This window comes from Chloroflexota bacterium (assembly GCA_020850535.1).
Classification (GTDB): Bacteria; Chloroflexota; UBA6077; order UBA6077; family JACCZL01; genus JADZEM01.
Window position 1 is genome coordinate 1 of sequence record JADZEM010000187.1, and the last position, 115,343, is coordinate 115,343.

Annotated in this window: 90 protein-coding genes and 1 pseudogene (1 of these 91 running past the window's edge); 62 read left to right on the top strand and 29 right to left on the bottom strand. The window is 67.4% G+C overall.

Annotation, left to right across the window (positions count from 1 at the left end; genetic code table 11):
• Positions 1-1,395 precede the first annotated feature (1,395 nt).
• From IT306_26285 to IT306_26310, 6 genes are all read left to right on the top strand, one after another.
• Positions 1,396-4,221 (top strand): ATP-binding protein, encoded by a 2,826-nt coding sequence (locus tag IT306_26285; protein MCC7371952.1) that lies wholly within the window; start codon positions 1,396-1,398, stop codon positions 4,219-4,221.
• Between the two features lie 82 nt (positions 4,222-4,303).
• Entirely contained in the window at positions 4,304-7,222 is a 2,919-nt protein-coding gene (locus IT306_26290) for a tetratricopeptide repeat protein (GenBank protein ID MCC7371953.1), read from the top strand.
• A 331-nt stretch (positions 7,223-7,553) separates the two neighbouring features.
• Positions 7,554-7,841 (top strand): cupin domain-containing protein, encoded by a 288-nt coding sequence (locus IT306_26295; protein MCC7371954.1) that lies wholly within the window; start codon positions 7,554-7,556, stop codon positions 7,839-7,841.
• A 101-nt stretch (positions 7,842-7,942) separates the two neighbouring features.
• Positions 7,943-8,098, top strand: a complete 156-nt coding sequence (locus IT306_26300; protein ID MCC7371955.1) for a hypothetical protein — start codon at positions 7,943-7,945, stop codon at positions 8,096-8,098.
• Positions 8,091-8,912, top strand: coding sequence for a methyltransferase domain-containing protein (locus tag IT306_26305; protein ID MCC7371956.1), 822 nt, complete (start codon positions 8,091-8,093; stop codon positions 8,910-8,912). The genes IT306_26300 and IT306_26305 overlap by 8 nt, the downstream gene beginning before the upstream one ends.
• A gap of 147 nt (positions 8,913-9,059) precedes the next feature.
• A complete protein-coding gene (locus IT306_26310) occupies positions 9,060-9,860 on the top strand; it encodes an aminoglycoside 6-adenylyltransferase (GenBank protein ID MCC7371957.1) in 801 nt (266 codons plus the stop codon).
• A 214-nt stretch (positions 9,861-10,074) separates the two neighbouring features.
• On the opposite strand, the gene IT306_26315 is transcribed toward IT306_26310, so the two are convergent.
• The gene (locus IT306_26315; GenBank protein ID MCC7371958.1) at positions 10,075-10,755 is read right to left on the bottom strand and encodes a type IV toxin-antitoxin system AbiEi family antitoxin domain-containing protein; all 681 of its coding nucleotides are present in this window, start codon (positions 10,753-10,755) and stop codon (positions 10,075-10,077) included.
• A gap of 167 nt (positions 10,756-10,922) precedes the next feature.
• On the opposite strand from IT306_26315, the gene IT306_26320 reads away from it, so the two are divergent.
• The 4 genes from IT306_26320 to IT306_26335 all read left to right on the top strand — a co-directional run bounded on the left by IT306_26320 (position 10,923) and on the right by IT306_26335 (position 16,664).
• Entirely contained in the window at positions 10,923-11,573 is a 651-nt protein-coding gene (locus IT306_26320) for a type IV toxin-antitoxin system AbiEi family antitoxin domain-containing protein (GenBank protein MCC7371959.1), read from the top strand.
• Between the two features lie 92 nt (positions 11,574-11,665).
• The gene (locus tag IT306_26325) at positions 11,666-12,511 is read left to right on the top strand and encodes a nucleotidyl transferase AbiEii/AbiGii toxin family protein (GenBank protein ID MCC7371960.1); all 846 of its coding nucleotides are present in this window, start codon (positions 11,666-11,668) and stop codon (positions 12,509-12,511) included.
• A gap of 1,417 nt (positions 12,512-13,928) precedes the next feature.
• On the top strand, positions 13,929-14,330 hold the full coding sequence (locus IT306_26330; GenBank protein MCC7371961.1) for an acyltransferase: 402 nt from the start codon (positions 13,929-13,931) through the stop codon (positions 14,328-14,330).
• A gap of 15 nt (positions 14,331-14,345) precedes the next feature.
• A complete protein-coding gene (locus IT306_26335; GenBank protein ID MCC7371962.1) occupies positions 14,346-16,664 on the top strand; it encodes an HAD family hydrolase in 2,319 nt (772 codons plus the stop codon).
• A 323-nt stretch (positions 16,665-16,987) separates the two neighbouring features.
• Here the strand turns inward: IT306_26335 and IT306_26340 are convergent, their stop codons facing one another.
• Positions 16,988-19,534, bottom strand: a complete 2,547-nt coding sequence (locus tag IT306_26340) for an XRE family transcriptional regulator (GenBank protein ID MCC7371963.1) — start codon at positions 19,532-19,534, stop codon at positions 16,988-16,990.
• Positions 19,535-19,765: 231 nt separating this feature from the next.
• Here IT306_26340 and IT306_26345 point away from each other — a divergent pair, with 231 nt between their 5' ends.
• Both IT306_26345 and IT306_26350 read left to right on the top strand, forming a co-directional pair.
• Positions 19,766-21,349 (top strand): hypothetical protein, encoded by a 1,584-nt coding sequence (locus IT306_26345; GenBank protein MCC7371964.1) that lies wholly within the window; start codon positions 19,766-19,768, stop codon positions 21,347-21,349.
• An 87-nt stretch (positions 21,350-21,436) separates the two neighbouring features.
• The gene (locus IT306_26350) at positions 21,437-21,811 is read left to right on the top strand and encodes a hypothetical protein (protein ID MCC7371965.1); all 375 of its coding nucleotides are present in this window, start codon (positions 21,437-21,439) and stop codon (positions 21,809-21,811) included.
• Between the two features lie 133 nt (positions 21,812-21,944).
• Here IT306_26350 and IT306_26355 read toward each other — a convergent pair whose 3' ends face one another.
• The gene (locus IT306_26355; GenBank protein ID MCC7371966.1) at positions 21,945-23,120 is read right to left on the bottom strand and encodes an alpha/beta hydrolase; all 1,176 of its coding nucleotides are present in this window, start codon (positions 23,118-23,120) and stop codon (positions 21,945-21,947) included.
• 287 nt (positions 23,121-23,407) lie between these two features.
• Between IT306_26355 and IT306_26360 the strand changes: the two genes are divergently transcribed.
• A complete protein-coding gene (locus IT306_26360) occupies positions 23,408-24,568 on the top strand; it encodes an ATP-dependent 6-phosphofructokinase (GenBank protein MCC7371967.1) in 1,161 nt (386 codons plus the stop codon).
• Positions 24,569-24,952: 384 nt separating this feature from the next.
• On the opposite strand, the gene mutL is transcribed toward IT306_26360, so the two are convergent.
• Positions 24,953-26,611, bottom strand: a complete 1,659-nt coding sequence (gene mutL / locus IT306_26365) for a DNA mismatch repair endonuclease MutL (protein MCC7371968.1) — start codon at positions 26,609-26,611, stop codon at positions 24,953-24,955.
• Entirely contained in the window at positions 26,608-29,328 is a 2,721-nt protein-coding gene (gene mutS / locus IT306_26370) for a DNA mismatch repair protein MutS (protein MCC7371969.1), read from the bottom strand. The genes mutL and mutS overlap by 4 nt, the downstream gene beginning before the upstream one ends.
• Before the next feature lie 396 nt (positions 29,329-29,724).
• Here mutS and IT306_26375 point away from each other — a divergent pair, with 396 nt between their 5' ends.
• The gene (locus tag IT306_26375; GenBank protein MCC7371970.1) at positions 29,725-30,384 is read left to right on the top strand and encodes a hypothetical protein; all 660 of its coding nucleotides are present in this window, start codon (positions 29,725-29,727) and stop codon (positions 30,382-30,384) included.
• 25 nt (positions 30,385-30,409) lie between these two features.
• Here IT306_26375 and recJ read toward each other — a convergent pair whose 3' ends face one another.
• Complete coding sequence (gene recJ / locus IT306_26380) at positions 30,410-32,125, bottom strand: single-stranded-DNA-specific exonuclease RecJ (GenBank protein ID MCC7371971.1); 1,716 nt, start codon at positions 32,123-32,125, stop codon at positions 30,410-30,412.
• A 123-nt stretch (positions 32,126-32,248) separates the two neighbouring features.
• Here recJ and IT306_26385 point away from each other — a divergent pair, with 123 nt between their 5' ends.
• On the top strand, positions 32,249-32,512 hold the full coding sequence (locus tag IT306_26385) for a hypothetical protein (protein ID MCC7371972.1): 264 nt from the start codon (positions 32,249-32,251) through the stop codon (positions 32,510-32,512).
• A 507-nt stretch (positions 32,513-33,019) separates the two neighbouring features.
• Positions 33,020-33,613 (top strand): annotated as a pseudogene (locus tag IT306_26390) (hypothetical protein).
• A gap of 107 nt (positions 33,614-33,720) precedes the next feature.
• Here IT306_26390 and IT306_26395 read toward each other — a convergent pair.
• Positions 33,721-34,650: a GDP-L-fucose synthase gene (locus IT306_26395; protein ID MCC7371973.1), complete on the bottom strand. Its 930-nt coding sequence runs from the start codon at positions 34,648-34,650 to the stop codon at positions 33,721-33,723.
• A 300-nt stretch (positions 34,651-34,950) separates the two neighbouring features.
• Here IT306_26395 and IT306_26400 point away from each other — a divergent pair, with 300 nt between their 5' ends.
• The 8 genes from IT306_26400 to IT306_26435 all read left to right on the top strand — a co-directional run bounded on the left by IT306_26400 (position 34,951) and on the right by IT306_26435 (position 45,347).
• Complete coding sequence (locus IT306_26400) at positions 34,951-35,289, top strand: transposase family protein (protein MCC7371974.1); 339 nt, start codon at positions 34,951-34,953, stop codon at positions 35,287-35,289.
• A 201-nt stretch (positions 35,290-35,490) separates the two neighbouring features.
• A complete protein-coding gene (locus tag IT306_26405; protein MCC7371975.1) occupies positions 35,491-39,258 on the top strand; it encodes a hypothetical protein in 3,768 nt (1,255 codons plus the stop codon).
• Positions 39,259-39,375: 117 nt separating this feature from the next.
• Positions 39,376-40,356 carry an NAD-dependent epimerase/dehydratase family protein gene (locus IT306_26410; protein MCC7371976.1) on the top strand — a complete coding sequence of 327 codons (981 nt, stop codon included), beginning with the start codon at positions 39,376-39,378 and terminating at the stop codon, positions 40,354-40,356.
• Positions 40,353-41,681, top strand: coding sequence for a UDP-glucose/GDP-mannose dehydrogenase family protein (locus IT306_26415; protein ID MCC7371977.1), 1,329 nt, complete (start codon positions 40,353-40,355; stop codon positions 41,679-41,681). The genes IT306_26410 and IT306_26415 overlap by 4 nt, the downstream gene beginning before the upstream one ends.
• On the top strand, positions 41,678-42,544 hold the full coding sequence (locus IT306_26420) for an SDR family oxidoreductase (GenBank protein ID MCC7371978.1): 867 nt from the start codon (positions 41,678-41,680) through the stop codon (positions 42,542-42,544). The genes IT306_26415 and IT306_26420 overlap by 4 nt, the downstream gene beginning before the upstream one ends.
• Positions 42,541-43,530, top strand: a complete 990-nt coding sequence (locus IT306_26425) for a Gfo/Idh/MocA family oxidoreductase (GenBank protein MCC7371979.1) — start codon at positions 42,541-42,543, stop codon at positions 43,528-43,530. Before IT306_26420 ends, IT306_26425 begins: the two co-directional genes overlap by 4 nt.
• Positions 43,514-44,494 (top strand): galactokinase, encoded by a 981-nt coding sequence (locus IT306_26430; GenBank protein MCC7371980.1) that lies wholly within the window; start codon positions 43,514-43,516, stop codon positions 44,492-44,494. The genes IT306_26425 and IT306_26430 overlap by 17 nt, the downstream gene beginning before the upstream one ends.
• 97 nt (positions 44,495-44,591) lie before the next feature.
• Positions 44,592-45,347, top strand: coding sequence for a nucleotidyltransferase family protein (locus IT306_26435; GenBank protein MCC7371981.1), 756 nt, complete (start codon positions 44,592-44,594; stop codon positions 45,345-45,347).
• An 81-nt stretch (positions 45,348-45,428) separates the two neighbouring features.
• On the opposite strand, the gene IT306_26440 is transcribed toward IT306_26435, so the two are convergent.
• Both IT306_26440 and IT306_26445 read right to left on the bottom strand, forming a co-directional pair.
• On the bottom strand, positions 45,429-45,635 hold the full coding sequence (locus IT306_26440) for a hypothetical protein (protein ID MCC7371982.1): 207 nt from the start codon (positions 45,633-45,635) through the stop codon (positions 45,429-45,431).
• Complete coding sequence (locus IT306_26445) at positions 45,636-46,574, bottom strand: hypothetical protein (GenBank protein MCC7371983.1); 939 nt, start codon at positions 46,572-46,574, stop codon at positions 45,636-45,638.
• A gap of 31 nt (positions 46,575-46,605) precedes the next feature.
• Between IT306_26445 and IT306_26450 the strand changes: the two genes are divergently transcribed.
• Entirely contained in the window at positions 46,606-47,061 is a 456-nt protein-coding gene (locus tag IT306_26450; GenBank protein MCC7371984.1) for a hypothetical protein, read from the top strand.
• A gap of 233 nt (positions 47,062-47,294) precedes the next feature.
• Here IT306_26450 and IT306_26455 read toward each other — a convergent pair whose 3' ends face one another.
• Positions 47,295-48,242, bottom strand: coding sequence for an AraC family transcriptional regulator (locus IT306_26455; GenBank protein ID MCC7371985.1), 948 nt, complete (start codon positions 48,240-48,242; stop codon positions 47,295-47,297).
• 670 nt (positions 48,243-48,912) lie between these two features.
• Here IT306_26455 and IT306_26460 point away from each other — a divergent pair.
• The 5 genes from IT306_26460 (at position 48,913) to IT306_26480 (ending at position 52,806) form a co-directional block, all read left to right on the top strand.
• Positions 48,913-49,638, top strand: coding sequence for a carboxymuconolactone decarboxylase family protein (locus IT306_26460; protein MCC7371986.1), 726 nt, complete (start codon positions 48,913-48,915; stop codon positions 49,636-49,638).
• Positions 49,639-49,796: 158 nt separating this feature from the next.
• Positions 49,797-50,192: a cupin domain-containing protein gene (locus IT306_26465; GenBank protein MCC7371987.1), complete on the top strand. Its 396-nt coding sequence runs from the start codon at positions 49,797-49,799 to the stop codon at positions 50,190-50,192.
• Positions 50,193-50,225: 33 nt separating this feature from the next.
• Positions 50,226-50,675 carry a zinc-binding dehydrogenase gene (locus IT306_26470; protein MCC7371988.1) on the top strand — a complete coding sequence of 150 codons (450 nt, stop codon included), beginning with the start codon at positions 50,226-50,228 and terminating at the stop codon, positions 50,673-50,675.
• A 251-nt stretch (positions 50,676-50,926) separates the two neighbouring features.
• Positions 50,927-51,919, top strand: a complete 993-nt coding sequence (locus tag IT306_26475; protein ID MCC7371989.1) for an aldo/keto reductase — start codon at positions 50,927-50,929, stop codon at positions 51,917-51,919.
• Positions 51,920-52,014: 95 nt separating this feature from the next.
• On the top strand, positions 52,015-52,806 hold the full coding sequence (locus IT306_26480) for an SDR family oxidoreductase (protein MCC7371990.1): 792 nt from the start codon (positions 52,015-52,017) through the stop codon (positions 52,804-52,806).
• A 260-nt stretch (positions 52,807-53,066) separates the two neighbouring features.
• On the opposite strand, the gene IT306_26485 is transcribed toward IT306_26480, so the two are convergent.
• Positions 53,067-54,032 (bottom strand): AraC family transcriptional regulator, encoded by a 966-nt coding sequence (locus tag IT306_26485; protein MCC7371991.1) that lies wholly within the window; start codon positions 54,030-54,032, stop codon positions 53,067-53,069.
• A 293-nt stretch (positions 54,033-54,325) separates the two neighbouring features.
• Here IT306_26485 and IT306_26490 point away from each other — a divergent pair, with 293 nt between their 5' ends.
• From IT306_26490 to IT306_26510, 5 genes are all read left to right on the top strand, one after another.
• A complete protein-coding gene (locus IT306_26490; protein ID MCC7371992.1) occupies positions 54,326-55,369 on the top strand; it encodes a zinc-binding dehydrogenase in 1,044 nt (347 codons plus the stop codon).
• Positions 55,370-55,441: 72 nt separating this feature from the next.
• Entirely contained in the window at positions 55,442-56,329 is an 888-nt protein-coding gene (locus IT306_26495) for an aldo/keto reductase (GenBank protein ID MCC7371993.1), read from the top strand.
• Between the two features lie 90 nt (positions 56,330-56,419).
• The gene (locus IT306_26500; GenBank protein MCC7371994.1) at positions 56,420-57,589 is read left to right on the top strand and encodes an aldo/keto reductase; all 1,170 of its coding nucleotides are present in this window, start codon (positions 56,420-56,422) and stop codon (positions 57,587-57,589) included.
• A gap of 165 nt (positions 57,590-57,754) precedes the next feature.
• Positions 57,755-58,867: a hypothetical protein gene (locus IT306_26505; GenBank protein ID MCC7371995.1), complete on the top strand. Its 1,113-nt coding sequence runs from the start codon at positions 57,755-57,757 to the stop codon at positions 58,865-58,867.
• Positions 58,868-58,919: 52 nt separating this feature from the next.
• Complete coding sequence (locus IT306_26510; protein MCC7371996.1) at positions 58,920-59,639, top strand: hypothetical protein; 720 nt, start codon at positions 58,920-58,922, stop codon at positions 59,637-59,639.
• Positions 59,640-59,861: 222 nt separating this feature from the next.
• Here the strand turns inward: IT306_26510 and IT306_26515 are convergent, their stop codons facing one another.
• Together IT306_26515 and mftG are read right to left on the bottom strand one after the other, a co-directional pair.
• Positions 59,862-60,419, bottom strand: a complete 558-nt coding sequence (locus IT306_26515; protein ID MCC7371997.1) for a dihydrofolate reductase family protein — start codon at positions 60,417-60,419, stop codon at positions 59,862-59,864.
• Between the two features lie 72 nt (positions 60,420-60,491).
• Complete coding sequence (mftG, locus tag IT306_26520) at positions 60,492-62,042, bottom strand: mycofactocin system GMC family oxidoreductase MftG (GenBank protein ID MCC7371998.1); 1,551 nt, start codon at positions 62,040-62,042, stop codon at positions 60,492-60,494.
• A 323-nt stretch (positions 62,043-62,365) separates the two neighbouring features.
• Between mftG and IT306_26525 the strand changes: the two genes are divergently transcribed.
• The 12 genes from IT306_26525 to IT306_26580 all read left to right on the top strand — a co-directional run bounded on the left by IT306_26525 (position 62,366) and on the right by IT306_26580 (position 75,749).
• Positions 62,366-63,229 carry a MurR/RpiR family transcriptional regulator gene (locus tag IT306_26525; protein MCC7371999.1) on the top strand — a complete coding sequence of 288 codons (864 nt, stop codon included), beginning with the start codon at positions 62,366-62,368 and terminating at the stop codon, positions 63,227-63,229.
• A 34-nt stretch (positions 63,230-63,263) separates the two neighbouring features.
• Entirely contained in the window at positions 63,264-64,643 is a 1,380-nt protein-coding gene (locus tag IT306_26530) for an acyclic terpene utilization AtuA family protein (GenBank protein MCC7372000.1), read from the top strand.
• Positions 64,640-64,972: a DUF4387 domain-containing protein gene (locus tag IT306_26535; protein MCC7372001.1), complete on the top strand. Its 333-nt coding sequence runs from the start codon at positions 64,640-64,642 to the stop codon at positions 64,970-64,972. The genes IT306_26530 and IT306_26535 overlap by 4 nt, the downstream gene beginning before the upstream one ends.
• A 68-nt stretch (positions 64,973-65,040) precedes the next feature.
• Entirely contained in the window at positions 65,041-66,723 is a 1,683-nt protein-coding gene (locus tag IT306_26540) for an ABC transporter substrate-binding protein (GenBank protein ID MCC7372002.1), read from the top strand.
• Positions 66,724-66,732: 9 nt separating this feature from the next.
• On the top strand, positions 66,733-67,740 hold the full coding sequence (locus IT306_26545) for an ABC transporter permease (protein MCC7372003.1): 1,008 nt from the start codon (positions 66,733-66,735) through the stop codon (positions 67,738-67,740).
• An 89-nt stretch (positions 67,741-67,829) separates the two neighbouring features.
• Positions 67,830-68,678, top strand: a complete 849-nt coding sequence (locus IT306_26550; GenBank protein ID MCC7372004.1) for an ABC transporter permease — start codon at positions 67,830-67,832, stop codon at positions 68,676-68,678.
• A 21-nt stretch (positions 68,679-68,699) separates the two neighbouring features.
• Positions 68,700-70,034, top strand: a complete 1,335-nt coding sequence (locus IT306_26555; protein MCC7372005.1) for a hypothetical protein — start codon at positions 68,700-68,702, stop codon at positions 70,032-70,034.
• A 276-nt stretch (positions 70,035-70,310) separates the two neighbouring features.
• Complete coding sequence (locus IT306_26560; GenBank protein ID MCC7372006.1) at positions 70,311-71,738, top strand: extracellular solute-binding protein; 1,428 nt, start codon at positions 70,311-70,313, stop codon at positions 71,736-71,738.
• Positions 71,739-71,908: 170 nt separating this feature from the next.
• The gene (locus IT306_26565; protein MCC7372007.1) at positions 71,909-72,823 is read left to right on the top strand and encodes a sugar ABC transporter permease; all 915 of its coding nucleotides are present in this window, start codon (positions 71,909-71,911) and stop codon (positions 72,821-72,823) included.
• The gene (locus IT306_26570) at positions 72,823-73,695 is read left to right on the top strand and encodes a carbohydrate ABC transporter permease (GenBank protein MCC7372008.1); all 873 of its coding nucleotides are present in this window, start codon (positions 72,823-72,825) and stop codon (positions 73,693-73,695) included. The genes IT306_26565 and IT306_26570 overlap by 1 nt, the downstream gene beginning before the upstream one ends.
• Before the next feature lie 261 nt (positions 73,696-73,956).
• A complete protein-coding gene (locus IT306_26575; protein ID MCC7372009.1) occupies positions 73,957-74,880 on the top strand; it encodes an NAD(P)-dependent oxidoreductase in 924 nt (307 codons plus the stop codon).
• Between the two features lie 86 nt (positions 74,881-74,966).
• A complete protein-coding gene (locus IT306_26580) occupies positions 74,967-75,749 on the top strand; it encodes a 3-oxoacyl-ACP reductase FabG (GenBank protein ID MCC7372010.1) in 783 nt (260 codons plus the stop codon).
• A gap of 29 nt (positions 75,750-75,778) precedes the next feature.
• Here IT306_26580 and IT306_26585 read toward each other — a convergent pair whose 3' ends face one another.
• Positions 75,779-76,489, bottom strand: coding sequence for a hypothetical protein (locus tag IT306_26585; GenBank protein ID MCC7372011.1), 711 nt, complete (start codon positions 76,487-76,489; stop codon positions 75,779-75,781).
• A 46-nt stretch (positions 76,490-76,535) separates the two neighbouring features.
• A complete protein-coding gene (locus IT306_26590; protein MCC7372012.1) occupies positions 76,536-78,131 on the bottom strand; it encodes an amidohydrolase in 1,596 nt (531 codons plus the stop codon).
• Between the two features lie 143 nt (positions 78,132-78,274).
• On the opposite strand from IT306_26590, the gene IT306_26595 reads away from it, so the two are divergent.
• Positions 78,275-78,649, top strand: coding sequence for a DUF971 domain-containing protein (locus IT306_26595; GenBank protein MCC7372013.1), 375 nt, complete (start codon positions 78,275-78,277; stop codon positions 78,647-78,649).
• 428 nt (positions 78,650-79,077) lie between these two features.
• On the opposite strand, the gene ftsH is transcribed toward IT306_26595, so the two are convergent.
• On the bottom strand, positions 79,078-80,901 hold the full coding sequence (gene ftsH, locus IT306_26600; GenBank protein MCC7372014.1) for an ATP-dependent zinc metalloprotease FtsH: 1,824 nt from the start codon (positions 80,899-80,901) through the stop codon (positions 79,078-79,080).
• Between the two features lie 861 nt (positions 80,902-81,762).
• Between ftsH and IT306_26605 the strand changes: the two genes are divergently transcribed.
• Positions 81,763-82,443, top strand: coding sequence for an SH3 domain-containing protein (locus IT306_26605; protein ID MCC7372015.1), 681 nt, complete (start codon positions 81,763-81,765; stop codon positions 82,441-82,443).
• A gap of 9 nt (positions 82,444-82,452) precedes the next feature.
• On the opposite strand, the gene rho is transcribed toward IT306_26605, so the two are convergent.
• Positions 82,453-83,703, bottom strand: a complete 1,251-nt coding sequence (gene rho, locus IT306_26610) for a transcription termination factor Rho (protein ID MCC7372016.1) — start codon at positions 83,701-83,703, stop codon at positions 82,453-82,455.
• A 359-nt stretch (positions 83,704-84,062) separates the two neighbouring features.
• Entirely contained in the window at positions 84,063-85,805 is a 1,743-nt protein-coding gene (locus IT306_26615) for a glycosyltransferase family 39 protein (protein MCC7372017.1), read from the bottom strand.
• Positions 85,806-86,199: 394 nt separating this feature from the next.
• On the opposite strand from IT306_26615, the gene IT306_26620 reads away from it, so the two are divergent.
• On the top strand, positions 86,200-87,399 hold the full coding sequence (locus IT306_26620; protein MCC7372018.1) for a serine/threonine-protein phosphatase: 1,200 nt from the start codon (positions 86,200-86,202) through the stop codon (positions 87,397-87,399).
• A 15-nt stretch (positions 87,400-87,414) separates the two neighbouring features.
• Here IT306_26620 and IT306_26625 read toward each other — a convergent pair whose 3' ends face one another.
• The 3 genes from IT306_26625 to fdrA all read right to left on the bottom strand — a co-directional run bounded on the left by IT306_26625 (position 87,415) and on the right by fdrA (position 91,436).
• Complete coding sequence (locus tag IT306_26625; GenBank protein MCC7372019.1) at positions 87,415-88,305, bottom strand: YceI family protein; 891 nt, start codon at positions 88,303-88,305, stop codon at positions 87,415-87,417.
• 120 nt (positions 88,306-88,425) lie between these two features.
• Positions 88,426-89,628: a DUF1116 domain-containing protein gene (locus IT306_26630; protein MCC7372020.1), complete on the bottom strand. Its 1,203-nt coding sequence runs from the start codon at positions 89,626-89,628 to the stop codon at positions 88,426-88,428.
• A 236-nt stretch (positions 89,629-89,864) separates the two neighbouring features.
• Positions 89,865-91,436, bottom strand: a complete 1,572-nt coding sequence (gene fdrA, locus IT306_26635; protein ID MCC7372021.1) for an acyl-CoA synthetase FdrA — start codon at positions 91,434-91,436, stop codon at positions 89,865-89,867.
• A 200-nt stretch (positions 91,437-91,636) separates the two neighbouring features.
• Between fdrA and IT306_26640 the strand changes: the two genes are divergently transcribed.
• The 5 genes from IT306_26640 (at position 91,637) to IT306_26660 (ending at position 99,278) form a co-directional block, all read left to right on the top strand.
• Positions 91,637-94,045, top strand: a complete 2,409-nt coding sequence (locus IT306_26640; GenBank protein ID MCC7372022.1) for a helicase-associated domain-containing protein — start codon at positions 91,637-91,639, stop codon at positions 94,043-94,045.
• The gene (locus tag IT306_26645) at positions 94,042-95,748 is read left to right on the top strand and encodes a DEAD/DEAH box helicase (GenBank protein ID MCC7372023.1); all 1,707 of its coding nucleotides are present in this window, start codon (positions 94,042-94,044) and stop codon (positions 95,746-95,748) included. The genes IT306_26640 and IT306_26645 overlap by 4 nt, the downstream gene beginning before the upstream one ends.
• A gap of 285 nt (positions 95,749-96,033) precedes the next feature.
• Positions 96,034-97,212 (top strand): hypothetical protein, encoded by a 1,179-nt coding sequence (locus IT306_26650; protein MCC7372024.1) that lies wholly within the window; start codon positions 96,034-96,036, stop codon positions 97,210-97,212.
• Between the two features lie 145 nt (positions 97,213-97,357).
• Positions 97,358-98,377: a Gfo/Idh/MocA family oxidoreductase gene (locus tag IT306_26655; protein MCC7372025.1), complete on the top strand. Its 1,020-nt coding sequence runs from the start codon at positions 97,358-97,360 to the stop codon at positions 98,375-98,377.
• A 16-nt stretch (positions 98,378-98,393) separates the two neighbouring features.
• Complete coding sequence (locus IT306_26660) at positions 98,394-99,278, top strand: patatin-like phospholipase family protein (GenBank protein ID MCC7372026.1); 885 nt, start codon at positions 98,394-98,396, stop codon at positions 99,276-99,278.
• A gap of 106 nt (positions 99,279-99,384) precedes the next feature.
• On the opposite strand, the gene IT306_26665 is transcribed toward IT306_26660, so the two are convergent.
• The 3 genes from IT306_26665 to IT306_26675 form a co-directional block, all read right to left on the bottom strand.
• On the bottom strand, positions 99,385-100,014 hold the full coding sequence (locus tag IT306_26665; protein MCC7372027.1) for a LysE family translocator: 630 nt from the start codon (positions 100,012-100,014) through the stop codon (positions 99,385-99,387).
• 194 nt (positions 100,015-100,208) lie between these two features.
• Positions 100,209-101,558, bottom strand: a complete 1,350-nt coding sequence (locus IT306_26670; protein ID MCC7372028.1) for an MFS transporter — start codon at positions 101,556-101,558, stop codon at positions 100,209-100,211.
• 269 nt (positions 101,559-101,827) lie between these two features.
• Positions 101,828-103,213, bottom strand: a complete 1,386-nt coding sequence (locus tag IT306_26675; GenBank protein ID MCC7372029.1) for a nicotinate phosphoribosyltransferase — start codon at positions 103,211-103,213, stop codon at positions 101,828-101,830.
• Between the two features lie 165 nt (positions 103,214-103,378).
• Here IT306_26675 and erpA point away from each other — a divergent pair, with 165 nt between their 5' ends.
• A complete protein-coding gene (gene erpA / locus IT306_26680) occupies positions 103,379-103,735 on the top strand; it encodes an iron-sulfur cluster insertion protein ErpA (protein ID MCC7372030.1) in 357 nt (118 codons plus the stop codon).
• 424 nt (positions 103,736-104,159) lie between these two features.
• On the opposite strand, the gene IT306_26685 is transcribed toward erpA, so the two are convergent.
• The 3 genes from IT306_26685 to IT306_26695 form a co-directional block, all read right to left on the bottom strand.
• Positions 104,160-104,972 (bottom strand): anti-sigma factor, encoded by an 813-nt coding sequence (locus IT306_26685; protein ID MCC7372031.1) that lies wholly within the window; start codon positions 104,970-104,972, stop codon positions 104,160-104,162.
• Positions 104,969-105,559, bottom strand: coding sequence for a sigma-70 family RNA polymerase sigma factor (locus tag IT306_26690; protein ID MCC7372032.1), 591 nt, complete (start codon positions 105,557-105,559; stop codon positions 104,969-104,971). Before IT306_26690 ends, IT306_26685 begins: the two co-directional genes overlap by 4 nt.
• 324 nt (positions 105,560-105,883) lie before the next feature.
• Positions 105,884-107,950: a molybdopterin oxidoreductase family protein gene (locus tag IT306_26695; protein ID MCC7372033.1), complete on the bottom strand. Its 2,067-nt coding sequence runs from the start codon at positions 107,948-107,950 to the stop codon at positions 105,884-105,886.
• Between the two features lie 119 nt (positions 107,951-108,069).
• Between IT306_26695 and IT306_26700 the strand changes: the two genes are divergently transcribed.
• The 3 genes from IT306_26700 to IT306_26710 are packed head-to-tail and all read left to right on the top strand — an operon-like array spanning position 108,070 to position 110,263.
• Positions 108,070-108,609, top strand: a complete 540-nt coding sequence (locus IT306_26700) for a hypothetical protein (GenBank protein MCC7372034.1) — start codon at positions 108,070-108,072, stop codon at positions 108,607-108,609.
• Positions 108,610-108,660: 51 nt separating this feature from the next.
• A complete protein-coding gene (locus IT306_26705) occupies positions 108,661-109,839 on the top strand; it encodes an FAD-binding oxidoreductase (protein MCC7372035.1) in 1,179 nt (392 codons plus the stop codon).
• A gap of 16 nt (positions 109,840-109,855) precedes the next feature.
• Positions 109,856-110,263: a PPOX class F420-dependent oxidoreductase gene (locus tag IT306_26710; GenBank protein MCC7372036.1), complete on the top strand. Its 408-nt coding sequence runs from the start codon at positions 109,856-109,858 to the stop codon at positions 110,261-110,263.
• Positions 110,264-110,361: 98 nt separating this feature from the next.
• Here the strand turns inward: IT306_26710 and IT306_26715 are convergent, their stop codons facing one another.
• Positions 110,362-111,273, bottom strand: coding sequence for a ribokinase (locus tag IT306_26715; GenBank protein MCC7372037.1), 912 nt, complete (start codon positions 111,271-111,273; stop codon positions 110,362-110,364).
• A 360-nt stretch (positions 111,274-111,633) separates the two neighbouring features.
• Here IT306_26715 and IT306_26720 point away from each other — a divergent pair, with 360 nt between their 5' ends.
• Both IT306_26720 and IT306_26725 read left to right on the top strand, forming a co-directional pair.
• Complete coding sequence (locus IT306_26720; protein ID MCC7372038.1) at positions 111,634-113,253, top strand: hypothetical protein; 1,620 nt, start codon at positions 111,634-111,636, stop codon at positions 113,251-113,253.
• 51 nt (positions 113,254-113,304) lie between these two features.
• Positions 113,305-113,640, top strand: coding sequence for a hypothetical protein (locus IT306_26725; GenBank protein ID MCC7372039.1), 336 nt, complete (start codon positions 113,305-113,307; stop codon positions 113,638-113,640).
• Between the two features lie 6 nt (positions 113,641-113,646).
• On the opposite strand, the gene IT306_26730 is transcribed toward IT306_26725, so the two are convergent.
• Complete coding sequence (locus IT306_26730) at positions 113,647-114,729, bottom strand: Gfo/Idh/MocA family oxidoreductase (GenBank protein ID MCC7372040.1); 1,083 nt, start codon at positions 114,727-114,729, stop codon at positions 113,647-113,649.
• 228 nt (positions 114,730-114,957) lie between these two features.
• Between IT306_26730 and IT306_26735 the strand changes: the two genes are divergently transcribed.
• Positions 114,958-115,343, top strand: the 5' portion of a protein-coding gene (locus IT306_26735) for a TVP38/TMEM64 family protein (protein ID MCC7372041.1). The gene runs 277 nt beyond the window's last position; the window shows 386 of its 663 coding nt (coding positions 1-386); it begins with the start codon at positions 114,958-114,960; the stop codon falls past the right edge of the window.

Here is a 115,343-nt window from a genome sequence, read left to right on the forward strand (position 1 = left end):
GGCAACCAGCTCCTCCCAGGTCGCTTCATGGATCCCGGACGGCAGCAGTCCGGTCGATGGCTCGAACGGAGGAATCATAGCACCACAACATCCATGTTGGGGCAGGTTACCCGCCGCTGCGGGGGCATCGCCAGGGGACGACGGCGCCACGCTCGCGGGTGGTCGGTCGCGCGGCCTGATCGCGTCGGATCGCGCTCCCGTGATGTGGCGGTGTGGGCCGTCCAGTAGCGTAGACGGCCACATTCGGTGGGGAGCTTCCCGACGTCCCGCCCGTCGATCAGGTCGCCCGCGCGGCTGGCGAACCGGTGGTGGGCGAAGCGGCGGTCGTCGCTCGAGGCCCGCCTGACGAGCCGCTATGTAAGTTTCTGGGCCCTTACTTACATAGCGCGCCTTGCTATGCAAGCCGGCTTACATAGCAACAAGCGGTCACTCTTCGGTGAGCCAGACTGATGCATCCGCTGCACGAGTACCTGGCGCGCGAGCTCGCCGAGTGCCCGGACAGCCGGCGGATCGTCGTGCTCTACGACTCGCACCGGCGCTGGTACCATTCTGCAACCGCGAGCTGCCGCCGGCCGACGAAACCCACGTCGGCGCCTCCCCTCTTCTCCGGACGGGAGAGGATGTCGACGAAGGTCCTGAGCGATGTCGTTCCGCAGAACGATATTCGCGCTCCGCAGGAGCTTGCGAGTCGAAGGATAATCGCGCCGCGCAGCGGCTGGCGTGGGGGCTTCCCTGCCGGTCGTGCGCGTCGGCCGGGATGTCGCGCGATTGGCCCGCATCGACCGCGCGCTGCCGTCCAGCCGCTTGCCGGGGTGCCGCACCCGGATCCGCTGGTCGTTTGCTCATCGGGGTCACACGGGTTCGGACCGCCTCACGGCTCCCGGGGCTGGGCGGCGACGTCTTCGACCGTCCTCTCCGTAGGGTCGCCTGCGACGCCCTGCGCCAGCGTTATACCGATGGTCAGATCGAAGACTGGCGCAACCATGCGGTCGTGACCTACCACGACGCCGTGGCGTTTCTCTGCCAGGGTGAAAAGGGTGACGGTGCGTCGTCCGGATTGCGCAGTACGGCTCGCGGCCGGGCCGGTGTGGAGCCGTGGCCGGACCCTGGGGCCGTCCTCGGGCCCACCACTACGGCGCTTCCGGACGACTCTTGAGAAGTAACCCTCCCGTAGCCGCCAGGTAGCTCGCTCGTAGCCGGCAAGTGGCTCTCGCGAAACCGGCCCTGCGTAGGCTGGTCTCGGCACATCATGCCGATCCTGGTCAGCGAGGAGCACGTCCATGCAGATCTCGTTCACGAGCAGTCTCACAACTCACGGTCATGCCGTGTTCCCGTTCGCCTTCTTCCGCTTCCTCGACTGGCATGGGGGGAGGCTGAACGGTCAACAGCCGGAGATTGCTGATCGAGCGTCGCTCAGGTCGGCACGCCGCGCCGCCTCTTCGCCACCCTCGCCATTCCGCACCTCGGGAGGCCGCGTCCATGCTCATCTCCATTAGGCGTAGTTCGGCTCCAGCGTCTCCTCCGGAGTTGGTCGAGATTGTCACGCCACGCACTAACGCGGCGGTCATCACGCCGGCCGAGAACCTCCTGGCCGCGATCTCGCTCGCCGAGCCATTCGGCCTTGAGATCACCGCCACCTCGGATGCCCGTCGCTTTATGGCTCGCGCCGGCACCGTCGCAATGCGACAACACCTCGAAGACCAGCTCGGAGTCGCCTACCCGCAGTCCGAGCTTCGCCGCCTCGACGTCAATCAGCATCCCGGTCTGGATCCGGCCTGGTGCCGACCGGACGAGTGCGTCGTGGCCCGCACCCTCGTCCTGCGCGGCCCCGAGTACCTGCCGCTCCGTACCTTCCGAGACAGCGACGTGGCAGCCGATCGCGCCGCTCAGGCCGACCCGATCCTCGGGATCCTCGGGGCACTCAGCGACCTGCCGCGGGGCTGGCGATCGCTGTGCCAGCTCGTGCTCGCACCGGCTCAGGACGACTGGTGCAAGGAGTACCTGCGACTCACCGTCGAGCATCCACTGGCATCCGAGCGCGCCAATGCCCAGGCAGACACATCACTCACGCCAGTCTACATGTTGGCGGCGGCCCTGGTCGCCGGCTGCGTGGCATACCAGGCGTACCAGTGGTACAGCGCGCGCCAGTGGCTGCAACTGACGCTTCTGGTGGGCGGCGTCGGCGCGGGGATCGTGGCGGTAATGCTGCTCGTACGACGATTCATGAGGCGAACCATCTACGACATGCGCCTCGTTCAGGAGAAGGTCAGCCGCATCGCCTACCGGACCGAGATCCGTCTGGCCGTCTTTGCGCCGGTCGACACCCCGGCAGCGGCGATGGACGAGCGCCTGGACCGGCTGGCGAGAGCGTATCGCCAGTTCAACCTGGCCGCCGGCAACGGTCTGACGCCGCGGCGCCTCCGCAGGGATCCGCTCGACCTTCGCGCGCTTCGACCGCTGGCCTCGGCCAGGTCGACGCCGATTCTGAACACCCGTGAGCTGGCCGGTCTCTGGCATCTGCCGCAGGCCCAGGCCGATGTCCCGCTACTCGAGCGGACCGGCGCTCGGCGACGTATGCCCCGGCCGTTCTCGGTGACGCACGGCTGCCGGATCGGCGTCTCGGCCCACCAGGGGCGCTCCGTACCGGTCGCGCTGCCCGACGAACTGCTCCGCCGGCACCTGCTGCTGGTCGCTAAGACGCGTCGCGGGAAGTCGTCGCTCCTGCTCCGCATCGCGAGCTACCTGATGGAGTCCGTTTCCGACGATGGTCGTCCGCCGGCGCTCGTCGTCGTCGACCCGCATCGTGATCTTGCCCACGCGGTGCTCGGCCTGGTGCCTGCACAGCGACGGCCCGACGTCGTCTATCTCGACGTGTCCGAGGAAGGCCGCCCCTTCGGCCTGAACCTGCTCGACGTGGGGCTGGGGTGGACCCGCGACAAGGCCGTCTCGAATGCGTTGACGATCTTCCGGCGCGAGTTCGACCAGTTCTGGGGCCCGAGGATGGAGGACGCCTTCCGATACGCGTTGCTCACCCTGTTCGAGGTGAATCAGGCGATGAATGCCGAAAGCCCCGTCGGTCGCGAACGTCAGCACACCGTTCTACAGGTGCCGACGCTCCTCGCGGATGCGGCCTTTCGGCGAAGCGTGCTCGACCTCGTCTCCGATCCCGTCATCCGAGGCTGGTGGTCGGGGTACTTCGACCGCCTCGAACGTCGCTTGCAGGGCGAGATCATTAATCCCGTGCAGACCAAAGTCTCGCGATTCGCCGGCCAACGAGCTGCGCGCGCCATCGTTGGGCAGGCGAGATCCACGATCGATCCGTCCGGCTGGTTGTCGTCCGGAGCGATCGTCGTCGTGAACACGTCCAAGGGGACAGTCGGCGAGGACACAGCTGCCCTGATCGGCGGCACGCTGATCAACCTCGTCGGCCTGCTGGTCGGCGAGCAAGCCCGGCTCCCCGAGAAACGTCGCCGGCCGGTGACCCTCATCGTCGACGAACTGCAGACAATGCCGGGCGCCGACTATGAAGCGATCCTCTCCGAGCTGTCGAAGTACGGTGCCAACCTGGTCCTGGCCACCCAGAGCCTGGCCCGCCTCGAGACGCTCAATCGCGACCAGGGACGCACCCTGCGATCGACGGTGTTCGCCAACCTCGACGGCCTGTTCGCGTTCCACACCAGCGCCGAGGACGCCGCGTACCTGGTGCGCGAGCTGGGCGACGAGATAGACGAGCACGATCTGGTCGAGCTCGGCGAGCACCAGTGCTACGCCAAGCTCTCGGCCGGTGGCGAGCGCCTGCCGACATTCTCGGTGTCGCTCGATCCACCGCCGGCTGGCGACCCGAGCGTCCGCGATGCACTCGCTGCGGCGTCGGCGGCTCGGTATGGACGTGACGCGGCCGCCGTCGATGCAGATCTGCGGTCAGCCCTGGACAGGATCGAAGAAGCGATCGGGGGCGGACCGTCGACGGGTGGCTCGGCGCCCGCGGGTGACAGCCGAGGCGATCCGGCCCGACTTCCCGACGAGCCGACGGCTAACGCCAACAGGCCGGAGAAGGCGCCGAAGGGGAAGGATCGCAGCAAGCATCGTCGCGGCAAGCCCACGACGACTGATTCGTCTCAGGTGCAATCCCGCGATCGGGGGCAGGAGTCAGTGCCACCCGAAGCTCCCATCTTCGTCGAGGAGGAACTGCCCCCGCACCCGCCCCGCCACGTCGTTTGACAGCGAGCGCCATGCTCGGAGTACCCTGCTAACACAACAGGTTCGCGCCCCCTGGTGATGCTCGTTTCGATGGGGTTTATGGATGGCCGCCCTCCCTTCGGGGATCGTCACCTTCCTGTTCACGGACATCGAGGGCAGCACCCGGCTCTTCGCAACCTGGCCGGAGTCCTATCGGGCCGTCCTGGCCCGCCACAACTCCCTGGTCGAGGGCGCCATCGCAGGCCGGGGAGGCATTGTCTTTCGCCGTGCCGGCGACTCCTACTGCGCAGCGTTCACCAGCCCGACGGCGGCGGTGCTCGCGGCGCTCGGGGCGCAGCGCGCCTTGCGCCGGGAGTCGTGGGACCAGCTCGGGGCCATGCTCGTCCGAATGGGAATTACCACCGGAGAAGTCGAGCATCAGGATGACCAGTATTTCGGCCTGGCCCTGCATCGCTGTGCCCGGCTGACGGACAGTGCGCACGGCGGCCAGGTCGTCATCTCGGCGGCGACGGCGGCGCTGGTGGCCGATACGCTGCCGGAGGGCGCCCTGCTCACCGACCTTGGGGAGCATCGCCTGCGCGACCTCGACCGACCGGAGCGGGTCTTCCAGCTCACCGTGGCCGACCTGCCGGCCGACTTCCCGCCACTGCGCACGCTGACGGCAATCCCGAACAACCTGCCGGCCCAGGCGACGGAGCTCGTCGGGCGAGAGCAGCTGCTCCGGGCGACCCGGACGGCGTTGCTCCGTCCGAGTACCCGTCTGGTCACGCTGACCGGATCGGGCGGGGCCGGCAAGACCCGTCTGGCGATCGAGCTCGCCGCCCAGCTTCTCGACAGCTTTGTCGATGGGGTCCGGTTCGTGCCGCTGGCCTCGGTCACGGATCCTGAGCAGGTGCTCCCCGCCATCGCACGCGTGATCGACGTTCGGGAAGCGGCCGATCGCCCGGTCATCGCCTCCCTCACGGACGCCCTGCGCCAGCAGCAGCTCCTGCTGGTCCTGGACAACTTCGAGCACGTCACCGGAGCGGCAGCCGGGATCGCGACGCTGCTCAGCACGGCGCACAGCGTGAAGGTGCTGGTCACCAGTCGTGCCCCGTTGCGCCTCTATGGCGAACGCACCGTCACGGTGCCTCCGCTGACCTTGCCCGACCGGCGCGACTCGCCGACGAGCGCGCACCTCGTGCAGTTCGAGGCAGTCCGTCTCTTTGTGGACCGCGCGCAGGAGGCCCGGTCTGACTTCGCCCTGAGCGATGAGAACGCGGGTGACGTCGCCGAGATCTGCCACCGCCTCGATGGGCTGCCGCTGGCGCTGGAGCTGGCCGCCGCCCGGATCCGCTCGATGCCGCCACGGACCATGATCCAGCGCATGGAGCGGCGGCTCCCACTGCTGATCGGCGGCGCTCGCGACCGGCCGGCCCGGCAGCGGACCCTCCGCGATACGATCACCTGGAGTTACGACCTTCTGGAGCCTGCCGAGCAGGCGATGTTCCGGCGGCTGGCAGTCTTCCGTGGGTTCTCGCTCGAGGCGGCCGAGACGGTGTGTGGCGATGACGGCCGGTCCGGGGAGGCATCGGTTGCGACGGCGCCTCTCGGTATGGACGTCCTCGATACGATCGAGTCGCTGGTCGAGAAGAGCCTGCTTCGCCAGGACGAAGGCATCGATGGCCAGCCGTGGTACGTCATGCTCGAGACGGTCCGCGAGTTTGCGCTCGAACGGCTCGACGAAAGCGGCGAAGACGGCCCGATCCGCTGTCGTCAAGCCAAGGCCGCGATTGACCTGGCGGGGCATGCCGCGTCGATGCTGGTGGGGCCGGAGCAAGCACGTTGGTTCGGCCGACTGGAGCAGGAGCACGACAACCTGCGGGTCGCGCTGCGGTGGAGCCGGGAGCACGGTTGTGTCGTGCCTGCCCTGCGTCTGGGCGCGGTGCTGGGCGCGCTCTGGCTGGTGCGAGGCTACCTGAGAGAAGGGCGCGAGCAGCTCACCGAGGTGCTCACGCTCGCCGGGACGGCCGACCATCCCGCGCTGCGGGCGGACGTCCTGGGAAAGCTTGGCTGGATCCTGCTCGATCTGGGGGACAATCGCGCCGCGAGCGCCGTGCTGGACGAGGCTCTCAGCATCCAGCGCCGCCTCGGCGACGAACGCGCACTGGCCGAGACCCTCGAGAGCCTGGGTTGGAGCGCAAGCGCCGAGGAAGACTACGCCACGGCGCACGCCTGCTTCGCGGAGAGCCTGAACATCGCGAGGCGGCTGGACAATCGACGCAGCATCTCGCATGCCCTAAATGGTCTGGGCTGGATCGCGACGGCCCAGGGTCACCACGCGAAGGCGTGCGCCCTGCTCGACGAAGCCCTGGCCGGCTTTCGAGCCCTGGCGGACGAGCGCGGCATCGCCGATTGTCTGGGGCATCTGGGGTGGGCGCTGAAGGCCCGGGGCGAGACCCGCGAGGCGCGCTGCCTGCTCCGAGAAAGTCTCGGCATCGCCTGGGACCTGCGGGACCGGACCCTCTTCGCTGTGGCGCTGGATAAGTGCGCGACGTTGCTGCTGGCGGAGGACGATGCACGGGGCGCGGCATGCCTGCTGGCAGCGGCCGAGGCCCAGCGCGAGATTGTCGGTGTGCGACTCTCCCCGAGCGTTCTCGCCGAGGTAGAAACCGGGCTCGCGTCCATCCGCGCGCGCCTCGGCGATCAGGCATTCGCCGAGGCCTGGGCACACGGGAGTGCCATGTCCCCGGAGCAGGCAATCGCCTATGCATCGGACGAGCGCGAAGCCGAGACGTCGGCACCATCGAGCATCGATGAGACGGCCACGTCCGCACGCGACGCCGCTTCACCGCTCACGCACCGGGAGCAGGAGGTGGCCGTGCTGATATCCCAGGGGCTGACGAATCGACAAATAGCCGAGCGGCTCGTCATCACCGAAGGGACAGCAGCGAATCACGTGTACCACATCCTCGCCAAGCTGGAGCTCAAGTCACGAGCGCAGGTCGCTGCCTGGGCAGTGGAGCACCGGCTGATCTCGTAGCCAGCGCGCGTCGTCAGCGGGCCCCGGGGCAGCATGGCATTGCCGATCCGCGCGTTGCCATGTGTACCCACGGGCCGGAATGTGCACCCCGCCCGCTCCGAATGTGCAGCCGGATGTGCGGATCTGCAGACGCGCAGTCAGCAGACTGCCACTACGATCGTGGCACGGACTGATGATGATCGTGACGGAACGCCGCATCCCGAGTGCATTCGCGATCAGGTCAGGGATACACCCACCAACGAAGGAGGAGACGATGCGTGCAACGAACGGTGAGTTACCGGTCCTGCTCGAAGCCGGCGACGCCTCCGTCCGAGGGGCGGACTGGGGAGGGATGCGAGTCGTGCTCATCTCGGTCCCGGCCGGGACCGACTTCGGGCCGCTGTTGAAGGGACTCCCGAACGACCGCTGCCCGTGCCCGCACTGGGGGTACGTCCTGAAGGGACAGCTCCGGGTCGAGACGGACGGTCAGGAGGAAGTGCTCCGGGCCGGCGACACCTACTACATGGCCCCCGGCCACCTGGCATTTGCTGATGAGGACACCGAGTTCCTCGAGGTCGCGCCGTCAGACCTCCATGGGCAGGCAATGGAGGCCGTGCGACGAAACGCCGGGGTCGCCTGACTCGCTCGTCCCACCACCATCAGAACCCGTCCACCTGGCCAGGCTTCATCATGTCGAGCTACTGGCACCCGGCACGGAACCCGATGCGGAGGTGAACAGCGATGGCTTGCGACCGCCACCCGTTCGACGCCGACCGGCTCCTGGAGGGCTTCGGGGCGGCGGTCGAGCTCTTCGATCTCGCGCCTTCCGATGAGTACCAGAAGGTTCTTGCGGTCGTGCGACGGAGCACGGCGCCGGAGGAGGGCGCGAGTGAGTGATTCGCCGCGACAGGAAGCGTACACCCACGGTCACAGCGAGCGGATTCTCCGGTACCTGAGCCAGCGCACGGCCGAACGCGATGCCGACCTGCTCCTCCCTCATCTGCGGCCCGGCATGCGGATCCTGGACTTCGGATGCGGGCCCGGCTCGATTACGCTGGGTCTGGCCTCTGCCGTCGCACCCGGTGAGGCCGTGGGTGTCGACATCGAGCCGTCAACCCTCGATCATGCCCGCGCACTAGCCGAGGAGCGCGGGGTGCAGAACGTTCGCTTCCAGGTCGCCAGCGTCTACGAGTTGCCCTTTCCAGACGGCTCGTTCGATGCCGCCTTCAGCAGGTCTGTGATCGAGCACCTGGCGGATCCGCTCGGGGCGCTGCGGGAGGTACGGCGCGTCCTGCGTCCGGGTGGCGTCCTGGCCGTCGACGATGGCGACTACGGCGGCTTCATCTTTACGCCCCCCGATCCGCTGGTCAAGGAGGCCATGGACCTGTACCTCCGCGTCTTACAGCAGAACGGGGGGAACTCCTGGCGGGGACGGGAGCTACGAGGGATGCTCCGGACTGCGGGTTTCAGCTGCGTCGTGGCATCTGCGGGGGTGACCGAGGTCCAGGGAACTCCCGAGGACACACGCGCCTGGGGCGAATTTGTGGCTGGCCTGCTCATGCGCCCGTCGTTCATCGAACAGGTGACCCAACTCGGGTGGGCCAATCAATCACACCTTGAGGAGATGGCCGACGCGTTCCGGGCCTGGGGCGAGCATCCCGACGCTTTCTGGGTCGTCGTGCTCTGCAAGGCGGTCGGCTGGGCCGAATAGGATCAACGGCTCCGCGCGGCATTGTCACCAAGGTGCGCGGTGATCGCTATCGATTCATCTGAGCCCTGAGAGCACTCGGATCCCGGGGATGGCCAGCCGCAAGCGCGCCGTCCTCTCCACAAGAATCCTACGGTGGAGCCAGACGTCATGCCCCTGCCTCACCGGTATCAGGTCGTCGTGGACCGCTTCGTCGCCGTCTGTCGCGAAGATCCACGCGTGATAGCCGCGTTCCTCGGCGGGTCCTATGCACGGGGCATGGCTGACCCGCATTCTGACCTGGATCTCGCCGTGCTCGTCACCGACGAGGATTACGACGACTTTGTAGGCGGGCGTGACGCGTTCGTCCGGAGGCTCGGCGAGCCGTTGTTCCTCGAGGACTTCGACTCGGCGGGTGTGGTGTTCTTCATCCTCTCCGATGGCTCGGAGTGCGAATTGGCGTTCGGTCGCGGAAGCGACCGGGGTCACCTCTATGCTGGGCCTGCCCAGGTCCTCCTCGACAAGAAGGGCATCCTGACCGAGGCGCCTGCCCCCGCGTGGCCGGCGGAGGCGCCAGACGACCAGGTCGAGGCGTTGCGTCGGCTCATCTACTGGTTCTGGCACGACCTGTCACACTTCATCACCGCGATGAGCCGGGGGCACCTCTGGTGGGCGCGCGGCCAGCTCGACGTCCTGCGCCGGGTCTGTGTGGATCTGCTCCGGCTGCAGCAGGACTTTTCGCGGCGGCCGGAGGCCTATGACAAAGTGGATCTCGCGGTTCCCGCGGAGCGGTTGGCGCCGCTCCAGGACACCTATTGCCCACTGGCGTATGAGCCGATGCTCCAGGCCAACCGCGTGATTCTGCACGTCTTTCTGGACCTGGCTCCGACGCTCGCTCGGCGTCACAACATCCGGTACCCGGCCGAGCTCGAGCGGCTGATGATCGACCGGCTAGACCAGCTGGAACACTGAATGCTCCCGCCACCATCACCCCAGGTTCGTGGCTTCAGCCCTTGCCGTTGACCCTGATGCTGCCACGCTGTTTGACGCTTCATCTTGTCGAGTCTGGTGGCTCTCGGCTGATACGCGCCGTCGCAGATTGGGGCCGAATGGGCCGACGATGTCCTCCTCCGCTGGTGGATCGTGCCCTGTGACAGTTCAGACGCACTGCCGTGGCGCTGATGCATCACGCCGGCGCCTCGATCTGGTGCCGAGCCACGGCCTGCTCAACGAGCGACGAAACGCGGTGCTCCCGTTCTCGTGCTCTGGCTCGCAGGCGAAGTGCGTCGAGCCAGCCTCGGCGTAGCGCTTGCCCGATGGCCATCTCGATCTGTTCGGGTTGGGTACCGGCGTCGGCCGCGTCGAGGATGGTTCGCTCGGGCGATGTGACGCGGATACCCTCGTTACTCCGCACCTCGCCGTCGTCCCACGGGCGCGTCGTCGTGTGGACGATCACACCCGGTGGTGGGCGGCGCGCGAGCGAGCGACGTGCACGCGGAATGGTCACATGAACGGCTTCGGGGACGACATCGCTGAGGTCCCAGAGGTCGAGTGCGCTCTCATGTGAGACGACAGCCTCATCCTTCCCGACGGCGAGCCAGGCTGCCACAACGTTCTCGCGGGGCGAGAACGGAAAGTCGCGGAAGCGGTACACACCACGGTGCACTCGCCGAAAATTCCCCTGCTTGACATGGTACGTCAGCATGTCGGGCGCATAGCCGCACCGGGCGGCCTGTGCCGTGGTGAAGTATCCATGCTGCTCACTTGCAAGGTCGACGAGCTCAGCACGGTTCGGATGCCGACGGATCGTGTCTCCCAAAGCTTGGATTTCCTCCAAGGAATTGAAGACATCATGCCGTACCAGCATCCCAGAACGTTGGGTGCCCGAGGGCGGTGGAGTCGTTCCACGGACGGCCTGGGTATCTCCCTTCCGCTGCCTCGCGAATCACGACCCGACGCGATCCATTGCGGTGCCATCGAGACTTTGACGTCGAGTGACTCCATGCTCGGGATAAAGCCCGACAAAACCTCGGGATGTTTAAGGAAGTCCCGAGGATTTGTTATGATCGACGCACTGTGAAACGGGCCGAAGCCGCTCAAGCCAGGCTGAGACGGGCCATGCGCGGCCGCGTCTTCAAGGCGCGCGAGGCGACAACAGTCGGGGTCCCGCGCCAGGCAGTGTACGACCTCTGGCACCGCGGCCAGCTCATCCGAGTGGGCCGCGGTCTGTTTGCGCTCGACGGCCTCGACCTGGGTACCCATCAAACCCTGGCGGAAGCGGCGACCCAGGTGCCGAACGGCATCGTTTGCCTGCTGTCGGCGCTCGCGTTCCACGAGCTCACGACGCAGAACCCGCACGCGGTCTGGATGGCGATCCCGGAGAAGGCGTGGAAGCCGCGTGTCGATGACCTCCCACTCCATTTCGTTCGGTTCTCGGGAGCGGCCTACCACGAGGGAATCGAGGAGCATCAGGTAGGGCATGTCGTCGTTCGCGTCTACGGGCCGGCCAAGACCGTGGCGGACTGCTTCAAGTACCGCAACAAGATCGGCCTCGACGTCGCCCTCGAGGCGTTGCAGGACTACTGGCGCCAACGCCGTGGCTCGATCGATGAGCTGCTCCGGTATGCCCGAATCTGCCGCGTCGCCAACGTCATGCGCCCGTACCTGGAAGCGGTGACCCAGTGAATGGCAGGGCGCCGAAGAATCTCGTGGCGTCGGTCCGAGACCGGCTCCGCACCCTCGCTCGACAGCAGCGCGAGGACTACAACTTCACGCTGATGCGCTACGCCAATGAACGGTTCCTCTATCGCCTGGGCCAATCGCCACATCGGGGCGACTTCGTCCTCAAGGGAGCCATGCTGCTCCCGCTCTGGGGCGCGGAGAACTATCGGCCCACCCGCGACATCGACCTGCTCGGATTCGGCGATCCAGCCATGGAGCGAGTCAGTCGCATCTTCGGCGAGGTCGCTGGGCTCCCGGTTGAGCCCGACGGCATGACCTACGACGCGGACCAGGTGACTACCGATCCAATCCGAGGTCAGGAATACGGCGGGGTCCGAGTCCGCATTCCAGGTGCGTTGGGCAACATCCGGCTGCCCATCCAGATCGACGTCGGCTTCGGCGACGCAATCACGCCGCCAGCGATCGAGGCCGAGTACCCAACCTTGCTGGATCTGCCCGCCCCGGTGCTGCGTATGTACCCAGTTGAAACCGTGATAGCGGAAAAGTTCGAGGCCGTCGTCCGCTTCGCCCTGGCGAATACGCGGCTGAAGGACTTCTATGATCTGTGGAGCGTCGCACAGACCCGATCCGTCGATGGTGCAACACTCGTCGAGGCACTGACCAACACGTTCCTCCGCAGGGGCACGCCGGTGCCCACGTCGCTCCCAACAGGCTTGAGCCCGGACTTCTTCGAGGATGCGGCCAGGCAGCGCCAATGGACCGGATTCCTCAGGCGGGTCGCGCCTGCTGGGCCGTCGGTCGAGCTCCGCCTCGTGGCCGAACGACTCGCGCTCTTCCTCATGCCGCCCGCGATCGTGGCAGCAACGGGTGGCACTCCACCGGGCCGCTGGGATCCCGATGTGGGCTGGCATGAAGCCCATGGGGCTTCCGGCCTCCGCTGAGGCTGAAGCCTCCACCACTAACCCGCGCCTTTCCAGGTAACGCAGAGCAACTCGGGCAGGGCCCACTGGGAAAAAGCCATCGGTGGAACCTCGTTCTTCATCACGTGCCTGGTCGCACATATCGAAGATCCCGCCAATGGCTGCCTACATCGGAGCGCCTCATTGCGGTCCTACAATCCTCGCCATTCCCAGGAAAGCCTATGGTTTGAAGGCCAGACCAAAGGACTGCGACCAGGGGACTGCGGGACGGAAACGGGCGGTCCGGACCAAGAATTTGGCCAAAAGCCCCGAATCCCCCAGTCGCGACGTCAGATCTCTTTTAAGCCCAAGGTTCAGGGTTCGAATCCCTGCGCCCTCACCTACAGATCGCATGTCTCGGTCGTCTCCACCCGCATGAGAGTCTACGGAACGATGTCGGGCTGCCCGAGGTCGCCAGACGAGGTGCGCGACACATTTGGCCGTCCGCGATCATCGCCTCCTGCTGCTGCTGCGTCGAACGGACTCCCGCCTCAGTTCATGTCGCCTCTGGGCAACCGTTCAACCTGCATGACCCTCCTCAATGCGTCCTGATCCGATTTGTAACGAACTTGGGGTTTCTAGACGCATACGCTGGACGACGATGCCAGTGCAGCGTGGGCGAGCGCCACGCACCGCGGGTCCCCACGAATCGTGAAATCGTCGCCTCTGGTGTGGCTACGACCCGGGACTGCCCACGACTCGTTTTCTGGAGCCACGCGTTATCCTTCAGGAGAGTCCACGATGTGGCGACTACATCTGCCAGGAGCAGCCGCTGATGCTATCGCTGACAAGCAGCCAGATCGAGCGCCGCGCACGCGGCCTGCTAGCAGTTGCGCTCGGTCTGCCCGCGGCCAGACTCACTGGCGACCTCCGTCAGGATCGTTTCTCGGAGTGGACATCCCTCAATCACCTCTCGCTGATGCTGGCAATCGAAGACGAGTTCGGCGTCACCCTGACGGCCAGCGAGATGACGGCGATGACCTCACTGGAGCGCATCGTCGAGGTCGTTCTGCGGCGTGCCGGCGGCTCCGACGTCAACGCCTTCGGCGTCGACGCGAGCCTCGCAGGCTTCGAGGCGCAATTCGGCCTGACCGACGCTGCGCCTCCTCTAGCACAGGCGGCAGCGTCATCCACCATTCCGGACAATAGCTCACCGCATCCTTCGAAAAGTACCGTAGGGCCACATCGCGCCCCTGCGTCCAACGGCGGTCCCGCCCACACCGACGACAGGAGCCCGGCCGGCCCTGCACGCGTATTGCGCGCCATCCGGCGCTCGCCGGGCGACTCGCTAAAGAAGAGCAGAGAGTTGCTCAACGCGCGCTGGCAGCTTCGTTCTTGCCAATCCGTAGGCCGCTATACCCGTGTTGTCGGCAGCCTGCGCGTCAACAACTGGGGGACGATGATCGTCGGCAGCCGCGTCATCTTCCTCGCAGACCATGTGCGCTCACTCTTCACGACGTTTGAGGGCGGCCGGCTCGTCATCGGCGACAACACGACCATCAACTACGGTGTTGATATCGCCGCGACCGGCTCTATCACCATCGGCGAGAACGTGATGATCGGGACGCACGTCAGCATCCTGGACAACGACTTCCACGAACTCGAAGCGCGCGACACAATGCCACAGCCACGACCGGTTACCATCGCGGACCACGTCTGGATCGGCAATCGCGCCATCATCATGCCGGGCGTCACCATCGGGGAGGGCGCCGCGGTTGGGGCTGGCAGCGTTGTCATAGCGGATGTACCACCGCGCACGCTGGCTATGGGCAATCCGGCCCGAATCGTCAAGCAGTTCTGAGTGTCGGGGGACACCGTGCATCGGGATCTCGTAGATGACCTGAACGGCCTGATCCAGGTCCACGCCTCGGACGACGCGACCGGCGGCCTGCTCACCGAAGTCGGCGTCGCGGCGGCATCCGCATTGATCGCTCGCGGCCAGCGTGGGGATCTTGAACGGGCCGCTGCCACACTCGCCGCTGCCGCCCGACACGCCCGATCAACGGACCACCGCAGGTCAGTGGCCCTCGCGCTGCTTGGCCTCGCCGACACTCAGATCGGCGTCGTAGACCCGATCAGCCCAAGCGAGCGTATCGAGCGAACCCTCCAGCTTGCCGCCGCGCTGGCGCCGGCGGAAGCGCTGCCCGCCCTGGCTGGGTACGTTGAGCGCGCAGGTCGGATGTCCGAGGCCGTCGAGATCTGGCAGCGGCTCCTCACTTTGCCGGAGCCGCATACGACCTCTCAGTTTCTCCAACTGGCCCACCTCCAGGAGCAGGCCGGCGACCTTGCGGGCGCGCTCGCTACCTATCTGCGCCTGCTCGACGCTGTGCCCGCGCACTCCGACATGATGCTCGTAGGACAGCGTATCGACGCCCTTGTCCCGCGGCTCCCGGCGCCCTCAACAGCCGAGCAGATCAGCATCGCGCTTCTCGGCAACGCGTCGATGGAACAGCTCCGCGCACATCTGGTCGTCGAATGTGTTCGGGCAGGCCTACGACCCGCGGTCTACGAGGCCGGATTCGACCAGTACACCCACACGCTCCTCAGCCCACAAAGCGATCTGTACGCATTCGCCCCGGACGTGACGGTCCTCGCGATCCACGCGAGTCGTCTGTTGCCGGGCATCCACGATGACCCGCTCACGCTTTCCGTCGCTGAGCGGCGGGCCGAGATCGACGCAGCGGTCGGGACGGTGCGCGGCCTTCTCGACGCCTTCTCAGAGCGCTGCGCCGGCCTGCTGCTGCTGCACACGCTGGTCGCGCCACGCCACCCGGTCCTCGGCATCCTGGACTGGCGTGACGATCTGGGGCAGACGGCTGCGATCCACGAAGTCAACGGACGCCTTGCGCAGCTCGTCCGCGACCACTATCCGAACGTCCACCTTGTCGATGAGGACCGGGTTCAAGCGGGCCGCGGCAAGGACACGGCCACTGACGCCCGACTCTGGTACGCCGCGCGAATGCCGTGGTCGGCGGCAGTTCTGACTGGTCTGGCCCAGGAGTACCTCCGCTACATCCGGCCGCTCAAAGGTCTGAGTCGCAAGTGCGTCGTGCTCGACCTGGACAACACCCTCTGGGGCGGAATCATCGGTGAGGATGGTCTGAGCGGCATTCAGCTTGGGTCGGATGCCCCAGGCAATGCGTTTGTGGCGCTGCAACGCGAGCTGGAACGGCTCTGGCGGCGTGGGATCTTGCTCGCAGTGTGCAGCAAGAACAACGAGGATGAGGCCTGGGCTGTCTTCGACCAGCACCCGGACATGGTGCTGAAGCGGTCACACTTCGCCGCCGCACGAATCAACTGGCGACCAAAGTCCGAGAACCTGCGCAGCCTTGCCGACGAGCTGAATCTCGGTTTGAACAGCTTTGTCTTCCTGGACGACAACCCACGCGAGTGCGAAGAGGTTCACGGGGCGCTGCCCCAGGTGTTGACCGTCTGCCTCCCGCCGGATCCAGCGCTGTACCGCGAGACGCTCCTCCGCCTGAACGTCTTCGACACACTCAGTCTGACCCAGGAAGACCTCGATCGCAACCGCCTGTACGCCGAGCGCCGTCAGCGACAGGAACTTCAGGCCGCGGCCGGCGACGCCGCTTCGATGGAGGGCTATCTCGCCAGTCTCGGCATCATCGCGGAGATCGCGCCCGCCGAGGCCTTGTCGATCCCGCGTGTCGCCCAGCTCACGAACAAGACGAACCAGTTCAACGTGACGACCCGCCGCTACAGCGAAGCCCAGATCGTCGGAGTGGTCGAGCGCGGCTGGCCGGTCTATGCCCTGCGCGTGCGTGACCGATTCGGCGACGAGGGATTGGTCGGCGTGGCGATCCTCGCGCCGGGGGACGCAGGCGTTTGGGAGATCGACACCCTGCTGATGAGCTGTCGCGTGATTGGGCGAGGCGTAGAGACGGCGTTGCTGGCGCACATTGCCGCCGCCGCCCGCCAGGCTGGAGCGTCCCGACTCGTTGGACGTTTCCTGCCGACCGGCCGGAACGGCCTGGTGAGCCACCTGTTCGAGCAGCACGGTTTCGCCCTTGCCGAGCGGGGGAGCGCCGGCGCCGAGCGCTGGGAGTTGGACATTACGACACAGCAGATCGCGGTCCCGGCCTGGATCGATCTGCGAACCCCCGCCCCCACGCTGTAGCTCGGCACGGCTCCCGTTCACGCTGTCAAGCGGCCGACGCGGCACTCGTTGTGCACGCGGCCTGCCCGAAGGCGACTACCCTGGCCCCGAGATATCTCACTGGCGGGCTGAGCCTCGTGCGCGTCACTCGCACCGTGCCATTTTCGCCGCTGTTCACGGTTCGCTGAGGCCAGCTTGCTCGTGAAACCGGGATGTAGCTGAAAGCCGCATGAGTGCCCACAGCCGATGTGTGGAGGCTGGCCTCCTCGCGACCGTGGGTGGTGACGATCGATGGGCCGGGGTTCGAATCCCCGCGCGCTCACCCGCCGCCGCCCTGACGAGCGTCAGCAGGCCACCCCGGCGGTCGCGGCCTCGTCGGCGACCGCCAACGCTTCGACCATCACCTGATGGATCGCCAACGCACGCCCCGCCTCGCGGTTCACGTCGAGTGTTGACGGGTCCAGGTGCGTGCGAATGACCGCGAGCACCTCGTCCCGCGTGACGCGATTCACCGGGGCCAGCGTCGCCCCGAGGGCTTCTGCGACGGCCTCAACGCCGCCAAGGAGCCGGGCCGACCGGTCCGGCTGCCCGGTGAGCGCAGCCACCAGGGCCAGCGTGGTCAGGCTCGGGAGCAGGTACGCCCGGTCGCCCACCGCCCACATCGCTTCCAGGCCGGCCTTGAGCGCTACCGCCGACCGCTCCCGTTCGCCCAGCCGCAGCAGGGCGATACCGAGGTAGGTCTCGGCGACAGCGCCAAACCGGATGTCGCCCAGCGCACGGAACTGCCGGACGCTTTCCTCGAGCACCGTCGCGGCCTGAGCGAAGTCCGACTGGTCTCGCGTGGCGGTGCCTCGATTGCCAAGGCATCGGCCCAGGTTGCACTTCGCCCAGGCGACGCCCCAGGCGTCACCCAGCAGCTCGTGCATCGCCATCCCATCGTCGAGCAGGAGATGAGCCGCGTCGAACGCCCCCTGGGCGCCGCGCGCCGCCCCCAGCCAGGTGATCGCAGCGGCGACGCCGGGAAGATCGTCAACCCCGCGCGCCGCATCAAGGCTCGCCCGCAGCTGCGTCGCGGCAGCCTCAAGATCGACTTGCCAGAACGCCAGGCGTCCAGCTCCGAGCAGGAGTCGGGCTCGCAAGTCGCCTGACAGTCGGCCGGCCATCGACATTGCGACACTGAACCAGTGCCGTCCCTCGCTCAGCGCTCCCCACACCTCCCACCATGGCGCCAGGGCGATGGCCAGGCGCGCAAGACGCGTCGCATCGCCGTGCCCGGCGGCCCAATGCAGTGCGACCCGGAGATTGTCCTGGTCGGCTGCGAGACGGCTCAGCCACCCGACCTGCGCTGGCCCGCGCAATGCTGGCGCAGCCCGCTCCGCGAGCGCGAGGTACCAGTTCGCGTGGCGCGCGCGCACGGTTTCGCCATCGTCGCGGTGCGCGACGAGCTCGCCTGCATACTGGCGTATGGGTTCCAACAATCGATAGCGCGTGGTCGCGGGCAGCCGTTCTACGACCACGAGCGACTTGTCGACAAGCCTCCCGAGCGTGGCGAGCGTGTCGAACGGCGGGCTGCCATACTCAGGCCGCGGCGCCTCGTGCGCGGTCGGAGAAGCCACCGTTCTGGACACGTCGCCGCGAACAACAGCCTCGGCGGCCTCCAGGTCGCAGCCGCCCGCGAACACGGCCAGCCGGCCAAAGACCACCTGGTCTGACGGCTCGAGCAGGTCGTAGCTCCAGTCCAGCGTGGCGCGCATCGTCCGCTGGCGGGCCGGGCCGGCCCGCGCACCGCCCACCAGCAGCCGGAAACAGTCGTCCAGGCGCGCGTCGAGCTGCTCGACAGCGAGTACCCCCACACGGGCCGCCGCCAGTTCGATGGCGAGCGGGATGCCGTCCAACCGCCGGCAAATGCTGGTGACGGCCACGGCGTTCTCGGGCGTGAGAGCGAAGCCCGGCTCGGCGGCTCGCGCCCGCTCCACGAACAATCTGACGGACGGATAGTCCGCCAGGACGTCGGGCGGGGCTGACCGCTCCGGGGTCTGGAGCGGCTCAACCCGCCACCGCCGCTCCCCGGCCACGCGCAGCGGCTCGCGGCTCGTCGCAAGCATCACCAGCGAGGGGCAGGCCGTCAGCAAGCGCTCTGCCAGCGTTGCACACGCGTCTATCAGGTGCTCGCAATTGTCCAGCAGCAGCAGCAGGCGCTTCCGACGCAGAACCCCTCGCAGCGCATCGAGCAGCCGCGTGCCCAGCGCTTCACGCACCCCGAGCGCCGCCGCAACCTCCACCGAGACCAGCGAGGGGTCGGCAATCGGACCCAGTTCCACCAGCCAGACGCCGTCGGCGAACAAGTCCGACAACGCCGCTGCCGCGTGAATCGCCAGCAGGGTCTTGCCGGACCCCCCGACGCCGGTCAGCGTCACCAGCCGCTCGTGTGCCGTCCCGATCAACCCTCGAATCGCCACGAGGTCGGCCTCGCGCCCAAGCAGGCTGCTGAGCGGTCGAGGCAGATTGCCTTGAGATGATCCGGGCAACGCCACCAGCCCGCGATGCTGCCGAGCGGCAGCAAGCTCGGCCGGCGGACCGAGCGCGCTCTCGGCTGGGCCGACGTCCGCGAGCGCCCCATCGGACGCCATGCGTCGGCGACGACCGATGCGCCGTGGTGCTGGCGCCGCGGCGGCATCGAACTGGGTGCGCCGCTCCGGCGAGAGCTCCAACGCGTCGGCCAGTTGTCGCGCCGTGTCGGTCCGAGGCCGTGCGCCGTCTGCCTCGAAGGACTGAATGCTGCGGACGCTGACACTCGACCGCTCGGCCAGGGCTTCCTGAGTCAGGCCGAGCGCCAGTCGGCACGCGCGGAGGAGTCCCCCGAAGGACTCGACCTCGCTCGCCTTGTGCATGTCCAGATCCCTCAGCCAGTGATCGAGCCCCGTTCGAGTCATACCAGGATCGTGCCGGACCCGCAACTTCAGGCGATATCGGTGAATCGGCGGGTAACTCCGCGGGTTAGTCCGCGCCTCTGCGTGGTGCATCGCCCGGATCGGCCGTACGGTGAATGCGTGGAGACCGTCGCGAGCATCGGTCGCGGCGACAGCGGAGCACACGCTCCAAGGACGAGGGGAGACACGCAATTGCCAGACAACATTCAGGGACTGGAATTCCTCGGCATCTGCTACGACGTGTTGACCGCCGATCCGCTGAACCTCGGAGCCTCGGCGAAGGGCGTCAGCGCCATCGATGTTGCACGGGACGGCATTGAGACGTACACCCAGGGCGCATACTCCGTGCCGATCGGGGCGAGCCTCCGGTCGCCGTTCAACACCGAGGTCAAGACCTCGCGCACACTGATCCGCAACAGCTTCGACTTCCAGAACGAATTCTCCTCGACGCTCGAAGCAAGCGCCGGCCTGGGCGGCCTCTTCGAGTACAGCGCCAGCACCAGCTTCAAGGAGATCAGCTCGGTATCGGAGTCGCGGAAGAAGGTCTTCACCTATGTGACGGTCGCCGTTCAGAACCACATCGTGACGCTGGAGCTGGACGATCCTGCAAAGCTGCGTCTCGGCGCTGACTTTGCCCGGAGCGTCGCCGCGCTCCCGCCAAACCGCGCGACCGCCGAAGAGATCAAGGCGTACGGCGCGTTCGTCAGGAAGTTCGGGACGCACTTTGCTCGGCGCGTCGCGCTCGGCGGCATGGCCTACTCGCGGGTCAGCAGCGACGCCTCGTCAGTTACGTCGTCCAGAGAGAGGGAGGAGAGCTTCAAGGCGAACGCCTCCCTGGAGATCGAGTCGTTCAAGGCCGGCGCCAGCGCCTCTGAGGCCCGGAATTCGGTGCAGAAGGTCGATCGCGACAACGAGCTCGACCGGACCCAACTGGTCTTCCGGGGTGGCATCGGAAGCACGCAGGAGATCGCCGACGACTGGTTCGCCGGCTTGACGGAGCGGCCCGCGCCCATTCCCAACGGCACCGAGCTGGAGCGGCTCTCGAATCTGCTGACCTCGGAGTTCTTCCCGAAGGACTCAGCCATCTCGGCCAGGCGGCAGGCACTCGATGCCGCGATCAGTCAGCACATCATCGAGAACGGCGGGACGCTGGACGGCGTCATCCGCTACGGCGACAAGCTCGGGATGTGGTACGGCGGGTTTGACCACGCCCGTCAGGCGTTCGTGAATCTGGCGATGCGTGACCTCGTGTTCCACAACATGTCCGCGGTGCCGGGCAATGCACTGGTACCGGCCACACTGATGATTGTCGATCCGCGCCGGGGCGGCGACGCCGGCAGCCAGGAGCCGCAGGAAGTCAAGATCGGGTCGTCCGAGACGCCCGTCGCCATCCGCGTCGACAACGGCAAGTCCGGCCAGCAGCTTGGCTACCTGACGATGATGCAGGAGTGCACCGACAACCTCGGGCGCACCTACCGCCCGATTGGCATCACCGCCAACCCCGATCAGCCGACAGCCCGGTGGTCATTGGGCCTCACCGACGGCCAGCGCCATGTGGTGGAACCTCGGGCGTCGCGCCCCCTGGTGTCCGGCGACTTCGTGGTGTCGTATCGACCGGATGAAGCGTCGGGGGGATTCTTCCGGATCTACGCCAATCAGCCTCATCAGACAGCAGACTATCCGCTCCACGTCCGGGCGTCCACCACCGACCCGATGTTCGGCGATGTCGAGAATCGGAACGCGTCCACCATTCAGATTCGCAAGATCGCGCCGTAGCACACCCGGGGCCAGTCAGTCCTCGGCCACGCCAGCGTGGCGAGGCTGAGGACCAGGGAAACAGCAACGATGGAGGTTGCCGGAGCCATGCGAAGGCACATCACGCTCGCAGAGCTGGAACAGCGCATTAGTCGACACACGATCAGGCGGCAGAACGAGGTCAATCTCGACGCAACCGACGACGGCAGGGCCGTGCAGTACATGGCGCTCCAGGACATCCTGCTGGTCGGCGATGGACACGGGGAGGTGCCGGGCTGGATCTCGATCTGTGACGACAATTCCGATCTGCTCGTCGGCAAGATCCGTGTCTCGAAGGGGCGAGGCCCCGATCCCGGCACGTTCACGGTCTCGGCCGACACCAAGGACAAGACCTTGCTCCAGGAGGTCGCTGGCGAGCTCCAGCAATTGTCGAAGAAGAAGATCAAGTTCGTGAAGCCCCAGGAAGCACGAGACTGGAAGTAGCGCCACACAGGGCTGCCACGCTCGACGCGGCAGTCCGGTGAGGCTGTGCGGCGTCTGCCAGCCCGCCGCGTGGGGCCGATACGTCGGCCTCCCGCGGCAGCCAGCAGGCCATCCGGCCGGTGTGCCCGACCAGTCAGGTGTTCTGCCCCTGCAGGAACTCCAGCATCAGGCGGCTGACGGCCTCTGGTTGCTCTTGCTGGACCCAGTGGCCGGCCCCTTCCAGCAGGTGGATGCCGCGCAGATCGGTGCAGATCTCGTCGCGCATCGCCTCCAGCCGCCCGGCTCGCTGGTAGACGCCCCAGTCGCTGGTGCCGCTGACGAACAACGATGGCACGTCGATGGTGCGCCCGGCGTACAGGCGCAACTCGGCACTGAATGCCGGGTCCGTTTGCAGGCGGTACGAGTTGAGGCCGCCCTGGAACCCGGTGCGCGTGTACTCGTCAGAGCAGACGCGAAGCTCTTCCTCGGTCAGCCACTGGTTCGCGGCGATCTCCTCGGACGTGGGCATGTCCAGGGCGACGTTCTCGGGCATCGTCTTGTCGAGGTCCAAGATGTAGTAGCGGGGCATCTTCGCAAGCTCGGCAGCGCTGAAGTCGGCCAGCGGGTGGGGATGGTTCCCCTTCCAGTCCGCACTCTTCACATGATAGTAGGCGCGCAGGAAATCGTGGATGCCCTGCTTCGCGTTGACCCACTCGTCGTTCGCCTCGCGCCGCGCGTTGTACCAGTGGTAGTGCTTGCGCGGTCGCGGCAGCGCCGCCAGGTCGTCATGGACGGTCGGGCCGGCCGGAGCCGGGGGCTTCGGCGGTTCGTTCGCCGTGTTGAAGGGGAACACCGGCGCGCCCTCGAACGGCGCCGTCATCAGCAGCATCGAGCGGAAGACGTCCGGGCGGATCAGCGTCGACCAGGCTGAGACTGCCGAGCCGAAATCGTGCCCCACGATCATCGCCACGCTGCGATACCCGAGTGCGTAGACCAGCCCGAGGGTGTCGCGCACACGCTCCATCGGCCGCCACGGCCAGAGGCTGTCGTCGAAGGTGACGTCGGTCCCGCCGCTGCGCCCGTAGCCACGATGATCCGGCGCGACGACGTGGTAGCCGGCGGCAGCCAGCGGCAACATCACCTTGCGCCAGCTGTACGCCAGCTCCGGATAGCCGTGCATCAGGAGCACCAGCGGCCGCCCAGGCTCCTCGAAGCCGGCCTCCAGCACGTGCATCGTGATGCCGTTGTTGTTGTCCACGAATCGGGAGCGTATCCCGACGGGAATGGTCGTCTGGCCGTAAGCAACATCGCCGTTGGCGGTTCCTGGCATGGTCCCCTCCCTCGCGCGTCGAGCATACTGCGACTGTGCCCTGGTGCGTGTGGCGTCTACGACGCCGCTGACTCCTTGCAGCGTGCCGGTTGACCTGCTGAGCCGACTGCCGCCCGCATCGCGGCTGTCGCTGGGATTCTCGCGGCGAACTGTCGATCCACGGGCTGAAAGTCCCGGCCCCCGAGAGATTCTGCTCGCGAAGATCGGGACAATTGCCCCATGGTAGTCTTTCACAGTATCGCTACCATCCGTGGCAAACTGGTTCGCAAAGCCGGAGGGACTCCACGATGCGCGTCGGTATTTTGACGGGCGGCGGTGACGTGCCCGGGCTGAATCCCTGCATCAAGGCCGTGGTCACCCGAGCAGAAGAACGGGGCTGGGAAGTCGTCGGGATCCGGCGCGGGTGGGCCGGCCTGCTGCACTTCAATCCTGACGACGACGAAACCGCACGGAGCGAGTGGATCGGGCCGCTGACGCAGCGCAACGTTCGTACGATCGATCGGTACGGCGGCACCCATCTGCACACGTCGCGGACCAACCCGCAGCGTGTGCGGCCGGCCGAGGTGCCGGCCTTCCTGCAGTCCACCTTCACGCTGGCCGAGGGGGCGTCGCGCGTCGACTGTACGGCGCACGTCCTGCGCGTCCTCGACTACCTGGGCATCGACACGCTGATCCCCATCGGCGGCGACGACACCCTCTCGTTCGCGGCGCGCCTGCACGCCGAGGGCTTCCGGGTCGTCGCCATTCCGAAGACGATGGACAACGACGTCTTCGGCACCGACTACTGCATCGGGTTCAGCACGGCGGTCACCCGAAGCGTGGACTTCATCCACGCGCTCCGCACCCCAACTGGCAGCCACGAGCGCATCGCCGTGGTCGAGCTGTTCGGGCGGAACAGCGGCGAGACGGCGCTGATCTCCGCGTACCTCGCCGACGTCGACCGGGCCATCATCAGCGAGGTGCCGTTCGACGTGGAGCGCCTGGCGAAGATGCTGCTCGAAGACCGCAAGCGGAATCCGAGCAACTACGCGATTGTCGCGATCTCCGAGGGCGCGTCGATGCTCGGCGGGCAGGTGGTCGAGTACGGCCAGGAGGATGCCTACGGACACCGCAAGCTCGGCGGCATCGGCACGATTGTCGGGGAGGCGATCCGCCAGCTCACTGGCGTGGACATCGTGAACCAGCAGCTCGCCTACCTGATGCGGGCGGGCGCCCCCGACTCCCTTGACCGGATGGTTGCGACGTCGTTCGGCAGCCTCGCGGTCCAGCAGATCGAGCAAGGGCACAGCGGGCGGATGGTCGCGCTGCAGAACGGCGTCTACACGACCGTTCCCGTCGATACGCCGACGCAGGGCACCAAGCGCGTCGACGTGGGCGAGCTGTACGACTCGGAGCGGTACCGGCCGAAGATGGCGCACCTGCTCGGCAAGCCGATGTTCCTGTCCTGATAGCTCGTCAGGCGTCAATCGGGGGGCTCACTCAGTGCCCCTCGTCATCCCGACACCATTCGGCAAGCTCAGGGCAAGCTACGCGAGGAACGAGCAGCAGCCCATTATCCCGACCCCATTCGGCAAGCTCAGGGCAGGCTACGCGAGGAACGAAGCACCATCTCGTCATCCCGACCGAAGCGAGGAACGAGCGGAGGGATCTTCCCCGTTGTGGCTACGTGAGGAAGATCCCTCGACGTCGTTCGCAGGCTCACGTCGCTCGGGATGACACGGTAGCAGCAGGGCGACTGCATGTGCGTTGGTGTTCCGATACCGTCGTGAGACGCGCCGTCGGGGCATTCAAGCCCCGACGGCGCTGCTCGACCCCGTCGTGATGCTCACTGCTCAGGTGGGCCGGCCGAACTCGCGGGCAAGCTGGTGGTGCGAGAGCAAGATCGCCGTCGGGCGGCCATGCGAGCAGACGTGGCACAGCTCGGCTTCGCCAAGCTGCTCCAGCAGGCCGAGCATCTCTTCTGTCGAGAGCGAGTCGCCAGCCCGCACCGCCCCATGGCAGGCGTAGAGCGTCGCGAGGCGATGTCGCCAGTCAGTCGGCGGCGCTTCGTCCGCGATGCTCTCCAGCGCCGAGCGCAGCATGCCGAACGGATCGCCAGAAGCCAGACCCTCCGCCAGCGCGCGGGCAAGCTCGGCCGGCACGGCCCGCACCAGCAGCGTGTCGTCTCCGAACGGCTCGGCGGTGTAGCCGAGCGCATCGATCTCATCCAGGTGATCCCGCGCAACGGCCGCCACGCGCGACGGCAGCGAGAGCGTCAACGGCTCCAGCAGCAACTGGCGGCTCTCGCCATCGTGGCCGCCGCGTTCGATCTGCTCCAGCAGCACCCGCTCGTGGGCGGCGTGCTGATCGACCAGGTAGACGCCGGCCCGCCCCTCGGCGATGATGTACGTCGCGCCGGCCTGACCAAGCACCCGCAGCCCTGAGGTCCAGGCCTCGCCATCATCGCCGCTCGCGCCCTCGTCGTCCGCCGCCAGAAGGCTGGTGGGGCGTGGGCCGATCTGGCCAGACAGCGTGCGACGGATCGCCCGCTGGACCGCGCCGAACACGGCCCGCTCATGGATGAGGCGGACCTCGCTCTTGCGTGGATGGACGTTGACGTCCACATCGCCGGGCGGCACCCAGATGTCGAGCACGGCGATGGGAAATCGCCCAACCTGCACCAGGGTGCGGTACGCTTCGTCTACGGCGTAGCCGAGCGCGCGACTCTGGACCCATCGGCCGTTGACCAGCAGCGTCAGGCCGGCCCGGGTCGGCAGCGTGGCCGTGCCCCAGCCCAGGCAGCCGCGCACCTCGACCAGACCGCGCCCGTCCTCGACGTCGGGCACGATGCTGACCAGTTGCCCAGCCACGCGCTTGCCGTGGACGGCGACCACCGCCGCCTCAAGGTCGCCGTCGCCGAGCGTCTCAAGCACCTGCCGCCCGTCGAGCTTGACGATGAAAGCGATGCCCGGTCGGCTCAGGGCCACGTTCGTCATGTGCCCGACGATCTGGCCGTTCTCGCCGGTCCTGCCGCGCAGGAACTTCCGGCGGGCCGGCAGATCGCCGAACAGGTTGCGGACCGACATCGTGGTGCCGGGCTGGCGGGTGGCCGGCGTCGGCTCGGCGCGCGTGCCGCCACGAATCTGGAGCAGCCACCCGTGCGGCTCATCGAGCGTGCGCGTCAGGCAGTCCAGGTCTGCCACTGCCGCCACGCTCGGCAGCGCCTCGCCCCGAAATCCCAACGTGGCGATACGCTCAAGGTCGGCGTCCGTCGTCAGCTTGCTGGTGGCGTGCCGCTCGAAGGCGAGCGGCAAGTCGGCCACGTCGATGCCGCCGCCATCGTCGGCGATCCGGATCAGGTCGAGGCCGCCACCCTCGATCTCGACGACGATTCGCCGCGCGCCGGCGTCGATGGCGTTCTCGACCAGCTCTTTGACGACGGACGCGGGCCGCTCGACCACCTCGCCGGCCGCGATCCGCGCCGCGATGGCGGGCGGCAGCTTGCGAATCATGCCGACGAGTCGCCCGGGTCGCCTGCGGCGTCCGCGCCGCTCACGAGGTCAGCCAGCGCCATCAGCTCGGCCAGGGCGTCCAGCGGGGACATTCGCAACGGCTCGCAGGTGCGGAGGCGGCGCAGCGCCTCGGCCTCGCCGGCGCTCCGCGGGCTGGCCGCCACGCCAGACAGGAGCCGTCCGGGCCGCGCGGCCTGCCGATCACGGGCCTGCTCCAGGTCGTGCAGGATCTCGGCGGCCCGACGGGCGACCGGCTCCGGCACCCCTGCCAGCCGAGCGACGTGCACGCCGTAGCTGCGGTCGGCCGCGCCCGGAGCGACTCGGTGCAGGAAGACGACCTGCTGTCCCCGCTCCAGCACCTCGACCTGGAGGCTGGTCACCCCTGGCAGCTCCTCGGCGAGGTCGGCCAGCTCGTGGTAGTGCGTGGCGAAGAGGGTCTTGCAGCGCAGACGCGGGTTCTCGTGCAGGTGCTCGACGATCGCGCGGGCCACGGCGATGCCGTCGAAGGTGCTGGTCCCCCGCCCGATCTCGTCCAGCACCAGCAGGCTGCGCGGCGTGGCGTTGCGGAGGATGTTCGCCGTCTCGATCATCTCGACCATGAAGGTGCTGCGCTGGCCGGCGAGGTCGTCCTGCGCTCCCACACGCGCAAAGACCCGGTCGACGATGCTCAGTCGCGCCGACGCCGCCGGCACGAAGCTGCCGGCCTGCGCCAGCAGCGCGATCAGCGCCACTTGGCGGAGATAGGTCGACTTGCCGGCCATGTTCGGGCCGGTCAGGATGGCGATCACGCCGTCGGCCACGCCGAGACGGGTGTCGTTCGGCATGAACGCCTCGCGCCCGATGGCCTGCTCCACGACCGGATGTCGCCCGCCGACGATCTCCAGGACGCCGTCTTCGGAGAGGTCGGGGCGCACGTAGTCGTGGCGGACGGCGGTCTCGGCCAGCCCGGTCAGCGCGTCGAGCCGACCCAGCGCCGCGGCCACGTCGAGCAGCAGCCGGGCCACCTCGGCGGCGGCGTCCAGCAGCCCGGCGAAGACGGCCCGTTCCAGCCGGACGATCTCCTCCTGGGCATTGCGAGCGCGCAGCTCGTACTCCTGGAGCTTCGGCGTCACGAACCGCTCGACGCCCGTCATGGTCTGCTTGCGGACGTACTCCAGCCGCTCCAGGTGCTCAGACGCCGTCGTCGCACCGGTCTTCTCGCGCTGGTAGTAGTCGGTCGGCTGGGCCAGGGCGGCGCGGCTGACCTCCAGGTAGTAGCCGAAGACGCGGTTGTACCCGACCTTCAGCTGACGCAGGCCCGTGCGCTCGCGTTCGCTGCGCTCCAGGTCGGCGATCCACGCTTTGGTGTCGCCAGCCAGCAGGCGGACCTCGTCCAGCTCGGCCGAGCAGCCGGCCTTGATGACGCCCTCGCCGAACTGCGCGGCCGGCGGATCCTCCACGCACGTCACAATGCGATCAGCCAGCGACTCGAAGCCGGCGGGCATCTCGTGGAGGTCGGCCAGCAGGCTCGGCACGTCGCCGCGCAGAGCTTCGGCGATGGACGGCAGCCGGCGCACCGCCCTGGCAATCGCCAGTATCTCGCGCGGATTGAGCGCCCGCTGAGCGGCCCGGCTGGCGAGCCGTTCGAGATCTGGCAGCGCGCTCAAGGTGTCGAGCAGCCCGCCCCGCACCAGGCGGCAGTCCACCAGCCACCCGACGGCGTCGTGCCGCTCGCGAATCGAGGTGAGATCGAGGAGCGGCTGGGTGAGCCAGCGCCGCAGGGCTCGCGCGCCCATCGCCGTGGCCGTCTGGTCGATAGCCGCCAGTAGGGAGCCGTCGCGCTGGCCATTGCGAAGGCTCTCGGTCAACTCAAGGCTGCGGCGGGTCGCAGAGTCCAGCACCATCGAGCCTTCGACCGCGTACAGGTCCAGCCGGTCGAGCAGGCTCAGGGCGGCCGGCAGGTTCTCCTCGACGTACTCCAGCACGGCGGCCGTCGCCCGGCTGGCCAGGGGCCGCTCTTCCAGGCCGAGGCTCGCCACGGTGGCCGTCTGGAAGTGTCGCCGAAGCCGCTCGACGGCGCGGTGCGGCGCGAACGAGGAGACCGGGCGCGGGGTGGCGCGCGCACCGGGCGGCAGCAGCGCGGTCATGCTCTGGGCGGCGTCATCCACGTCCTGGGCTGGGATCAGGCACTCGCTCGGCCCGAGCCGCACCAGCTCCGAAGCGAGCAGACCCTCCCAGGCGGGGCCACGGACCTCGGTGGCGCTCAACTGGCCGGTGCTGACATCGACCCAGGCCAGCCCGGCCGCGCCCCGCTCGACTATCGCCGCCGCCAGGAAGTTGTTGGCGCGGGCCGGCAACAGCCCGTCCTCGATCAGCGTGCCCGGCGAGATGACCCGCACGACCTCGCGGCGCACGAGCCCGCGCGCCGGGACCTCGCCGATCTGGTCGCAGATCGCCACCCGGTGCCCGCGTTCGATCAGCCGCGCGATGTACCCCTCGGCGGCGTGATAGGGAACGCCGGCCATCGGCGCACGCTCGCCCCGCCCGATGTCGCGGCCGGTCAGGACGATGTCGAGGGTCCGCGCCACCGTCTTCGCATCGTCGTCGAACGTCTCGTAGAAGTCGCCGAGGCGGAAGAAGAGGATGGCGTCCGGGTACTTCGCCTTGATGTCGAGATACTGGCGGCGGACCGGCGTCGTCGGCAGGTACTCTGCCCCCAGCAGCGCGAGCTGATCCAACGGCCGAACCTCTCGTCAGCAGGGTAACTCGGTCCGGAGTATACGGCCGGACCGGGAACGGGTCGCATCACTTCTGGGCCACAACCAGGGCGATTGCCTGCTGGTCCTGATGTGCAGCCGCGTCGGGGCTTGAAAGCCCCGACCGCTCGTTTGACAACGCTTCGGGAACACTGACAATCATGCAATGTCCCTGGGACCACAACCACGCCGCGATCCGGGGCGCCCCCCGCATGGGTGGTAAGCATCGCGCTTCCGCGATCTTACTCAGAATAATGTTGCGCCGATCAAATCGAGATGGTACGATCCGCGCGAGGCCCGGTCCTCACGTTGCCGTGGCGAGGCACGGCCCTTGCTCGTTGCTGGCAGCACAGTCTGGGCATCGTGGAGCGTGGCTGCATGTCGATACTGGTGGCGGTCCAGCAGCGGGTGCCAGTCGATCTTATCGGATCGCATCTCGACAACGTCCGTGAGGAGTTCGCCACCTCGGCCTACGCCCAGCCTGGACGCGTCCACGAACGAGTCTTCCAGTCGCTGCAGGATCCCGGCCACCTGCTGTCCGTCTGCGAGTGGCGCGACGAATCCGAGTTGCAGTCGTATCTGGGCCCGCCCGAGGAGCGCCTGTCGGATGGGATCGGCCACGGCACGCGACGCATCTGGCAGCTCTTCCGGCTGCGCCATGTAGCCCACATGGCCCAACGCGTGGCCGTCGTCGCCTGCGCCATCATCAGTGGGCCGCCGGTCGGCGCCGGTTCCCTCGCGCAGGTCGGGCTCAGTCGCTCGCGGCAGACGTTCCAACAGCAGGCGGGGCTGGTGTCGGTCGAGCTGTATCGTCTGGGCGACGCTGGCAACCGTTTCCTCTCGATCCACGGCTGGCGCTCGCTGGACGACCTCCTGGCGTTCATGGCGGCGCACGGCGACGCTATCAACAATGAGCTGCACGAGCACGAGGCGACTATCGAGCGGTTCGCCGGCACCGTGGCGGCCGAGTTTGGCGCGGCCAGCCCGTGGGAGGCGGCCAGCTCACCGCCCTGGATGCCGCGCGGCGAGCTGTCCTGACCGGCGCGGTCGGTGCGCCGACTCGCTACGTGCCGGCCGGCCGCCACGCCACGAGGTGAATGTCCGCCCGGCGGCGGCCCTGCCAGACGTTCGGGCGCACCCGGTACAGCACGTCCACCAGTTGCCCCCGCGACGGACCGTCGGCGGCCCCGTCGAAGGCGATCCCCGAGAGCATCCGGTTGTTCTCGTCCCGCAGCCTGAGACGCAGGTGCCGCTCTTTGGCCACCTTCGCCTCGGCCACTTCCAGCGACAGCGACTCGAAGAGCGGCTCGGGTGCGCCGTGGCCGAACGGACCGAGGCGTCCCAGCCCGTCGAGGAGGTCTTCGTCCACCGAGGCCGGGCGCAGCCAGGCGTCCGCCACCAGCGCCTCGACGGCGTTTGGATCGGCGGGCATCGCGGCGACCGCCTCGGCGAAGGTCTGCCGAAACGCCGCCAGATTGGCAGCCTCAATCGAGAATCCTGCCGCGCCCTGGTGGCCGCCGTAGCGAGCCAGCAGGTGCGCACCGGCCGCGACGGCGGCCACGGCGCTCAGCCCTTTCGGCGCGCGCACCGACGCCCGGCACAGTCCGCTCGCGGCCTCGACGACGGCGACGGGCTTCCCCAGCTCCTCGCAGAGCCGAACGGCCACCAGGCCGAGCAGGCCCGACGGATAGCCGGACTGGACCACGATCCCCGGCGCGGCAGCCTCACCGGACGCCAGCAGCCGCGCGCGCGCATCGTCCAGCGCCGCGGCGCTCAGCTCACGCCGCTCGGCGTTCATCGCTTCGAGCTGATCCGCGAGATCGTCGGCATCCACGGGGTCCGTGGTCGCCAGCAGTTGCTGGGTGAGCGCCGCGTCGGCAAGCCGCCCGGCGGCATTGAGGCGTGGCGCGATCTTGAACGAGATGTCCTCCGCTTCGATCCACGGGCGCGTGAGGCCGGCCCGCCGGAACAGCGCAGCAAGTCCGGCCGGGGGCTTCGCGTTGAGCGCGCGCAGGCCGTGCCGCACGATGCCGCGATTCTCACCCACCAGCGGCATGACGTCGGAGACGGTGCCGAGCGCCGCCAACCCGAGGAGCGTCGGCTCCAGGGCGGCCCGTGTGGCGGGGTCCAGGCGACGCTCGGCCAGGGTCAGCGCCACCATCAACGCCACGCCCGCGCCGGCCAGCTCCTTGAAAGGGTACGGGCAGTCCGGCCGGTGCGGGTTCACCACGGCGACGGCGCTCGGCAGCTCGGCCGAGAGCGCGTGGTGATCCGTGACCACCACGTCAAGCCCGACGGCGTTGGCCGCTGCGACCTCGGCGGCAGCGGTGACGCCGCAGTCCACCGTGACCACCAGGGCTGCGCCGCCCTCGGCCAGCCGACGCAGCACGTCGGCGTTCAGCCCGTAGCCGTCGCGCTCGCGGTGCGGGATGTAGACCTTCACCCGCCCACCCAGCGCTTCGAGTGTTCGCTGGAGGATGGTCGCGCCGCTCAGGCCGTCCACGTCGTAGTCGCCGTAGACGACGATCGGGTCGTGCGCGTCGAGGGCGCGCTCGATCCGCTGCACGGCGGCCCGTAAGCCGGCCATCCCGTCGAGCGCCGGCGCCAGCGGGCGGGCCGGCTCCAGAAACTGGCTGGCGTCAGCGGGGACGGACAGGCCTCGATGCAGCAGCAGTTGAGCCAGCAGCGGCGACCCAACCTCGAGCGCCTGGAGATCCGGCAGCGACGCACGGCGACGACGCGTCCACGCGCGCCTGAGGAGTGGTTGACCGTCTGCCACGTCTACGATGCTCCCATTTCGGTCGGTCCGGCCCTCGCCGTTGCTTGACACTCAGTGGCGGCCCGCCTACCCTCATGAGGCAGGTTGGCGCGGGCCGGCCGTAGCGCAGTGATGTTGGATCCAATGCTCGCTCTTCTGCCACCGTGGCTGCTGATCGCGCCGCTGATCGGCGTGATCCATGGCGCGCTGCTCTTCTTGATTGTGGGGCGTCGCGCGGCCAGCCTGCCGATCTACCTGGCGCTCGGGGTCGCGGCAGCCTCCGCGATGCAGGCCCTGCAGATTATCCCGCCTGGGCCGCCGCCGCTCTCCATCGGCGAGGTGCACCTCGTCGCGACGACGGCCGCCACCTGGACGGTGATCCTGGCCTGCCGGGCTGCCGGACTGTAGGCGCAACCGGCCCCGCTCGGTGCGTCAAGCGGCACCACGGCGCCTGTCCGATGAAGCCCGCCTCGTGATGCCCACGGGTCGATCCGCGCAGGGCAATTGCATGTGCACCGGTGTTCTCAGAACGTCGTGAGATGCGCAGTCGGGGGTCAACTCTGGTTTCCGGTAACTCAGGCGACGTCCGAGTGAGCAGGGATCATGGGAGATGCGCTCGCAGGAGCGGGGACGGGCGAGCGCGGGCGCTGCTGGCCGTGCCGAGAGATGCTCCTACACCGAGGCAGCGGGATCGCTCGTGGTGCCACACCGGGCTGGCCAAGCAGCGGCGCAAGCACGGCGAGGTCGAGGTCCACGATCCGGACGCGACCGTAAACAGGGGCTGATCGAGAAAGCGTACACGCAAACCGAAGTGGCGCTCTAGACGCAAGATGAGGCTGGGCCGTACCGGGCCAGCCAGGAGCCAGTTGGGCGCCGGTCGGGAAGCCAGCGCTCCAGCCCCAGGAATACTACCGTGGCGGAACGGCCAACTTGCTGACGCTGTTGCGCCCCGCGACCGGCGAGGTCCGCGCGAAAGGCGTCACGCACGCGACGAATGCGGTCGCGCACCCCTGGCTCCATGCCGAATTGACCGAGGTGCTCGCATCGCTCGCGCCCGTCACCATCCCAGAAGGCGACCGGTCGCCCCTGGCCCGCTGGAAAACCTGGCTCGGCCACGAGCCGACCGCGCCGCTGCCACCACTCCGACTCCTCTTGATCTGGGACAACCCGACCGGCCATCTGAGCTGGTCGATCATCCGCTGGCTGTTCCATCATGGCATCATGCCACGGTACACGCCCGTCAGCGGCTCCTGGCTCAACCTGGCCGAGTCGATCCAACGGATCATCGTCCGCCGCGCCCTCGTCGGCCAGCATCCCCAGTCCCCGGGGACGAGTTGATCACCTGGCTCAATGACACCGTTGATTCAACGATACCGTGGCGGGTTGGAACGCCAACCCGACCCCCTTCGTCGGCACCGCAAGCGGTACGAGCATCGCCAACGCGCTCGTCAACGGCGATGGGGCGGCCCACCAGCCGCCCCGGTCGACGTTCAACCATTTGCAGCGTGACCCACTAGGAGTGTAGGTCACGGGTGCTCTTACCCACAACCGGTTGTGGTTTGAGTCTAGTCAAAACCACAACCGGTTGTATGCTGGACGACCCGTGACCCACACTCCTAGGTTGTCTGAAGCATCGTGCGCCTAGACTCTTCGTACCAGGCGATGGTCGCCTTGAGACCGGTTCGGAAGTCCGTCTTAGCCTCAAATCCAATTTCGGCCTTCGCTCGGGAGATGTCAAGGCAGCGGCGTGGCTGGCCATTCGGCATAGAGGGATCAAACTCGATACGGCCATCGTAGCCGGTCAACTCGGCAATCAGATGGATTAGGTCACGGATAGTGATCTCTTGCCCTGATCCGAGGTTGAGCGGCTCCGGGCTGTCGTACATCTCGGTGACCATCGTGAGCCCTTCGGCCGCGTCGTCCACGTACAAGAATTCGCGGCTGGCGCTACCGTCGCCCCAGACAGAAATGGCAGGCAAGCTTGCGTCTCGAGCATCCACGCATTTCTTTATAAGCGCAGGGATGACGTGAGACGAGGCCGGGTCAAAGTTGTCATGGGGCCCATACAGGTTCACCGGCAGTGGGTGGACAGCGTTAAACCCATACTGCTGACGATACGCCTGTGCCTGTGCCAGCAGCATCTTCTTCGCGAGGCCATAGGGTGCGTTCGTCTCTTCAGGATAGCCGTTCCAGAGATCGTCTTCGTGGAAGGGAACGGGTGTGAACTTCGGATACTCGCAAATTGTGCCAGTACCCACAAACTTCCTAACGCCGCCAAGACGCGACTCTTCCATGAGCTGGATGCCCATCATGAGGTTCTCAAAAAGGAAGCTCCCGGGGTTCTCCCGGTTCGCCCCGATGCCCCCGACGACGGCTGCGAGGTGGAGAACTACATCAGGTCGAATGTCCTCAATCGCTCGACGGCATGCATCCCGGTCCACAAGGTCATACTGGGCCTTCCGGAGTACGACGATATCGTTCCCACCACGGTCACGGAGCTTGGCAACGACACGCCTACCCAGGAACCCCGCCCCCCCAGTTACCATGATGCGCTGCTTGGAGAGGTCAAGAGCCACGGAGCGGCGCCTCCCTAAAGTTTATGTCGGGTCAAGTCAGACGAGATGCTCACCGCCATTCGGCCGAAAGGTTGAACTCGCTGCTCTGCCCTCTCAACTGCATTCTGCCAGACGGCTGAGGCCAGTCACCACGTCACCAGGGCAGGGCGATTGTATAGTCTTTTGTCAAGTAAGGGTCGGAAGGGACGATCCTGCGGCCTGCTCCGGAGGGTCGTGAGCAGGAGGGTCGTGAGCAGGAGGGTATCGATGCCAAACCTGCCAGCGACGAGTGTGAGCGAGTACTTCAGCGGGCTGACGGACCCGCGTCGGGATCATCTGAAAGTGCACCGGCTGATCGATATCGTGACGACCACGCTGTGCGCGGTGATCCGTGGGGCGGACGGCTGGGTCGAGGTGGAGACGCTCGAGCAGGCCAAGGAGGCCTGGCCGCGCACGTTTCTGGAGTTGCCGGGCGGGATTCCGTCGCACGACACGTTTGGTCGGGTGTTTGCTCGGCTCGATCCCGAGGAACTCCGACGGCGCTTTCTGGGTTGGGTGTCGGCGGTGGCTGGCCCTCCAGGTACCCAAGGTCGTGGCGATCGCTGGCAAGACGCTGCGCGGATCCCATGATCGGCACCGTGGCACGAGTGCCCTGCAGCGGTGCCGCATTTGACAGCCTCGCCCCCTCCTGGTCAAGCGTCCCCAACACGGCATGGCTCGGAGCACCTTGGTATAATCCCGTGCGCTGCCAGCTGCTAGGGCTGGTTCTCAGCGCCATAGTTCCGGCAGGCAGATGGGACTTCAGCGCGTGGTACTGACAAGGAGAAACGCTTGCTCCCGCTTGTCCTAACACTTGCGCTGTTCGCCTTCTGGCTTCTCACCGGCTTCGGCGCCATCACGGCACTCCACACACAGCGAAACACCGTACAGAGTCTGCTCCTCGCGCCGTCCGTTGGTGTCTGCCTGATTGTCCTCCCGACGTTCTGGCTTAGCCGTGCCAGCCTCCCGGTGTCGAGCTTTAGCGTTGTTCTCGGAATCGGGCTGCTGCTACTCAGTGCATTTGCTTGTTGGCACTCGTGCCGACTCCGTTCGGTCGCACGGCTTCGGCCACCCGTACGCGCCTACCTGCCGTTTGTCGTTGTCTTTGTCGGTGCCCTTATCCTGACGGGTCGTCCACTCTTCAACTTTGACTTCGACTGGGTCAGCTACGCCAACGACGACATGGCGAACTACGTTCTCGACGCCCAACGTCTGGAGGACTTCGGCTGGCTCAGACCGCCCGATGTCACGACGATCACAGACGGTAGAGACTACAGTCAGTTGTATTGGTACTTCGCCCTCGAAGGCAGCCGCCCCGGTAGTCAGCTGATCCTCGCGTGGGTCATGAGCCTGACGGGTCTCTCAGGTCATGAGGCATTCATGCCGGTCATCTTGGCGCTGGATCTGGTGCTGATCAGCGCCGCTGGTGGCCTGATGCTCCAGGCGCGTCGATTTCGGCTCGCTGCGCTGCTGACCTGCCTACTTCTAAGCCTGTCGGCGCTGAACAGCCTCGGCGTGCTCTATCAGTTGATTGCCCAGGTCACGGGCATCGGTACACTCGCCGCCACTGCAACCCTGCTATTGCAGCCACTCACACGACGCATAACGGCAGTAGTAGCCATCCGCCAGGGGATCCTGCTCGCTATCCTTGCGGCTGGACTCCTCGTTCTGTACCCGGAGATTACGCCGTTCCTTGGTGCTGCCTACGTCTTCTATATCGCCGCCATGATGGTTCGTAGTCGCTCGCTTGCGGTGTCGAGAATGGTCCTCGTCGAGACTGCCACCACCGCCGGCCTTGGCACGGTTCTTCTCAACACTTATCTGGTTTCCTCGATTGGATATCTCTTGAAACAGTTCGGCTTCGCCACAGGAGACAGCAATGTCCTCGGCGTGTCAGATCTTGTTTTCCCATACTACTTGGTCCCAAGTGGACTTGCCAACCTGTGGGGTCTGCAGGTGCTCTCAGAGCTACCCGGGGAGCCGTGGCTGACGACCACAATCATCACCGGTGCCATGCTGACTATCGCAGCTATCTGTTGTTCGCTTCTGAGCACCTGGCGAGGTCATCCTGTTGGACCTATCACATTGGCAATGACTCTCGTGGCCTTCCAGCTATTCTGGAAATATAACGACTTTGGCCTGTACAAGCTTGCCATGTTTGCGCAACCATTCATACTCGGTTCACTTGTTGTTACCTGGGTGAGCATGAATCGAAACCGCTTACTGCAGATTATTCCGCTACTACTACTTGGGATTATAGGCATACCAGCTCAGTATACTTACGTAGAGGCTAGTAAAGGATCTGGTTTGGGCTTCGTCTCTATTGTAAATGCATCACCGGGGCGTATTAATAGAGAATTCCAAGATCACTTGCAGAGAATTGATCGAAGTAATGACCCCCAGATATTGCTTGATACATCAAATATAGTACTGGCAAAATTTCAGTCAATATATTCCAGGGGTATTCGTACGCAATTTGGAAGCCGAAACTTCTTCTTTACACTAATGAATGTTCCTATTTCTCCAATCATTGGCTCCAACCTCGTACAGTCATCAGTTTCGCTTGCGCAAACTCTCAAATCCGAACAGATTATTGCCAGCTTCCCGTGGTTTATTGATAGTACAGACTTCAGTAGTGAAGTTCTCAGAATTGAAGGTGATCCACAAGAATTTACCATTAATACACTAGGACAAAGCGGCCCTTCAATCTCCTCGTGTGACTACATTGTCGGAACAACCCGACGCGTGAATTTTCTGAACGGGAGGTCTTTCCCCGGTGCTCCGAACGAGAGCTTCTTCTCGGAACCATGTAGCTCGGTTCATAATTTCTTAATCTTTGTAGACTCGGTTCTCGGGCGTCACTACTATAATTTCAACGTTAGGCCCGAATTCGTTGGAATTAATCAACTAGAATCGGATCCACTTAGAAATGGCAGGGCCTTCGCCGGCATAGGCAGACGGGTTTTACTCCAAGTCATGCAGCCGACCAGCGGGCCACGCTTAATGATCGACCTAACCGCGACCCTCAAGAATGACAGTGACAATCGTCTGCCCCCAGCCTTGGTTATTGGCTCAGACCGGCAGCCGCTCCCCATTGTCGGTCGGGGATCCGCCCGTGTCTTCTCGGACCCGGTCATGCCGGCAAGCATCGCTGATCGCAACTTTATCGGGCTGGATATGGGCATTGAGGGTCAGCGCTTCCCGTCTCATCGCGCTGGTGTCATGGCTCTCTATGGGCGCGATGTTCGTTTCGACAGGCGCTCTCTCACGGCATTCGTACGAGACATCTCGCTAGTGTCCGAGGAGGAGTATCAGGAACTCGCTCCGCCGAGCATCCTGACCGACTTTGCCAAGGATCTGGCCAACGCTGACGTCGAGTACTCCGGACTGTACGAGGATGGCTGGATCTCTGAAGCCGCGTTCGTCGGTCTCACCCAGCCGGAAGTGCGAGTAAACGTGGTTGCCAGAGGAGAAGTCCCATCTATTGACAATCCGGACTTCTCCACCGAGCTTCGTCTGTTAGTGGATGGCCAGGAAGTCGCCCGCCGCGTACTCAAGCCCGGTCAGTTCGAGATATGGGCGCCTGTGCCCTCTGGTAGTGGTCGTCGCCGCATCGAGCTGCGCTTTTCTGAGTTTCAGCGCCTCGGTGGCAATGATGGGCGTCCAGTCGCAGCGCTAATGCACACCATTGGTTTCGAGCCCGAGTCAACCCTTGCTCCTCCAGAGGCTATCAGGGTCATTCCCGCCGACGTCGAGAACATCGCTCTCTGGACTTCTGGAATCGACCTGGATGGTTGGACCACGGGCTCTACATTCGTCGATCTGGCGCAGTCAAACCCGACATCGGACGTCGTCCTGCACGGTGTGGTACCACAGATCAATGACGCAACCTTCACCACTGATCTCGATGTCTTGGTGGACGGACGGGCGGTCCTCCGTCAATCGCTCAGCGTCGGCACCTTTGAGCTGCGGGCACCATTGCCGCCTGGGGAAGAGCGCCGACGGATTGAGCTACGCTTCACAGCTACGCAGCAGTTGCCCGACCCAGACGGGCGTCGAACAGCTGCCAGGCTGCAGTACATCGGCATTGAGCCACGGGAGCCTGGCGTCGCCCAACTTGCAGCCACTCCGATCACGGTGCAGCCTCCGGCATCACCGCCGCAGATTGTGCAAAGCCCGGCCGACCTAGTTCTCCCGAGCGTCAACGCCTCGGGAGCCAGTAGCGACGGCTGGGTCGGCCAGAGTACATCATTCAACCTGACCCAGCCGTCTGCGCCGTCGAGCTTCGTCGTACGCGGCATGGTGCCCTTAGTCGATGATCCAGGGTACACAACTCAGGTGCGTGTGCTGATCGATGGTCAGGAGAACGCCCGCCAAACGCTTGGCCTCGGCGATTTCGAGGTCCGCGCCATGCCGCCGCCTGGGGCTGGCACACGGCACGTCGAACTCTCCTTCTCGACAAGTCAGCAGCTTCCGGTGCCAGACGGTCGAACGGTCGGTGCCCGGCTCAGCTTCGTGGGATTCGAGCGTGACGCTCAGGTAACCTCACCTCCCAGGTAGCGTCGCGAACGGTATCGTCCGTACCATATCTCGACACCGATCTGTCAGGGACGGGAATGCATCGTGTGATAGACCGACGGCCCTTGCTCGGTGTCAATCGCTGAATCACGAGGAAGCATGACAACAGACCTGTCCCCCGATCTCAGGCGTGTCTTCGTCACCGGCGGCGCCGGCTTCATTGGCAGCAACCTCGTTGATCGCCTGCTCGCCCGTGGATGCCAGGTCACTGCCTACGACAACCTGTCCACATGCCAGACCGCTTTCCTGAACGATGCCATCAGTAGGCCCAATTTCCGGCTGGTCACAGCTGACCTTGGCGATATCGATGCTCTTCGAGCGGCGATGGACGGACACGACTTCGTGTTTCATTTGGCCGCCAACGCGGACGTTCGGTTTGGCACCGAGTATCCGCGCCGCGATCTCGAGCAGAACGTCATCGCTACCCACAACGTCCTCGAAGCGATGCGGCTGACCGGTGTGCGCCGACTCGCCTTCTCTTCGACTGGCTCGATCTACGGTGAGCCAACTGTCTTCCCTACGCCGGAGGACGCACCGTTCCCGATCCAGACGTCGCTCTACGGTGCTTCCAAGCTGGCTGCGGAGGGACTCATTGAAGCGTACTGCGAAGGGTTTGGATTTCAAGGCTACATCTTCCGGTTCGTCTCGGTTCTCGGCGAGCGCTACACCCACGGTCACGTCTTTGACTTCTACAAGAAGCTGCTGGCCGACCCGACGCGGCTCGAAGTGCTAGGTAACGGCAAGCAGCGAAAGTCGTACATGTACGTCCAGGACTGCATTGAGGCGATGCTGCTCGCGATCGACACCGTGACAGACAAGGTAGCGATCTTCAACCTTGGTGCCGACGAGTATATCGAGGTCAACGACTCGATTCGCTGCATCGTGGATCAACTCGGGATTGATCCAGAGCTACACTACTCCGGCGGTGAGCGCGGCTGGGTTGGCGATAGCCCATTCATCTTCCTCGACACACGGAAGATCCGCGCACTCGGTTGGCAGCCGAAGCTCACGATCCGGCAGGCGGTTGTGCGGACCATTCAGTATCTCCGGGATCACCAATGGCTGCTGGATCGACGGTGAGTACAGACCGGACGTTTACGGGTATCGTCTGCGTCTACGGTCTCTGGCATCTCGGCAGCGTAACGGCGGCCTGCCTGGCTGACGCCGGATTCTCAGTTGTTGGTCTCGATCTGGACGAGGGACGCATCAAAGGGTTGGCTGATGGCCGACCGCCAGTCGCTGAACCCGATCTTCCCGAATTGATGCAGCGTAGCCTGGCCACAGGCCTGCTGTCGTTCACTGCCGACCCGGCCACGGCGCTTGCTGCTGCCAACGTGCTCTGGGTCGCCTTCGACACGCCAGTTGACGAAGACGACCGCGCGGACGCAGCCTGGGTCCGCAACCAGCTCGAACACGTACGTGGACTCATTCGACCTGGCACGTTGGTGTTGATCTCCTCCCAGGTTCCGGTCGGCTTCAGCGCACAAATCGAACAGGCGTGGCGCCAGACCGATCCAAGCCTACAAATCGCCTGCTCCCCTGAGAATCTCCGTCTGGGTCAGGCGATAGAGGTCTTCCGCAATCCGGAGCGTGTCGTAGTCGGGACCGGCACAGGGACCGACCGTGCACGGCTCGCGGCGCTCTTCGCACCGTTCTCGGACCAGATTGAGTGGATGTCACTACAGTCGGCGGAGATGACGAAACATGCGTTGAACGGCTTTCTGGCGCTCTCCGTGGCGTATACCAATGAGCTTGCGCGGATCTGTGAACGGGTTGGTGCGGACGCATCGGAGGTGGAGCGCGGGCTGCGAAGCGAACCACGCATCGGCCGACGGGCCTACGTCTCGCCCGGGCCGCCACTGGCTGGTGGGACACTGCTCAGAGATGTTGGCGTCCTGGGGCGGCTCGCCGCCGAGCACGGCATCGCGAGTCCGATGGTTGACGCCATCCGGGTCAGCAATCACCTTCACCAGGACTGGTCGTACATCCGAACCCTCCATCTCGTGGGCGACGTGAAGCATCCTCGGGTGGCAGTGCTGGGCCTCACCTACAAGGCCGGGACGGACACACTGCGCCGCTCGGCATCGGTAGATCTGGCGCGGAAGCTCCTCGACGGCGGTATCCAGGTCTCCGCGTACGACCCGGCCGTGCGGGCGCTCCCGCTGGACTTGAGCGGAATTACGCTCGCTGCCAGCATCGACGGCGCCCTGACGGGTGCGGATGTGGCGATCCTGGCGACAGCCTGGCCGGAGTTTCGCACGCTCTCGGCAGACGATCTGGCGCGTACCATGTCGCAACCTCGACTGATCGATCAGGCTGGCTTCGTGCCGCATCTGGCCGGCGACCCACGAGTCATCTACGTCCGAGTGGGATATCCACTTGTGCCAGAGGGGACGAACGCATGAACCTCTCCGGACGGACGGCGATCGTGACTGGCGCCAGCCGAGGCCTGGGGAAGGCTATTGCCGCTCGCTTGATCGCCGACGGCGCCAGCGTCATGCTCACCGGGCGCGATGCTGGCGTCTTGCAGGCAGCCGGTGAGGAGTTGGCGGCCGCTCGGCCTGACCCGAGCCAGCACGTCGTGTGGCAGGCTGGCGATGTCGCGGTCCAGGCCGATGTCGAGCAACTCGTCGCCTCAACGGTCGAGCAGCTTGGTCGCGTGGACGTGCTGGTCAGCAATGCCGGTGTCTATGGGCCGCTCGGGCTGATCGAAGAGGTGGATTGGGTCGAGTGGGTCCGAGCCGTCGAGATCAATCTCCTGGGGACGGTTCTGGCGTGCCGTTCTGTGGTCCCGTTGATGCGCCAGCAGGGCGGCGGCAAGATCGTCATCCTCTCTGGCGGCGGCGCCACGTCCCCACTTCCACGGGTCAGCGCCTATGCCGCGTCGAAGGCGGCGGTGGTCAGGTTCGGCGAGACGTTGGCCGAAGAGGTGAAGGACGCTGGTATTGATGTCAACGCTGTGGCGCCCGGAGCGCTCAACACCCGGCTGACCGATCAGATCGTGGCGGCTGGGCCGGAGAGGGTTGGAGCGAGCTTGCACAACCGGGCGGTCCAGTGGCAGGCGGGCAGCGCGACGCCGCTGGACGTTGGCGCCGATCTTGTGGCGTTCCTGGCATCTCCCGAGAGTGACGGCATCACCGGACGGCTGATCGCGGCAGTCTGGGACCCCTGGCGCGAGTTCCCTGCGCTGCGCGAGAAGATCGCGGCCAGCGATGTCTTCACGTTGCGGCGCATCGTTCCTGAAGACCGAGGGTGGGAGACGCCGTGAGGGTCGCGATCGTCGGATGCGGCCTGATCGGGCGAAAGCGTGCGGCTGCGCTCGGTGCACACCAGTTGGTCGCCTGCGCAGACATCTCGCTCGGGAACGCGGAGCGGCTGGCCGCTAGCTACCCAGACTGCGTTGCCAGTGCTGACTACCGCGAGATCGTCCAGCAGCCGGACGTGGATGCGGTGATCGTCTCGACGACGAACAATGTGCTGGCCACGGCCGCCGTGGCGGCGGCGGAGGCTGGCAAGCACGTCCTGGTAGAGAAGCCCGCTGCGCGCTACGCCTTCGAGTTAGGTCCGCTCCTGGCCGCCGCGCAGACGCGCGGGGTGGTGGTGAAGGTGGGGTTCAACCACCGGTTTCACCCGGCCTTTCAGAAGGCGCGTGCTATCGTCGACGCGGGCGGGATCGGCGAGTTGGTATACATCCGTGCTCGGTATGGGCATGGCGGGCGCCCGGGCTACGACCGCGAGTGGCGGGCTGATCCAGAGATCGCCGGCGGCGGCGAAATGCTAGACCAGGGTGTCCACCTGATTGATCTGTCCCGCTGGTTCTGTGGTGACTTCGTGGAGGTCGCCGGGCACGTCGCTACGTTCTATTGGCAGATGCCGGTCGAAGACAATGGCTTCGCGATACTCAAGACGGCGAGCGGGCAGGTTGCCTGGCTCCATGCAAGCTGCACGGAGTGGAAGAACCTCTTCTCGTTTGAGATCTTCGGGTGCGATGGTAAGCTTCAGATCGACGGACTCGGCGGCAGCTACGGCACGGAGCGCCTGACGTATTACCGCATGCTGCCAGAAATGGGGCCACCAGAGACGTCGGCCTGGGAGTACCCGCGTGAGGATCGCTCCTGGCACGCCGAGATCGAGCATTGGGTGGCGTGCATCGAGACAGGGCAGCAACTGAGTGGGACAGTCGAAGATGCCATCGCTGCGTTGACCATCGTCGAGCGACTATACGAGGTGTCCGGCCGTGATCATCACGCGTAGCCCCTTGCGGATCACGCTGGGAGGTGGGGGGACGGACCTTGCCTCGTACTACGAGCAGTTCGGCGGCTTTCTGATTGCGGGGGCCATCGACAAGTACGTCTACATCACCATCCATGACACGTTCGTCGACGATCTGATCGTCAAGTACTCCAGCCTCGAACGTGTTGAAGCAGCCGAGCATCTCCAACATCCGATCATCCGGGAGGCGATGCGGCTGATGGAGATCGATGGGCGTGCCCTCGAAATCTCCAGCATGGCGGACATCCCGGCCGGCACCGGCCTCGGATCCTCCGGCAGCTTTACGACCGCCCTACTCAAGGCGCTGCACACCCACAAGAAGCACCTGATTCATCCGCGTGAGCTGGCCGAGCAGGCATGCCATGTGGAGATTGGACTCCTCAAGGAGGAGATCGGCAAGCAGGATCAGTACATCGCCGCCTTCGGGGGACTGACATGCCTGGAGTTTGCGCCGGGCGGCGAGGTGAACGCTATGCCCCTCCCGATCTCGACCGAGACCCGCTACAACCTCGAAGACGATCTGCTGCTATTCTTCACTGGCTACTCGCGGTCTGCGTCGAAGGTTTTGAGCGATCAGAACCGTCGAACCCTTGAGAGTGACCCCGAGGTGGAGCGCAATCTCCATGATCTTAAGGAGATCGCCTACAAGAGCCACGAGGCGCTCATCGAGGGCGATCTTCGCGCCTTCGCCGACCTTCTCAGCCTCCAGTGGGAGCAGAAGAAGCGGCGCACAGGTGCCGCCACCAACGAGGAGATCGACCGACTGTACCAGCTCGGGATGGAGAACGGCGCGCTCGGTGGGAAGCTTGTCGGGGCCGGTGGCGGCGGCTTCCTGATGTTCTACGCTGAGGACAAGGCCCGCCTCCGTGCTGCCATGCGCGATGTCGGCCTCCGCGAAGTCCGTTTCCGCTTCGACTTCGAGGGCACCAAGGTTGTGATCCAGTGAGTCCTGAGGGTCTGCAAGGGAATAGCCGTTACTGCCGGAGGCAATATGCCTCGTTATGAAGGTGCCCTATGATGAGACGGTTATCTCCTGACGAGTCCTGACGTGGCGTTCGGGAGCTGAGGCTGTGAAGCTGTCCGAGGTCCCGGTAGCGATCCTGGCGGGTGGTCGAGCGACGCGCCTTGGGCTGCTCGCTGCCGATCTCCCGAAGTCGATGATTCCCGTCGCGGGGCACCCGTTTGTCGATCACCAGCTTGCGCTCCTCCAGCGTAGTGGCGTTCGTCGGGTCGTCTTCTGCGTCGGGCACCTCGGAGACCAGATCGAGGCCCATGTGGGCGATGGGGCTCGCTACGGTCTCGAAGTCAGGTACGCCTATGATGGTGAGCGGCTCCTTGGCACCGGCGGCGCCGTGCGTCGAGCCCTGCCGCTGATCGGTCCGTTGTGCCTCGTGATCTACGGTGACTCCTACCTGGATATCGACTATGCGGTGGTCCTGGAGCACTTTCTTCGGTGTCCCGAGCCGGCCCTGATGACCGTTTTCCGCAACGGACGGCAGTGGGACACGAGCAATGTGCACTTCCGCGATGGGCGGATCGTGCGGTACGACAAGCGCCAGCCGGACCCGGAGATGGCGTACATCGACTACGGCGCCAGTCTTTATCGCGCCGAGGCGCTCGAGCGAATTCCTCTGGGTGAGCCGTACGATCTCGGTGACCTGACCCACGAACTGGCAGCCGAGGGTTTGCTGGCCGGCTATGAGGTGACGCAGCGATTCTACGAGGTTGGATCGTTCCACGGCATCCGCGAGACGGAGTGCTATCTCTTAAGGTCCGTCAGAGAATACGTTCCCGACTGAGGCTGTCGAGTGCCGACGACAAGCTCTGCCGGGGCGGGGATATCCGCGAACGCGCCGGCTCGTTCAGGATCTGCGCCGACATCAGGGCGCGCTGCCTGGGCAGCGCTCGCCCCGGCTCAGCGTCGCCAACAAACCCTTGACGCGGCGCGGCTGCTGTTGCTGTAAGAGAGCTTGAAGCACCCACTGGTGCCGGTCGTCGAGGATCTCCATTGGATCGATTCGGAGACCCAGGCGTTCCTCGATCTGCTGGTCGAGAGCCTGCCGGCCGCGCGTGCTGCTGCTGGTCACCTATCGTCCGGAGCATCGGCACGGGTGGAGAAACCGCAGCCACTGCACCCAGATCCGGATCGATCCGCTGGAAACGGCGCGCGTCGAGGTGCTGCTGTCCGAACTACTCGGGGACGACACATCGCTCGAATCGTTGAAGGCGTTGCTGCAAGGGCGGACACAGGCTAACCCGCTGTTCTTGGAGGAGAGCGTCTGCTCACTGGTGGAGACGGACGTCGTGGTGGGCGAACGTGGCGCGTACCGTCTGCCGAGCCCATTTCCGAGGTGCGAATACCGGCCTCCATCCAGAGCGTGGTGGCGGCCCGAATCGACCGCCTTCCACCGGCAGTGAAGGCGCTGCTTCAGACGGCCGCCGTGATCGGCAAAGATGTCCCAGCCTCGCTGCTCCGTGGCCTCACTGATGCTGACGACGACAAACTCGATCGCATGCTCGGGATACTTCGGGCTTCCGAGTTCCTGTACGCAGCCCGCCTGTTTCCGGAGCCGGTGTACACCTTCAAGCTCACCCTCACGCAGGAGGTCGCGTACGGCAGCCTGCTCCAGGAACGACGTCGGGTCTTGCACGCCTGCGTGGCCGACGCGAACCGGGAGACGTACGTTGACCGGCTCGCCGAGCACGTCGAGTGGCTCGCCTACAATGCCCTGCGCGCCGCGTTGGGGCAGTTGGCTGTGGTGTACTCTCGCGACGCCGGCCTGAAAGCGCAGACACGTTCGGCCGACCGCGGGGCCGCCGCATATTTCGAACAGGCACTCGAGGCGCCGCGGCATCTGCCCGACACCCGCGAGCATTTGGAGCAGGGGATCGAGATCCGACTGGCTTTGCGCCCGTCGCTCAGGCGGCTCGCCGAGAATGTGCGAGTCGGCGAGTACCTTCGCGAGGCAATGGCCGCGGCCGAGGTGCTGGGGGATCAGCGCCGCCTTTACGCTCGCCGGACGCACCGACGAAGCAGTGACGCTCCTGGAGCGAGCGGTGGCACAGGACACATCCGTTCGGGGGCGGATCTTCGAATCGGTCCTGCAAAGCCACCTGGGAGAGGCGTATCTGGCGAACGGCCGAATCCACGATGCCGTTCGGCTTTGTCAGCAGGCGCTCGACCATGCCCCGGTACATGGCGAACGCAGCAACAAAGCGTATGCGCTGAAGCTCGCCGGCGATATCGCGACCCGGCGCTCGCCACCAGAGTCAAGGAGCGCCGAAGAGTCCTATCGCCGGGCGTTCACCCTCGCGGTGGACCTGGGTATGCGCCCGCTTCAGGCGCGCTGCCACGTCCGCCTTGGGAATATGTACCGCCGCCTCGCTCGCCAGAACGAGGCCCGCGCAGAGCTCTCGACGGGCATCTCGATGCTTCAGGCGATGGGGATGACGTATTGGCTGCGGGAGGCAGAGGTCACACTGGACCGGGCAGATCAGTCCCACCTCCCCTGACGGGAGCATCGCCAACGCCCGGCGGATCATCGGCTACGAGCCGCAGGATGACTCCGAGGTGGTCTACGCCGACGAGATCCGCGAGTTTCTCCTGGACCCCGCCCGCCAGGACATGGTCCAGGGACAGGATCGGGGCGGCAAGGGCAGCCGCTGACGGGCGCGCCGAGCGTCGGCTGACTGACGATTCGCCCGGTCACCTCGATCTTAGCGCAGGATATACCTGCATCCGCAGCCTAAAGATCGGCGCTCGCCGTGGCGGTTGCTCGGAGCTGCTGCACGTCGCGCATCGGCGGCACCCCGAACAGGCTCTTGTATTCGCGGTTGAAGTACGAGGCGTCGTCGTACCCGACGCGGCGACCGGCGGTCGTCGCGTCGAGATCCTCGCCGAACATCAGGCGTCGGGCCTCCTGGAGCCGCAACTGCTTCTGGAACTGCAAAGGGCTCATCGCGGTGACCGCCTTGAACTGCGCGTGGAAGCCAGAGGGGCTCATTCCCAGCTCGCGTGCGAGGCTCTCGATGCGGAGTGGCTTGTCGAAGTCGCCGCGGATGCGCTCGAGGGCCGTGGCGATGCGGTTGGTCGCGCCGCCGAAGGCCGCCAGGTGGCGGAGTCGATTGCTCTGGGCGCCGACAAGTAGGCGGTAGACGATCTCCCGCGTAACCAGCGGCATCAGGATCCGCGCCTCGGCAGGCGATTCCACGAGCCTGACGAGCCGAACCGTTGCGTCCAGCAGGCCCACATCCAGCGGGCTCACGTCGATCGCCTTCGCACTGGCCTGCCCACGCGGGGACGGCAGGCCGGCCTCGACCATCACAGAGCCGACGAGGACCGGGTCGAGATCGAGTCGGAGGCTGAAGTAAGGCCGCTCCTTTGACGCATCGCCGATCTGGATCACGATCGGCAGTTCGACGGTCGCGAGCAAGTAGTGCGCGGGATCGTATCGATAGTAGTCGTCGCCGAGATAGATCGTCTTGCTGCCCTGGGCGATGACGCAGAACGACGGGATCGACACGCCGTGCACGGGCTCCGTGGACGTGGACACTCGGTGAATGTGCAGGCCCCGCAACGGCTCCACCGTCCCGTCCTCGCGGGCCGTTCGCGCCAGCCGCTCGACCAGCTCTTCCCGATGCGTCTCTGTCTGGCGCTCCTCGCGCTCTCGCTGTTCGTCGTTCGCCATCACCATGCGAGCCCTTCCGCTCAATCCGCCTCGGTCTGAGCGAGCTGTGGAGTTTCAGACAATCATCCTGGAGGATTATCTCATGCTTCCGCGCGCTGAGATGAGCATACTACAGGACAGGGAACGCCCGCGAGGCCCACGTACAGGAAATAGTTGGAGCTATCTCCAACCTCCCCGACCCGTCGCCATCGCGGCGCCGGGCCTCGTCGCCATCCGTCAGGTGGCCGAGCATCCCCATCCGGACCGTCGGCCGCAAGATGAGCCGCGACCGCCTGTATCGGTCCCCCAACACCCTGTCGTCGAGGGCGGCAACAGCCGGCCATGACGGTCGAGATCCGAACCGCGAAGTCGCGGAGGATCAGACAATCATGCTGGAGAATCATCACATCTAGCGACGCGTCTCCAGGGGCATACTGGGTATCAGGCAGCGGATGCGCGGCCCAAGGCCCGTCTCAACGCTGGAGCTTTACTCAAGATAGCGGCGGCGGCGAGCCTGCCATTGGGACGCTGTCGTTTCGTCGCCCTGGCCTTGCCATGCCCGCCACAACCCGCACGGGACCATCGATCCGACCGAATGGCGCCCCTCGTCGGACGGCCTCGCACGCCACCACGGCCCTTCGGAGCCCGTGCGGAAGCCGCCCTCGCCGTCACAGCCGCACACGAAAGGATCCTGACGATGGACATGCAGCGCAATCAGGTCGGAGCCTCGACGGAGACCAGCGACATTTGCGCGGTGGCTCCGGCCCTTGAGCGGTACCTGCAGAGGACGCTGTTCGGCGATCTCTGGACTCGACCCGACCTGTCGGCGCGGGACCGGAGCATCGTGACGGTGTCGGCGCTGATCGCGCGCAATCAGACCATCGAGCTGCCGACCTACGTGAACCTGGCGCTCGACAACGGCGTGACGCCGCGACAGCTCTCCGAGATCATCACGCACCTCGCCTTCTACTCGGGCTGGGCCAACGCGACTTCGGCGGTCGCGGTCGCCAAGGACATCTTCGCCCAGCGCGGGATCGGGGCGGATCAGCTTCCCCCAGCCGCGCCCCGGCTTCTGCCACTCGATCAGGCGGCCGAGGCCCAGCGCGCGGCGTCGGTCGAGCAGGGCGCCGGCCCGGTGTCGCCGGGGCTCGTGCTGTTTACCGGAGACGTGCTGTTCAAGGACCTGTGGCTGCGCCCTGACCTCGCGCCTCGCGACCGGAGCCTGGTGACCGTCAGCGCGCTGGTCACCGCCGGCCAGGTGGGCCAAATCACGTTTCACCTTGGCCGGGCGATGGACAACGGCCTGACGAAGCAAGAGGCGTCCGAGGTACTGGCGCACCTGGCGTTCTACGCTGGCTGGCCGAACGCGTTCTCGTCGGTGCCAGCCTTCAAGGGCGTCTTCGACAGTCGGTCGAATGCCTGAGCGACTGAGCGGCGCTCGGCCGCGCCACGGTGTCCCGCCGACAGGTGCTCCAGGTGGGCGCGGGCCTTGCGGCGCTGCCGCTGCTCGCCGGCCTGACCACGGATGCGCAAGCCCAGCAGGCACACATTCAGCAAGTAGAAGGGGCGAACCTCATGAGCATGGAGATCTCGCGCAACGGCACGCGGCCCTCGACCAGGGGGGCGGCCGAGACGTTCACCGGGTCCGTGACCGTCGATCCCTGGTACGCTCCGAATACGACCACGACCTCGTCAGGAAGCCTGGTCTCGTTCGCGCCGGGCGCCCGCTCGGCATGGCACACCCACCCGGCAGGCCAGGTCCTGATCGTCCAGTCCGGGATGGGCTGGGTGCAGGAGGAGGGCGGCGAGAAGATCGAGGTCAAGCCGGGCGACGTGATCTGGACACCACCAGGGGTGAAGCACTGGCATGGGGCCGCCTCCACCACCGCAATGAGCCACATCGCGATCACCAACGCGGTCGACGGCCGAGCCGTCGACTGGCTGGAGCATGTCCCCGACGATCAGTACCTCGCTTGAGCGAGGACGGGGTTGAGCGAGCGCATCATCGTCATGAGCCGCCACGAGCCGCGCCAGCGGCTGGCCCGAGACTTCGGCGCGACCGACATCGTGACGGAGCGCGGCGACGAGGGCGTGGCCAGGATCAAGGAGTTGACCGACGGCCTCGGAGCGCACTCGGTGATCGAGGCGGTCGGGAGCCAGGAGGCGATGCTGCAGGCGATCCGCGCCACCCGCCCCGGCGGGCACGTTGGCTACGTCGGGGTCTCCCACGGGGTGGAGCTGCCGGGCCAGGAGCTGTTCTTCGCTGAGGTCCACCTGTTCGGCGGCCCGGCCCCGGTGCGGCGCTTCCTGCCGGAGCTGGTCGATCTGGTGTGCAGCCGAAAGATCAACCCCGGCCGCGTCTTCGACTTCGAGACCGACCTCGACCACATCGCGGAGGCGTACGCCGTCATGGACGAACGCCGCGCGATTAAGTCGCTGGTCAGGGTCGTGGCGGCTTGAGCGTGAGCGAACGTTCCGTCGTCGCCGATCGGACGGCTTCCCGGTCGGATGCCGTCGCCGCCCGCACTGGCGCGGCCCCCCATTGTGATGGCGTGAGATCGAGCTTGAGCACGTACACACGCCAGGACAGGCGGGCGGAGTCGCACCGAACGGCGATGTGGGCGAGCAAGGAGCGCCCTCAAATCGGGGCGTCCGACGAGCTTCTGTCCGGCGCCACGACAGAGTCCTGGCACAAACTCAAAGGAGATACGATGCAGAAGCGTACACTTGGAAGCAGCGGCCTGGAAGTCTCGGCCCTCGGGCTCGGCTGCATGGGCATGAGTCAGAGTTACGGCCCGCCGCCCGGCGACCGGCAGGACATGATCGCCTTCATTCGAGCGGCCGTGGATCGCGGCGTCACGTTCTTCGACACCGCGCAGTCTTACGGCCCCTTCATCAACGAGGAGCTGGTCGGCGAGGCACTGGCCCCGGTCCGGGATCAGGTCGTCATCGCCAGCAAGTTCGGCCACTACTACGGCCCCAACGGTGAGCGGCTTGGCCAGAATAGCCAGCCAGAGCACATCAGGCGAATGACCGATGGCTCGCTGAGGCGGCTCGGGATCGAGACAATCGACCTCTACTACCAGCACCGCGTCGACCCGAACGTGCCGATTGAGGACGTGGCCGGGACGGTCAAAGACCTGATCCAGGCAGGGAAAGTCAGGCACTTCGGCATGTCCGAGGCGTCGGCACGGACGATCCGACGGGCCCATGCGGTGCAGCCGGTCACGGCGGTCCAGAGCGAGTACTCCCTCTGGTGGCGGCGCCCCGAAGAGGAAGTGCTCGCGGCCTGCGAAGAGCTCGGCATCGGCTTCGTCCCCTACAGCCCGCTGGGCAAGGGCGTCCTCACGGGCACCATCGACGCGAACACCACGTTCGGCAGCAACGATGTGCGGAGCACGATCCCGCGCTTCGCCCCAGACCTGCTGAAGGCGAACCTGGCGCTGGTCGATCTGGTCAGCCGGATCGCGCATCGGAAGAACGCAACGCCCGCCCAGATCGCGCTGGCCTGGCTGCTCGCCCAGAAGCCGTGGATCGTGCCGATTCCCGGCACCCGGCGGCTGGAGCGCCTGGACGAGAACCTCGGCGCAGTCGCGGTCGAGCTGACGCCCGAGAATCTCCGCGATATTGAGGCTGCGGCGGCCAGCATCACAGTGCAGGGAGCCCGGTACCCTGACTACCTGGAGCAGGAGACGAACCGTTGAGCGTAGGGGGCAACGCCTGTGCTGCTAGTAGATGGTGGCCCGGCCATCACCGTTTGACTTCGAGATCGACCAACGGCTGCGAGGGATAGGAACCGATGACGAGCTTCGACGGGCAGGTGGTCATCGTGACCGGCGCTGCGGCCGGCATCGGTCTGGGTATTGCTCGGGCGTTTCACGACGCCGGAGCCAGCGTCGTCCTGGGCGACGTGCAGCAGGATGCACTCGACCGGGCCCGAGCAAGGTTCTCGGACCTGGAGCGGCTGGCGTTCGTTCCCGTCGATGTGCGCGATGCAGCCGCTGTGGCACATCTCGTCGCCACGGCAGAGCAGGTGTTCGGGCCGCCTACGATCATGATCGCGAACGCGGGTGTTGTTCCGAACGCCTCGGTCCTGAGCATGGACGTGACGGCATGGGACGCCGCGATCGAGACGAACCTGCGGGGCGTGTTCCTGTCCTGTCAGGCGGCGGCACGGAGCATGGTCGCGCACGGGACCCAGGGCCGGATCGTCACCGTCTCGTCGATTGCCAGCCATGTCGGACGCCTGGGCGCGTCGGCCTACTGCGCGTCGAAGGCGGGTGTCGAGATATTCACGAAGGTGCTGGCGATGGAGCTGGCCGAACATCGGATCAACGTCAGCGCGGTCGCGCCGGGCGTGGTCGAGATCCCAGAACGAGCCGCCCAACCGTCAACCCGGCGGATGAACGAGGAGTTTCGCGCCGCTCTCATCGAAGCTATCCCGTTGGACAGGTATGGCCGGGTCGAGGAGGTGGCCCAGGCGGTCCTCTTTCTGTGCTCCCCCGGCGCAGCGTACATCACCGGCGCGGTCGTACCCATCGATGGCGGCATGGATACGGGCTGGACGCACATGCCGTACAGCTCGATTTAGGGCTAGCATTCCACCAGGCCGGCGTGCCGATTCATCGTGCGGCTGGTGCAAGATCATCGGCTACGAGCCGCAGGACGACTCCGAGGTGGTCTACGCCGACGAGATCCGCGAGTTTCTCCTGGACCCCGCCCGCCAGGCGATGGTCGAGGGCGAGGCGCGGGGCGGCAAGGGCAGCCGCTGACGGGCGCGCCGAGCGTCGGCTGACTGGCGATTCGCCCGGTCACCTCGATCTTGGCGCAGGATATACCTGCATCCGCAGCCTAAAGGTCGGCGCCCGCCGTGGCGGTCGCTCGCAGGCGTTGGACATCCCGCATCGGCGGCTCCCCGAACAGCCGCTTGTACTCTCGGGTGAAGTGCGACGCGTCGTCGTATCCCACGCGGTAGCCGGCGCGTGCAGCGTCCACATCCTCGCCGATCATGAGGCGGCGGGCCTCCTGGAGCCGGATCTGTTTCTGGAACTGCAGGGGGCTCATCGCCGTGACCGCCTTGAACTGGGCGTGAAATCCCGAGGCGCTCATGCCGAGCTCGCTCGCGAGACTCTCGATGCGGAGCGGCTTGTCATAGTCGTTCCGTAGCCGCTCGACGGCCCTGGCGATGCGGGTGGTGGTGCCGCCCAGGATCGTCACGTGTTGGAGCCGGTCGCCCTGAGCGCCCACGAGGAGCCGGTAGACGATCTCCCGCATGACGAGCGGCATGAGCACCCGCGCCTCGGCCGGCGAGTCGATGAGCCTCACGAGCCGCACCACGGCGTCGAGCAGTCCAGCATCCAGGGGGCTTACATCGAACGCTTTCGCGCTGGCCTGCCCGCGCGATGCCAGGAGGCCGGCCTCGACCATGACCGAGCCGACCAGTGCCGGTTCGAGCTCGAGGCGCAGGCCGAGGTAGGGCCGTTCCATCGACGCTTCGACGACCTGGCCGACCACGGGCAGGGCGACCGTCGAGAGCAGATACCGGGCCGGGTCGTACCGGAAGCAGTCTTCGCCGAGATACACCTCCTTGCTGCCCTGGGCGATGGCACAGAAGGACGGGGTGGACACGCCGTGCAGCCGGTCGGTGGGCGAGGACTGGCGATAGAGCCGTAGCCCACGCAGAGGATCTGCTGTTCCATCGTCGCGGACAGCATGTGCGATCCGCTCGATCAGCTCCGCCGCGTTCGATTCCGCTCGACGCGCCTCGCGCTCTCGATGCTGCTGGTGCAACGACACCGTGGCGACCCCTTCGTTCATAGCCTGGTCCTGAGCGACCAATCGGTAGAGTTTCTGCCAATCATGCTGGAGGATCGTTCCAGTCACTCTGACTCCATAAGGCGAATACTTCAGGGTATAGAGCACGGACGAGTATCGCGTCAACGCTGAGCATGGAGTTCTCTTCAAGAAACGGAATGTGATCCGGCTTCTGCCATCACGCGGCACTCCATGTCGTGGCCCGCCTGCTGCCAGGCCGGGCACGGTCCACAGTAGAACGCAACCAAGACAACGGCAGACTGCGCAGGCCCAGCCTGCCACCAGGGAGGCACACCATGCGAGCCGCTCTCTACAACGGCCCACGCGACATCACAATCGGCGAGCGGCCCGACCCGGTCATCGCCGCGCCAACCGACGCCATTGTCCGCGTCGTGCTCGGGTGCGTCTGCGGCTCCGACCTCTGGTACTATCGAGGGGAGTCCCCACACGCGCAAGGCTCGATCGGCCACGAGTTCATCGGCATCGTGGAGGCAGTCGGGTCCGAGGTGCGGGGCGTGGCGCACGGCGACCTCGTGATCGCCCCGTTCACCTACTGCGACGGCGCCTGCCCGAACTGCCGTGCCGGGGTCACCTCGCAGTGCGTCAACGGGGGTTCGTTCGGGAACGGCCAGACCGATGGCGGCCAGGGCGAGGCGGTGCGCGTTCCTCTCGCAGATGGAACCCTCGTCCCGGTACGCGGCTCCGGTCACGCCGACGAGACACTCCGCTCCCTCCTCGCGCTCACGGACGTCATGTGCACTGGCCACCACGCGGCCGTCAGTGCTGGCGTCAAGGCCGGGGACGTGGTTGCCGTGGTCGGGGACGGCGCGGTGGGCCTGTGCGGCATCATCGCGGCCCGCCGCCTGGGCGCCGAGCGTGTCATCGCCCTGAGCCGAAATCCGGCCCGCCAGGCGCTGGCCCGGTCGTTCGGGGCCACGGAGATCGTCCCCGAACGTGGCGATGCCGCCGTGGAAACGATCAGGGAGATGACCGGTGGGATCGGCGTCGACGCTGCGATGGAATGCGTCGGGACGGGCCAGTCGCTCGCCACGGCGATGGCGGTTGCTCGCCCCGGCTCCGTCGTCGGCGTGGTTGGGGTCCCCCACGGCGTCGACTTCCCGGTCATGGAGCGGGTCGTCTTCCGCAACGTCGGGCTGCGCGGTGGCGTCGCCCCGGCCCGGGCGTACATCCCCGACCTGCTCGACGATGTCCTGACGGGTCGCATCAACCCCGGCCGCGTCTTCGATTTCGAGACCGACCTCGACAACGTCTCGGAGGCGTACGCCGCCATGGACGAGCGCCGGGCGATCAAGTCGGTCGTTCGGGTGGGCGCGATCTAGTACCCGTCGTGGGGAGGGCGTGACCACGGCTCCATATCGGACCGTCACCTGTCAGAGAAGGAATCAAGCACCATGACCGAGAGGAATCCCCTCGTTACCCTGAACAACGGCGTCGAGATGCCGGCCCTCGGGCTCGGCGTCTTCCAGAATCCCCCCGCACAGACCGTGGGCGCGGTCGAATCGGCGATCGGCGCGGGCTACCGGCTGATCGACACCGCCGCCGCGTACGGCAACGAGCCTGAGGTGGGCGAGGGGATCCGGCGCAGCGGCATCGACCGCTCCGAGATGTTCATCGAGACGAAGGTCTGGATCACCGACTACGGCTACGACGACGCCCTGCACGCGTTCGACAAGAGCGCCCGGAAGCTGGGCGTCGAGCAAATCGACCTGCTGCTCCTGCATCAGCCGCTGTCGTCGGCCTTCGACCGCACCCTCGACGCCTACCGGGCACTGGAGAAGCTGCTCGCCGACGGCGAGGTCCGCGCCATCGGCGTGAGCAACTTCATGCCCGAGCGGTTGGAGCGTCTGCTGAGCGAGGCGTCCGTCGTGCCCGCCGTGAACCAGATCGAGCTTCATCCCTACTTCCAGCAGACCGCGCTGCAGCGACTGCACGCCGAGCACGGCATCCTGACGCAGGCCTGGTCGCCCATCGGCGGCATCACGTCGTACCGGGGCGGTGAGGTGAGCACCTTCGACGACCCGACGCTGTTTGAGATCGGCCGTCTGCACGGCAAATCGGCCGCCCAGGTGATGCTGCGCTGGCACCTGCAAGCGGGGCGCTCCGCGATCCCAAAGTCGGTCAAGCCGGCCCGCATCGCGGAGAACTTCGACGTTTTCGACTTCGAACTCTCCGGCGACCAGATCGCCGCGATCGACGCGCTCGACACGGGCGTGCGCGGCGGACCGGACCCCGACAGCATCACCCTCGAGAAATACGGCTTTGAGATCCCCGAGGCGTGAAGCCGCTCCGGCAGTCGTACGCTGGCCGCGGCCCAGGCAACTTCACGCCGGGCGCTCGGGGATCTGGCTCTCGCGAGAGGACACTCAGACATGGCAACACAACATACACACGGAATCGGACGGCGCTCCTTCCTGTTGTCGGCGGGCAGCCTCGCCGCCGTACCGATGCTGGGAAACCTTGCCACGCCGGCTGCCAGGCAGGCCCATGCACAGGCGCCAGGATCGACCAGGCAAGCCGCCGCCGAGGTGACGGGACGCCGAAAGTTGGGCTCGCTGGAGGTCTCCAGCATCGGGCTCGGCGTTCAGAACATGAGCCGCAAGTACGAAATGACGGTGCCGTACCGCCCGGAGATGATCAACATCATCCGGGCAGCTTACGACCACGGCGTCACGTTCTTCGATACGGCCGAGGCGTACGGGCCTTTCGAGTGCGAGCGCATTCTCGGCGAAGCAATCGAGTCGTTCCGCAACCAGGTCGCCATCACGTCCAAATTCGGGTGGGACATCGACCCTGACACCGGTCAGCGGACTGGTGGCCTCAACAGCAAGCCGGACCACGTCAAGCGCGCGGTCGAAGGGTCGCTCACGCGCCTTCGCACCGACCGCATTGATCTCCTCTACCAGCACCGGGTCGATCCTGAAGTCCCGATCGAAGATGTAGCAGGCGCGGTGAAGGATCTGATGGACCAGGGCAAGGTCCTGCACTGGGGCCTCTCGGAGATGGGGCCAGGCACGCTCCGCCGGGCGCACGCCACGCTCCCGGTCACCGCCGTCCAGAACGAATACTCGATGCTGTGGCGCGGGCCCGAGCAGGATGTTCTCCCCCTCTGTGAGGAGCTAGGAATCGGCTTCGTCCCGTGGAGCCCGCTCGGTGTGCAGTTCCTCACCGGCGCCATCGACGCGAATACGCGGTTCGCCCCCGGTGACATCCGTGGCGTCGAGTCCCGCTTCTCGCCGGAGAACCTTCCGCACAACCTGGGACTCGTCGAGGTGGTCAAACGCTGGGCCGAGCAGAAGGGCGCCACTCCCGCCCAGATCGCGCTCGCCTGGCTGCTGGCGCAGAAGCCATGGATCGTGCCCATCCCTGGGACGACCCAGATGTCGCACTTGCTCCAGAACGTCGGCGCCGCCGACGTGACGTTCGCGCCGAGCGAACTCGCCCAGCTGAATGCAGATGCCTCAGCAATCCAGATACGTGGGCAGCGCCTACCTGATCAGGTGCTGGTCTTTTCTGGCATCGAGGCCCCTCCAAAGCCATGAGGCGTCCTGAGCACCAGGACAGCAGGACGCAGAAACCCTGCGACACGGGGCTGAGCTACGGACATAGCCCCGCGACGGCCCCGGCGCGCAGACGGTACGCAGCGCCGGATCGGCCACCGAGCACTGACAGGCCATCTTGAAGGGATCGGTTCCATGATTGACCGCATGTGGCCCAGTACGTCACTTCGCCGAGCTGCTCTGATCGGCGTGCTTCTGCTCGCCATGCTCGCATGGTCGATCACCGGCTCCGCGCAAGAGCTCAAGAACGTCCAGGACCCATCAGCGCCCTTGATGCTGAAGAGTCGCGGCAGCTTCCTCGTGGGCGGGCAGTCGGTGGCGCACACGCCCGCCCAGTTGTCGTCGTTCACAGGCCAGCCGCTCGAGACCGGCGGCCACGTCACGGTCAACCAGATGTATGTCGAGTACATGGTGCCCACGCCAGACAACGGCGTCCCGGTCGTCATGCTGCACGGGGCCACGTTGAGCGGCAAGTCGTACGACACCACTCCGGATGGCCGCATAGGCTGGTACGAATACTTCGTCCGCCATGGGCATCCGGTCTACGTCCCGGATCAAGTCTCGCGTGCACGGTCCGGCGTCGATATCGCGACTTACAACGAGGTCCGTGCCGGACTGCAGCCGGCCAGCAACCTGCCCAACTTCTGGCGCTTCCCCGACGAGCTGGTCTGGACGCAGTTCCGCTTCGGCCCCGCCTTCGGCACCGCCTTTCCCGACGGGCAGTTTCCCGTGGAGGCCGTGGCTGAACTGTCGCGGCAGGCCATCCCCGACTTCAACACTGTGCTGCCCACGCCGAACCCGAACATCGCAGCGATGGCGAATCTGGCGGCCCAGCTCAACGGAGCTGTGCTCCTCGGGCATTCGCAGACCGGCTCACTGCCGTTGGACGCGATCCTGGCCAACCCGAACGCCGTCAAGGCAGCGGTCCTGGTCGAGCCGGGCGGCTGCCGCGCGTCGAGGTGGACCGATGAGGAGATCGCGACCCTGGCGACGAAGCCGATCCTGGCGATTTTCGGCGACAACCTGGATGCCCAGACCGGCACGATCGTGAGCTGGCGGAACCAGCACAACGACTGCCAGGCATTCATTGCGCGCGTCAATGCCGCCGGTGGCCACGCCGAGATGCTGCACCCCCCCGACCTGGGCATCCGTGGGAACAGCCACATGATCATGATGGACCGGAACAGCCTGCAGATCGCCGACCTGATCTTGCAGTGGGTCGGACGCAGCACAGCGGCCGGCGGCACAGAGGGTCGATAACATGCAACCGCACGCCGCGACCGACCCCACGCGCGACTGCGCGACAGGGACGATGCTCGGGAGCCACAAGCCGATCCTCCTGCGCCGGCGCTCGTTCCTACGGGGCGCGCTCCTCGGCGCAGCGGGGGTCGTCATCGGCGCCCAGATGAGCGGCTGCTCCACGTCTTCGCCGCCCCTCGTGGGAGCCAGGTCCGCGCAGGCATCTGAATCACCGGCCACCGCGAGCGCCAGGCCCGCCCCGACCCGGAGCAGAGTCCTGCTGGCCTATTTCTCACGGGCCGGCGAGAACTACTACTACGGCGGGCGCACTCAACTTGCCGTCGGGAACACCGAGGTGCTGGCAGGGATGATCGCCCAGGTCATCGGGTGCGACGTCCGCCGCATCGTGCCCACCGACCCCTACCCGAACGACTACTCCGAAACCGTCGAGCGGAACGTCCGGGAACAACGAGCCGACGCTCGTCCAGCCATCGCGAACCCGCTGGCCTCGATTGAGAGCTACGACACGGTGCTGCTGGGCAGCCCGATCTGGAACGTCAGAGCGCCCATGATCATGTCGACCTTCGTCGAAGGCCTCGACTTCGCCGGGAAGGCCGTCTTCCCGTTCACCACCCACGCAACGAGCGGCCTGGGCACGACGATGCGCGACTACGCCGCGTCGTGCCCCGGCGCGACTATCGGGGAGGGCCTCGCAGTGCGGGGCGAGGAGGTAGGAGACGCCGGCGCGGCGGTTGCCTCGTGGCTGCGACGTATCGGGCTGCTCTCGACCTGATGCGCCCCTATAGCCGGGGGAGCACCAGACACTGCTGACGTACAGCCCGATCCCGTCCCTGGCAATGGGCGCTCGACTCCGATCGTCGCCGCCACGAGAGCATGACGTGTCGGGAAACGGCGCGTCAAGCCCAACCCTGGCAGCGGCCGATCGGTCAGCCCCTACTCGACCTGGCCTGTGCTACGCATCGCTCGGGGCGACCGGGGCAACGAGGACCGATGGCTACCTCTTCGGCTCGTAGCGCAGCGCGACGGACCCCGAAGCGAACACCTGCCGGTTCGTGAGCCTGAGATCGAGGTATGTCGACAGGCCCGCGAAGATCGTCGGCCCGTGGCCGGCGAGTCTCGGCTGCACGACGAACTCATACTCGTCGATCAGCCCAAGCTCCGCCAACGCACGTGGCAGCGTGACGCCTCCCACGAACAGCCCGTCGCCCGACTCTTCCTTGAGCTGTTGAACGGCCTGCCCGAGATCCCCGCGCACCAGCTCGGCATTCCAATCGACCCGCTCCAGGGTGCTCGACACGACGTACTTCTTCGCGGCGTTGATGGTCTGGGCGAACGGGTGCATCCAGTCGGCCATCCACTCCGGCCACACGCCCGTCGCCGGCAGCCGCCACGCTGACTCCATCATGTCGTAGGTGACCCGGCCGAAGAGGAGCGCATCGGCCTGCGCGAGCCGCTCGGCCCAGAAGCGATGCGACTCCTCGTCTGGCAGGCCCGCTCGATGATCGCAACACCCGTCCAGGGTGATGTTGATGGCGTACCGCAGAGGCCGCATAGCGTGAACCGTCCCTCGTCGCAGGCTGCCACGCAATGGTAGCTGGAGGAATCCGTCAGCCGCCCCCGGACCTTAAGTTCCCCGCTTGATGAACTCGGCGATGCGTTCGCCGACCATCATGGTCGTCACGTTGGTGTTGGCACGGGGGCAGTCCGGCAGGATCGACGCGTCGACCACCCGCAGCCCCGCAAGTCCGTGCACCGTGCCGTACTGATCGACCACCGCCAGTGGGTCTGACGCCGGACCCATCTTGCAGGTGCCGCAGGAGTGCTGCCCGGTCGTGATGTCCCGTGCGATGAACTGGTCCAGCAGGTCGTCGTCGGCAAGCTCCTGGTCGGTTGGCTCGTTCCGCCCCGTGATGATCTCGCGGAAGGCCGGGTGCTCGAACAGGCGGGCAGCCAGTCGGATCATCTCGCGCATGCGGCGGCGGTCGAACTCATCCTCCAGGTAACGGTAGTCCAGCAGCGGCTTCGCGGTCGGATCGGCAGACTGCAGCCGAAGCTCGCCGGCGCTCATCGCCAGGTTCAACACCGGGTGGACCCGAATGCCCGTGGACACCCGCCAGTCGCCGCCGCGCTCCGGGCGCTCTGTCGCGTAGGACGACATGAACATCAGCAGGTCGTTCCAGAGATGGGAGCCCTCCGCCGTCCAGCGCAGCATCAACTGGATGTGCGGCGCGAACGGATCTTGCGGGTACTCTGGCCGCACGCTGCAGGACACGAAGATCATCGGATGATCGCGCAGATTCTGGCCGACGCCCGGCAGGTCGTGCAGCACCGGAATACCGATCTCCTGGAGGTGGTCGCGCGGGCCAACCCCCGAGAGCATCAGGATCTGGGGCGAGCCAATCGCGCCGGCGCTGAGGATGATCTCCTCGCCGTAGACGGTGAAGCGCTCGCCGCCGCTCTCGACCTCGACGCCCACGCAGCGCTTCCCCTCGAAGAGGAGCCGCTGCACCGTACACCGCGCCCGCACCGTGAGGTTGAGACGATGACGGGCCGGCATCAGATAGCCGATGGCGGTGCTCCAGCGGATGCCATCGGGGTTGTTCAGCGGAATCGGGCCGACGCCGGTGGCGTTCGGCTCATTGTGGTCGGGGACGTCTGCAAAGCCGGCATCCAGGCAGGCCTGGTAGAAGGCCCGCTGGTCGGGCAGCCAGTCGTCGGGCTTGAACCGGCGGGCGCGGATCGGACCGTCCGCCCCGTGGTGCTCCTGACCCCCGAAGTCGAGATCAGCCTCAAGCTTCTTGAAGCCGTCGATGCAGCATTCGTAGTCCCACGCGTCGTTGCCCCACTGCGCCCAGAGGTTGTAGTCCTCGGGGACGCCGCGCAGGAACACCTGCCCGTTGATGGCGCTCGATCCGCCAGTCACCTTGCCGCGCGGAATCGGGACGCTCTGGGCGGTGGCCGTACCCCGTCCGACGTACTCCCAATTGTGAGATGCGGTGGTGACCTCAGTGCCCGTCGCGTAGCCCCACTTCACCTCGTCGGGCAACTGCTCGACGCTGGCGTAGTCCGGTCCGGCCTCGACGAGCAGCACTGAGCGCTGGGGATCCTCGCTCAGCCGGGCGGCCAGGATGGCGCCGGCCGACCCCGCGCCGAGAATGATGTGGTCGTACTTCATCGGGCATGCTCCGGCCAGAAGTGAGGGGCCGCTCCCGCCGCATCGGCGCGGCGCGCGTCAGCCTGCAACGACGATGTCGTAAGGGGTGGCGCGCGGCCCGCATGCAGGATGGCAGCTTGCCACACGCGACGCAAGCAGCGCCCGCGGGCGGGAGCCCGCGAGCGCCGAGCATGACTCCGCCAGGGCAATCGCCCGGATCGATGCCGCGCGGAGGGACACACCATGGCCGAACCCACCGGACCTCGTCATGCAATGGTCATTGCATTTCTCGGCGGATGCCGCTATGCTGTGCAGCCTGGGGGTGGGGTGTGACCGGCGCCAGCATGACAGACGCCAGTGTGACGGGTCGGACGCTGCAAGAGGCCGTGGCGGCGGAGTTCGCGGGCCTCGCGCCAAAGCAGCAGCGAGTGGCCCGGTTCATGGCAGCCAACGAAGCGCTCATCGCCTACACGTCGGCGAACGAGGTCGCCCGCCGGCTGGAGGTCGATCCGGCCACCGTCGTGCGGTTGGCGCGCGCGCTCGGCTACGCTGGCTACCCGGATCTCCAGCGGCAGATCCGCACCCGCATTCCTCACCACTACCCGTCAATCGACGCGGCCGGTCACGATCCCGACGGCAGCAGCCCTGTGGAGCGGGCCATCGTGCAGGGGCAGGGCAACCTCCAGGCGACCCTCGACGCTACCACTGCCGAGCAGGTCGAGCGCGTCGTCGAGATGCTGGCCCAGGCTCGCCGCGTGCTCGTCTTCGGGAGCGGCGTCGCCAGCGGCCTCGTGATGTTCCTCACCAGCTCCCTTCAGACGCTCGGCCTGCCGGTCGACGGCGAGATCGGCGAGGGGCTGAACGTCGTTCAGCGGCTGTCGCTGCTGGATGAGCGCGATCTGGCGATGGGCGTCGGGTTCTATCGCTACCCCCGGCAGACCGTCGGGGCGCTCACGGAGGTCCGCAACGCCGGGGTTCCCAGCGTCGCTTTCACCGACAGCCCCCTGTCGCCGCTGGCCGGGGTCGCGCGGGTCACCCTGTGCGCGCCCGTCGAAAGCATCTCGCACCGCGTCTCGCTCGTCGGCCCGTGCGCGCTGGCCGATGCCCTGATCGCGGCCTACTCCTCGCGCCACCCGGACGCCGTCGCCGCGAGCTTGCGCCGCCTGGACGCGCGATACCGCACCGCCAGATTGCTGGTGAACAACTGATGCTGATGCTCCGGATGTCAGCCTGGAGGATGTCGTGCCACGCATGATGACCACGCTCTCCGCAACGGGCGCGCTCGGTCACGAGCCGATCCACCGTGACTCCTTCTTCGAGGGGATCAAGCAGCCGCTCGACTTCATCGGTGCGGACGCCGGCAGCGGCGACAGCGGCCCGTTCTTCCTCGGGGCCGACGCGCCGATGAACCCCCGCGAGTGGGAGGAGCACGACCTCGAATTGCTGCTCTGCGCCGCGCGCGAGCGCAAGATCCCGATGATCATCGGATCGGCCGGCGGCGCGGGGACGACACGCGGCGTGGACGACTACATCCAGATCATCCGCGAGCTGACCGCCAGGCACCGGCTGGAGCCGTTCCGGCTGGCCCGAATCACATCGGAAGTGCCGCTCGACTACCTCCGCGAGCGGATGCAGACCGAGCAGATCAAGCCACTCGGCGCTGCGACGCCCCTGACGCCCGAGCTGCTCGACCGCACCAGCCGAGTCGTGGCAATGATGGGCGTCGAACCGTACTTCAAGGCGTTTGACCTGGGGGCGGATGTCGTCATCGCCGGGCGCTCCTGCGACGACGCCATCTACGCGTCGCTGCCGCTGCGTGCCGGCTTCCCCAAGGGTCTCTCGTTCCACCTCGGCAAGACACTGGAATGCGCCTCGCTGGTCGGGACGCCGTCGATGGCGAAAGAGACCATCGTCGGGCGCATCACCGATGAGTATGTCGAGCTGGAGCCGATGCACCCGGCCCAGCGCTGCACGCCCGAGTCCGTCGCCGGTCACTCGCTCTACGAGCGGGCGCACCCGTACCGGCAAGCCTACCCTGGCGGCGTCCTCGACACCGGCGGCACGACCTACGAGCAGGTCAGCGAGCGCGCCACGCGCTACTGGGGAAGCCAGTTCGTCGAGGACGCCGAATACCGCGTCAAGCTGGAGGGCGCGGGCCTCGTCGGCTTCCGCGCGCTGACCATCGGCGCGGTTCGCGACCCCATCGCCATCGACAGCCTGGACTGGGTGCTGGACGCCGTGCGCCAGCGGACCCGCGAACAGTACAGCCAGCTGATGGAGGGTCCGGGCCAGGACTATCAGATCGTCTTCCACCAGTACGGCAAGAACGGTGTCATGGGTCCGCTCGAACCAGTCAAGCAGTCGCTGGCCCACGAGATCTGCATCGTGACGGAGGTCGTGGCGCGCACCCAGGAGATCGCGGATCTGGTTGCGCGCTTCACCCTCTACCGGCTGCTCTTCCCGACCTTCGCCGGGCAGAAGGCGACCGCCGGCGGTATCGCGATGCTGCGCGACGAAGTGCTGCAAGGTCAGCCGTCCTACCGCTGGACCGTCGATCACCTGCTCCCCATCGCCGATCCGCTCGCCCTCTTCCCCATCACGATCGAGGAGATCGGGGCATGACCGCGACACAGCCGCTGCACCGGCTTGCCAAGACGATTCGCAGCAAGAACGCCGGGGCCAATCACTTCACGCTTGACATCATCTTCGACAACTTCGAGACCTACGAGCGCGTCCGCGAAACGGATGTCATCACGCGCGACCTGATCCGCGACCTCTACGGGGTCGAAGACACGCAGATCGCGCAGTTCGTTCACTACCCGCCCGGCAACGCCATCAAGATCACCCTTCGACGGCCCATCACCAGCGGCGACGTAGGCGACTCCGATGTCTATGGCTGCCAGCAGTACATCCCGCTGCTCACCATCCCGATTCCATGGGACGACGCCTGAACGCCATCTCGTACTGGAGGCCCGTCACGATGATCCGAGACGATTCGACCTCACGAGCCCGGCCGTCGATGCCTGGGAAGCTGTCACGGCGAGCGCTACTCCAGCAGGTTGCCCTGTACGGCGGCGCGGCGCTGCTGGCGACGGCGTGCGGCCAGACGCCGGCCCCGGCCGCCCCGGCGAAGCCTGCCGAGAGTAAGCCGGCCGACGCGGCCAAGCCAGCGGCGTCGGCGCCAGCCCCGACTACCGCCCCCGCGGCGAAGCCCACGGAGGCCGCGAAGCCTGCCGAAGCTGCAAAGCCCGCCGAGCCGAAGCCGGCCGCGAAGGCTCAGCGCCCGCAGCTCATCGTGGCGCAGGTGGCCGACATCCAGACGCTCGATCCGACGATGCACCGTCAGCGGCAGACCCAGAACGTCCATCAGCTCATCTTCGACTCGGTGGTCCACCGGACGAACGACCTTCAGCTGCAGGGCCGGCTTGCCGAATCGTGGAAGCAGGTCGACGAGAAGACGTTTGAGCTGAAGATGCGGGCCGGCGCGAAGTGGCACGACGGCAAGCCGGTCACCGCGAAGGACGTCAAGTTCAGCTTCGACCGCACGTTGGACCCGGCCCGCAAAGCCCCACGGGCTGGCCTGCTGGACATGGTGGCTTCCACTGAAGCCCCGGACGACACGACCGTGGTCGTCAAGACGAACCGGGCCGATCCCCTGACCCTGGTCTTCCTGAACTACCACGCGATCACCCCGATGGCCGCCGTTCAGGAGAAGGGCGACGCCTTCTTCAACGCGCCGATTGGCGCAGGGCCGTTTCTGTTCAAGGAGTGGAAGAAGGACGAGCGGGTGGTGATGGAGGCGAATGACGCGTTCTGGGGCGGCGCGCCCACCATCGGCACGCTCATCTTCCGGCCGATCCCAGATCCGGCCACGATGCTGGCCGAGCTGGAGTCCGGCGGCATCGACATCGCGGCGGAGCTGCCGGCCTCGCTCGCCCCGCAGATCAAGGGCAATGCCAAGATCCAGTCGTTGACGGCCCCGAGTACCGTCGTCCAGTACATCGGGCTCAATACGACGAAGAAGCCGCTCGACAACGTCCAGGTGCGGCAGGCGCTCAATCATGCCGTGGACAAGAATGCCATCGTCAGCAGCCTGTTGAACGGACTGGCTACGCCGATCCCCGGGCCGCTCTTCCCCGAGGTGCGCGGCTTCGACAAGGCGGTCACCGGCTACGGCTTCGACCGCGAGAAGGCGAAGTCGCTGCTGGCGGCGGCGGGCCTGGCCGGCGGCTTCGAACTCACGCTCGACACGGCGGCCCCCACCAAGGAGCTGTCCGAGGCGATTGCGGGACAGTGGAAGCAGATCGGCGTCACGGCCAAAGTCAACGTGGTCGAGGCGGGCGTCCTGACCCAGAAGGTCACCGCTGGTGAGAGCGAAGCCTACTTCAGCTCCTGGGGTGACTCGTCAGCAGATGCCGGCGTCACCTACTACCGCCACTTCCACGGCGGGCAGCGCGCTCAGTTCAAGGACACCGGCTATGCGAAGCCGGACCTCGACAAGCTCATCGACGAGGGGCGTGTGGCCACCGACAACGCCAAGCGCCAGCAGGTCTTCGCCCAGGCGATGAAGATCATCGTGGACGATGCGCCATGGGTCTTCCTCTGGCAGCCGCAGACGCTGGCCGCTGCGCGCACGGGGGTCGGCGGTTTTGCGCCACGCATGGATGCCTACCTGTTCCTCGACAAGGTCACGAAGGCGTAGGGGCGGACGGTGACGCGGTACATGGCGCGGCGGCTGATCCTGCTCCTGCCGGTCCTGGTCGGCATCTCGGTGCTGACCTTCTCGATCATGCAGATCATCCCGGGCGACCCGGTGATGATCATGTTGCAGGGCCAGACCCACTCGCCTGAGGAGGTCGCCCGCATCAGGGCACAGTGGGGCCTCGACCGGCCGCCCGTCATCCAGTATCTCAACTACGCCCGCCAGCTCGCCGTCGGCGACTTTGGTCGGTCGTTCATGCTGCAACGGTCGGTGCTGCCGGTCCTGGCACAGTACGTGCCGGCCACCATCGAGCTGGCGGTGGTCAGCGTGCTCATCGCGCTGATCGTCGCCATCCCGCTCGGCGTCCTCTCCGCCATCAGGCAGCACTCGTGGATCGACCGCCTGGCGGCGCTGGTCGCGATCCTCGGGATCTCGATGCCAGGGTTCTGGCTGGGACTGTTGCTGATCATCGTGTTCGCCGTGACCCTCGGCGTGCTCCCCGTCTCGGGACGCCTCGAATACGCGGCCGGGCTGGAGGAGGTCACCGGGTTCTACCTGCTCGACAGCGTTCTGACGGGCAACCTGACGGCGTTCGTGGATGCCCTGGCGCACCTGATCATGCCGGCCACCGTCCTCGGCTCGTCGATGGCGGCCCACACGACGCGGCTGGTCCGCTCCAGCGTGCTGGAGGTGGCCCGGCAGGATTACGTCACCTATGCCCGCTCGAAGGGCCTCGGCGAGCGGGTGGTGGTGGTGCGCCACATGCTCCGCAATGCGCTGATCCCCACCATCACCATCGTCGGGATGCAGGCCGGCACGATCCTCGGCGGCGCCATCGTCATCGAAACGATCTTCGCCTGGCCGGGCCTGGGCCGCCTGACCGTCCAGGCCATCGGCGCGCGTGACTACTTCCTGCTCCAGGGCATCGTGCTGGTCTTCGCGGTGACACGGGTCGGCATCAACCTGCTCACGGACGTGCTCTACGCCGCGATCGATCCACGCATCCGGTTCTCGTAGACATGGCAGCGAGCAAGCAGGCGCCCGCGACCGGCGTCGTGACCCTGGCGGATACCGCCGCCATGCGCGTCCAGCCGGTCCGGACCGAGATCCACATCGTGCTGGGATTGCTGGCGCGGAACCGGCCGGCCATCTTCGGGGCTGTCCTTTACCTGGGCTGCATCCTGATCGCGATCCTGGCCCCGGTGCTGGCGCCGGCCGACCCGCAGGACCAGATGCTCACCAACCGTCTCAAGCCGCCAGTCTGGCTCACTGGCGGAACCTCGGAGCATATCCTCGGCGCGGACAACCTGGGGCGAGACATCCTGAGTCGGTTGCTCTACGGTGCGCGGGTCTCGATCCTCGTGGGCGCGGCCACCGTCACGGCGTGCGCCGTCCTCGGGAGCACGCTCGGGGCGATTGCCGGATACTGGCGTGGCCGGGTCGATGCCAGCCTGATGCTGGTGCTCGATATCTGGATGGCGTTTCCTTCGCTGGTGCTGGCGATTGCCCTCAGTGCTGCGCTCGGACCGAGCCTCGGCAACCTGATCCTCGCGCTGGTGCTGACCGGCTGGGTCGCCTACTGCCGGGTGGTGCGGGGCGAGGTGCTCTCCCTGCGCGAGCGCGAGTTCGTGCTGGCGGCCCGGGTGTGCGGCGCAAGCGGTGCGCGGATCGTTGCGCGCCACTTGCTGCCGAACGTCCTGGCGCCGATCCTCGTCCTGGCGACCCTCGAAATGGCGACGGTCATCATCGCCGAAGCAGCCCTGAGCTTTCTCGGACTGGGCGTCCAGGCTGACCAGCCGACGTGGGGCGGTATGCTCAACGACGGCAGGCAGTTCCTGCGCCAGGCCTGGTGGCTGGCGACATTCCCGGGCATCGCGATCTCGCTGCTGGTGCTCGGCATCAACCTGTTCGGCGACGGACTGCGCGACGCGCTCGATCCACGGCTGCGTCGCTGACGACCCAGGGGAGCGTGGGAGATGGAGACGACAACGGCCTCAGCCGATCTCGTGCTGCTTCGTGGGACGCCGGCCGAAGCCGGGGCAGCCTACGGGCGGGCGACCCGTGCCTGTATCCAGCGGTACGTAGCCGACTTCCTTACCAACGTCGAGGCTGAGGGGATCGGCCTCCCTGAGATCCAGCGGCGCACGGACCTCTACCACCGAATCGTGGACCGGCTCGCGCCCTGGTGGCACGAAGACGTAGCCGCCATCGCCTCAGCGGCCGGCGTCGCCACTGACGCCTATGCGGCCTACGTGGCGCAGAAGTACGTGATCCGAACGACGCGCCCGCCGTCGCCGCCGCCCGCCGAGCACGAGTGTACGTCGTTCGTCTCAGTTGGCCGTGCCAGCGCGTCAGGCGCGTCGATCCTTCACAAGAATCGTGACTCGGCCGCTCGGCCACAGGGCCTCTGGATTCGGCACGATGCTGGCTGCTACCGCTACCTGGCCGGCGGGGACAGCGGCGATCACGGCGTCATCCACTTTCTCAACGAAAAGGGGCTGGCCGGGGCCATGAACGCCGGCTCCGCGAGCAGCGACACGGCCCCGGACGGCTGGCCGACGCCGCAGATCCTGCGGCTGATCGCGGAGAAGGCCGCTTCCTGCCAGGAAGCCCTCGAGATCCTGCGAGAGATCGTGGGCCAGGGCTGGTACACCAACGGCGCACGCGGTTCGATCTGGTTCTTCGTGGATCGCGAGCGCGGCATGATCGTGGAGAACACCCGTCACGACCTTGACTACACCTGGATCGACGATCAAGTAGTCGCACGCGCGAACGACTTCCTGCTGCCGGGCACTCGGCGCTGGGCCGCCCCCGACGCCCTGACCAACACGCGCTACGTCTCGGCCCGCGACGGTGCAGCCGCGTTGAACGGACAGGTGACGCCGTTTGCCCTGACCTCTCTCGGCCGTGACGAGGCCACGCTCCCGCGAGCGATGTGCTCGGACTCGACGTTGTCTGGATTCTCGGCGTCGGTCGGCGAAGGACCGCTCGGCGCGCTGGTGTGCGTCGGCAATCCCGCCAGCGGCGTCGCCGTCCCGTTCTATGTCAAAGCCGCCGGCGTACCGTCCTTTGTCATGGACGGCCGGCTGTGGAGCGCCGCCGAGATGCGGCGGCGCGCCCGCGTATCTGCCACCTCGAACGGCTCCCCTGCCGTCCCGGACGTGTCGCAGGTGCAGCAGCGTATCCTGCACGAGCATGACGAGCAGGCAACGCGCTGGGTCCATCTGGACGCGACGGCGCGGGCCGAGGCGCTCACTGCCGCGTCGGCGCGCTGGTCAGGTCTGGCGTTCACGGCGTTGATCCAGCCGTAGCGGGCCGGCCAGGACGACGACGGTGATGCAGGCGACATCGCGACGTCAGCCCTGCGAGTCCGCTACACCGGCCCGTGGCGATACGCGAACGTCGTGGCCGCCGAGACCGCGTGCAGGAGACCGCGAGATCGGCCTGGGACCGCAGGATGCACCGGTCTTGCCACGAAACCCGAGTCCGATGTCGTCTTGGCGCTCGCGCTTCCGCGCGAGCTACGATGCCTCATAGGTCTGACGGACCGCATTGGAGCACTGCCGCTCCACTGGTGGGAGGCGAGGATGCGTACCCGAGCGTTCAGCCGACGGCGCTTTTTCGGCAAGATGGCGGGCATGGCCGGCGTGGCAGGCCTGATGGTAGCGGCGTCAGGATGCCAGTCGATCCAGGAGGCGCTCGGTCCCAAGACCGGCGGCTCGGGCGGCAGCGCGCCGGCCACCGTCCGCTACATGGGCCACTTCACGGCCCTCGGAGACACCGCCCGCGACCGCGCGCAGAAGCAGATCGAGGAGAAGTTCCGGGCGCAGAACGGCAACATCAGCATCCAGTGGGAGCAAACAGCCTGGGAGACCATCGGCGAGAAATACATGGCGGCGTGGTCCGCCGGGACGTCACCGGACATCAGCCTGTTCAGCCCGGCCAACACCACGCAGGCAGTCCGCCTCGGCTCACTGGAGGACTTGCAGCCGGCGTTCAAGCAGTGGCCGGAGAAGGATCAGAAGGATCTGTCCAAGGCGTGGTGGGATACTGGCGCCTACGACGGCAAGAAGTACATCGCGCCGCTGCTGCTGTTCGGGGACATGCTGCTCTACCGCAAGAGCCTGTTTGACGCGGTCGGCGTCAATATCGCCGAGATCAAGACCTGGAAGCAGTTCACCGAAGCCTGCCAGAAGGTCGTCGTCGACGGCCAGGGCCGCAACCCGACGCAGGCCGGCTTCGACGAGTCCACGGTGAAGGTCTGGGGCTGGCACCAGTTCGCTGCGCGCGGGTCCGGCGCCGGCATCCCACGCTTCGATCAGTTCACCTGGGACCGCCTCAACCGGCCCGACCTCGGGCCGCCGGACTGGAAGGCAGACCACTGGACCGATCCGGCCATCGTGGAGACGATCCAGATGGTGGTGGACTGGGTGCTCAAGGACAAGATCCAGCCTCGGTCCTCGCTGACCTACAACCTGGAAGACGCTGACAACAAGTTCGTCAGCGGCCTCTCGGCGACGTACCAGTTCGGCACCCACCGCTACGGCTCCTGGCGCGAGAAGATGCAGTTCCCGCCGGAGGATGCGGTCTGGGGCCGCTACCCGACCTGGGACGGCAAGCGCTACGGCCCGGTCCTCGTGAACCACTGGTCGATGGGTGTCTCGAACAAGTCGAAGGTCAAGGATCAGGCCATCAAGCTGACTGGGTTCTGGATGGGGCCGGATGCCGACCTGGTGATGTCGGATGTCGCCGGGCAGCAGCCACGGCGGGCCAGCATCACCGACAACAAGGTGTTCGACCGCCCGGATCTCTCGTTCGTGCGCCTGTTCAGCAAGGCGGCCCAGGAGTGGTCCGAGCCGCTCACCAACCCGCCGGTCCGCGCCAGCGACATCTACATTCAGGCATACCACCAGATGGTGAACGAGGGTACGCCCGTCGTGAAGGCGATGAGCGAAGCCCGCGACGCCTACCACAAGCTGCTGGCTGAGATCCCGGCCGACAAGCTGCCGAAGTAGGCACGTCCGCACCTGTCTTTCAACGCCGCGGCAGCGCCGTCACCTCGTCGGCGCGTTGCCGCTCTCGGGTCGCCCGCCCCGCCGGCCGAGAGGCCGGCGTGTGGCGGGCCGCCGCGCACGTCGTTCGTCGATCCCTCGCGGCTCCATCTGGATCGACGCCTGGGAAGGTGATGCAGCAACAGACCCTCGCGGCTCCCCGTTCCGCCACGCCAGCGCGACGCCAGAAGTTCGACCTCCTGCCGTATCTGATGGTCGCCCCGGCGCTGCTGGCCATCGGCGTCTTCAGCCTGCTGCCGACGCTCTACGGCATGTTGATCAGCGTGTACCGCGTCGAGTTCGTGCAGTTGCTGACGTTCGTCGGCTTCGCGAACTACCTGGATGTCCTGGCCGATCCGAAGTTCTGGAACAGCGTTCGGGTCTCGTTCACCTTCACTGCCGCCTCGGTACTTCTGAGCGTCAGCATCGGCTTCGCGCTGGCGCTGGTGGCGAACCAGAGCGTCCGTTTCCGGAGCGCGTTTCGTACCGTCGCGCTGCTGCCCTGGGTCACCTCCTACGTGGTGACGTACCTGATCTTTCGCTGGATCCTGAACGCCGACTACGGCCTGCTCAACGCCCTGTTCGTGGAAGGGTTCGGCTGGCCACGCATCCAGTGGCTTGGCAACCCGGTCCTGGCGATGGCCTGCCTGATCGTCGTGAACGTCTGGCGGGGGGCGCCGTACGCGATGGTGCTGCTGCTGGCTGGCCTCCAGGGCATCCCGGGCGAGCTGTACGAGGCGGCCGCCATCGACGGCGCGGGCCGCTGGCGGCTCTTTCTGTCGATCACGCTCCCGCTGATGAAGACGGCGATCCTGGTTCTCGTCGTGCTGACCACCATCGCCGACTTCAACGTCGTCGTGGCGATGCTCGTCCTGACCGGCGGCGGCCCTGGCACGGCCACCGAGTCGATGAGCCTGCGGATGTACTACGAGGCGTTCGTGAACGCGCGGATGGGTACGGCCTCGGCGGTCGCCATGATCATCTTCGGCATCAACTTGTTGCTGACGCTGGTCTACGTCCGCGTGCTCAAGACGGAGCGATACTACTGATGGCCAGCAGCACGCTCCCCCTGGAGAAGCCGACTCATGCCGCCGGATCCCGCTGGGACGCAGCGCGCGTCGCCGTCTACGGCGTCATGGGGCTGGTCAGCGTCTCGTCGCTGCTGCCGTTCGTCTGGGCGTTCCTGACCTCGCTGAAGGTCGAGCGGCAGGTGTACGCCTTCCCGCCGCAGATCCTGCCCAACCCCGCGACGGCGTACAACTACCTGCAGGCGATCCAGCACGGACTGCTGCTGGCGCTGTTCAACAGCCTGTTCATCTCGCTGATGACCGTGCTGCTGGTGCTGGCGGCCGGCTCGCTGGCGGCCTACGCCCTGGCCCGGATCACGTTTCGCGGCAGCCAGTTCGTCCTCTTCCTGATCCTGGTGCCGATGATGATCCCGGGGCTGGTGAACCTCGTGCCCACCTACATCATCATGGCGAAGCTGGGCCTGCTGGACAGCTACCAGGGGCTGATCCTGATCTACTGGGTACACTCGCTGCCGCTGGCGATCTGGGTGCTGCGCGGCTTCTTCCACGAGGTGCCCCACGAGCTCGAGGACGCCGCGTCCGTGGACGGCGCGTCCCGACTGCGGATCCTCTGGTCGATCATGATCCCGCTCTCGCAGCCGGCCCTGGCGGCGGTGGCGCTGCTGGTCTTCCTCAACTCCTGGAACGAGTTCGTCATCGCGTCGATCATGACCTCGTCGTCGCTGATGCGGACGGCCCAGGTCTTCCTGTACCTGCACATGACCGACGTGGGCGTCAACTGGGGCGAGATGATGGCGTCCGGGCTGGCAACCAACCTGCCGGTGCTCGCGCTGTTCCTGCTGCTGCAACGACGGTTCATCGCCGGGCTGACGGCGGGCGCGCTGAAGACCTGACCGGCGCCGATTCAGGCGGCAACTGAGCACCGATTCTGGGTCCACGGCGCCGTGCTGGACTGCGATCGGGGCGGGCGGCCTCCGGAGGCCGCCCGCCCACAGCCTGTCTGTCGATCCGCGCCGCGGTCCGTGCACCTCGCTGCTGCCCGTAGGCTCCAGCATCTGACGCCAACCGTCGAGGGCGGCGAACGGCGCGGCCACACGACCGGCCGTGACGTTCTACACTTCTCCGACCAGGACTCGGCGGCGGAGGACGACACCATGACGCGGGTGGGTTGGCTTGGGCTGGGCGCGATGGGGATGCCGATGGCGCGGCGACTCGTGGGTGCCGGGTACACCGTCACGGGCTTCGACCCGATGCCGGGCGCGCGGGAGACGTTCACGTCGGCTGGCGGCGTCTCGGTCCCAACTGCCGCCGAGGCCTGCGCCGGGGCGGACCTCGTCTTCATCACCGTAGCCACGCCAGACCAGACGATGGCCGCGATGTTCGGTCCGAGCGGCGGCGCAAGCGAGCTTCAGGCCGGCTCGACGGTCATCGTGATGAGCACGGTCGGTCCGGCCGCCGTACGCGAGCTCGAGCAGCGGCTGGGCGGCCAGGGCGTCCGCGTGCTCGACGCTCCGATGAGCGGCGGCGTCGCCCGCGCCGAGCGTGGCGATCTGGTGGTGATGGTCGGCGGCCCCCGCGCCCTCTTCGACTCGCTGGCTGAGGAGCTGAACGCCCTCGGCAGCACTGTCGCCTACGTCGGCGAGCAGGTCGGCGAGGGGCAGGCGTTGAAGCTGGTGAACCAGTTGCTGGCCGGCGTCCACATCGCCGCCGCCGCCGAGGCCCTCGGCTTCGCCGCCGCCCTGGGGCTGGACCCACGCGCCGCCTGGGAGGTCGTGCGGCATGGGGCAGCCGGCTCGTTCATGCTGAACGACCGTGGCGCGCGGATGCTGGATGCCGAGTTCGAGCCGGTCCGGAGCGCCCTGGACATCTTCGTCAAGGACATGGGGCTGGTGGTGGGCGCGGCCAAGGCCCACAAGCTCCCGACGCCCCTGGCGGCGGCCGCCGAGCAGTTGTACCTCGCCGGTTCAGCCGAGGGGCTGGGCCGCCGCGACGACTCGGCGGTCGTCACCCTCTTCGAGCGGTGGGTGGGCCGGTCGGTCTCCGACAAGCACGAGCAGCATTCCGACCGCCAGGAGTAGCATCGATCCATCACACGGCGTTCGCCGGCCGCTCCACGGTGGCAGCCGTACCGGGCAGCCTCACACTTCACGAGCAGGACTGAGCCATGATGCTGGAAGGTCGTCGTGCCCTGGTCACGGGCGCAGGTATGGGTATCGGACAGGGGATCGCGCTGGAGCTGGCCCGCGCGGGTGCGGACGTCGTCGTCCACTACGCCAACAGCGCCAGCGGTGCAGAGGACACAGCGGCCCAGATCCGCGCGATGGGCCGCTCGGCGCACGTCGTGCAGGGCGATCTGGCGAAGGTCGCCGACTGCCGGAAGATCGTGGATGGCGCGGTCGCGGCGCTCGGCGGCCTGGACATCCTGGTCAACAATGGCGGCGTCACCCGGTCCGTCGACTTCACCGAGATGTCGGAGGAGTTGTACGACGAAGTCTTCAACATCAACATGCGCGGCTACTTCTTCTGCGCGCAGCAGGCCGCGCCGCACCTTGACGCACGCGGACACGGGGCCATCGTCAACATCTCGTCGGTCCACGGCTGGGCCGGCGCGCCTCAGCACACGGCCTATGCGGCCACCAAAGGCGCGATCAACGCCTTCACCCGTCAACTCGCCATCGAGCTGGCCCCGCGTGGCATCCGTGTCAACTGCATCGCGCCGGGCCTCATCGAGGTGCCGCGCTACTTCGACGATCCGGACTACACGACTGAGTCTGGCGCGGCCCGCGTGCCGATCGGGCGCGTCGGCCTGCCGAAGGACATCGGGCCGGCCGTGGCGTTCCTCTGCTCCGAAGGGGCCGGCTTCATCACCGGTCAGGTGATCTACGTGGATGGCGGCTCCACGGCGCGGCTGAACGCCCGGCCCACGCCGCCGAACGCCACCCGCTGAGCACGGTCAGCCCCCGCGCTCCGGACGCCCTACCGACGCACCACGCCCGTCAGCGGATACGACGCGGCCACGTAGCAGAGTCCGTCGTCGCCACGCTGCACGAGGTGGATGTCGCGAATCTCCAGGGTGCGGGCGCCCGGGTCGGCGAACAGGCCCGTGTGCTCCTGGATCAGCGCCCGGGCCTGCTCGAAGGCGGCGCGGTCTGGCAGGCCGGACATCAGCGTCCAGTGCGGCGCGAATCGTTCCAGCGCCCGGGCCTCGCCGAAGCGTACGTACAGCTCATGCAAGCGGGCATGCCCGGTGGCGGGCGGGGGGCTGCAGAACGTCGCCGTGTGCAGCGAGTTGATCGTGGTGGCGAGCAGCCGGTGGAGACGGTCGAGCGCGCCATCGGCAGAGTCGAAGCGGGCGACGAGCGCCTCTGGTGCGGCGTGGAAGTCGTCGTAGAACCGACCGTTCGTCAAGGTGAACGGGGCCACGCGCGACGCGATCCAGGCCGTCCGGGCCTCGATCTCGTCAAGGTCGGCGTCGGCGTACTCGATAGCGCCACCGGTGATCGTACAGTGAACGCCGTACGGCGGCGCACCGCCGAGCCAGCTCGTCAGCGTGGCCGCGTCCAGGAACGGCGCGAGACTCGACGCCTGCCGTACGCGTGACCAGATCTCGTAGCCGAGGATGCTCGACACGGCCCGGTGAAACGGGTGGTCCGCCTCGACCACCAGAAAGACCCCGATCTGTACCATGCGCTCCTCACTGGTCAGTGTCGTGACACGTCGGAACGACCGGGCGCTACTGCGCGCTCCACACGCGCTGCCCGCCCACGTAGGTTGCCAGCACCGGCACCGCCCCGATCCGGTCGTGCGGAACAGCCGTCGGGTCGTCGCCCAGCACGACGAAGTCGGCCAGGAAGCCCGGCGCAAGCTGTCCCTTGTACTGGCTCTCGCCTGACGCCTGCGCGCCGGCCGTGGTGTAGAGCCGCAGCGCCTCCAGCGGTGCGATCCGCTGGCTCGGCCCGATGGACGCCCCATCCGACCCCTGCCGCGTGACGCAGCTCTGCATCGCCAGCAGCGGCTCGAATGGCCCGCACGGATAGTCTGACGAGCCGGCCACGCCGACGCCCAGGTCAAGGAACGACCGGTGCGCGAACATCCGCTCGGCACGCGCTGCGCCGTACCATTCCAGCAATCGGCCGCCGTGGTAGTGGACGTAGCTGCCGAACGGCACGCCGATCATCCCCAGCTTGCCCATCCGGGCCAGGATCTGGTCGGTGATGACCGAGCAATGCTCGATGCGATGGTGGGCCTCGGGGCGCGGGTTCGCGGCATCGGCTTCCTCGATCAGGTCGAGCAGCAGCGCGATGGCCCGGTCACCGTTGGCGTGGACGGCCAGCCGGCTGCCCGCGTTGTGGACGCGCTGCACCATCGTCCGAAGGTCGTCGGCCGAGGTCGTCTGCATGCCGTGGTACTCGGTCCCCTCGAACGGCTGCTCCAGGAGACAGGTCCGCCCGCCGATGGCCCCGTCCACAAACCCTTTGATCCCGCCGATCCGCAGGTGGTGGTCGCCAAATCCAGTCCGCAGGGCCAGCGACTCATAGGCGCCGAACGCATCGTAGGAAAGCAGCATGTTGATCCGGGCGGACAGGATGCCGCGCCGCCGCGCCTCCTGGTACAGCTCGAGATCGCGCGGGCCAACGAGCGCATCACCGAGCGAGGTCAGGCCGGCCGCGTGAAACATGGCCAGGGCGCGTTCCAGGCCGCCGAGCCGATCCTCCAGCGTGGCGGCCGGCACGATCGTCGGGCCGTTGGCGACGGCCGGGTAGGCGAACTCGAACAGCCCACGCTCGTAGAGGACGCCGTTGAGCCGCCCGGCCGCGTCCCGACCGTACTCCCCGCCCTCCGGGGCCACCGAATCGTCGGTCAGTCCGCCCAACTCCAGCGCCTTCGAGTTGACCACGCCCCAGTGGCCCGCCACCTGCACCACCAGCACCGGATGATCGGGCGCGACTTCGTCCAGATCCCAGCGGGTCAGCAGCCGTCCCTCGGCCATTTTGGCGTCGTCGTAGCGGCTGGCGCGAATCCAGGAGCCGGGCGGCATCCGCACCGCCTGATCGAGCACGGCGCGCGTCAACTCGGCCAGTGAGCCGACCACGCCGGCCGACACGTCGAGGTTGAGCAGGTCTTCGGCCACGATGGACGGGTGAATGTGCGCGTCGTTGAAGCCGGGGACGATCGCGCCATCCCCCAGGTCCGCGACGGCAGCCTCAGGGAAGCGTGCGCGGAGGTCCGCCAGCACACCGACGGCCACGATCCGCTCGCCCGCCACCACGAACGCCTCTGGCTCGGCATCGGTCAACGCGATGACCCGGCGCGCCCGAAAAATCTCCACAGCGGCCCTCCAGCATCCCGGCTCGGTTGGCGAGATGGTAGCCGGTCGGCTGCCTGGCCGCTGCAGCCCCGTCCGATGGCAATCCGGCCCTGTCCGATGGCAAGAGGGCCGTGTCACGGTCGCTCGGGTACACTCACTGGAGTATGAGCACGACGCCGCTGAACTTCATCCCGACCTACATCGAGCTTGACCGCGACCGTCAACGACTGCTCGTCCGCTGGGCTGACGAGCACGAATCGTCGATGGGCTGGGAGTACCTCCGCTGGCGCTGCCCGTGCGCCGAGTGCAGCGGCGAGGGCGGCATGCCCGGGCTGCTCTCCAGCCTTCCCATGTTCAAGCCCGGCCAGACCATCATGAACGACATCAACCTGACGGGCCGCTACGGCGTGACGCCCGTCTGGGGCGACGGCCACAGCCTGGGGATCTACACGTTCCGGATGCTCAGAACGATCTGCCCGTGCACGGCATGCGTCGACGAGCGCGGCGGCGAAGCGCCGAAGGGCCGCATCGACTACTGATCGTGGGATCGTGGATGCGTAATACTGGCCGGTCAGTCGTGAACGACCGGGTCGGGTCACTCGACGCTTCCCCCGTCATCCCGAGCGACCCTGCGATTCACGCCAGCAGAGTCACTTGCTGACGTGTGCTGTGGCATCGTAGCAAGCACGCAACTCCCCATGTCATCTTGAGCGCAGCCAAGGACCTCACCCGCTGACGCGAACATCGACGGTCAGCGGGTAACGGGAGCATTGACGCTCGGAGCGTGAAGCACAAGCTAACGTCGCAGGGTGACACGAGCGTTGACGGTCAGCGGGTGAGATCCTTCGCTGCGCTCAGGATGACACCTGCAAGTCGCGCGCTTTCATCCCATTATTCCCACGACCCACGACCCACGACCCACGACCCACGACCCACGACCCACGACCCACGACCCACGACCCACGCCTCAGGCTTCGGCGAGGGTCGGCGGGGCTGGCTTGCGTCGCCGCCGCCACTGCACGCTCAGCGTGAACGGCAGGGCCGCCAGCGCGGGCGCCCAGGCCCGGCGCGCGGGCTTCGACGCGGCCACGGGCCGCGGCAGCGGCGTCGGTGCGTCGGGCACCAGGCGGACGGGCGGCAGCTGTGGCGTCGTCGTCGGGCGCGGCCCGAACAGGCGGGCCATCGCCTTGCCGTCGATGGTCTCCAGCTCCAGCAGCTCGTCAGACGCCTTCTTGAGCGTCTCCAGGCGCGGCTGCAGCAGACCGATCGCCAGGGCGCGCGCCTCGTCAACCAGCCGATGCAGCTCGTTGTCGATCTTCTCGGCGAGGTGCTCACCGTAGGAGCGGTAGAAGCGACCGTCGTCCTCGCTGCCAACCGCCAGCGCACCGAGGATCGGACTCATGCCGTAATCGCAGACCATCGCCCGGGCGATGCTGTACGCCTTCTTGAGGTCGTTGGATGCACCCGTCGTCACCTGCCCGAAGACCAGCTCCTCGGCCACGTGCCCGCCGAGCGCAGCGGCCATCGCCGCCTTGAACTGGGGCAGCGACCACATCTTGCGGTCTTCTCCGGGCGTCATGCGGGTGTAGCCGCCCATCTGGCCGCGCGAGACGATGGTCACCTTCTGGACCGGGTCGGACTCCGGCAGCAGGTGTGCCACCAGCGCATGGCCCAGCTCGTGGACGGCCGTCACCTTGCGCTCGCGGTCGGAGAGGCTGCGGCCCTTGCGGCGCGGCCCGGCGGTCACGCGGTCCAGCGCCTCTTCCAGGTCGTTCATCTCGATGCGGGTACGGCCGGCACGCGCCGTCAGGATCGCCGCCTCGTTCAGCAGGTTCTCAAGGTCCGCGCCAGAGAGGCCCGTCGTCTGCGGGATCACCGCCTCAAGATCCACACCCTCGGCGAACGGCTTGCCGCGAGCGTGCAGGGAGAGGATGTGACGGCGCGCCGCCGCGTCGGGGGCATCGAGCCGCACCTGGCGGTCGAAGCGGCCGGGGCGCAAGAGCGCCGGGTCCAGCACGTCCGGGCGATTCGTGGCGGCCACCACGATCACCCGCGAGCGAAGGTCGAACCCGTCCATCTCGACCAGCAGCTGGTTGAGCGTCTGCTCGCGCTCCTCGTGGGCGTGGCCGCTGGGGCCGCCGCGCCGCCGACCGACCGCGTCGATCTCGTCAATGAAGATGATGCTCCGACCGTGCTCGCGCGCCGCCTTGAACAGGTCTCGCACGCGGGATGCGCCCACGCCCACGTACATCTCGACGAAGTCGGAGCCGGACGCCCGCAGGAACGGCACACCTGCCTCGCCAGCCACCGCCCGCGCCAGGAGCGTCTTACCGTTGCCCGGAGGCCCGACCAGCAGGACGCCACGCGGGATGCGCGCGCCGACCGCGTGGAAGCGCTCCGGCTCACGCAGGAATTCGACGACCTCTGAGAGCTCTTCCTTGGCCTCGTCCGCGCCAGCCACGTCGGTGAACCGCGTCGGCGGGCGCTCGGCGACCAGGCCGATGCGGGATGGGCGCGTGGGCGTGCGCGGCGCGCCACCAGCGGCCATCGGCGGATCGTGCGGGCGAGAAGCCGCGCGGCGTCCACTGACAAAGAGATAGAGGGCGAGCAACGCCAGCGACAGCCCGAGCAGGGCGGCCAGCAGCGGCGCGGTCGGCTGATCTTCCGGCCACCGCACGGCGACCTGCACCAGCCCCGACCGGAAGGCCGTCACCACCGAGGTGACGAGCACGCCAAACAGGACAACAAACAAGAGTGGACGGAGCGAGGGCTTGGATTCGCCGTTCATCATTTGACACTCTCAGCCGGGCACAGCTCGGTCCGCCTGTGGCGCACACGCCGTGCCAGGGCGTGTAAGCTCTCCTAAAATCGAGCACCTGTACCGGCGGCCGAGGCCTGTCCTGGGCCGTCACTTCATACAACGGACCTGGGTGACGCCCTGTTCCCACCGCCCCCGCGACGAGAACTGACGAGAAACACCCCAGTCGAGTGTACCGCGTCGGGTGGCCACTGGTCGAGTTCATCAAGGCTTAATGTGGACAATTCGCGCAGACGCATCTTGCACATGCTGGGCCTGACCGATTCGTCACGCATCGGCGCATCGGACACCGCTGTCTGGACGCGTTGAACCAGCAAAACGGGCGATCGACCGTTGATTCCGTCCCGTACGCCCCCACGGGGCCGTTTCTCCTTGACAGGGCGAGCATCATCCCGTAGACTCCGCTCGTCACGAGGGATGTTGGGTACATCCCGAAGCGATGCGTCAGGCTGAATCCTCCCAGACGAGGAGCGGGGGAACCACGCATTTGGGGTGAATCCGGAGCATTGCGGCAGAGCGACAGGCGAGAGCCTGCTGTGAGTTGTGTGCGCCGGTAGGGCGACTCCCGTCCGAACCCGTCAGCTAACCCCGTAAGCCGCGCTCACCCGATACGCGAGGGCCGCTCTCCGGTTGTTGGCCCGAGATTCGACGCGCATCGGGGCGATCGCAGGGGAGGAACACGGCGTGTCGATGAACTCGGCACCGGGTTGGCATGCAGCACGTGCGTCTGTGACCGTGCAGGCGAGCGGCTGGCATCGCGACCCTCGGCCCCAGGACAGTCCGCGCGTGCGCGAGGCTTCCGTCGGCCAGCCCACCCAGAGGGGATCTATTCGCTTGCACGCACTGCTCACCGCCATGCTCCTGGTGATGGCGGCTTCCATGCTCTCTCCCGCTCCAACAACACACGCTCAAGCCGAGACATCCAACGCCCAGGCCGCCACCGCGGCCGACGCCTTGCAGCCCGGCCAGTCCGCCATCGTCACCGGCACCGAAGGGCGCGGTCTGCGCGTTCGCGGCGGCCCGGGCATGAGCCACCGCATCCTGACGACGGCCAACGAAGGCGCGTTGGTGCAGATCATCGCCGGCCCCGTCAACGACGGCGACGACGACTGGTATCAGATCAGCGTCGGCGCGTCGACCACAGGCTGGGGCGTCGCTCGCTACCTTGCGCCGAGCACGACCGTCCGCGCCATGTCGAACACCGAGGGGCAGCGCACCTTCATCGCGAAGATCACCGCCTACGCGGATGGCATCGGCGGCGTGCCGGTCGGGGCCAGGACGTACAGCGGCACCCGCACGCGCTGGGGCGTGGTGGCCGTTGACCCGAAGGTGATCCCCATCGGCTCGACGCTCACCATCGAGGGGTACGATGGCGTCACCTTCGTGGCCGAGGACATCGGCGGCGGCATCAGGGGCGAGGCCATCGACATCTGGCTGCCAGACGCCAAGGAAGCGAAGACCTACGGCACGCAGTATCGCCGCGTGACGATCCTTCGCGAGGGCCCCGCCCGCTAGGCCGAGGTTCTAGACCTCGGCCTTCGCCATCGTCGCCAGGAACTCGCGGTTGCTGGCGGTCTTCGACAGGCGCGTCAGCAGCAGCTCGGCGCTCTCGTTCTGACCGACCTGGGTCAGCATGCGGCGCAGCGTCCAGACCAGCCGGAGCGTCTGTTCGTCCAGCAGCAGCTCTTCGCGGCGCGTGCTCGACTTCTGTACGTCGATGGCCGGGAAGATGCGCCGCTCCGCCAGCCGGCGGTCGAGCTGCAGCTCCATGTTGCCCGTGCCCTTGAACTCCTCGTAGATCACGTCGTCCATCCGTGACCCGGTGTCCACGAGGCAGGTCGCGAGGATCGTCAGGCTGCCGCCCTCTTCCACCTTGCGCGCCGCGCCAAAGAAGCGCTTCGGTGGGTAGACGGCGGCCGGGTCGATACCGCCGCTCAGCGTCCGACCGCTCGGCGGGACGGCCATGTTGTAGGCGCGTGCCAGCCGGGTGATCGAGTCCAGCAGGATCACCACGTCGCGGCCCGTCTCAACCAGCCGCTTCGCCCGGTTCAGCGCCATCTCGGCCACCGTGATGTGATCCTCGACCGGCTCGTCGAACGTGGACGACACGACCTCGGCGCGGACCGACCGCTTGAAGTCGGTGACCTCCTCGGGTCGTTCGCCGACCAGCACCACCATCAAGTGGACGTCGGGATGGTTGACGGACAATCCGTTGGCAATGCGCTTGAGGATCGTCGTCTTGCCGGCCTTCGGCGGCGAGACGATCAGGCCGCGCTGCCCCTTGCCGATGGGCGAGATCAGGTCGATCAGCCGCTGAGTGAGCACGCGCGGCTCGGTTTCGAGGATCAGGTGCTCGCGGGGGAAGATCGGCGTCAGCGCGTCGAAGTGCGGGCGCTGGCGGGCGATGTCCGGAATCTGGCCGTTGACGGCCTCCACCCGCAGCAGCCCGAAGTACTTCTCAGCCTCTTTTGGCGGCCGCACATGGCCCGTCACCCAGTCCCCGGTCCGCAGCCCGAAACGCCGGATCTGCGACTGCGAGACGTAGACATCAGCCTGCCCCGGCAGCAGCCGCTCCTGCCGCAGGAAGCCAAAGCCCTCGTCGACGATCTGGAGAACGCCGCCGGCGAAGATGTTCCCCTGCCGCTCGGCCTGCGCCTGCAGGATCCGGAACACCAGCTCGGTGGTACGCGACCCTTCGACGTCGGAGACGCCGACGCTGGAGGCGATTGCCTCGATCTCCGCTCGCGAGCACGCCTCCAACCCCGCGAGCGTCAGCTCTGAGCCGGCAGCGTCACCAGGACTCAGCGCGTCGTCATGTCCTGCATCGCCGGCAGCACGAACTGGCCGACGCGGCGGCCGCGGGCGGTCGGCGCTGACGGAGGGCAACGAGGATACGGGGTGTTCGGAGAGAGTCACACGAACCTACCAGAGCGAGGTCGGACTCGGGAGATCACGGGCAGCCTGGGCGGAGCGGAGACACGACCGCACCAGGGAAATCGCGGCGCTTCGGGGATGACCAAGGATACCACCCCCCAGGGTCATTGCCATAATTTAATCGTGACCGGTCCACCTGGTCTCGAACTGCTCTGAAAGCGTTGCGCCGGACCGGCGCGGACGCCGGCAGCCCGTCTGTTCTAGGGCTGCCGACGCAACGCCCGCACGTCGAAGATGCGGTACGCGCCGAGGCTGACATCGGTCACGCCCGCCGGTTCCAGGTCTTCGAGCATGTCCAGGTAGCGACGGCGCTCGCGGTCACGTCCGTCGAGCAGCACGTAGTCCACCTGATAGCTCACCAACAGCTCACGCAGCCGGTCGGGCCCGAGGTTCACCGGCAACAGCGTGGCGGGGCGTCCCGTGAAGTAGGTAAATGGCCACGGCTGCGCGTGCGCCAGCACGGCCAGCGGCTCCGTCCGGGTATTGACCCAGTTGACGACGCGCATCAGGTCGCCGTCGCGGACCCAGCGTGGCGGCGCAGTCCAGACCAGCCCCTCATCCTTGCGCGTTCCAACGGGCAGCTCGCCGTAGCGAAACTCGCCGCGATACTGCCGGATCAGATGCGGGGTCCAGAGCACCAACGCGCCGACGACGATCAGATGGGTCAGCCCGAGTCGTGGCCCCGGCCGGGCCGTTGCTCGTCCAGGTGTCGGAAGCGGCAGACGGTCCAGTCGGAGCCGCCGCAGCCCGTCCACGACAAACGGGAACAGCAGCAGCATCGTCAGCAGCAGATAGCGGTCTTGAAACGTGGACCACGTCAGACCGTAGAAGGCGAAGTTTGTGACGGCGACGACCAGCGGCACGACGGCTGCGCGTGGGTACTCGCGCCGGGCCAGCGCCCAGACGACCATCGGCCAGCCGAGCGCCAACGGCAGCATCAGCTCCCACTCGGCGAACAGCAAGTAGGCATAGGACGAGAACGTCTCGCCTATCGTCCGCAGCACCAGCGCGCTGTTCTCAGAGATGAACTGCGCGGCGGTCGGCAGCGGCTTCTGGAAGCCGAACTCCATGACCTCCGGATCCTTGTAGAGCGCGTAGAGGTAGGTCTGTCCGGAGTAGAAGAGCGAGCCGCGCGTCACGATGCTGTAGGCCGAGATCGGAACGAACGAGAGGCCGACGCCGGCCGCGTAGGCCAGCAGCGGTCGGATGACGTCGCGCCGCCGGGCGGCCAGCATCATCGCCGTCACCGCCAACGCACCGACCAACGACAGCACCGTCGGCCTGGTCAGGTAGGCCAGCCCGAGCACGACACCGGCCAGGCCAGACGTCCGCACCGATGGCCGTTCGACGCGCTGCATCATCAGGTAGGTCGCCAGCAACGAGAGGCCGATCGCCAGCGCCTCGGTCATCGGCCAGAGCATGCGCTCGGTGACCAGTGGCGTCACGATGGTCAACAGCGCCGCCAGCACCCCGACCTCCCGCCCGAACAGCTGCCGCCCGATCAGGGCCACCAGCGTCACCGACAGCCCGCTCAGTACGGCGTTGAGCACCTGCGCCGCCACCGACTCGAAGCCCAACTTCAGCAGCAGCGCGACCAGGATCGGGAAGAGCGGAGGGCGCTCGGCCAGCCCGTGATGGAGCACGTCCGTGCCGCCAAAGTGAAACGCTTTGACGCCCAGCAGGAAACCCTGGCCCGCCGCCAGCCGCCGCGCAATGTCGAGATACTCGACGGCGTCCGGTCCAAGGATCAGCACCCGGGACACGATGGGCAGGTACAGCACGCAGGCCAGCACCCCGAGCGCGATCTCGGGCCACGCGCCAAACAGGCGCGCCACCGCGCTCCGCACAACGCGCCGCCGGACGGTGGACACGGCACGGCCGGCGTGCGGCTCGGATGGCGCGGCGACGGGGGGCGTCACCCGCTGGTGGATGGCATCGGACATCGCGGCCGGGAGTATACGGCCACGTCTCAGGCGGTCGGGAGTGTCACCAGGGCGATTGCATGTTCACTGGTGTACCCGATGCATCATGGAACGGGCGGTCGGGGACTGAAGTCCCCGCCTACAGTCATGCCGTCGCTGCGCGACGGCCGTCGGGAACGGCAGGCACTGGTGCGACTGGAGCGTCGCGCAGCGACTGCAGGATCGTAGGCGGGGCTTTCAAGCCCCGACGCCGCCGCACGACGACATCAACGTGCAATCCCCCTGGGAGTGTCACCTAGTTGCTAGTAGGAACGGCGACAGGCAACCTATACTCGGTGTAACGACGCGGGCGTCAGCCTCACACTGCTGAGCCTGGACGGGAATTGCGCGGGCAGACGCCTGACAGGGAGCACGAGTGACCGATCGGCCAGGAGAGTACGTCAACGCGGCCACCGACGGCCCGCGTATCGACGTCGGGCAGCTATCCGTGGTCGGGCGGGTCCGGACCGGCAACGAGGACAGCGTCCTCTGCGAGCCGCCCGAGAGCGCGCTGGCGTCGAGCAAGGGGCTGTTCTGCGCCGTGGCCGACGGCATGGGCGGCCACGCTGCCGGCGAAGAGGCCAGCAGGCTGGCCGTGCAGGTGGCGCATCGCCTCTTCTACGAGACCAACGGTATGGACCCGATGGAGGCCTTGCGGTTGGCCGTCGTGCAGGCCAACTCCGAGGTCTTCGAGGCCGGCGCCGGGGCCACGGGCCGCGATCACATGGGCAGTACCCTCACGGCAGCCGTCCTCTTCGAGCACCGGGTGGTGGTCGGGCACGTGGGCGACAGCCGCGCCTACATCGTCCACGGCGACACGATTCGGCCGCTCACACGGGACCACTCGTGGGTTGCCGAAGAGGTCGAGGCCGGCCGCATGACGCGCGAGCAGGCCCGTGTCAGCCCTCGCCGGAACATCATCACCCGGGCGCTCGGGTTACGCCCCGATGTCCAGGTTGATTCCTACGAGGCCGAGCTGACGCCCGGCGACTTCGTCGTCATCTGCTCGGACGGCCTGCACGGACTCGTCAGCGACGATGAGATCCTGGCCTACGTGCAGCGGTTGCGGCCCGCCGACTCGGTGGCCTCGCTGGTCAACCTTGCGAACAACCGAGGTGGCCCGGACAACATCTCGCTGGTCGTCGCTCGGGTGCGCGACCACGAGCGCGACGAGACTGACACGGCGCGCGGCATCCCGGCTCTGAATGACGCATCCTTCGAGACGGTCCGCGCCGAGCGGCCAGACCTCGCACCGACGAACCAGTTGCCAGCATCCGTCGCCTACGATCCGTCGATGTCCGAGATGCCGACGGCGCCGGGCCTGCCGGTCCCGCCACCGCCGACCACGCCCTACCCGCCGGCTGCCGTCCCCGCCGACGCTCCGACGGCGCCGTCGCCGATGCCGGCGCGGCCCACGCCGCAACAACTCGCCCCGCTGCCCAGCGAGCCGCGCGCGCGGCGCAACGGTGGCCTGACGCTCCTCATCGTCCTGCTGCTGCTGCTGGTGGCCGGCGCCGCCATCGGCTTCGGGCTGGCCTACATGGCCAATATCCCGTTGCTGCCCGGCTCGTCGTAGGCTCGCGTCAAACGCTCAGACATCCAGCTCGGCGACGAGGTCGATCTCCCAGGTCATCTCGTCCTCGACGCTGAGGATCGCCAGGCGCGGCGGCTCCAGCCCGAAATCGGTCAGCTTGATGCGGGCCGTCGCTACGCCGACGAGCGTCGTTCCGTCAAGTTTTGCCCGGGCCTCCCAGACAATCGGACGCTCCTGCCCCTTGATGGTCATGACCCCAGGAATCTGGAACGTCGCTTCCTGCCCCGGCTGGACCGAGCCCGGGCCGGCTGGACCGTTCGACCGGAACTCCGCGTACGGGAACTGGGCCGTCTGGAGGGTGTTCTGCTTGATGAAGTTGTCACGACGCGTCTGATCGCTCACGAGCGTCCGCAGGTCGATGCGCATACCCACGATCTGACCGCGCAGTTGGCCCGGGCCGTCCATGACGATGTCGCCGTCGATCTCGTTCGTGCGGCCCACAGCTTCCGCCAGCCCAGGCTGGTTCACGAACGTCTCGCGGGCGCGGTAGCGGGCTTCAGACTTGTCCTGCACGATCTGATAGCGGGCGACGCCAGCGCTGCCCGCCGCCACGGCAGTGGCCGAGACCCCTGCCGCCGCGACTGGGCTCGCATCTGGGCTGGCCGGCGCCGAGGCAGCGGCCGGGCTGGCCGGCGGGGCGATGGCGGCCGGGCTCGCGGCGGCCACTGGTGACGGACTTCCGGCCACAACAACCGGCGAGGGGCTGGGCAGCGGACTGGCTGTCGGCGCGAGCAGTGCGATCATCGCCGTGGGGGTGGAAGGCGCGGGCGAGCCGGCCGGCGTAGGTGGGCTGCTGACGACGCGTGTCGCGGCAGCGGAGTCGCTGCCACCGCCGCAGCCCGTAACCAGGATGCTCAACGCAAAGATGAGCAGCAAACGGAGAATCAACGTGCCACCTCGTGCGGACTCTGATGATCGTACACAGGTGGCATACGCGGCAGCATCGTATTCGGACCTGAACCGCTGACGTCACGGCGTCCGCGCAGCGCCCGGGGTCGATTGCAGAGGTCAGCGGAGGGCGTGCGCCAGTCCCACCACCGCCTGCTCGAAGCAGGCAATCGGCGCACGAACGGTGCCCGCCCCCACCTGCCCGACGCCAGCCTGTCGATGCGCGATCCCGGTGTTGATGATCGGCTCGATGCCCGTCGCTACCACGAGCCGCACGTCGATGCCGGTCGGTGCGCCGCCGAAGTCCAGGGCCGGAATGGCGAAGTCCGGGTTGCGGGCAACCGTGATCTCCAGCATCTCGTTGCTGATCGCGATGGCGTCCCCGAAGCCTCCCGCACCGACATACGGCACCACGGCCGGCGCGGCGGCCATGCTGAACGCCCCGACGCCCACTGTCTCTGTGATCGCGGAGTCGCCGATGTCCGGGTTGCCGTCCGCTGCCGTGTAGCCGCCAAAGTACAGGCCCTTCGGCGTGTTGACGGGCGCGGTGTACCAGCGGTCGCCGGTCGCCCCGAGCCGCACGCCAAACTCGACGCCGTTCCGGCAGAGCGCCGTCGCGATGCTGCTCTCAGCGCCCGCGGCGTGCGCAGCATCCGCGATAGCCTTGCACGCGGCCATCGCAACGTTCAGGAAGAACTGGTCGGTCTGGCCCATAAACTGCACCACCGATGCCTGCTGGTCGGCCGGCAGGCCGGCCCGCGCCAGCAGCGGCGCGACTTCTCGGAGCAGCAGCAGCGTGGCCGCGATGTTCCGCTGGTGCATCTCGTCGCCCATGGTCAGCGCGCGACCCATGATCGCCCGCAGATCGACGCCCGCTCCCTGGCGCAGCGCCGACCCGAGCGCCGGGCCAGCCACGTCACGCAGCCAGCGCAGCCGCTCGATGACCTCAGGGCCGTTCGCTCCGAACCGCAGCACCCGTCCCACGCCCTCGTTGAAGGTGCAGAACGCCGTCCAGCCGCTCGTGCGCTCCTCCACGAAGAGCAGCGGCATCGTGCCCGAGGTGATGCCACCCATCGGCCCGACCCCGCCCGCGCGGTGACACGGCAGGAAGTCGACGCCGCCCGACGCCAGCAGCGCTTCGGCCGCCTCGGGCGTCTCGGCCCACCCTTCGTAGAGCGCCGCCCCGACAGCCGCGCCCTGCATCGGGCCGGTCATATCGGGATAGCTCAGCGGCGGCCCGGCGTGCAGCAGCACGCGATCTCGCAGCTCGGGCACCACATCGCGGGCGGGGCGCACGTCCACCAGATAGGGGCGCGCCGCCATCAGCGCGGCGACCACACGAGCGTTGGCAGCCTCGATGCGGGCGGCTGTGGCCGGCTCCGCCAGTTGCCGCAACGCCTCCAGCACCAGCGGCCCACCGCTCGGCGGCCGCCAGTCGACGGTCACGATGTTCGGATCCCAGGGCCGCACGGCGTCGCCAAACTGCCCGACGCCGACATTGATGGCGCGCGGCCCCGCCGCCAGCAGGCGGCTCGCCGCGTTTGTCGTCAGATCGCCGCTCACCCCTCCACCTCCGCCAGCAGCGCGGCGACCCGCCCGGCCACCGCCGCCGCCAGGCTCGACGAACGGACCACGCGCACCCCGGCATCCTCCAGGAGCGCCCGCTGCCGACCGTACCCCTGGGCATCGTCTTCGGTGCCGCACAGCGACGCCAGGATCTCCAGCGACGCGCCGCGCGCCTGGGCCATCGCGCGAGCATCGAGCACGGCCGGCGTCAGCGCACCGGCCGGGTCGGCATGCGAGCCGGTTCCGAGGATCACGTCCAGCAGGATGAGCCCGACCTCGTCGCGCGCGGCCTCGGCGGTCAGCTCGGCGTTTCGCAGGCGTGGATCGATCAGGGGATGCGGCCGGCCGCGCGTGTAGGCGTCGTCGCCGAGATCGAGGATGCCGTGCGGCCCGATCTTCAGCACCTCGCCCGCTCGGCTCGCGCCATCGGCCAGCGAGGCGACGCCCAGCGCCCGGCTGACGGCGGACGCAGCCTCCTGTGCCAGCGTTCCGCCGGCGAACAGCCCGCGCACGGCGCGCTGCTTCGGCAACAGGCCCATCACGATCTGGCGGGCCACGCCCTCGGCCTCGTCGGGATCGGGGGGCGGTGGCGGAGGCTCGCCGTTCGCCAACGCCACGGCGCACCGTGCCGCGTGCTCGAGATCGACGGCAAGGGTCACCGAACGGGAGGTCGCCGCGGCGGCATCGGCCCCGCCGAGGAAGTAGACGACCGACGGCTTGCCCGTGGCGGCCAGCCGGTCGAGCACCGCGCGCTCAACGGCGGCATCGCCCGGCTTGGCGATCCCGACGAGCACCTGCGTAGCCGGGTCGACGGCCAGCGCATCGATAGCCGCGAGAAACGTTCGACCGCCCACAGCGCCGTAGAGGTCACGGCCACCCGTCCCGATCGCATGAGAGACCCCGCCCCCCAGGCGGTGGATCTGGCTGGTGATCTCTTGCAGCCCGGTCCCAGACGATCCGACGACGCCAATCGGGCCACGGCGGACGGCGTTCGCGAAGCCCAGCGGCGCTTCGCCGACGATGGCAGTCCCGCAGTCCGGCCCCATCACCAGCAGCCCGAGTTCAGCAGCCTCCTGCTTGAGCGCCACCTCGTCTGCCAGGGAGACGTTGTCGCTGAACAGGAAGACGTGCAGGCCGGCGGCCAGCGCAGCTCGGGCCTCCAGGGCGGCGTACTCGCCCGGCACGGAGATCAACGCAAGGTTGGCATCCGCTCGCGCCCGCGCAGCGGACCGCAGCGTCCTCGGCTGGCGCGCGGTCGAACCGCCCACCCCCGCGCCGCCGGCCGATCCGCCAGCAGCGGCCAGCAGACGCTCAGCCTCGGCCAGCACCGACGCCGCGAAGGCAGCGTCGGAAACCTCAAGCCCGATGCACAGGTCGTTTGGCCCGGCCCGTGCACAGTCAGGCGTCAGGAGGCCCGTGGCGTGCATGATCTCCAGGTTGGCCGGCGTGCCCATCATGGCCGACGCTTGCACGACGCCAGCGGTCTCGGACAGGGCGCTGCTCAACACCATCAGCGCCACGGAGTCGCGGTAAGTCTTCGCCTTCAACAGACCGATGATCGGCACGTGCGCGCTCCAGCATCATGCGGACATCGGCCCTGACATCCGGGTGGCGGGACGATACCATGCTTCGGAGGCGCTACACGAGGCGCCGCGTCCCGCCGTGTCCCAACAAGCGAACTGTACGCAGGCGCAGGGTTACCATTCTGTCACAATAGAGTCAACTGTCGGGGTGCCTCGGCGACTGACGGGGAGGTGTACGGACCGTGCAGCTTTCAGACCTGCTGAGACGGATGACTGCGAGCGAGCGAGCCACGCTCGTCGAGCGGCGCAACGTCCCCCCGTCCTTCCGCTCGAATGACAAGAGTCTCACCGAGGCGCTTTCCACACCATCATCGGTGATCGTCGCCTTGGCCGAGCTGGGCGTCGCCCAGATCCAGATACTTGACTGGCTGGCCACCAGACCGAACCTCCGCGCGTCCTGGTCAGACCTGCTTGCGGACCTGAAGGGGCGCGTTCCCGACGACCTCCTGCTGACCTTGCTTCAGGACCAACGGCTGATGGGGCTGCTCGACTTCAAGGCCGATGCCAGGAGCGGTTACGTCGAAACGTATCCGGCGGCCGTCGCGGTCCTGCCGTCGGCGCGGCAACGGAAGCTCATCGACCGCCTCAGGCCGCTCAACAGCGACGTCGTCGGACGGATGTGTTCGTCGGCGGGCATCCGCAATGCGCCGACGCGCAAGGACGACCGCGTCGCCGCCCTCAATGCACTTCTGACCGATCCCGACCGGTGTCGAGCGCTGGTTCGGAGCCTGTCGGCTGGGGCGCAGCAGTTGTTTGCGGAGATCGTCGAGCGGCGTTCAGCCATCACGCTGGATGAGCTGCACGGACGCTTCAAGCCGTCTGGCCACTACTACTACGGCGGAGCATACTGGACCGTGGATGCGATCTGGCTCGGAGCCCAGAAAAATGAGACGCCCGATCCAGTCACTGAGTTGATGCGCTGCGCCCTCCTGATTGGAGACGCACAGTACAACGCCTACTGGACCCCGACCTCATACTTCATCCCGGCCGACGTGCGCTCGGCGTTCTCGGGCGAAGGCTCGCTGGATGGAGTCGCGCTCGTGCCGCCGCGACTTGAGCCAGCCGATGTTGCCACGAGCGATAGCCCCAACATCGGGCCGTTTCTGCGTGACCTCGGCCATCTTGTCGGCTTCGTGGCGACGGGGCAATGCGAGTGGAGGCAGGATGGACAGCCGTACAAGCGCAGCCTGACCGCCCTCGGCAAGCTCATCGGCAACTCCAACGAGTCGTACCTGGCACAGCTCTGGCTCGCGGCGAACGCCAGCGGACTGCTGACCCCGGCCGGCCGGCCGGGATCGCTGGCCCAGCCACCCGTCACCGCCGCCAGACTGGGAGACGGGCCGCCGAAGCAACTGTTTCAGCGCGTCCTCATGGGACTGCTGTCGGTCAATACCGTTGTGCTGGACCGGGGCGGCCTGTACCAGCTTACGGACAGCCCGCTCGCACGGGTGCTACTCCTCCTGAAAAGCATGCCCACCGACACCTGGGTGACCGCTGCGTCCGTCGAGGCGTGGTCGCAGTTCACCTGGCCCATCACCTTCAAGCCCGAGCTTGTGGGTCTGTCGGGGACGCCCTATCCGGTCGTCAAGAACGATCTCGGGCGGCTGGTGCTTGTGCACGGGACGACGGCCGATGGCGTTGACGCGGTCATGTTTCCGTCCGCCATGTATGCCGCCGTCGATCCGAATCCGAAGGTCTCATCGACGGCCCTCCCGCCCTGGGAGGATTCCTGGATTGTCCAGCCAGACCGCACCATCGTCGCCCCACCCAACCTGCACATCGACGCGCTGGTCGACCTCTGGCAGATCGCCAATCTTGAGTCGAACCAGGGCGCCTCCGTGTTTCGCATCTCGGCGCAGTCGATCAGTCGCGCGCTGAACGAGGGGCTGACGCCGGCCAAGATCCGTGAGAAGCTGACCCAAGGCTCACGTGTCCCGCTGCCCGCCACGATCGAGCGCCTGATCGACGATCAGTCGGCGCGCTACGGTCGGATCAAGGTCGGAGCGGCGTCGACGTTCGTTCAGACGGACGTGCCGGAGCTGCTCGACGAGCTTCGAAGAAACGCCAAGCTCAAGGATCTCGCCTGGGTGGACGTCGTGCCGGGCGTCGCCTTTGTGCAGGGGAACAGCCCTGACGACGTGATCGCCGCGCTGCGAAAGGCCGGCCATCTGCCGGTGCGGGCCGAGGCCGAGAAGAAGGTCACGCCCAGTCCCGCCGGGAAGAGCGTGCTGCAAGTCATCAACAGCCGCCCGCTCGCGCCGAAGGAGATCAGGCGTTTGGTACGGCAGGCAGAACACGAAGATCGAGTGATCTACGTCACCCACAGTTCGGCTGGGAAGCAGAAGACCGACGAGATGCTCCCCATCGATCTGCACTCGAATGAGCTCCATGCCGAACTCGTCAGCACCGGCCGAGACGTCGAAATCGACTTCCTGAAGATCCACCGCATCGAGCTTGGCGAACCTGCTTCGGAGCTCGACGATGACGAGTACGATCCCTTCGATGAGTCAGACGAAACTCGTCTGGACTTCATCCAGGCCCTGGACATGATGATCGGACGGCCTCGCAACGGAAAGAAGCCGCGCAGATGAGCATCGGGTACCGGCCGGACCGGCCACTGATCGTTCAGGCGGATCGCTCGCTGCTCCTCGAAGTAGACAATCCACTCTTCGGTGAGTGCCGGGACCGGCTGGCCGGCTTCGCAGAGCTACGCAAGAGCCCCGAGCATATCCACACCTACGCGGTCACTCCACTCTCGTTGTGGAACGCCTGCGCGGCCGGGTTGTCCGTCGAGTCCGTCCTCGATACGCTTCAGACCTACTCGAAGTACGACATCCCTGGCAACGTCCTGGCCGACGTACGCGACCTGATGGGACGCTACGGACGGCTGCGGCTGATGCACGGTCCGGACGGTCTCACGCTGGAGACCGACGAGCCAGACATCCTCGAACAGGTGCGCCGCAACGCCCGCCTCAGCACCCACCTCGGCGAGCAGCAGGACGAGCGCCGTGCGCTGGTGCCGGTCGGCGAGCGCGGCCGGCTCAAGCAGGCGTTGCTCAAGGCCGGTCTGCCGGTCGAGGATCTGGCGGGCTACGCGGACGGTTCGCCGCTCGCCCTCGACCTGCTCGAATCGACCAACGGCCACACGGCCAGGGGAACCGCCAGCTTCGCGCTACGCGGCTACCAGCGAGACGCCATCGACGCCTTCTGGAGCGGTGGCGGCCCGCGCGGCGGCAGCGGCGTCCTGGTGCTGCCCTGCGGTGCTGGCAAAACGCTCATCGGCCTGGGCGTGATGGCCCGCGCCCGGACCAGCACGCTGATCATGTGTACGGGCATCTCGGCCATCCGCCAGTGGCAGCGCGAGCTCCTGTCGCGGACGTCGGCCACGCCCGACATGATCGGCGAATACACCGGCGAGCGGAAGGAGATCCGCCCGATCACCCTGGCGACCTACCAGGTGATGACGGCCCGCTCGAAGGGGCAGAAGGACACCTATCCGCACCTGGACCTGTTCACCCGTGAGAACTGGGGGCTGATCGTCTACGACGAGGTGCATCTGCTGCCGGCCCCGGTCTTCCGTATCACGGCGGAGATCCAATCGCGCCGACGGCTCGGGCTGACTGCCACGCTGATCCGCGAGGATGGCAACGAGGAAGACGTCTTCTCGCTGATCGGCCCCAAGAAGTTCGACGCCCCCTGGAAAGACCTGGAGGCCCAGGGCTGGATCGCCCCGGCTGTCTGCACCGAGGTCCGAGTGCCGATGTCGCGCGGGTTGCGAATGGAGTACGCCAGCGCGGAAACGCGCCAGCAGTACCGTGTCGCAGCCACCAATCCCGACAAGCTGCTGGCGATGCTGCACCTGCTGGAGCGGCACCGGAAGGATCACGTCCTGATCATCGGACAGTACCTCGATCAGCTCGAGACCGTCTCGGACGTGCTCAAGGCGCCCATCATCACCGGCAAGACCCCGAACCGCGCGCGAGAGAAGCTGTACGACCAGTTTCGCTCCGGCGAAGTCAGGCGGCTCGTCGTCTCGAAGGTCGCCAACTTCGCCATCGATCTGCCCGAGGCGAACGTCGCCATCGAGCTGTCGGGCACGTTCGGGTCACGGCAGGAAGAGGCCCAGCGGCTCGGCCGGGTGCTGCGCCCGAAAGCCGACGGTGGACAGGCCTACTTCTACGCCGTGGTCAGCCACGACAGCGTCGATCAGGAGTACGCCGATCATCGCCAGTTGTTCCTGACGGAGCAGGGCTACCGCTACGAGATCGAGGACTTCACCCCGGCTCGCGCCTGAGGATCGGCGCGGGCTGCCACTGAAGGCCCCGACGCGGCTGCACGCCGATCCACTCCAACATCTCTGCGCCCCAGGAACGATACGACGCGAGACACGTGCACCATTCCCGCGACGCTTTGGGTTATCTCTCGAACACCGTAGCTGACGGTTGCGCCACAGCCACGGCGGCCAGAACCTGAGATGCTCGATGCAGGTCAGGCGACTTCTCTCCGAAGCCCGGACCTGACGAGTCGGTCGGTCGAGCAGCAGTTCAGGTGACGGTATCGTCACACGCAGGAGGCCCCCGTGAGCGGCGCAACCGAGAGCAACGAAGATCTGGTGTCCGGACGCGTCAACCGAGCCAACCACATGACGACCCTCTGGGTGGAGCAGCCGGACCCAGACGAGCCCGACGACTTTCAGGGCGATGCGATGTTGTTCGTCGGCGTCTCGCAGGACGTCGAAGACCCGGACGACTGGGCGGACGACCCGGGCAAGTGGTCGCCACTCCACGCCGTCAACGGCATCGTCGGGAGCGGCTTCAGCAGGTTCGCTCCGTACGCCGCACCTGGCGGCGTCGGGGTAGTCGGGCAGGGCGGCGGGAACGCCGGCACCGGGGTGCTCGGCGTCGGCTCGGGCGCGGAGAATGGTGGTCTGGACGGCAAGGGCGGCCTGGGCGGCATCGGTGTCCATGGCATCGGCGGCGACCGCGAGCCGTCGCCCACGTTCGATCCGACGATTCCGCCGGGGCCGGGCGTCGTCGGTCAGGGCGGCCGTCAGAGCGATCCGAACACAGACCGCCTGCCGCACGCCGCCGGTGTCATCGGCGTGGCTGGCAGCCGGGGCATGCCGGTTGCCCCGTTCAGCCAGACGGCCGGCGTCGGCGTCTACGGCCAGGGAGCGGAATCCACGCTGACCATGTCGCCGGCTGGCGCGGCCGGCGGACCGCTCTTTCCAGGGCCTGGCGTGTTGGGCCGTGGCGGCGTGCCAACTCCGCGAAACGGCTCGGTAGCGGCCGGCGTCGTCGGGCTGGCCGGCGACTCGATGATCCCTTCGTTCATGCTGACCCGGGATACCGGCGTCTACGGCGCGGCGGACGGCATCGGCACGGGCGTCGTCGGTGACGGCCCGACCGGCGTGCATGGCTACGGCGCCACGACGGCTGGCGTCCACGGTGAGGGACGCCTTCCCGGCAGCCGGGGCGGCGTCTTCCAGGCGAATGATCCAGCCACGCCGCAGGTCACGCTGGTGCCGGCCGACGCCGGCACGGCGTTCTTCGACGGGCGCACCGTCGCGCCAACGGCGTTCGCCCCCTCGCTGGTCGCCCCGTACCTGCCACGGCGCGGCAACGACGGCGACCTGATGGCGCTCAAGGACAACCAGCGCGTCTGCACCCTCTGGTTCTGCGTGCGTGGCCAGGACGGCTCACGGCCGGCGCAGTGGGTACAGGTACTGACGGGGCCGGCCTTCGAAGGCGAGCGGTAGCCGCCCCTCGTACCAGCTCAGCGGCGAAAGGCGTGCCTCGGTCCTGAGAGGGACCGAGGCGCGTCTTCCTGTTGGCGGTTTCGGGAACAACCCTCAGCGATGCGTCCTCCTGGGAGTACAATCCGACACTCCTTCAGGAGGGGACATGATGACCCAGGTCGCGACACTCGGCGTCGGCATCATCGGTGCGAGCCGCGTCGCACCTCAGCACGCTCTCGCCGTCTCCACCGACGAGCGCACCCACCTTGCCGCCATCGCAGACCCGGACACTAGGCGCGCCATGCCGATCGCCGAGCAGTACGGCTGCGAGGTGCTGGCCGACTATCGCGAGATGCTCAAGCGGAAGGACATCGCGACGGTGATGCTCGGGCTGCCGAACGATCTGCACGCGAAGATCGGCATCGAGGCGCTGGAGGCCGGCAAGCACGTCTTCGTCGAGAAGCCGATGGCCAACACGCTCGAAGAGTGCGACGCGATGATGGCGGCGGCCCGGAGGGGCGGCGTCCAGGTCTTCGTGGGCCACTCGCAGCGCTTCTTCGCCACGACGGTCGAGGCGCGCCGCCTGGTGACCTCCGGCGAGCTGGGCGCGCCGATCATGGCCCGCGACGTCTGGAGCAAGGCGTTCGGCATCGAGTCCCGCCCGCCCTGGTTCGTGGATCGGGCGCGCGGCGGCGGCATGTGGCTGATGAACGGCGCGCACATGATCGACCGGACCTGCTGGGTGCTCGGCAGCGGCGTCGTCGCCGTCAAGGGCTGGGTCGGCAACCCGATCCACAACGCGGCAGCCGACGACGCCTCGGCGGCCTACCTGCAGCTCAAGAACGGGCTGAACGTCTCGCTGTTCCACGCCGGCTTCAAGAATCGTGGCAAGGATCAGTGCGGTGTCGAGATACTCCTGACAGACGGGATGATCGAGTTCGACTCGTACAGCAATCGGCTCCAGGTCGCAGGGAACGGCGACTACGAGGAGCGCGCTGTCGAGCGCGTCAACCCGTTCGTCGCCGAGTTCGTGCGGATGGTGGACAGCATCACGACGGGCGCGAAGCTGGCCGTCACGCCGGAGTGGTCGCGGCACATCGTCGCGGTGATGCTGGCGGTCGAGGAGTCCGGTCGGACCGGTCGCGAGGTCCGCATCGCCGACGCCGACTACGCCGACCCGGCCTGACTCAGCGGAGGATCGTATGCTCGCGCCCGCGCCCGCCACCAGCGACCGGCCAGCAGCCCAGCGATTCGACCTGGCGCTGGTGCTGAGCGGCGGCGGGGCGCGCGGGTTCGCGCACATCGGCGTGCTCCAGGTCGTCGACGAGCTGCGGCTGCCGGCCGATCTGGTCGTCGGCGTCAGTATGGGCAGCATCGTCGGGGCCGGGTACGCGGCCGGCTTCACGCCTGACCAGATGTTGGAGCTGGCGCGGGCCATGCGGGTGCGGTCGGTCTTCCGGCCCCGCCCGGGCCGCCAGAGCTTCGCGGACCCGGCCGGCCTGCGCGAAGCGATCCAGACCATCTTCGGAGATCGGACGTTCGCCGATCTGCAACGCGAGTTGCTGGTGGTGAGCGCCAGCGTGCTCGACGGCCAACCGTTCGTCTTCCGCGACGGCCTCCTGGTCGATGCGCTGGTCGCCAGTTGCTCGATCCCGCTGCTCTTCCCGCCGATCAGCCACCAGGGGGCGTACCTGCTCGACGGCGGACTGGTCAACGCGCTGCCGCTGGGGCTGGCGCGGCAGCTTGGCGCGCGGCAGATCGTGGCGGTGGACGCGTCCAGTCACGTTCGCCACCTGTTCAAGCTGCCGGTGGTTCGGCACGCGGCGCGAGGGGTTGTGCGGGCGTTGGAGCTTCGTCGTGCCCCGGCGGACCTCAGCCGACTCCGCATCGTCTCGCGCATCCTGCACCATGCCAGCCAGCCGCTCGACGCTGCTCCCGTCGACGTGCTGATCCGGCCGTCGTTCGGCTACCGCACGACCTACCACTACCAGCACTGGCAGGAGATGGTGGCTCGTGGCCGCGCCGCCGCCGAGCAGGTGCGTCCAGAGCTGATGGCGCTCAGGGATGTCACCGGCGCCAGCGCGTAGTACCTCACCCCCGACCCCACGTCGGCGCGGAGAGTGGGGGGAGTGAGGGCAACCGCACGATGACGGCATCGTGCAGCCTCGTCGGGGCGTGAAAGCCCCGCCTGCCCTACGACTCGGCCGCCAGTCGCACGCTCACCCCGACGAACAGCGCGCCCGTCAGGGCCGTCAGCCCGCGCTCGGCCCGCCGATACACCCGCGACACGGCCCGGGTGGACATTGTCAGCGCCACCAGCACGTACCAGGTGAGGGTCGTGCCGACGATGGTCACCAGGAAGCTGAGGGTGAACCACGACGGCGCATCGGCCGGCACCAGCACGGCGAAGAGACTCCCGAACAGGGCCAACGCCTTCGGGTTGGCGAGATTGGTCAGGAGTCCGTAGCGAAACGCCCCGACCGTCGAGCGCGGCGCTGCTCCGCCGGTCTCAGCATGTTCGCTGCGCCAGGCCGAGAGCAGCAGGCGCAGGCCGATGTAGGCCAGATACGCCGCGCCGGCGAGCCGCAACACCGTAGACAGGCTCTCAAACGTCAGCAGCAGCGCGTGCAGCCCGAAGAGGCTCGCCACAGCCCAGCCAACCATGCCAACCGTCACGCCGCCAGCCACCGCCAGGCCGCTACGACGCGAGCCACCGACCGAGGCATGGACCGTCGCCGCGAAGTCCGGCCCGGGCGTCATCAGCGCGGCCACCCACACGACGACCGCCGTGACGAACGCGGTCAGCGTATCGACTTCGGACATGCAGACCTCCCGTCGTGGGCGCACCATGGATTGTAGGAGGCCACAGCGGGCGGATGTCTGTCCCCATGAGCGAGCATCCAGGGCAATCGCTTGATGAAGGCGGCGCGCGTCGTGATCGGGGCTTGAAAGCCCCGACCGCCCGTTCCATGATGCGTTGGGAGCACCAGCGTACATGCGATCGCCCCGAGTGCGCGTCAGCGAGAGGTGGCGGCCGACACGCGGCGCAGGCCGGCCCACCCACCAGCGGTGAACAGCAGCAACGCACCGGCCAGCAGCACGAACACCTGCTGATACCCCAGCACGTTGATGCCCGCGCCGACCACCGCTGTCCCCACCGAGCCGCCCGTGAACAGCCCGCAGGCGAACACGGCGATGGCCGTTCCGCGCGCACTGGGCAGGATCTCGGTCGAGCGGGCCTGAAGCACGGCGTGTGCGCCGGTCCAGCCAAACCCGAGCAGGATCAGCATGACCGTGGCGACCTCCCAGCTCGGGACCAGCGAGATCAGCAGATACCCGAGCGCGCTGGAGACGCCGCCGAACACGAAGCGGCTGCTCTCTCCGAAACGGCGCGCCGCCCACGGCAACAGCTTGCCGGAGAGCACCAGCGCGGCCCCGTACACGCCCAGGCACAGCCCAATGGCCACATACGACAGCCCCCACCGATCCCGCAGGTAGGCCCCGAGAAAGGTCATGCCGCCCATCAGCAACATGCCCTCGACAAAGGCCAGGAGGATCGCGACCAGCCGCCAGCCGGCCCCGAGCAGTTGCCCAAAGCCCTCGAGCATGCTGGTGCGTGGCCCGATCTTCTCCGCCCCGCGCACCCAAAACAGCGCCAGGACGATGAGGAAGGCCATGACGCCGTCGAGGTAGAAGATGGCCCGCCAGCTGACGAACCCGGCCAGGATGCCGCCCAGCGAGAGGCTGAGTAGCTGGGAGACGGCGCTGCTGGTGATCAGCACCGAGATCGCGCCGGGGCGGTCGCGGTACTCGAAGGCGTCCCCGACGTAGGCGAGGCCCATCGGGAAGGAGGCGGCGGCGACGGCACCGGTCAGGAAGCGCATCACGACCAGTGTCTCGAACGAGCCAACCAGGCCACAGAGCGTGGTGCCGAGGGCGAACACCAACAGCGTGCCGCGAGCCACCGGCAGTCGACCAAACCGATCCGCCAGCGGCCCGTAGACAAGCTGGAATGCGCCGTAGGGCAGCATGTAGGCTGTCGCGACCAATCCTGCCGTCGCCACATTCACGCCGAGATCGGCGGAGAGGCTCGGCAGGAGCGGCACGATGGCCCGCATGTCGAGGTTGACGGCGAACGCGCCGGCTGCAAGCACCCAGAGGGTCAGCCAGCGCGAGGATGGGCGTGAGATCAACGGCAGCAGCCAGTCCCGATCGGGACGCTGCTCGTGGGGCCGGCCTCGGCCCTGGTCGTCGTCGTTGTCGTTCGCGTTGCCATTGTCGTCGTGATTCTCGTTGCTGTTGTTGTTCGTGTTGCCGTTGTCGTGGTGGATGCTGCCGTCGAAGATCTCGAACGTCGCCTGTTGCACATCGCCGGACGTAGTATCGTCGGCGTCCAGGCAGAACTGGTACAGGCCGATGTTCAGCTAAGTCGCCGTCGAGCCGTCTCCCCCGTCGGCCCTCACTCAGTTGACGGCCAGCGCCTGCTGCCACGGCGCACGTCCGGGCAGTCCGCGCGCCGTTGCAACCCCTACCTGTAGGCGCGGACGCGATGGTAGCACCCCAGGCAGGCCGCCGGCTGTCACCCGTTCGACATTGCCCAGCGTTTCAGCCTGGGGGTGCAACGGCCGGGGCGGCGCTACCGCAGGCTGTCGAACTCGGTCAGGGCGCGGTCGCGCAGGGTCAGGAGCGGCTCGCTGTAGCGGACCGGGTACCGTTCGGGGTCGGTCAGGCGGCGATACTCGGCCGGCAGGCGTTCGAGGTTGCGCCGCGCCAGCTCCCAGATCTCGGACAGCGGCGGCAGGCTCCCAGGCACCATCCGCCCGCCGCGCATGACCGGCTTGAGCAGTCGCTCGCTGCCGTCGGATGGGGCCGGCTCGTCGGCCAGTTGAATCACGTCCTCCTGGAACACGCCGCGACGATAGACCTCCTTCGCGCCGGGAAGGGTCGTCTTGTCGCCGGCCACCTTCACCTTCGGGACGGTTCGGCCCTCGTCATCAACGTAGGCCACGTTCTTGTAGACGCCGCCCAGCGACCCGCCTTCGATGTCGTGTTCGACCGACCCTGCCCCCACGCCGATGCTGGTCCCGACGCCAAACGCGTCGAACGGTGCGCCCTTCGCCACCAGCTCCGCGATGCTGTACTCGTCCAGGTCGCCGCTGCCGAGGATGCGACACTCAGGCAGGCCGCCCTCGTCCAGCATCCGCCGCACCATGACGCTCTGCGCCGCCAAATCGCCGCTGTCCAGCCGAACCGCGGCCAGCACGTGCCCGTGGCTCTCACGGTACTGGTGCGCCACCGCGATGGCCGTCTGGATGGCGCGCGGCACGTCGTAGGTGTCCACCAGCAGAGTGTACCGATTGAACGTCTCGGCCACGGCGGAGAACGCCTGCCGCTCGTCGTCGAACAGTTGCACCAGCGCATGGGGAATGGTGCCGCTGGCCAGCAGCCGGTACTGCGCCGCCGCCGCCAGGAACGAGGTGCTCCAGCAACCGCCGATCCGCGCAGACCTGGTCACGACGAACGGCTCCTGCGCCCGCCGCAGCGCGAACTCGGAGACTGGCCGCCCTTGAGCCGCCCAGACGATCCGCGACGCCTTGGTGGCGATCAGCGTGGCGAGGTTGACCGCCTGGAGCAGGCCCGATTCCAGCAGCAGCGCCTCGCGGAAGGGCGCGGTCACGCGCAGCAGCGGCTCGTGCGGAAAGGCGATGGACCCCTCCGGCATCGCCACGATCTCCCCCGTGAAGCGAAGCTGCCGCAGCTCGTCCAGGAAGGACGGATCGTAGTCGCGGATCTGGTCGAGGAACGCGATGTCGTCCTCGGAGTAGCGGAAGTCGCGCACGAAGTTCAGCGCGGCTTCCAGCCCTGCCACCAGCAAGAAGGCGCCGCCGAACGGGGCGCGCCGCGCGAACAGCTCGAAGGTGGTCAGGCCGTTCAGCCCCGCACGCCAGCTCACATACGCCGAGTCCGGATGGTACATGTCGGTCAGGAGACCGGGGCGCTGCACGTTGCGGGACGGAGACATGATAGGCTCCAGACAGGGCCGGCTCGGCCAGCCCGCGGGGGAGATTGTATCGAGAGCGTCACCCCTCAGCTATTGTACTCCAAAAGAGTACATATTGTGCAGCTTCCCTGCGCACCCGAATTCCTGATAAAATTGGTCGGAGTTTCCGATCCAGGGGCCAGACAGATGCTCACCATGACCGACAACGCCGTCATCCAGCTCAAGCAGATCATCCAAAAGGACGGCAATCCCAACAAGGCGCTGCGGGTCTACGTGACCCCCGGCGGCTGCTCTGGCTTCTCCTACGGCATGCAGCTTGACGACGAGCGCGCCGACGACGACACCGCGTACAGCATCGACGGCGTCACGGTGGTCGTGGACGAGTTCAGCCTGCCCCAGGTGGACGGCGCGCAGATCGACTATGTCAACGCGCTGATGGGCGGCGGCTTCGTCGTGCAGAACCCGAACGCCGTCAAGAACTGCGCCTGCGGTCAGTCCTTCGACACGGCGGCCGGCGGCGGAACCGCGCGCCCCTGCAGCTAGCCCCCCCAGCGGCCCGCACGTGCGACGACCATCACTCGGCTGAGCGGTCGACCGCCGTGAGCCGCCGGTGGCTCGTCTGGTGTCAATCACGGAGTCGCTCAGTACCGGTCGTCATCCCGACCCCGTTCGGCACGCGCAGGGCAAGCTCCGCGAGGAACGAGCACACCCTCCGTCATCCCGACCGCGGCGAGGCACGAGCGAAGTGGAGGGATCTCCTCCTTCTGTGGCGTGAGGAAGATCCCTCGACTGCGTTCGCACGCTCACTCCGCTCGGGATGACGAGGGTGGGTGCAGGCTCACTCCGCTCGGGATGACGGGGGAGGGTCGTCAGGCTTGCCCTGCGCGTGCCGAATGGGTCGCTTCACTCGGGATGACGGTGAAGCATCGCCGGAGGTCCAACCCGGTCGTTCACGACGGACAGACCGCTAGATCGTGCCGCCCAGCAGCCGCGAGCCGGTCGGCGCGGGACTGCCGCCGGTCGGCTCCTCGGTCACGCCGAACGTGTTCCAGCGCGCCAGGGCGTCCGGGCACTTGATCAGCGTGTAGCCGTTGCCGGCTTTGTCGGTCCAGGTCAGGATGCCGGCGCTCTCGCGCTCGCCGTTGGCCCGCGCCACCCACAGCTGATAGACCCGCCCCGGCGGCAGCGGCGGCAGATTCCTGACCATCAGCATGCCCTCGCTGGTCTCCGGATCGATGTAGACCCGCCCGAACGCCGGCTGCGTCGGCTGGGTGGACTGCAACACCCGGATCTGCGTGTCGGCTGCCTGGAGCACCGACGCGACCCGCTGGTAGTTCTGCGCCCGCTCGGTCAGCGTGGCGATGCGCGCGTTCTGCGCGTCGAGCTGTGACTGAAGGTTGTACGCCCAGTAGCTCGATCCGGCCGCCACGATCACGGCGACGCCCGCGACGAGGCTGGTCAGCGTCGAGCGGAGACGCTGGGCGCGCGTGCTCTGCCAGATCGGGATCGGCGCGCCACCCCGTGCGAGCGGTGGCGACGGCAGCGCGCGCGGCTTCCTGGCCTGCGCCAGCACCCGGTCCTTGAGCCCGGTGGATGGATCGCTCTGCGGGAGCGCCAGCGCGAGCTGGGCCGTGACTTCGAGGTAGGAGGCCAGATCAGTCTCGCAGGTGGGGCAGTTGCGAAGGTGATCGTCGACCACGTCCCGCTCGTCGACGTCCAGGACGTTCAGGGCGTGGAGCGGCGTCAGCTCGCGGACCTCGTCGCAGGTCAGACCACTCATGACGCCCCCGGCCTCAGGTCCGCAAGCTCGAGGGAGCCACGCAGCTTCTGCATCGCCAGCCGCAAGCGGGTCTTGATCGTCCCGAGCGGCTCTCCAAGAGCCGAGGCGATCTCGACCTGAGTCATGCCGCGCAGGTACGCCAGCTCGACGGCGATACGCTGGGCCGTCGGCAGCTCGCGGAGGGCGCGGGCCACCGCCTCGCCGCTCAGCGAGCGCAGTACGTCGTCGACCGGATCGCGGTCGCTGAGGATCGGTTCGAGCGCCTGCTGCGATGCGCCGTAGCGCTGCTCCAGCTTGCGCCGCCGCAGTCGGTCCACGGCTCGGTGGTGCGCGACGCCCAGCAGCCAGGCGATCAGTCGACCGCGCTCGGGGGAGTAGGCGTCCGGCCGCTGCCAGAGCTTCAGGAACGTCTCCTGAACGATCTCCTCAGCCGCCTCGCGTTCGGAGAGCAGCTTCAAGGAGAGCGAGAACACTGCACGCGAGTGTCGCTCGTACAACTGCTCGAGTGCGCGCACATCGCCCTCGCCGAGCCGCTCCGCCAACGCCTCATCGGCAAGGAGCGACACGTCTACGGCTTGCGACGACATCACGGGAGATGCCTCGGCTGGGCACCATTCATGCAGCCCAGTATACCTGTCTCTCGTAAGACCGTCGAACGTTACAGCTAGAGTGCCCATATCACCAGGGTATACGCCCGGGGTAGCCCTGACGGATTAACGAAAACGGCCCTCAAACGGGCTCCTGCCTCAGATTGTTGCGCCGACAGTCAACAATCGTCACGGCAATGACACACAGCCGGCTGCCAGGACGCTCGATGTCGAACCGCCCGGACCGGTCCCACCCTCGCCGACGCGCCGTGGAGCCGGCTGAGCGCTCCTCGTTCGACAGCCTCCGCGGCGTGGCCTCGGGCCTCAACGCACCGGGCGCACCTCGACGAGGTTCGTGTGAAAGCAGGAGTTCGCCCCGAGGTCAGTCACGTAGTCGGGCGTGGTCCAGTTGACGTTACGCCCGTCCAGGCCGTGCTGCTGCCAGTGAACGACCTCGCTCACCACCACCCCGCGAGCAACGTCCTCCCCGACCCGTGCCCGAAGCTGACAGCTTCCACGGGCGTTCCAGACCTCCACGATCTCGCCGTCCAGGATGCCGCGCGCCTCGGCATCCTCGCGGTGCAGATCGAGCGTCGGCTCGCCGGCCAGTCGCCGGAACCGCGGCAAGTTGGCGAAGCTCGATCCCAGGAAGTGCTGCTCCTTCGGGGTCAACAGCTTCAGCGGGTACTGCTCGAAGAGGGCCGGGCTGGCCTCGGGACTCTCCAGCTCAGGCGTCCAGTTCGGCAGCGGATCGTGCCCCTGCTGCTCCAACGATGCGGAGAACAGCTCGATCTTGCCGCTCGGGGTCGGGAAGCGCCCATCCGCGAACGGCGTCCACGGTCGAGTCGGCAGCGCCAGCCGGACCGCCGATTCGGCTGCCAGCCGCTCCCAGGTGACGCCGTCGAGCAGCGGGCTCGGCGTCTGGAGCAGCTCGCGCACGATCTCCTCGGGCGTGGCGTACAGGCACGGCTCGGCGTAGCCCATCCTGCGCGCCAACGCCTGGAACAGCTCCAGGTTGGAGCGCGCCTCGCCGGGCGGCTGGACCGCCTGGAGGTTGAGGCGCAGGTACAACGACCAGTACGAGAGGTGCAGGTCGGTCTGCTCCAGCTGCATCGTGGCCGGCAGCACGATGTCGGCGTACCGGACCGTGTCGGTCGGGAAGATCTCGTGGACGACGGTGAACAGGTCGTCCCGCAGCAGTCCGCGCACCAGCTTGTCCTGGCGCTGCGCCACGGCGGCTGGATTGCCGTTGACGACCAACAGCGACCGAATCGGCGGATCGGCCGAGAGTAAGGCCTCGCCGATCTGGTTGATGTTGATGCTGCGCGGGACGGTGCGCCGCAGCTCACCGTCGTGCCCGACCCGCTCCGGATCCCAGGTCAGGTAACGGTTGTTGTAGAGAAAGCCGCCGCCAGGCGTGCCGTACTGGCCGGTCGCCGCCGGCAGCGTCAGCAGGCAGCGCATCGCCTGGCCACCATTGGTGTGGCGCTGGAGGCCCGGCCCGGTCGTGATGATACCCGGCCGCACGTGAGCGTACAGCCGCGCCAGCTCGCGCACCGTCTCGGCTGGCAGGCGGGTGATCGCGGCCACGCGCTCGGGCGTGTACTCGGCCGCCCGCTCGCGCAACGCCGGCCAGCCGACCGTCCGCTCGGCCAGGAACGCGTCGTCGGTGAGGCACTCGGCGATCAGGACATGCAGGACGCCGAGCGCCAGCGCACCATCCGTTCCAGGGTAGGGACGGATGTGCCAGTCGGCGTCGCGCGCCGTCTCGGTCACACGCGGGTCGATCAGGACCACCGTCGCGCCGTTCGCCTTCGCCTCGCGGATGAGCGGCACGGCGTGCGGGTTGGTGGCGGCCGGGTTGTAGCCCCAGACGAGGATCAGGCGGGCGTTGGGGAGGTCTTCGGGGTCCGCGCCGTGGGAGGCCCCCAGCGTGGCGTGCATCGCGGCGTGCCCGGCTTCGGAGCAGATACTCCGCACCAGCGTGCTCGCACCCAGCCGGTTCAGGAACCTGCGCTCGCCAACGGCTCGCTGGATGATCCCGAGCGTCCCAGAGTAGCCGTACGGCAGGATCGCCTCCGGACCGATCTCGCGGACGATCGCCTGCCAGCGCTGGGCGATCTCGTCGAGCGCCTCGTCCCAGGAGATCCGCACGAACTGTCCGCTGCCCTTCGGCCCGGTGCGCCGCCGCGGGTAGAGCAGGCGGTCAGGGCTGTTGTGACGCTCGAGGTACCGGTTGCCCTTGCGGCAAAGCCAGCCCCGGGTGATCGGATGGTCGGGATCGCCCACGGTGCGGACCACCCGCCCAGATTCGACCGTCGCGACAATGCCGCAAGTGTCCGGGCAATTCAGCGGACAGACGCTTCGCACCGTCAAAACGTCAAGCGCCATCGCGTCTCTCCAACCAAATACCCATCATCGTCTCATGGATGCAGATTTGCGTTGTGATGTCGTTGACATGCACGTCCAAACCGACCATACTCACCGTAGCACGATTGTGAGGTCCGTCCGTGCGTCGGCCCACGTACACCTGCACCTTTTGCGGGCAGGAGTTCTGGCACGAGCCTACCGCTACCCTGCGGATTCTGCCGGATCACCTGGAGTCTTCGGCGTGCCGCAAGGCACGTTGGCGGCAGCACCTTCGCACCTGGGCAGGATCGGTGTCGCGGGCGGCGCGCGCGTCGCTGTTCGGACGCCCGGCCGAGCGCACCGAGTGGGTGGTCCGTGTGCCGATGGAGCGGGTGCCGATGTCCGAGGCCGGGCCGATTGACCTCCTGGCGCCGGCCTTCGAGGAGCAACTGACCGGCACCGGTGGCGGGTTCCCGTCGGCACCGCTGCGCTGGCGGCGCACCTCACTCGACCGGCTGCGCGCGGCCGTCGACACCGAGTTGATTCGCGCCCGGCAGCGCGGCCTCAAGCCCGAGCTGCCCGTCGATTATGACGATCTGCGCCGCTGGAGTCGATGCCGCGTCGCCTACGGCCTGGACGGGCACGGCGGACAGCCAGCCCAGGGCGTTGAAGAGATCACGCTGATGATGGTGCAACGCTAGCACCGCCAGCCTGGGCTATCATCCCGGCCAGTGCGGCCGGAGGTTCCTGGCATGGCGTCAACGGATTCAGCACCCAGGTCGGCATCGGTAGTCATCGTCGGAGCGGGCGCCATCGGGTGCTCGATTGCCTACCACCTGGCGCAGCGTGGGCAGACCGACGTGGTCGTGGTCGAGCGCGCGACCATCGGCGCAGGCTCCACCAGCAAGGCGGCGGGCGGCATCCGCGCCCAGTTCGCCACCGAGCTGGAGATCCAGTTCTCGCTCGAAGGGATCGAGCGCTTCAAATCGTTCACGGATGAGTTCGGCGTCGATATCGGGTACACCCAGGAGGGGTACCTGTTCGTCGTCAGCGACCCGGCGATCCTGGCGCGATACGAGCGGAACGTCGCGCTCCAGAACCGGTTCGGCGTGCCGTCGCAGGTCATCACGCCGGCCGAGGTCCGCGACATCGTGCCGGGGATCTCGCTGGACAACGTGATCGCTGGCGTCTGGTGTCCCACCGACGGCCACGCCACCCCGAACGACGTCTGCATGGCGTTCGCGGCCGGCGCGCGGGCGAAGGGCGTCCGCTTCCTGGAGGAGACGACCGTCACCGGCATGTTCCAGGTCGTCGGCGGCCGGACCGGCGTCGAGACGACCGCCGGAACCATCGAGACGCCGTGCGTGGTGATCGCGGCCGGCGCAAACGCCGCCCCGGTCGCCCGGATGCTCGACGTCGAGGTGCCGGTGGTGCCGAAGCGCCGCCACATCTTCGTGACCGACACCTTCGACGGCGTGCGCCACCCGCTGCCGCTCGTCATCGACACGGCCTCGGGGTTCTACGCGCGCAGCGAGCAGCACACGCTGCTGATGAGTCCCGGCGACGTGGGCGAGGTGACCGACTACCTGGAAGCGCCCGTCGATTGGAGCGTGCTGGAGCGGACGGTCGAGGTCGGCATCCGGCGGTTCCCCTCGCTCGAACAGGCGACGGTCCGCAACGCCTGGGCCGGCCTGCGCCCGCTCACCCCTGACGAGCACGCCATCGTGGACTGGCTGCCGGGCGTCGATGGCGTCTTCTGCGCCGTCGGCTTCTGCGGCCACGGCTTCCAGCACTCGCCGGCCACCGGCAACCACGTGGCCGAGTGGCTGTTGGAAGGTCGGCCGTCGCTCGACCTCTCACCGCTCGGGTTTGCCCGGTTCGCGGGCCGCGACACCACAGTACACGGCTCGATAGTCTCTGGCGTCGACTGACCGGAAGGGGATGACGATGACCCACGACGAAGCCCTGCGCTTCGTGGGCGGCCATACGAAGGCCGTGCTTGCCACCATCAAGCGCGACGGCCGCCCCCAGCTCTCGCACGTCTCGTACACGCTGGACGACGACGGCCTCATCAAGATCTCGGTCACCAGGGACCGCGCCAAGACTCGCAACCTGCTGCGCGACCCACGCGCCACCCTCTCCATTGTCGACGACAACTGGAGCCAGTATCTCGTCGTGGAGGGTAGCTGCACGGTCATCGAGGACGATCCCGTCCCCGTCCTGCGCCGCGTCTACGAGCGGATTCGCGGCGGTCCCCACCCGGACTGGGCCGACTTCGACGCCGCGATGATCCGCGACGGCCGGGTCGTCCTCCAGATCACCGTGGACCGCATCTACCCGCTCGACCGGGGCTGAGCCGGCGCCTCAGCGGCCCGAGGTCAGCCGGAGCTCTAGACCAGGCCCACGTTGAAAACCGCAGGCACGTGGCAAGTAGTTTCCATCGTAGCTCTGGACTAGCGGCGGCCTCGGCGCGCCTGCCGCGTCAGCAGGAAGGCATCCACCTCGGCGCGCGTCGGCAGGGACGGCTGGGCGCCCATCTTGGTGGTGGCGAGCGCGCCGGCCGCCGATGCTGCTGACAGCGCCGCCCTGACGCCGCGCTCAGAGAACGTGGCTGCCAGCGCGCCAAGAAACGCATCGCCGGCCGCCGTCGAATCGATGCTCGGCACGCGGAACGGCGGCACCTCGGTCGTCTCGTCCGGCGTGATGAGCTGCGCGCCGCGTTCCCCGAGCGTCAGCACGATCTGCTGCACGCCCTTGGCGAAGAGGTCGGCTGGATCGCCGCTGCCGGCCGTCAGGTGCTCCAGCTCGGTCTCGTTGACGACGAGGTAGGACAGGCCCGCCAGCAGATCGTCGGGCAGCGCCTGGACGGGGCTCGGATTGAGGAAGACGGCCACGCCGGCGGCCTTCGCGATGGCCGCTGCCGCCACCACCGTCGCCATCGGCACCTCAAGCTGCATCAGCAGCCCATCCGCGCCCTGGATCGCCTCGGTCGCGGCGACCACGTCGTCCGGGGTCAACAGTGCATTGGCCGCCGGCACGACCACGATGGTGTTCGTTCCGTGGGCATCGACGGTGATGATGGCGGTCCCGGTCGGCCCCTCAGCTCGTCCGATGCGGCTGATCTCGACGCCGTTCCGCAGCAGATCGCCCACTAGCGCCCGGCCCGCCTCGTCCGTTCCGACCTTCCCGACCATCACGACGCTCGCACCCATGCGCGCGGCAGCCAGTGCTTGATTCGCGCCTTTGCCGCCCCCGAACCGTTGCAGCTCGGACCCGAGTATCGTCTCGCCAGCATCCGGGAGGCGGTCGGTGGTCACAACAAGGTCGAGGTTGATGCTGCCAACAACGGCGACTCGGGCGGCCATGCTCGTCCTCCGCCTCCCGCCGGGAGAGGCCAGCGACGATTGTAGCCCCCGCCCGTCCGACGTGGCCGGAAAGCGTAGCAGTGTGTGCCGTTCACGTACCGTTCACCGTGGCATCCGGCAGCGTACACGCGCCGACTGTAACGGGACTGTGATGTCTGCTCAGTCCCGCCAGATCGGGCGAAGTCAACGAAATGTGACGCTTCACCTCTTCCGTTCAGCAGCCGCCCCGCGTAGAGTAGGCCGCGTGCCGCACCCTTCCGTCGAGAGGGGACATCGACGACGAGGCGCGGCCCGGCTCGGGCGTGTGGGCGAGATCCAGGACGCAGACATGTCGATCCCGGGTTCGGTTGGAGGACAGGCGTGGCAGTGGGCAGACAGGGCCAGGCGGAGGCACGGCAACCGTACGACGAGGCCGCCAGGGCGCGAGCGACGCGGCCGGGCGAGCAGGCGTCTCGGCGGACAGGTCCGGGTGGTCCGGCGTTCATCAGCGATCAGGCTGAGGAGCAGTACCATCTCGACCAACTGCACGATCCGCAGGCCGATCCACTGACGAAGGCATCGGCGCGCATCGAGCTTGCCCGCATGTACGAGCGGCGCGGCCAGTTCGCTGAGGCGGCCGAGATGTACGAGCGGAATGTCTGGGCGGGTATCCGCACGCCGGCGACCTACGCCGGCCTGGCCGCCGCCTACCGACAGATCGGTCGCAACGACCTTGCCGACGCCGCGCTGGAGCAGGTCCGTCGCCAGGGCGGCGCGGTCACCCCGATGGCGCAGGCTGCGACGGTGTCCCCCGCCTACGCCGATACCGCCCCGCTGCCAGCAGCTCAGCCGCGTCAGCAGCGCCGCGACCATCGGACGTCGGCGGTCCGCCAGAGCGCCGAGCGCATTGGGAGCCTGCAGCCACGGCAGGTGACAGCACGGCCCACCGGTCAGGTGGCCAGCCAGCCCCGCGCAACGCGTGAGGAGCGCCGCTCGGCCCTCGGCCTTGACTCGCTGCCGCAAGTCGACCTGATGGCGCAGATTCGTGCCCTTACTGCACCGATCATGCGGAACGAGATCGGGCGTCGGACCGTCGTCGCCTCGTCCGTGCTGATCCCGATCGCGATCGGCGTCGCGATCTTTGCCGTCGTCGTCATGACCTCCACCCGCTCGCGAGCCGCCGAGCCACCGGCCACGGCTTCCGCGCCAGCACCGGCTGCGACTGCGCCCGCGCCGCCGGCCGCCGAGGCTCAGCCGACCCAGGCGCCGGCCGTTCTCGCCGCGCTGACGGAGCCGCCGGACGCTGCCCGCCTCGTCATCCAGAACACCGGCCCCGGCGGCCTGACGCTGCGCCGCTCGCCCGGGGTCGGAGAGCGCATCCGGATCCTGAACGACGGCACCGAGGTCGCCGACCTTGGCGACACCGCCGAGCACAGCGGTCGAAGCTGGAAGAAGGTTCGCGATCCGCAGGGCAGCGTGGGCTGGGCCGCCGCCGAGTTCCTGACGGCCCCCGGGGCCGCCACCGACGCCGCGCCCATGTCCAGCGCGGCCGGGGCGGCGCCGCGTCCGCAGGCTGGCCCTCCGTTCGCGTCCGGCGGCCTGGGCCTGAGCCGCGCCGAGTGGGAAGTGGCACACGGCCAGCCGACCCGCAGCAGCATCTTCCTGGAGTATGCTGGCGGCCGACTGGTCGTCGGGCTGCTGGAGGGCAACGTCTGGCACCTGGAGCGCGTCTGGCAGCGCAACGATGCCACGCCGCTCGACGCCGCCCGCAACGATGCTCGCGTCTACGTCCCGAGCGACGCCGTCCTGGTGCAGTCGCTGGACCGTGGCGACGGGCGCATCATCGACGTGTACAGCAGCGCCATCCTGACCGGACGCTTCGGACAGACCGCCTGGAACGGCGGCCGGCCCGGCACCTTCACGATCCAGTACCGCTTCCGGACGCCTGCTGACCGCATGGTCATCTCGGCGATGTTCCGCCTCGGCGATCTGCTCTCGTAGCCGCGCGGCAGTCGCCGCCCGTCCCCGTCCATGACACGACCGCCGCTCCGTGTGACCGTCTCCTTTCCCGAGGGGACGGTCACGCTGTTGCCACGGCGCGCGCCTGTCGGCCACAGCGATCCGATCCGTGGCACATCGCTGGCAGCCTATCCACTCGGCGAGAGTGGCGTGGACGCCGTCCGGGCGGCGCTGGCAGCCGCCGACGCCGGCGCGTCGACGCTGCACCCGGCCGTCGTCGAACCTGACCAGCAACCGGCCGCCGCCGTGCTCGGCCTGACCGAGCAGCAGGCAGTGGTGGTCGGCGTCGCGCTTGGCCTGCGAGCCATCCTGTTCTGGGACGGGCGACGCGGCAGCATCCTGGCGTGTGCGCCCGCCGACCAGACTTGAGCCGTCCTACCGTGGGCCGGTCGGCGTCTTCTCCACCGTCACGGTACGGCGCTCCGCCGCGCTGAGGTGCGCCGCGTCCATCACCGCCTGCACCCGCAGCCCCTGGTAGAAGTCCGCGAAATCCGGCGTCACCTCGCCGCGCACGCGCCTGACCAGCCGGTCAGCCAGCTCCACGAACGGAGCGATCCGCGGATCGCCCTGGATGTTGCGCACGAGCCGCCCCGGGATCTCGGCGGCCTCCCAGGAGCCAGTGCCCGTCGCCGTCAACAGCCGCGCATCGTCCTCGATGGCCAGCGCGCCCTGCGAGCCGTACGCTTCGAGCATCAGCTTGCCGGGCCGGGCCAGACCGGTCAGGTCCACCGAACAGCGCGCGCCGCTGGCAAACCGCAGGTGCAGCGCGACGTCGTCGTCAGCGGTCACGTCGCCCCAACCCTTGCCGTCCTTCGTCGGCCGGCGCGACACGAACGTGTTGACCTGTGCGCTGACCGCTTCAATTTCGCCGAACCACCAGAGCAGCGAGTCGATGAGGTGCGAGCCGAGCGCGCCGAACACCCCGCCACCCTTCGAGCGCTCGGACCACCAGTCCCAGGCACGGCTGTTCGACTCAGCCAGCATCCCGAGCAGCCAGGCCCAACGGATGACGCGCGGCTCGCCAAGGTGGCCAGCGTCGATCAGCTCTTTCATTCGCGAGCGGGCCGGCCGATACCTGAACTCGTGATCCACGGCGTGGACGCGCCCCGAGGCCGCCGCCGCCTCGACCATCTCCAGCCCCTCGGCGACGCTCAGCGCGAACGGCTTCTCGCAGAAGATGTGGCGTCCCCGCGCGATGGTCTCCAGCGCCATCTCGCGGTGCAGGTAGGGCGGCGTCACGATACTGACGATGTCGCACTCAACCTCGTCGAGCATCTTGCGCCAGTCGCCGTACGCCGCCGGGATGCCGAACTTCTCGGCGGTCAGGGCTGCGCGGTCGGGGTTGGCGCTGGCAACGGCGACCACCTCGACATCCGGCATCAGCTGAAACCCGGGGATCTGCACTGCCGACGCGAAACTGGTGCCGATGACGGCGACCTTCAGTGGCTGATCGGGCATCGAACGGCTCCAAGAGACTGAGATCGCGGCGGGCCATTCGGGCCTGCCGCGTGGACACCCGCCCAGGATCGCACGTCAGCATGCTGACGTGCAGAACGAACGGTCCGTGACAGGCGTCGGTGCCGGTGTGACCTACAATCTGCTCAACGGTTCTGTCACGATCTCCCCGTCAGGCACGGCCCATCATGCGCTCGCCGTGCCCTGCCCGTCGCCGCTGGAGGCCGCCTCGTGCGCCACTACTTCCTCGCCGTGTTCGCCGTAATGGTCGTCTTCCTCGCGCTCTTTCTGGGCGGCGAGGTGCTCGGCATCCCGATCCTCGAAGATCCGCTGCCCTGGCTCCAGCAGGCCGGCTGGTGGGCTGGCGTGGTCGGCATCTCGCTGTTGGCCGCCGACGTGGTGCTGCCGGTGCCCTCCAATATCGTGATGATCGCCCACGGGGCGCTGTTCGGCGTGCTCGTGGGCACGGCGCTCTCGCTGCTCGGGAGCATGCTGGCCGCCGTCGCGGCGTTCTTCATCGGGCGGCGGGGCGGACGCCTGTTGGCGCTGGCCGTCCCGGCCGACGAGCGTGCGCACGCCGACGCCGTGCTCGCGCGCTGGGGGCTGCTGGCGATTGT

Bases quoted from the DNA above. Each gene is read 5' to 3' on its own strand.
- IT306_26290 (MCC7371953.1), top strand. From the start codon at position 4,304: ATGGCCGCCCTCCCTTCGGGGATCGTCACCTTCCTGTTCACGGACATC.
- IT306_26295 (MCC7371954.1), top strand. From the start codon at position 7,554: ATGCGAGTCGTGCTCATCTCGGTCCCGGCCGGGACCGACTTCGGGCCG.
- IT306_26300 (MCC7371955.1), top strand. From the start codon at position 7,943: ATGGCTTGCGACCGCCACCCGTTCGACGCCGACCGGCTCCTGGAGGGC.
- IT306_26310 (MCC7371957.1), top strand. From the start codon at position 9,060: ATGCCCCTGCCTCACCGGTATCAGGTCGTCGTGGACCGCTTCGTCGCC.
- IT306_26315 (MCC7371958.1), bottom strand. From the start codon at position 10,755: ATGCTGGTACGGCATGATGTCTTCAATTCCTTGGAGGAAATCCAAGCT.
- IT306_26320 (MCC7371959.1), top strand. From the start codon at position 10,923: ATGTTTAAGGAAGTCCCGAGGATTTGTTATGATCGACGCACTGTGAAA.
- IT306_26325 (MCC7371960.1), top strand. From the start codon at position 11,666: ATGCGCTACGCCAATGAACGGTTCCTCTATCGCCTGGGCCAATCGCCA.
- IT306_26330 (MCC7371961.1), top strand. From the start codon at position 13,929: ATGATCGTCGGCAGCCGCGTCATCTTCCTCGCAGACCATGTGCGCTCA.
- IT306_26340 (MCC7371963.1), bottom strand. From the start codon at position 19,534: ATGCACAAGGCGAGCGAGGTCGAGTCCTTCGGGGGACTCCTCCGCGCG.
- IT306_26350 (MCC7371965.1), top strand. From the start codon at position 21,437: ATGCGAAGGCACATCACGCTCGCAGAGCTGGAACAGCGCATTAGTCGA.
- IT306_26355 (MCC7371966.1), bottom strand. From the start codon at position 23,120: ATGCCAGGAACCGCCAACGGCGATGTTGCTTACGGCCAGACGACCATT.
- IT306_26360 (MCC7371967.1), top strand. From the start codon at position 23,408: ATGCGCGTCGGTATTTTGACGGGCGGCGGTGACGTGCCCGGGCTGAAT.
- mutL (MCC7371968.1), bottom strand. From the start codon at position 26,611: ATGATTCGCAAGCTGCCGCCCGCCATCGCGGCGCGGATCGCGGCCGGC.
- IT306_26375 (MCC7371970.1), top strand. From the start codon at position 29,725: ATGTCGATACTGGTGGCGGTCCAGCAGCGGGTGCCAGTCGATCTTATC.
- IT306_26385 (MCC7371972.1), top strand. From the start codon at position 32,249: ATGCTCGCTCTTCTGCCACCGTGGCTGCTGATCGCGCCGCTGATCGGC.
- IT306_26395 (MCC7371973.1), bottom strand. From the start codon at position 34,650: ATGGTAACTGGGGGGGCGGGGTTCCTGGGTAGGCGTGTCGTTGCCAAG.
- IT306_26410 (MCC7371976.1), top strand. From the start codon at position 39,376: ATGACAACAGACCTGTCCCCCGATCTCAGGCGTGTCTTCGTCACCGGC.
- IT306_26420 (MCC7371978.1), top strand. From the start codon at position 41,678: ATGAACCTCTCCGGACGGACGGCGATCGTGACTGGCGCCAGCCGAGGC.
- IT306_26455 (MCC7371985.1), bottom strand. From the start codon at position 48,242: ATGGTGATGGCGAACGACGAACAGCGAGAGCGCGAGGAGCGCCAGACA.
- IT306_26460 (MCC7371986.1), top strand. From the start codon at position 48,913: ATGGACATGCAGCGCAATCAGGTCGGAGCCTCGACGGAGACCAGCGAC.
- IT306_26465 (MCC7371987.1), top strand. From the start codon at position 49,797: ATGGAGATCTCGCGCAACGGCACGCGGCCCTCGACCAGGGGGGCGGCC.
- IT306_26470 (MCC7371988.1), top strand. From the start codon at position 50,226: ATGAGCCGCCACGAGCCGCGCCAGCGGCTGGCCCGAGACTTCGGCGCG.
- IT306_26475 (MCC7371989.1), top strand. From the start codon at position 50,927: ATGCAGAAGCGTACACTTGGAAGCAGCGGCCTGGAAGTCTCGGCCCTC.
- IT306_26480 (MCC7371990.1), top strand. From the start codon at position 52,015: ATGACGAGCTTCGACGGGCAGGTGGTCATCGTGACCGGCGCTGCGGCC.
- IT306_26485 (MCC7371991.1), bottom strand. From the start codon at position 54,032: ATGAACGAAGGGGTCGCCACGGTGTCGTTGCACCAGCAGCATCGAGAG.
- IT306_26490 (MCC7371992.1), top strand. From the start codon at position 54,326: ATGCGAGCCGCTCTCTACAACGGCCCACGCGACATCACAATCGGCGAG.
- IT306_26495 (MCC7371993.1), top strand. From the start codon at position 55,442: ATGACCGAGAGGAATCCCCTCGTTACCCTGAACAACGGCGTCGAGATG.
- IT306_26500 (MCC7371994.1), top strand. From the start codon at position 56,420: ATGGCAACACAACATACACACGGAATCGGACGGCGCTCCTTCCTGTTG.
- IT306_26505 (MCC7371995.1), top strand. From the start codon at position 57,755: ATGTGGCCCAGTACGTCACTTCGCCGAGCTGCTCTGATCGGCGTGCTT.
- IT306_26510 (MCC7371996.1), top strand. From the start codon at position 58,920: ATGCTCGGGAGCCACAAGCCGATCCTCCTGCGCCGGCGCTCGTTCCTA.
- IT306_26515 (MCC7371997.1), bottom strand. From the start codon at position 60,419: ATGCGGCCTCTGCGGTACGCCATCAACATCACCCTGGACGGGTGTTGC.
- mftG (MCC7371998.1), bottom strand. From the start codon at position 62,042: ATGAAGTACGACCACATCATTCTCGGCGCGGGGTCGGCCGGCGCCATC.
- IT306_26525 (MCC7371999.1), top strand. From the start codon at position 62,366: ATGACAGACGCCAGTGTGACGGGTCGGACGCTGCAAGAGGCCGTGGCG.
- IT306_26535 (MCC7372001.1), top strand. From the start codon at position 64,640: ATGACCGCGACACAGCCGCTGCACCGGCTTGCCAAGACGATTCGCAGC.
- IT306_26540 (MCC7372002.1), top strand. From the start codon at position 65,041: ATGCCTGGGAAGCTGTCACGGCGAGCGCTACTCCAGCAGGTTGCCCTG.
- IT306_26555 (MCC7372005.1), top strand. From the start codon at position 68,700: ATGGAGACGACAACGGCCTCAGCCGATCTCGTGCTGCTTCGTGGGACG.
- IT306_26560 (MCC7372006.1), top strand. From the start codon at position 70,311: ATGCGTACCCGAGCGTTCAGCCGACGGCGCTTTTTCGGCAAGATGGCG.
- IT306_26565 (MCC7372007.1), top strand. From the start codon at position 71,909: ATGCAGCAACAGACCCTCGCGGCTCCCCGTTCCGCCACGCCAGCGCGA.
- IT306_26570 (MCC7372008.1), top strand. From the start codon at position 72,823: ATGGCCAGCAGCACGCTCCCCCTGGAGAAGCCGACTCATGCCGCCGGA.
- IT306_26575 (MCC7372009.1), top strand. From the start codon at position 73,957: ATGACGCGGGTGGGTTGGCTTGGGCTGGGCGCGATGGGGATGCCGATG.
- IT306_26580 (MCC7372010.1), top strand. From the start codon at position 74,967: ATGATGCTGGAAGGTCGTCGTGCCCTGGTCACGGGCGCAGGTATGGGT.
- IT306_26585 (MCC7372011.1), bottom strand. From the start codon at position 76,489: ATGGTACAGATCGGGGTCTTTCTGGTGGTCGAGGCGGACCACCCGTTT.
- IT306_26595 (MCC7372013.1), top strand. From the start codon at position 78,275: ATGAGCACGACGCCGCTGAACTTCATCCCGACCTACATCGAGCTTGAC.
- ftsH (MCC7372014.1), bottom strand. From the start codon at position 80,901: ATGATGAACGGCGAATCCAAGCCCTCGCTCCGTCCACTCTTGTTTGTT.
- IT306_26615 (MCC7372017.1), bottom strand. From the start codon at position 85,805: ATGTCCGATGCCATCCACCAGCGGGTGACGCCCCCCGTCGCCGCGCCA.
- IT306_26630 (MCC7372020.1), bottom strand. From the start codon at position 89,628: ATGGCGGCGCGCCCCTATCTGGTGGACGTGCGCCCCGCCCGCGATGTG.
- IT306_26645 (MCC7372023.1), top strand. From the start codon at position 94,042: ATGAGCATCGGGTACCGGCCGGACCGGCCACTGATCGTTCAGGCGGAT.
- IT306_26655 (MCC7372025.1), top strand. From the start codon at position 97,358: ATGATGACCCAGGTCGCGACACTCGGCGTCGGCATCATCGGTGCGAGC.
- IT306_26660 (MCC7372026.1), top strand. From the start codon at position 98,394: ATGCTCGCGCCCGCGCCCGCCACCAGCGACCGGCCAGCAGCCCAGCGA.
- IT306_26665 (MCC7372027.1), bottom strand. From the start codon at position 100,014: ATGTCCGAAGTCGATACGCTGACCGCGTTCGTCACGGCGGTCGTCGTG.
- IT306_26675 (MCC7372029.1), bottom strand. From the start codon at position 103,213: ATGTCTCCGTCCCGCAACGTGCAGCGCCCCGGTCTCCTGACCGACATG.
- erpA (MCC7372030.1), top strand. From the start codon at position 103,379: ATGCTCACCATGACCGACAACGCCGTCATCCAGCTCAAGCAGATCATC.
- IT306_26685 (MCC7372031.1), bottom strand. From the start codon at position 104,972: ATGAGTGGTCTGACCTGCGACGAGGTCCGCGAGCTGACGCCGCTCCAC.
- IT306_26690 (MCC7372032.1), bottom strand. From the start codon at position 105,559: ATGTCGTCGCAAGCCGTAGACGTGTCGCTCCTTGCCGATGAGGCGTTG.
- IT306_26695 (MCC7372033.1), bottom strand. From the start codon at position 107,950: ATGGCGCTTGACGTTTTGACGGTGCGAAGCGTCTGTCCGCTGAATTGC.
- IT306_26705 (MCC7372035.1), top strand. From the start codon at position 108,661: ATGGCGTCAACGGATTCAGCACCCAGGTCGGCATCGGTAGTCATCGTC.
- IT306_26710 (MCC7372036.1), top strand. From the start codon at position 109,856: ATGACCCACGACGAAGCCCTGCGCTTCGTGGGCGGCCATACGAAGGCC.
- IT306_26715 (MCC7372037.1), bottom strand. From the start codon at position 111,273: ATGGCCGCCCGAGTCGCCGTTGTTGGCAGCATCAACCTCGACCTTGTT.
- IT306_26730 (MCC7372040.1), bottom strand. From the start codon at position 114,729: ATGCCCGATCAGCCACTGAAGGTCGCCGTCATCGGCACCAGTTTCGCG.